Source organism: Bradyrhizobium sp. LTSP857, assembly GCF_000938285.1.
Lineage (GTDB): Bacteria > Pseudomonadota > Alphaproteobacteria > Rhizobiales > Xanthobacteraceae > Bradyrhizobium.
On the sequence record NZ_JYMS01000007.1, the window covers coordinates 1 to 111,107 of the forward strand.

Annotated in this window: 110 protein-coding genes, 1 tRNA gene and 1 pseudogene (1 of these 112 running past the window's edge); 58 read left to right on the forward strand and 54 right to left on the reverse strand. The window is 63.7% G+C overall.

Going from position 1 to position 111,107, the window contains the following annotated elements; genetic code table 11:
* Positions 1-59 precede the first annotated feature (59 nt).
* The 3 genes from tnpA (at position 60) to tnpC (ending at position 2,498) form a co-directional block, all read left to right on the forward strand.
* Entirely contained in the window at positions 60-455 is a 396-nt protein-coding gene (tnpA, locus tag UP06_RS01460; protein WP_044999804.1) for an IS66-like element accessory protein TnpA, read from the forward strand.
* A complete protein-coding gene (gene tnpB / locus UP06_RS01465; protein ID WP_044999806.1) occupies positions 452-799 on the forward strand; it encodes an IS66 family insertion sequence element accessory protein TnpB in 348 nt (115 codons plus the stop codon). Before tnpA ends, tnpB begins: the two co-directional genes overlap by 4 nt.
* A gap of 70 nt (positions 800-869) precedes the next feature.
* A complete protein-coding gene (tnpC, locus tag UP06_RS01470; protein ID WP_044999807.1) occupies positions 870-2,498 on the forward strand; it encodes an IS66 family transposase in 1,629 nt (542 codons plus the stop codon).
* Here the strand turns inward: tnpC and UP06_RS01475 are convergent.
* On the reverse strand, positions 2,486-3,337 hold the full coding sequence (locus tag UP06_RS01475) for an abortive infection family protein (protein WP_045001037.1): 852 nt from the start codon (positions 3,335-3,337) through the stop codon (positions 2,486-2,488). The genes tnpC and UP06_RS01475 overlap by 13 nt on opposite strands.
* Before the next feature lie 37 nt (positions 3,338-3,374).
* Here UP06_RS01475 and UP06_RS01480 point away from each other — a divergent pair, with 37 nt between their 5' ends.
* The gene (locus tag UP06_RS01480) at positions 3,375-4,151 is read left to right on the forward strand and encodes a hypothetical protein (RefSeq protein WP_050031532.1); all 777 of its coding nucleotides are present in this window, start codon (positions 3,375-3,377) and stop codon (positions 4,149-4,151) included.
* Positions 4,152-4,414: 263 nt separating this feature from the next.
* Here the strand turns inward: UP06_RS01480 and UP06_RS40545 are convergent, their stop codons facing one another.
* Positions 4,415-4,585 carry a hypothetical protein gene (locus UP06_RS40545; RefSeq protein WP_156162704.1) on the reverse strand — a complete coding sequence of 57 codons (171 nt, stop codon included), beginning with the start codon at positions 4,583-4,585 and terminating at the stop codon, positions 4,415-4,417.
* A gap of 259 nt (positions 4,586-4,844) precedes the next feature.
* Between UP06_RS40545 and UP06_RS01490 the strand changes: the two genes are divergently transcribed.
* The 3 genes from UP06_RS01490 (at position 4,845) to UP06_RS01500 (ending at position 7,109) form a co-directional block, all read left to right on the forward strand.
* Positions 4,845-5,297, forward strand: a complete 453-nt coding sequence (locus UP06_RS01490; protein WP_044999935.1) for a VOC family protein — start codon at positions 4,845-4,847, stop codon at positions 5,295-5,297.
* 409 nt (positions 5,298-5,706) lie between these two features.
* Positions 5,707-6,345 carry a glutathione S-transferase family protein gene (locus tag UP06_RS01495; protein WP_044999936.1) on the forward strand — a complete coding sequence of 213 codons (639 nt, stop codon included), beginning with the start codon at positions 5,707-5,709 and terminating at the stop codon, positions 6,343-6,345.
* Positions 6,346-6,557: 212 nt separating this feature from the next.
* Complete coding sequence (locus tag UP06_RS01500) at positions 6,558-7,109, forward strand: FkbM family methyltransferase (RefSeq protein ID WP_044999937.1); 552 nt, start codon at positions 6,558-6,560, stop codon at positions 7,107-7,109.
* 5 nt (positions 7,110-7,114) lie between these two features.
* Here UP06_RS01500 and UP06_RS01505 read toward each other — a convergent pair.
* Positions 7,115-7,189: transfer RNA gene (locus UP06_RS01505), tRNA-Glu, on the reverse strand.
* A 225-nt stretch (positions 7,190-7,414) separates the two neighbouring features.
* Between UP06_RS01505 and UP06_RS01510 the strand changes: the two genes are divergently transcribed.
* The 3 genes from UP06_RS01510 to UP06_RS40550 are packed head-to-tail and all read left to right on the forward strand — an operon-like array spanning position 7,415 to position 8,136.
* Positions 7,415-7,669 (forward strand): PilZ domain-containing protein, encoded by a 255-nt coding sequence (locus tag UP06_RS01510; protein ID WP_044999938.1) that lies wholly within the window; start codon positions 7,415-7,417, stop codon positions 7,667-7,669.
* An 11-nt stretch (positions 7,670-7,680) separates the two neighbouring features.
* The gene (locus tag UP06_RS01515; protein ID WP_502691525.1) at positions 7,681-7,962 is read left to right on the forward strand and encodes a hypothetical protein; all 282 of its coding nucleotides are present in this window, start codon (positions 7,681-7,683) and stop codon (positions 7,960-7,962) included.
* 6 nt (positions 7,963-7,968) lie between these two features.
* Entirely contained in the window at positions 7,969-8,136 is a 168-nt protein-coding gene (locus tag UP06_RS40550) for a hypothetical protein (RefSeq protein ID WP_156162705.1), read from the forward strand.
* A gap of 27 nt (positions 8,137-8,163) precedes the next feature.
* Here the strand turns inward: UP06_RS40550 and UP06_RS01520 are convergent, their stop codons facing one another.
* Positions 8,164-9,177, reverse strand: coding sequence for an acyltransferase family protein (locus UP06_RS01520; RefSeq protein WP_197087100.1), 1,014 nt, complete (start codon positions 9,175-9,177; stop codon positions 8,164-8,166).
* A 212-nt stretch (positions 9,178-9,389) separates the two neighbouring features.
* Between UP06_RS01520 and UP06_RS01525 the strand changes: the two genes are divergently transcribed.
* The 9 genes from UP06_RS01525 to UP06_RS01560 all read left to right on the forward strand — a co-directional run bounded on the left by UP06_RS01525 (position 9,390) and on the right by UP06_RS01560 (position 15,461).
* Positions 9,390-10,118 carry a hypothetical protein gene (locus UP06_RS01525; protein ID WP_245305371.1) on the forward strand — a complete coding sequence of 243 codons (729 nt, stop codon included), beginning with the start codon at positions 9,390-9,392 and terminating at the stop codon, positions 10,116-10,118.
* A gap of 131 nt (positions 10,119-10,249) precedes the next feature.
* Positions 10,250-10,456: a hypothetical protein gene (locus UP06_RS01530; protein ID WP_044999941.1), complete on the forward strand. Its 207-nt coding sequence runs from the start codon at positions 10,250-10,252 to the stop codon at positions 10,454-10,456.
* Positions 10,457-10,644: 188 nt separating this feature from the next.
* Entirely contained in the window at positions 10,645-11,271 is a 627-nt protein-coding gene (locus UP06_RS01535) for a pilus assembly protein PilZ (RefSeq protein WP_044999942.1), read from the forward strand.
* A 112-nt stretch (positions 11,272-11,383) separates the two neighbouring features.
* Entirely contained in the window at positions 11,384-11,644 is a 261-nt protein-coding gene (locus UP06_RS01540) for a hypothetical protein (RefSeq protein ID WP_044999943.1), read from the forward strand.
* Positions 11,645-11,774: 130 nt separating this feature from the next.
* Positions 11,775-11,930 carry a hypothetical protein gene (locus tag UP06_RS41360; RefSeq protein ID WP_197087101.1) on the forward strand — a complete coding sequence of 52 codons (156 nt, stop codon included), beginning with the start codon at positions 11,775-11,777 and terminating at the stop codon, positions 11,928-11,930.
* Positions 11,931-12,104: 174 nt separating this feature from the next.
* Positions 12,105-12,368 (forward strand): hypothetical protein, encoded by a 264-nt coding sequence (locus UP06_RS01545; protein ID WP_044999944.1) that lies wholly within the window; start codon positions 12,105-12,107, stop codon positions 12,366-12,368.
* An 82-nt stretch (positions 12,369-12,450) separates the two neighbouring features.
* The gene (locus UP06_RS01550) at positions 12,451-13,491 is read left to right on the forward strand and encodes a PrsW family intramembrane metalloprotease (RefSeq protein WP_044999945.1); all 1,041 of its coding nucleotides are present in this window, start codon (positions 12,451-12,453) and stop codon (positions 13,489-13,491) included.
* A gap of 74 nt (positions 13,492-13,565) precedes the next feature.
* The gene (locus UP06_RS01555) at positions 13,566-14,144 is read left to right on the forward strand and encodes an HdeD family acid-resistance protein (RefSeq protein ID WP_044999946.1); all 579 of its coding nucleotides are present in this window, start codon (positions 13,566-13,568) and stop codon (positions 14,142-14,144) included.
* Between the two features lie 231 nt (positions 14,145-14,375).
* On the forward strand, positions 14,376-15,461 hold the full coding sequence (locus tag UP06_RS01560; protein WP_044999947.1) for a 3-deoxy-7-phosphoheptulonate synthase: 1,086 nt from the start codon (positions 14,376-14,378) through the stop codon (positions 15,459-15,461).
* A gap of 52 nt (positions 15,462-15,513) precedes the next feature.
* On the opposite strand, the gene UP06_RS01565 is transcribed toward UP06_RS01560, so the two are convergent.
* From UP06_RS01565 to epmA, 3 genes are read right to left on the reverse strand one after another with little or no spacing between them, the layout of a single operon-like run.
* The gene (locus UP06_RS01565; protein ID WP_044999948.1) at positions 15,514-15,765 is read right to left on the reverse strand and encodes a hypothetical protein; all 252 of its coding nucleotides are present in this window, start codon (positions 15,763-15,765) and stop codon (positions 15,514-15,516) included.
* Between the two features lie 43 nt (positions 15,766-15,808).
* Positions 15,809-16,903, reverse strand: coding sequence for a lysine-2,3-aminomutase-like protein (locus UP06_RS01570; protein WP_044999949.1), 1,095 nt, complete (start codon positions 16,901-16,903; stop codon positions 15,809-15,811).
* Complete coding sequence (epmA, locus tag UP06_RS01575) at positions 16,900-17,964, reverse strand: EF-P lysine aminoacylase EpmA (protein ID WP_044999950.1); 1,065 nt, start codon at positions 17,962-17,964, stop codon at positions 16,900-16,902. Before epmA ends, UP06_RS01570 begins: the two co-directional genes overlap by 4 nt.
* A 162-nt stretch (positions 17,965-18,126) precedes the next feature.
* Here epmA and efp point away from each other — a divergent pair, with 162 nt between their 5' ends.
* From efp to UP06_RS01590, 3 genes are all read left to right on the forward strand, one after another.
* On the forward strand, positions 18,127-18,693 hold the full coding sequence (gene efp, locus UP06_RS01580; RefSeq protein ID WP_044999951.1) for an elongation factor P: 567 nt from the start codon (positions 18,127-18,129) through the stop codon (positions 18,691-18,693).
* 39 nt (positions 18,694-18,732) lie between these two features.
* Positions 18,733-20,334 (forward strand): peptidoglycan DD-metalloendopeptidase family protein, encoded by a 1,602-nt coding sequence (locus UP06_RS01585; RefSeq protein WP_044999952.1) that lies wholly within the window; start codon positions 18,733-18,735, stop codon positions 20,332-20,334.
* A 145-nt stretch (positions 20,335-20,479) separates the two neighbouring features.
* Positions 20,480-21,388 (forward strand): amino acid ABC transporter substrate-binding protein, encoded by a 909-nt coding sequence (locus UP06_RS01590; protein WP_044999953.1) that lies wholly within the window; start codon positions 20,480-20,482, stop codon positions 21,386-21,388.
* Between the two features lie 96 nt (positions 21,389-21,484).
* On the opposite strand, the gene UP06_RS01595 is transcribed toward UP06_RS01590, so the two are convergent.
* Both UP06_RS01595 and UP06_RS01600 read right to left on the reverse strand, forming a co-directional pair.
* Entirely contained in the window at positions 21,485-21,988 is a 504-nt protein-coding gene (locus UP06_RS01595) for a cupin domain-containing protein (RefSeq protein ID WP_044999954.1), read from the reverse strand.
* Positions 21,989-22,008: 20 nt separating this feature from the next.
* Positions 22,009-22,491, reverse strand: a complete 483-nt coding sequence (locus UP06_RS01600) for a carboxymuconolactone decarboxylase family protein (protein WP_044999955.1) — start codon at positions 22,489-22,491, stop codon at positions 22,009-22,011.
* Between the two features lie 54 nt (positions 22,492-22,545).
* Between UP06_RS01600 and UP06_RS01605 the strand changes: the two genes are divergently transcribed.
* Positions 22,546-23,073, forward strand: a complete 528-nt coding sequence (locus tag UP06_RS01605) for a MarR family winged helix-turn-helix transcriptional regulator (protein WP_044999956.1) — start codon at positions 22,546-22,548, stop codon at positions 23,071-23,073.
* Positions 23,074-23,087: 14 nt separating this feature from the next.
* Here UP06_RS01605 and UP06_RS01610 read toward each other — a convergent pair whose 3' ends face one another.
* Positions 23,088-23,558: a MarR family winged helix-turn-helix transcriptional regulator gene (locus UP06_RS01610; protein ID WP_045001042.1), complete on the reverse strand. Its 471-nt coding sequence runs from the start codon at positions 23,556-23,558 to the stop codon at positions 23,088-23,090.
* A 64-nt stretch (positions 23,559-23,622) separates the two neighbouring features.
* Here UP06_RS01610 and UP06_RS01615 point away from each other — a divergent pair, with 64 nt between their 5' ends.
* Entirely contained in the window at positions 23,623-24,585 is a 963-nt protein-coding gene (locus UP06_RS01615) for a quinone oxidoreductase family protein (protein ID WP_044999957.1), read from the forward strand.
* A gap of 23 nt (positions 24,586-24,608) precedes the next feature.
* On the opposite strand, the gene UP06_RS01620 is transcribed toward UP06_RS01615, so the two are convergent.
* From UP06_RS01620 to UP06_RS01630, 3 genes are all read right to left on the reverse strand, one after another.
* Entirely contained in the window at positions 24,609-24,797 is a 189-nt protein-coding gene (locus tag UP06_RS01620; RefSeq protein WP_045001044.1) for a hypothetical protein, read from the reverse strand.
* Positions 24,798-24,878: 81 nt separating this feature from the next.
* Entirely contained in the window at positions 24,879-25,130 is a 252-nt protein-coding gene (locus UP06_RS01625) for a hypothetical protein (protein ID WP_044999958.1), read from the reverse strand.
* Between the two features lie 60 nt (positions 25,131-25,190).
* A complete protein-coding gene (locus UP06_RS01630; protein WP_045001045.1) occupies positions 25,191-25,445 on the reverse strand; it encodes a hypothetical protein in 255 nt (84 codons plus the stop codon).
* Positions 25,446-25,581: 136 nt separating this feature from the next.
* Between UP06_RS01630 and UP06_RS01635 the strand changes: the two genes are divergently transcribed.
* A complete protein-coding gene (locus UP06_RS01635; RefSeq protein ID WP_044999959.1) occupies positions 25,582-26,811 on the forward strand; it encodes a lytic murein transglycosylase in 1,230 nt (409 codons plus the stop codon).
* Between the two features lie 6 nt (positions 26,812-26,817).
* Here the strand turns inward: UP06_RS01635 and UP06_RS01640 are convergent, their stop codons facing one another.
* From UP06_RS01640 to recJ, 3 genes are all read right to left on the reverse strand, one after another.
* Positions 26,818-27,615: an aldolase gene (locus UP06_RS01640; protein WP_044999960.1), complete on the reverse strand. Its 798-nt coding sequence runs from the start codon at positions 27,613-27,615 to the stop codon at positions 26,818-26,820.
* 109 nt (positions 27,616-27,724) lie between these two features.
* The gene (locus tag UP06_RS01645; protein WP_044999961.1) at positions 27,725-28,534 is read right to left on the reverse strand and encodes an SDR family NAD(P)-dependent oxidoreductase; all 810 of its coding nucleotides are present in this window, start codon (positions 28,532-28,534) and stop codon (positions 27,725-27,727) included.
* 44 nt (positions 28,535-28,578) lie between these two features.
* Entirely contained in the window at positions 28,579-30,420 is a 1,842-nt protein-coding gene (gene recJ / locus UP06_RS01650; RefSeq protein WP_044999962.1) for a single-stranded-DNA-specific exonuclease RecJ, read from the reverse strand.
* Between the two features lie 285 nt (positions 30,421-30,705).
* On the opposite strand from recJ, the gene UP06_RS01655 reads away from it, so the two are divergent.
* On the forward strand, positions 30,706-31,791 hold the full coding sequence (locus UP06_RS01655) for a methyl-accepting chemotaxis protein (protein WP_044999963.1): 1,086 nt from the start codon (positions 30,706-30,708) through the stop codon (positions 31,789-31,791).
* Between the two features lie 388 nt (positions 31,792-32,179).
* On the forward strand, positions 32,180-33,163 hold the full coding sequence (locus tag UP06_RS01660) for an MBL fold metallo-hydrolase (protein WP_044999964.1): 984 nt from the start codon (positions 32,180-32,182) through the stop codon (positions 33,161-33,163).
* Positions 33,164-33,245: 82 nt separating this feature from the next.
* Here UP06_RS01660 and UP06_RS01665 read toward each other — a convergent pair whose 3' ends face one another.
* The gene (locus UP06_RS01665) at positions 33,246-34,100 is read right to left on the reverse strand and encodes an NmrA family NAD(P)-binding protein (protein ID WP_044999965.1); all 855 of its coding nucleotides are present in this window, start codon (positions 34,098-34,100) and stop codon (positions 33,246-33,248) included.
* A gap of 129 nt (positions 34,101-34,229) precedes the next feature.
* On the opposite strand from UP06_RS01665, the gene UP06_RS01670 reads away from it, so the two are divergent.
* The 3 genes from UP06_RS01670 (at position 34,230) to UP06_RS01680 (ending at position 36,580) form a co-directional block, all read left to right on the forward strand.
* On the forward strand, positions 34,230-35,141 hold the full coding sequence (locus UP06_RS01670; protein ID WP_044999966.1) for a LysR family transcriptional regulator: 912 nt from the start codon (positions 34,230-34,232) through the stop codon (positions 35,139-35,141).
* Positions 35,142-35,366: 225 nt separating this feature from the next.
* Entirely contained in the window at positions 35,367-36,110 is a 744-nt protein-coding gene (locus tag UP06_RS01675; protein ID WP_044999967.1) for an SDR family oxidoreductase, read from the forward strand.
* Between the two features lie 47 nt (positions 36,111-36,157).
* The gene (locus UP06_RS01680; protein WP_045001047.1) at positions 36,158-36,580 is read left to right on the forward strand and encodes a cupin domain-containing protein; all 423 of its coding nucleotides are present in this window, start codon (positions 36,158-36,160) and stop codon (positions 36,578-36,580) included.
* A gap of 52 nt (positions 36,581-36,632) precedes the next feature.
* On the opposite strand, the gene UP06_RS01685 is transcribed toward UP06_RS01680, so the two are convergent.
* From UP06_RS01685 to UP06_RS01710, 6 genes are all read right to left on the reverse strand, one after another.
* A complete protein-coding gene (locus UP06_RS01685) occupies positions 36,633-37,637 on the reverse strand; it encodes a 4-hydroxythreonine-4-phosphate dehydrogenase PdxA (RefSeq protein WP_044999968.1) in 1,005 nt (334 codons plus the stop codon).
* A complete protein-coding gene (locus UP06_RS01690) occupies positions 37,634-39,172 on the reverse strand; it encodes a tripartite tricarboxylate transporter permease (RefSeq protein ID WP_044999969.1) in 1,539 nt (512 codons plus the stop codon). Before UP06_RS01690 ends, UP06_RS01685 begins: the two co-directional genes overlap by 4 nt.
* 10 nt (positions 39,173-39,182) lie before the next feature.
* Positions 39,183-39,665, reverse strand: coding sequence for a tripartite tricarboxylate transporter TctB family protein (locus UP06_RS01695; RefSeq protein WP_044999970.1), 483 nt, complete (start codon positions 39,663-39,665; stop codon positions 39,183-39,185).
* 57 nt (positions 39,666-39,722) lie between these two features.
* Positions 39,723-40,736 (reverse strand): Bug family tripartite tricarboxylate transporter substrate binding protein, encoded by a 1,014-nt coding sequence (locus UP06_RS01700; RefSeq protein WP_044999971.1) that lies wholly within the window; start codon positions 40,734-40,736, stop codon positions 39,723-39,725.
* Between the two features lie 62 nt (positions 40,737-40,798).
* Positions 40,799-42,058 (reverse strand): CaiB/BaiF CoA transferase family protein, encoded by a 1,260-nt coding sequence (locus UP06_RS01705; protein WP_044999972.1) that lies wholly within the window; start codon positions 42,056-42,058, stop codon positions 40,799-40,801.
* A gap of 9 nt (positions 42,059-42,067) precedes the next feature.
* Positions 42,068-42,865 (reverse strand): enoyl-CoA hydratase/isomerase family protein, encoded by a 798-nt coding sequence (locus tag UP06_RS01710; RefSeq protein WP_044999973.1) that lies wholly within the window; start codon positions 42,863-42,865, stop codon positions 42,068-42,070.
* A gap of 115 nt (positions 42,866-42,980) precedes the next feature.
* Here UP06_RS01710 and UP06_RS01715 point away from each other — a divergent pair, with 115 nt between their 5' ends.
* Positions 42,981-43,646, forward strand: coding sequence for a GntR family transcriptional regulator (locus UP06_RS01715; RefSeq protein ID WP_044999974.1), 666 nt, complete (start codon positions 42,981-42,983; stop codon positions 43,644-43,646).
* 59 nt (positions 43,647-43,705) lie between these two features.
* Here UP06_RS01715 and UP06_RS01720 read toward each other — a convergent pair whose 3' ends face one another.
* Positions 43,706-44,395: an alpha/beta hydrolase gene (locus UP06_RS01720; RefSeq protein ID WP_044999975.1), complete on the reverse strand. Its 690-nt coding sequence runs from the start codon at positions 44,393-44,395 to the stop codon at positions 43,706-43,708.
* 125 nt (positions 44,396-44,520) lie between these two features.
* On the opposite strand from UP06_RS01720, the gene UP06_RS01725 reads away from it, so the two are divergent.
* Positions 44,521-45,498 carry a LysR family transcriptional regulator gene (locus tag UP06_RS01725; protein ID WP_044999976.1) on the forward strand — a complete coding sequence of 326 codons (978 nt, stop codon included), beginning with the start codon at positions 44,521-44,523 and terminating at the stop codon, positions 45,496-45,498.
* A 29-nt stretch (positions 45,499-45,527) separates the two neighbouring features.
* Here the strand turns inward: UP06_RS01725 and UP06_RS01730 are convergent, their stop codons facing one another.
* Positions 45,528-46,454 carry a LysR family transcriptional regulator gene (locus tag UP06_RS01730; RefSeq protein ID WP_197087102.1) on the reverse strand — a complete coding sequence of 309 codons (927 nt, stop codon included), beginning with the start codon at positions 46,452-46,454 and terminating at the stop codon, positions 45,528-45,530.
* A gap of 98 nt (positions 46,455-46,552) precedes the next feature.
* Between UP06_RS01730 and UP06_RS01735 the strand changes: the two genes are divergently transcribed.
* Entirely contained in the window at positions 46,553-47,428 is an 876-nt protein-coding gene (locus tag UP06_RS01735; protein ID WP_044999978.1) for an ABC transporter substrate-binding protein, read from the forward strand.
* Between the two features lie 19 nt (positions 47,429-47,447).
* Here UP06_RS01735 and UP06_RS01740 read toward each other — a convergent pair whose 3' ends face one another.
* From UP06_RS01740 to UP06_RS01780, 8 genes are all read right to left on the reverse strand, one after another.
* Positions 47,448-48,206, reverse strand: a complete 759-nt coding sequence (locus UP06_RS01740; protein ID WP_044999979.1) for a sulfite exporter TauE/SafE family protein — start codon at positions 48,204-48,206, stop codon at positions 47,448-47,450.
* Between the two features lie 503 nt (positions 48,207-48,709).
* Complete coding sequence (locus tag UP06_RS01750) at positions 48,710-49,264, reverse strand: hypothetical protein (RefSeq protein ID WP_044999981.1); 555 nt, start codon at positions 49,262-49,264, stop codon at positions 48,710-48,712.
* Positions 49,265-49,325: 61 nt separating this feature from the next.
* The gene (locus UP06_RS01755) at positions 49,326-49,871 is read right to left on the reverse strand and encodes a hypothetical protein (RefSeq protein ID WP_156162708.1); all 546 of its coding nucleotides are present in this window, start codon (positions 49,869-49,871) and stop codon (positions 49,326-49,328) included.
* 57 nt (positions 49,872-49,928) lie between these two features.
* Entirely contained in the window at positions 49,929-50,648 is a 720-nt protein-coding gene (locus UP06_RS01760; protein ID WP_044999983.1) for a haloacid dehalogenase type II, read from the reverse strand.
* 137 nt (positions 50,649-50,785) lie between these two features.
* Positions 50,786-51,787: a class II fructose-bisphosphatase gene (gene glpX, locus UP06_RS01765; RefSeq protein ID WP_044999984.1), complete on the reverse strand. Its 1,002-nt coding sequence runs from the start codon at positions 51,785-51,787 to the stop codon at positions 50,786-50,788.
* 87 nt (positions 51,788-51,874) lie between these two features.
* A complete protein-coding gene (locus UP06_RS01770) occupies positions 51,875-53,191 on the reverse strand; it encodes a homoserine dehydrogenase (RefSeq protein ID WP_044999985.1) in 1,317 nt (438 codons plus the stop codon).
* Between the two features lie 29 nt (positions 53,192-53,220).
* Positions 53,221-54,441 (reverse strand): LL-diaminopimelate aminotransferase, encoded by a 1,221-nt coding sequence (locus UP06_RS01775; RefSeq protein ID WP_044999986.1) that lies wholly within the window; start codon positions 54,439-54,441, stop codon positions 53,221-53,223.
* 243 nt (positions 54,442-54,684) lie between these two features.
* Complete coding sequence (locus tag UP06_RS01780) at positions 54,685-54,960, reverse strand: hypothetical protein (protein ID WP_044999987.1); 276 nt, start codon at positions 54,958-54,960, stop codon at positions 54,685-54,687.
* A 251-nt stretch (positions 54,961-55,211) separates the two neighbouring features.
* Between UP06_RS01780 and UP06_RS01785 the strand changes: the two genes are divergently transcribed.
* Entirely contained in the window at positions 55,212-57,017 is a 1,806-nt protein-coding gene (locus UP06_RS01785; RefSeq protein ID WP_044999988.1) for a PHA/PHB synthase family protein, read from the forward strand.
* Positions 57,018-57,075: 58 nt separating this feature from the next.
* On the forward strand, positions 57,076-57,474 hold the full coding sequence (locus UP06_RS01790; RefSeq protein WP_044999989.1) for an MAPEG family protein: 399 nt from the start codon (positions 57,076-57,078) through the stop codon (positions 57,472-57,474).
* 18 nt (positions 57,475-57,492) lie between these two features.
* Here the strand turns inward: UP06_RS01790 and UP06_RS01795 are convergent, their stop codons facing one another.
* Positions 57,493-58,083, reverse strand: a complete 591-nt coding sequence (locus tag UP06_RS01795; protein WP_044999990.1) for a class I SAM-dependent methyltransferase — start codon at positions 58,081-58,083, stop codon at positions 57,493-57,495.
* 175 nt (positions 58,084-58,258) lie between these two features.
* On the opposite strand from UP06_RS01795, the gene UP06_RS01800 reads away from it, so the two are divergent.
* Positions 58,259-59,026 (forward strand): outer membrane protein, encoded by a 768-nt coding sequence (locus tag UP06_RS01800; protein ID WP_044999991.1) that lies wholly within the window; start codon positions 58,259-58,261, stop codon positions 59,024-59,026.
* Positions 59,027-59,152: 126 nt separating this feature from the next.
* On the opposite strand, the gene argC is transcribed toward UP06_RS01800, so the two are convergent.
* The 3 genes from argC to UP06_RS01815 form a co-directional block, all read right to left on the reverse strand.
* Positions 59,153-60,136 carry an N-acetyl-gamma-glutamyl-phosphate reductase gene (argC, locus tag UP06_RS01805; protein WP_044999992.1) on the reverse strand — a complete coding sequence of 328 codons (984 nt, stop codon included), beginning with the start codon at positions 60,134-60,136 and terminating at the stop codon, positions 59,153-59,155.
* Positions 60,133-60,801 carry an FMN-binding negative transcriptional regulator gene (locus UP06_RS01810; protein WP_044999993.1) on the reverse strand — a complete coding sequence of 223 codons (669 nt, stop codon included), beginning with the start codon at positions 60,799-60,801 and terminating at the stop codon, positions 60,133-60,135. The genes argC and UP06_RS01810 overlap by 4 nt, the downstream gene beginning before the upstream one ends.
* Before the next feature lie 226 nt (positions 60,802-61,027).
* Entirely contained in the window at positions 61,028-61,558 is a 531-nt protein-coding gene (locus tag UP06_RS01815) for a DedA family protein (RefSeq protein ID WP_044999994.1), read from the reverse strand.
* A gap of 273 nt (positions 61,559-61,831) precedes the next feature.
* On the opposite strand from UP06_RS01815, the gene parE reads away from it, so the two are divergent.
* The 4 genes from parE (at position 61,832) to UP06_RS01835 (ending at position 66,385) form a co-directional block, all read left to right on the forward strand.
* Positions 61,832-63,877 carry a DNA topoisomerase IV subunit B gene (gene parE / locus UP06_RS01820; RefSeq protein ID WP_044999995.1) on the forward strand — a complete coding sequence of 682 codons (2,046 nt, stop codon included), beginning with the start codon at positions 61,832-61,834 and terminating at the stop codon, positions 63,875-63,877.
* Between the two features lie 414 nt (positions 63,878-64,291).
* On the forward strand, positions 64,292-65,077 hold the full coding sequence (locus tag UP06_RS01825) for an outer membrane protein (RefSeq protein WP_044999996.1): 786 nt from the start codon (positions 64,292-64,294) through the stop codon (positions 65,075-65,077).
* 330 nt (positions 65,078-65,407) lie between these two features.
* Complete coding sequence (locus tag UP06_RS01830; RefSeq protein WP_044999997.1) at positions 65,408-65,593, forward strand: hypothetical protein; 186 nt, start codon at positions 65,408-65,410, stop codon at positions 65,591-65,593.
* 21 nt (positions 65,594-65,614) lie between these two features.
* Positions 65,615-66,385: an SDR family NAD(P)-dependent oxidoreductase gene (locus UP06_RS01835; RefSeq protein ID WP_044999998.1), complete on the forward strand. Its 771-nt coding sequence runs from the start codon at positions 65,615-65,617 to the stop codon at positions 66,383-66,385.
* A gap of 365 nt (positions 66,386-66,750) precedes the next feature.
* On the opposite strand, the gene UP06_RS01840 is transcribed toward UP06_RS01835, so the two are convergent.
* The 3 genes from UP06_RS01840 to UP06_RS01850 all read right to left on the reverse strand — a co-directional run bounded on the left by UP06_RS01840 (position 66,751) and on the right by UP06_RS01850 (position 70,694).
* Complete coding sequence (locus UP06_RS01840; RefSeq protein ID WP_044999999.1) at positions 66,751-67,518, reverse strand: outer membrane protein; 768 nt, start codon at positions 67,516-67,518, stop codon at positions 66,751-66,753.
* 178 nt (positions 67,519-67,696) lie between these two features.
* Complete coding sequence (locus UP06_RS01845) at positions 67,697-68,953, reverse strand: FAD-dependent oxidoreductase (protein ID WP_082081205.1); 1,257 nt, start codon at positions 68,951-68,953, stop codon at positions 67,697-67,699.
* A 214-nt stretch (positions 68,954-69,167) separates the two neighbouring features.
* Positions 69,168-70,694 carry a caspase family protein gene (locus tag UP06_RS01850; protein ID WP_045000000.1) on the reverse strand — a complete coding sequence of 509 codons (1,527 nt, stop codon included), beginning with the start codon at positions 70,692-70,694 and terminating at the stop codon, positions 69,168-69,170.
* A gap of 201 nt (positions 70,695-70,895) precedes the next feature.
* Between UP06_RS01850 and UP06_RS01855 the strand changes: the two genes are divergently transcribed.
* The 4 genes from UP06_RS01855 to fabA all read left to right on the forward strand — a co-directional run bounded on the left by UP06_RS01855 (position 70,896) and on the right by fabA (position 75,574).
* On the forward strand, positions 70,896-71,858 hold the full coding sequence (locus UP06_RS01855) for a helix-turn-helix transcriptional regulator (RefSeq protein ID WP_045000001.1): 963 nt from the start codon (positions 70,896-70,898) through the stop codon (positions 71,856-71,858).
* A 289-nt stretch (positions 71,859-72,147) separates the two neighbouring features.
* Entirely contained in the window at positions 72,148-73,710 is a 1,563-nt protein-coding gene (locus UP06_RS01860) for a DEAD/DEAH box helicase (RefSeq protein WP_045000002.1), read from the forward strand.
* A 153-nt stretch (positions 73,711-73,863) separates the two neighbouring features.
* Positions 73,864-74,931, forward strand: coding sequence for a GGDEF domain-containing protein (locus UP06_RS01865; RefSeq protein WP_045000003.1), 1,068 nt, complete (start codon positions 73,864-73,866; stop codon positions 74,929-74,931).
* 112 nt (positions 74,932-75,043) lie between these two features.
* Positions 75,044-75,574, forward strand: a complete 531-nt coding sequence (fabA, locus tag UP06_RS01870; protein WP_045000004.1) for a bifunctional 3-hydroxydecanoyl-ACP dehydratase/trans-2-decenoyl-ACP isomerase — start codon at positions 75,044-75,046, stop codon at positions 75,572-75,574.
* A gap of 80 nt (positions 75,575-75,654) precedes the next feature.
* Here the strand turns inward: fabA and UP06_RS01875 are convergent, their stop codons facing one another.
* From UP06_RS01875 to UP06_RS01910, 8 genes are all read right to left on the reverse strand, one after another.
* Positions 75,655-76,077, reverse strand: a complete 423-nt coding sequence (locus UP06_RS01875; protein WP_045000005.1) for a TfoX/Sxy family protein — start codon at positions 76,075-76,077, stop codon at positions 75,655-75,657.
* Between the two features lie 183 nt (positions 76,078-76,260).
* Positions 76,261-76,671, reverse strand: a complete 411-nt coding sequence (locus UP06_RS01880) for a HesB/IscA family protein (RefSeq protein WP_082081206.1) — start codon at positions 76,669-76,671, stop codon at positions 76,261-76,263.
* Positions 76,672-76,735: 64 nt separating this feature from the next.
* Complete coding sequence (locus UP06_RS01885) at positions 76,736-77,107, reverse strand: SUF system Fe-S cluster assembly protein (RefSeq protein ID WP_045000007.1); 372 nt, start codon at positions 77,105-77,107, stop codon at positions 76,736-76,738.
* The gene (locus UP06_RS01890) at positions 77,104-78,351 is read right to left on the reverse strand and encodes a cysteine desulfurase (protein WP_045000008.1); all 1,248 of its coding nucleotides are present in this window, start codon (positions 78,349-78,351) and stop codon (positions 77,104-77,106) included. Before UP06_RS01890 ends, UP06_RS01885 begins: the two co-directional genes overlap by 4 nt.
* Positions 78,348-79,652: a Fe-S cluster assembly protein SufD gene (sufD, locus tag UP06_RS01895; RefSeq protein ID WP_045000009.1), complete on the reverse strand. Its 1,305-nt coding sequence runs from the start codon at positions 79,650-79,652 to the stop codon at positions 78,348-78,350. The genes UP06_RS01890 and sufD overlap by 4 nt, the downstream gene beginning before the upstream one ends.
* A gap of 11 nt (positions 79,653-79,663) precedes the next feature.
* Positions 79,664-80,419: a Fe-S cluster assembly ATPase SufC gene (sufC, locus tag UP06_RS01900; RefSeq protein WP_045000011.1), complete on the reverse strand. Its 756-nt coding sequence runs from the start codon at positions 80,417-80,419 to the stop codon at positions 79,664-79,666.
* 132 nt (positions 80,420-80,551) lie between these two features.
* On the reverse strand, positions 80,552-82,048 hold the full coding sequence (gene sufB / locus UP06_RS01905; protein ID WP_045000013.1) for a Fe-S cluster assembly protein SufB: 1,497 nt from the start codon (positions 82,046-82,048) through the stop codon (positions 80,552-80,554).
* Between the two features lie 94 nt (positions 82,049-82,142).
* Positions 82,143-83,300: a cysteine desulfurase family protein gene (locus UP06_RS01910; RefSeq protein ID WP_045000014.1), complete on the reverse strand. Its 1,158-nt coding sequence runs from the start codon at positions 83,298-83,300 to the stop codon at positions 82,143-82,145.
* 348 nt (positions 83,301-83,648) lie between these two features.
* Here UP06_RS01910 and UP06_RS01915 point away from each other — a divergent pair, with 348 nt between their 5' ends.
* Positions 83,649-84,296: an alpha/beta hydrolase gene (locus tag UP06_RS01915; RefSeq protein WP_007591562.1), complete on the forward strand. Its 648-nt coding sequence runs from the start codon at positions 83,649-83,651 to the stop codon at positions 84,294-84,296.
* Between the two features lie 111 nt (positions 84,297-84,407).
* Here UP06_RS01915 and UP06_RS01920 read toward each other — a convergent pair whose 3' ends face one another.
* A complete protein-coding gene (locus tag UP06_RS01920) occupies positions 84,408-85,085 on the reverse strand; it encodes a glutathione S-transferase family protein (RefSeq protein ID WP_045000016.1) in 678 nt (225 codons plus the stop codon).
* A gap of 168 nt (positions 85,086-85,253) precedes the next feature.
* Complete coding sequence (locus UP06_RS01925) at positions 85,254-86,357, reverse strand: anhydro-N-acetylmuramic acid kinase (protein WP_045000017.1); 1,104 nt, start codon at positions 86,355-86,357, stop codon at positions 85,254-85,256.
* A gap of 160 nt (positions 86,358-86,517) precedes the next feature.
* Between UP06_RS01925 and tyrS the strand changes: the two genes are divergently transcribed.
* The 4 genes from tyrS to UP06_RS01945 all read left to right on the forward strand — a co-directional run bounded on the left by tyrS (position 86,518) and on the right by UP06_RS01945 (position 91,800).
* Positions 86,518-87,771, forward strand: coding sequence for a tyrosine--tRNA ligase (gene tyrS / locus UP06_RS01930; RefSeq protein ID WP_045000019.1), 1,254 nt, complete (start codon positions 86,518-86,520; stop codon positions 87,769-87,771).
* A gap of 56 nt (positions 87,772-87,827) precedes the next feature.
* The gene (locus tag UP06_RS01935) at positions 87,828-89,087 is read left to right on the forward strand and encodes an MFS transporter (protein WP_045000021.1); all 1,260 of its coding nucleotides are present in this window, start codon (positions 87,828-87,830) and stop codon (positions 89,085-89,087) included.
* Between the two features lie 220 nt (positions 89,088-89,307).
* Positions 89,308-89,745, forward strand: a complete 438-nt coding sequence (locus UP06_RS01940) for a DoxX family protein (RefSeq protein WP_045000023.1) — start codon at positions 89,308-89,310, stop codon at positions 89,743-89,745.
* Between the two features lie 360 nt (positions 89,746-90,105).
* Positions 90,106-91,800 (forward strand): methyl-accepting chemotaxis protein, encoded by a 1,695-nt coding sequence (locus tag UP06_RS01945; protein WP_045000025.1) that lies wholly within the window; start codon positions 90,106-90,108, stop codon positions 91,798-91,800.
* Between the two features lie 140 nt (positions 91,801-91,940).
* On the opposite strand, the gene UP06_RS01950 is transcribed toward UP06_RS01945, so the two are convergent.
* The gene (locus UP06_RS01950; protein WP_045001052.1) at positions 91,941-95,738 is read right to left on the reverse strand and encodes a YhdP family protein; all 3,798 of its coding nucleotides are present in this window, start codon (positions 95,736-95,738) and stop codon (positions 91,941-91,943) included.
* A gap of 204 nt (positions 95,739-95,942) precedes the next feature.
* Between UP06_RS01950 and UP06_RS01955 the strand changes: the two genes are divergently transcribed.
* Positions 95,943-96,635: a peroxiredoxin gene (locus UP06_RS01955; RefSeq protein ID WP_082081207.1), complete on the forward strand. Its 693-nt coding sequence runs from the start codon at positions 95,943-95,945 to the stop codon at positions 96,633-96,635.
* A gap of 111 nt (positions 96,636-96,746) precedes the next feature.
* Positions 96,747-98,114 (forward strand): M23 family metallopeptidase, encoded by a 1,368-nt coding sequence (locus UP06_RS01960; RefSeq protein WP_197087103.1) that lies wholly within the window; start codon positions 96,747-96,749, stop codon positions 98,112-98,114.
* Positions 98,115-98,150: 36 nt separating this feature from the next.
* On the opposite strand, the gene UP06_RS01965 is transcribed toward UP06_RS01960, so the two are convergent.
* The gene (locus tag UP06_RS01965; RefSeq protein ID WP_045000029.1) at positions 98,151-98,789 is read right to left on the reverse strand and encodes a TetR/AcrR family transcriptional regulator; all 639 of its coding nucleotides are present in this window, start codon (positions 98,787-98,789) and stop codon (positions 98,151-98,153) included.
* Positions 98,790-99,003: 214 nt separating this feature from the next.
* Here UP06_RS01965 and UP06_RS42635 point away from each other — a divergent pair.
* The 3 genes and pseudogenes from UP06_RS42635 to UP06_RS01980 all read left to right on the forward strand — a co-directional run bounded on the left by UP06_RS42635 (position 99,004) and on the right by UP06_RS01980 (position 104,871).
* Positions 99,004-100,604 (forward strand): annotated as a pseudogene (locus UP06_RS42635) (efflux transporter outer membrane subunit).
* A gap of 17 nt (positions 100,605-100,621) precedes the next feature.
* Complete coding sequence (locus tag UP06_RS01975; RefSeq protein WP_045000031.1) at positions 100,622-101,746, forward strand: efflux RND transporter periplasmic adaptor subunit; 1,125 nt, start codon at positions 100,622-100,624, stop codon at positions 101,744-101,746.
* An 11-nt stretch (positions 101,747-101,757) separates the two neighbouring features.
* Positions 101,758-104,871: an efflux RND transporter permease subunit gene (locus UP06_RS01980; protein ID WP_045000033.1), complete on the forward strand. Its 3,114-nt coding sequence runs from the start codon at positions 101,758-101,760 to the stop codon at positions 104,869-104,871.
* Positions 104,872-104,903: 32 nt separating this feature from the next.
* Here UP06_RS01980 and UP06_RS01985 read toward each other — a convergent pair whose 3' ends face one another.
* Together UP06_RS01985 and UP06_RS01990 are read right to left on the reverse strand one after the other, a co-directional pair.
* Positions 104,904-106,106, reverse strand: a complete 1,203-nt coding sequence (locus UP06_RS01985; protein WP_045000034.1) for a DUF5666 domain-containing protein — start codon at positions 106,104-106,106, stop codon at positions 104,904-104,906.
* Positions 106,103-106,981 carry a DUF6502 family protein gene (locus tag UP06_RS01990; RefSeq protein WP_045000035.1) on the reverse strand — a complete coding sequence of 293 codons (879 nt, stop codon included), beginning with the start codon at positions 106,979-106,981 and terminating at the stop codon, positions 106,103-106,105. Before UP06_RS01990 ends, UP06_RS01985 begins: the two co-directional genes overlap by 4 nt.
* A gap of 124 nt (positions 106,982-107,105) precedes the next feature.
* Between UP06_RS01990 and UP06_RS41365 the strand changes: the two genes are divergently transcribed.
* The 4 genes in view from UP06_RS41365 to UP06_RS02005 are tightly spaced (at most 8 nt apart) and all read left to right on the forward strand, a layout consistent with a single transcriptional unit that may run on beyond the window.
* Entirely contained in the window at positions 107,106-107,282 is a 177-nt protein-coding gene (locus tag UP06_RS41365) for a hypothetical protein (protein WP_197087104.1), read from the forward strand.
* Positions 107,283-107,290: 8 nt separating this feature from the next.
* Complete coding sequence (locus tag UP06_RS01995; RefSeq protein WP_045000036.1) at positions 107,291-109,216, forward strand: glycosyltransferase; 1,926 nt, start codon at positions 107,291-107,293, stop codon at positions 109,214-109,216.
* A gap of 3 nt (positions 109,217-109,219) precedes the next feature.
* Positions 109,220-109,960 (forward strand): ABC transporter ATP-binding protein, encoded by a 741-nt coding sequence (locus tag UP06_RS02000; protein ID WP_045000037.1) that lies wholly within the window; start codon positions 109,220-109,222, stop codon positions 109,958-109,960.
* Positions 109,957-111,107 carry the 5' portion of a glycosyltransferase family 4 protein gene (locus tag UP06_RS02005; protein ID WP_045000038.1) on the forward strand. The gene runs 229 nt beyond the window's last position, so 1,151 of the gene's 1,380 nt are visible here — the first part of the coding sequence; its start codon is at positions 109,957-109,959; its stop codon lies beyond the right edge, outside the window. The genes UP06_RS02000 and UP06_RS02005 overlap by 4 nt, the downstream gene beginning before the upstream one ends.

Below are 111,107 nucleotides of genomic sequence, written 5' to 3' on the forward strand. Positions count from 1 at the left end.
GTCTCCCTCCGGCGAGGGCCGCCTTGTTGGATTAGTCCAATTGGTGCGTAACAGTCCTTATGGACAGCCATAAGCGCAGTACTCAGCTTGAACGGCTTGAGGTGGTCGAGACTGGTCGCCGGCGACGCTGGTCGGATGACGAAAAGCTGCGGATCGTGACCGAAAGCTTTCAAGCGCCGCGCGCGATATCGTCGACAGCAAGACGCCATGGCATATCACGTTCGTTGCTGATGACATGGCGGCGCTCGTTCGGTCCCGAGCCGATCAGCCCTCAAAGCGAGCAATCCGGCTTTGCGCGGGTCGTCCTTGCCGCTGAGGTCGAGCCGGCGGTTGCTGCCACAGCGACGAGCGGGCAGATGGTGATCGTCGTTGGCCGGGATCGTCGGGTGATTGTCGATGCGGGCGTCGATGCGGCCGCCCTGGCGCGGGTGCTGCAGGTTCTGGAGCGTCGATGATCCCAGTCTCTTCGAGCGCACGCATCTGGATTGCGACCGGCTACACTGACATGCGCAAGGGCATGCAGGGTTTGTCATTATTGGTGCAGGAAAGCCTTGGTCGCGATCCGTTCGCCGGAGATGTCTTCGTGTTCCGCGGACGCGGCGGTTCGCTGATCAAGGCCTTGTGGCACGATGGAATTGGATTGTCGCTCTACGCGAAGCGGTTGGACCGTGGCCGTTTTGTCTGGCCGGCGACGGTGGGCGGTGTGGTGGGGCTGAGCGCGGCGCAGATGAGTTATCTGCTGGAGGCGATCGACTGGCGCAATCCGCAGCACACGTGGCGGCCACAGAGCGCAGGATAGGCTCAAAAAAGTTCTGAGGTGCGGAAGAAAAGACGCCTCAAATCGCCTCTTTTGTGATTCCATCGGGGCCATGGGTGACGGCCTTGAATCGCTGCCAGACGACATCGAAACGCTGCAAGCGGCATTGATCGTTGCTCGGGCGGAGGCTGCGGCCGCCCGTGCCCGGCAGTCCGACGACCAGGCGTTGATCGCCCATCTGAAGCTGCAGATCGAGAAACTCAACCGCGACCGCCATGGTCCGCGCTCGGAGCGTACCGCGCGGCTATTGGATCAGCTTGAACTGACGCTGGAGGAGCTGGAGAGTTCGGCGACGGAGGACGAACTCGCCGCCGAAATGGCCGCGGCCAAAACCACGAAGGTGGCGTCGTTCACGCGCAAGCGGCCGTCACGCCAGCCGTTCCCGGAGCATCTACCTCGCGAGCGGGTGATCGTGCCGGGACCTGTGGCGTGCGCCTGCTGTGGCGGCGCGCGGCTGTCCAAGCTCGGCGAGGACATCACCGAGACGCTGGAGGTGATCCCGAAATCCTGGAAAGTGATCCAGCACGTCCGCGAGAAGTTTACTTGCCGTGATTGCGAGAAGATCAGCCAGGCTCCGGCGCCGTTCCATGTGCTTGCCCGCGGCTGGGCGGGGCCAAGCCTGCTGGCGATGGTGCTGTTCGAGAAGTTTGGTCAACATCAGCCGCTGAACCGGCAAGCGGAGCGCTATGCCAAGGAGGGCGTGCCGATCAGTCTGTCGACCCTGGCCGACCAGGTCGGCGGCTGCACCGCGGCGCTGGCACCTTTGTTCAAGCGCCTCGAGGCCTACGTACTGAGCGCCGAGCGATTGCACGGGGACGACACCACGGTTCCGGTCCTGGCCAAAGGCAAGACCGACACCGGCCGGATCTGGGTCTATGTGCGCGACGACAAGCCTTTTGGAGGGCAGGCCCCGCCGGGCGCGGTGTTCTATTACTCGCGCGATCGGGCCGGCGAGCATCCCCAGGCTCACTTGGCCAACTACAGCGGAATCTTCCAGGCCGATGCCTATGGCGGCTATGGCAGGCTTTACGAACCGGGCCGCAACGCAGGTCCGATCCTGGAAGCCGCGTGCTGGGTCCATGCCCGGCGGCCGTTCTTCGTGATGGCTGATCTGGCCGAGAATGCGCGTCGCAAGGCTCAGGGCAAGAGGCCGGCAGTGATCTCGCCGCTGGCGCTGGAAACAGTCCGCCGGATCGACGCCCTGTTCGAGATCGAGCGGACCATCAACGGTCAGAGCGCCGAAAGGCGCCAGGCAGTTCGCCGGGAACTCAGCGCGCCGCTCGTGGCCGATCTGGAAGCCTGGATGCGCACACAACGCGCCAAGCTCTCGCGCAGCAACGATGTCGCCAAGGCCATGGACTACATGCTCAAGCGCTGGAGCGCATTTACCCGCTTCCTCGATGACGGCCGCATCTGCCTGTCCAACAATGCGGCGGAGCGTGGCGTGCGCGGCATCGCTTTAGGTCGGAAGTCGTGGTTGTTCTGCGGCTCGGATCGCGGCGGCGAGCGGGCGGCGGTGATGTACAGCCTGATCGTCACCGCCAAGATGAACGACGTCGATCCGCAAGCCTGGCTCGCCGACGTTCTGGCGCGCATCGCCGAGCATCCCGTCCAAAGGCTCGACGAACTGCTGCCATGGAATTGGCGCTCTGCCATCCGGAACGTTGATCAAGCCGCCTGAGCCGAAAATGACCCGCGCGCGGTCTTCGCCGGATGCTTACCGCGGGCCTCCCACGTCTCCAGAATAAATAGAGTCATCGTATGCGCGGCGTGGACAGCGAGGCGTGCATGTCTGGCTTCAATTTTGTAAGTTTTATTCCCATGACCGTGCGCTGAACCCTCATGGGTACGTAGAGCGCCCACCCCAGCCGCGATACTAAATAGAACTGACAAGATCTGCTTGAGATCATCGTCAGCCATCTGGCCTGGAGAAAGGCCAAGGTTCTTGGCGACCTCGGTCCACAGCGGCGCAATGGTCTGCTTGTTGGGAAGTGGAATCTTTTCCGTTTCGAGGTAGTGTTTACAGACGGCCTCGACGATCGCGCAGGCTGCTGTGACGGCAGCGCCAGGGTCTAAGCCTATCGAGTTGTAGGCCCGTTGGTATTCGAGGTCTACCGCAGCCAGGCCGCCTGCCTTGAGCCGTTCGCCCAAGGACTTAGACGGGCCTTTTAGATGCGCTCCGATGATATAGCCGCCGCGCTGATAGCCTAACTGCTCCTTTTCGAGGACCGTTTTGATCCTCTCCCGGGCATCCCCATCTTTCGCATACTGCTCCAACCGCCAGGGCGTCGGCTCGGCATCCATCACCTCCGCAATCAACGCACCAAATAGACCAAGCGGATCAGTACATTCTGCATTTGCGCGCCGCAACCAAGAGAGGCATTTCTGGGTCTTGTTTCCTTCGGGCGGATCCCCGGGAAACCCCGCCTGCATAAACAGAGCATTGAGTTCAGCGTGGGTATAGTGTGTGTCCAGAATCGGCGCTGTCGTGCCTATCAGCGCTGGCGGAATTTGAGTCATTTTCAATTCCATGCCCTAGCGGGCGGCAGGGATTTCAATGGACGCAAGGTCATTTTTCAAGGCAATCCGGAAAAATCCGGCGCAGTATTTCATCATACACTACTCGTCGGAAATGCTGTTCGATGAAAACCTTGAAGGCCATTCTCCCCGGATCACGTCAATCGTGGTCATGCACTACCCTACCGCGCAGACCCAGAGCTTCGCTTTTCACTTGTCAGCCGACCTTCTGAATATCCGAAAGGACGATATTGACGCCAATCTCGACGAGATCGAGATGGACCTACTTTCGAGGTTTTACAAGTTCGCACGTGACCGCCGCCTAATGAACTGGATACATTGGAATATGCGAGGCCAACTGTTCGGCTTTGAACACCTTGAGCACCGATATCGAAAGCTAACCGGCCTGGACGCCCCAAACATCCCTGTTGAGGTCAGGCTGAATTTGAATGATATCCTGCGGGAGCGCTACGGCCGAAACTACGCGCCTCACAAGCAACTTCAAAACCTCATGTTGCTGCAGGGCGACATGCCAAAGGGCTTCCTCGAAGGAAAGGAAGAGGCCGAGTGCTTCAGCCGGCGTGAATTCATTCGGATGAATGAATCGACCAACACGAAGGTTCACTTTTTCCGTCACGTGATAGACCTCGCACTCCGCGGCAAACTCAAAACCGCAGGTCGGTCTCTCGCAAACCGCATCGACAAGCTCCTCGAAAGTCGCACCTCGCGTGTTTTGGCCTTTACCGGCACAGCTTTCGGCTTGCTGAGCTGGATCGGCTGGTTGGTCCTGCTCGCCAGACGAGCCGGGCATTCCTAATGCTTACAGTTACGGTGACTGTCATGGACCGTCACCGTAGTGGTGCGCCGCCCACTAGAGGTGAGCCAAGCGCGTAGCTACGGCGATAAGCTCGCCTATGAACAGAAACACCGATGCGAAGAAAAAGACGACATACGTCACGAAGAGCGACTTCGTCTCGCTCTTCGTGGTGCCCCGCGCGCTTTTGACCTTGAGTGAGCGGAGGACAGTGACTAACCCGAAAGAAAGTCCTCCTAGCAACTGGCCATATGCTGACAGCTCGATCAGAGCCCAATGCCGGTAAACAGCGGGGTCGAGGGATAGTCGCGAAGAGCCGCCAGACATCCGACCAAAACGGCACCGTGGGCCGTGATGAGATACCCGACCAACTTGCCCTGCGCGTCCCAGTGGTCGCGAACGTAAGCCGCTTCCTTTTCCTGATTCTCAGTCGCCATTGCCTCCCCCAGAGGCACAATCTTTACGTGAAATGTTGGCGATATGCCACAAGCTGACAACAGCGCGACGGTAGGAATGTATAAGATTCATTCACCGCCGCTCTGCGGCTTCGGTCCACCCTTGGCTGGCTTACTTCAATCGGCCTTTCCTCCCTCACGCGCACGTGCACCCGCCCCCTGCCCCTTGTCGCATTTTGCTGCTATTCATCGCCCCCGCCCGAAACCAAAAACCCTCCATCCATTCAAGGGAGCAACAACCATGCGATACCTCCACACCATGCTGCGCGTGCGCAATCTCGATGTCGCGCTGAAGTTTTATCAGGATGCGCTGGGACTGAAGGAGGTGCGGCGGATCGAGAACGACAAGGGGCGTTTTACGCTCGTCTTCCTGTGCTCGGCCGACGATCTCGACGCGCTGAAGAAGCAGCCGCAGACGCGCGGCGCGCCGCTGGTCGAGCTCACCTACAATTGGGACGAGGAGAAGTATGGCGAGGACCGCTTCTTCGGCCATCTCGCCTATGAGGTCGACGACATCTACGCCACCTGCGCGCAGCTGATGAAGGCGGGCGTCACCATCAACCGGCCGCCGCGCGACGGCAGCATGGCCTTCGTCCGCTCGCCCGATCTGCACTCGATCGAGCTGCTCCAGAAGGGCGAGCCGAAGGCGCCGGCCGAGCCGTGGTCGTCGATGCCGAATACCGGCCACTGGTAAGGGCTTTTCCGTAGGAACAAAGCCCTCGCCGCGCGCGTTCACTCCTCGACAATGCGATTAGAGGAGGACGCAAATGGGACGAGGTCTTTTGTTGTGGATGGTCGGCGTGCCGATCCCGGTGATCATTCTGCTGTGGCTGTTCTTCGGCCACTGATCGCCTGACCTGCGCTTGCAATGAAAGCTCCGCCTCAGGCGGAGCTTTTTGCATGCAGGCGGAGCTTTTTGCATGAGAGGCTGGCGGCAATCGCGGTCGCCGCTCTCGCAAAATTCCGCTATCACCCGCGCACGGTGGCCTTGTCGCCCGGCTGGAGCGAAGCGTAATCCGGGACCGGCCGCCGCAGCCGAAGCACCCCGGATTGCGCTTCGCTCCATCCGGGCTACGACACCGAAAAACGCGCGGGAGGATTTTATGCCGGACACACAGCTGACGATCTGGGGCCGCGCCAACTCGGTCAACGTGCAGAAGGTGCTGTGGTGCCTCACCGAGCTTGGCCTCTCCTATGAGCGCATCGACGCCGGCATGAGTTACGGCAAGACCCGCGAGGCCGACTATCTCGCGATGAACCCCAATGCGCGGATCCCCACCTTGGTCGAGGGCGACTTCGTGCTGTGGGAGTCCAACTCCATCATGCGCTATCTCTGCCTCGCGCATGGGCGCGGCACGCCGATCTATCCGGAGGCAGTGAGGCTGCGCGCCGGCGTCGACCGCTGGCTCGACTGGACGCTGTCGATGGTGCAGCCGGTCGACCGCCCGGTGTTTTGGGGCATCGTGCGCACGGCACCCGCCGAGCGCGATATGATCCAGGTGCAGAAGGATGCCGATGCCGCCGCCGAGGTCTGGGCGGTCGCCGATCGGCTGCTGAGCTCGCGCCGCTACATGGAGGGCGACCAGTTCACGCTCGCCGATATTGCGATCGGCGCCTATGCGCGGCGCTGGCTCGGCGTCGAGGGCATCACCCGGCCGGCGCAGCCGCATTTGACGCGCTGGCTCGCCGAGCTCGGCAAGCGTCCCGGATTTGCACAGTTTGTCGCACCGCCGATGTCGTGAGCGGTGGCGCGGCCTAAGCTGCGCTGGGATCGGGATGATTAGCTTCAACCGCGCAAGCATCACGCGTCACGGCCGCACTTGACGGCTACTGTGCATGGGGTTGTTTTCGACTTTTTTTGTCTTGTTGGACCAGCGCCGGCACCACAATGCCGAATTGATCGCGTCGCCGATCGCATGTTACTGATCAATTCCGCATTGTTCGGATTGATGTCATGCAGGCAGGCGATTTCAGCGCGACGCTGCAAAATTTGTTCGAGAAGGGTGTGCGCTACGGGTCCGTCATCGACCTCGGCTGCGCCGATGGGCATTTCGTGCTCAACCATCTCGCCTGCCTCAGCGGTGCAGTGCCGCTGAACGTCGACGCCAACCGGATCTATGAGGCCTCCCTCAAGGCGATCAAGGAAGCGCTTGGCGGCCACTATCGCATCTGCGCCGTCACCGACCATGAAGGCGAGATCGAGATCACGGAGTCGGTGCATCCCTACTGGTCATCGGTCCGGCCTGCGGGCGACATCTACTGGTCGCGGGTCAACGACCTGACCAAGAGCAAGGTCAAGGTGCCGGCGACGAGGCTTGATACGTTGGTCGAGGAATTGTCGCTCAAGCCGCCGTTCCTGCTCAAGCTCGACGTGCAGGGCGCGATCCTCGAGCAGAACAAGAAGATCCTCAACCGGCTGGCTTTCGGGCAGAGCAAGGTCGGCCGCAACGATCCCTGTCCCTGCGGGTCAGGGCAGAAATTCAAGCATTGTTGCGGCAGCTACTGATAAGGTGGCGCTCCCTAGCGGAATCGAACCGCTCTCTCCACCGTGAAAGGGTGGCGTCCTAACCGATAGACGAAGGGAGCTAACGCAAGGCCCCGCCGCTTTTCGCGGCACGACCGCCGGCCGCACGAGTCGTGCCGGGCGGCCACGGCGGGCAAACGTATAGTGGCCTTTGGGCCGGTCGGCAAGCCGTTCGGATCGGTCTTTTCGCTCCCCGGTGGACAGCCGCCCCGGGATCATTCGGGAGCCGATTTCAACCGTTTCTTAGGGTTCCCTGAGATAGCGCTGGAGCGGGAGATTTTAAGCCAATGCCACAGCCCAAGAAGCGCGCAGCCCGCAAACTGCTGTCGCGGCATGCCTGGATCACCCTCGAGGGTGGATTCGCGGCGCGGCATTGCCTGGTCCAGGATATCTCGAGCACGGGCGCGAAGATCACGACGGACGAGGATGCGACCCAGCTTCCCGGCGTGATCCGGATGGCCTTCTCGCGGGATGCGCGGACCGGGCGGAGCTGCCAGGTGATCTGGCGCCGCGGTAAATCGGCCGGCATCAAGTTCCTCTGAGGCGGCCCCGGATGGCGCCTGACGCGGGTCCGGGCTACAAAGCGCGGATGCGCGCCACCGTCCTCCTTCTCGTCTCCATCGCAGCGACAACCGCGGCAACGGCCGAGACCTTGCGCCTGCCTCCCGCCGAGCCGCCGCAGGGCGGCAAGACGCTGCCGTTGAAGGGCACCTCCGGGTCCGCGAAGGCCAACTCCTGCGCCTCCTATGGCCGCGGCTTCTCCTGGGTCGAGGCGACCGGGACCTGCGTGAAGATCGGCGGCTCGATCAGCGTCGACGCCGCGGTCCGGCGCTAGCCTCTCATGCCACCGGATCTGCTGCGGCTCGATCTCGTCGTCCCGGTGCTGATGTATTGCGCACTGCTGTGGTGGGTCGGGCGCGGCCTGAGCTGGACGGCGCGGCTTGCGACGGCCGCGGTCACGCTCGTGCTGATCATCTGCGTGCTGCTGGTCGAGCGCGGCTGGCGCTAGGCCCCCAAGACGGCGCTGTCGAATTCTTCAGGTCGTCGTCAAAACCTCACGTCGCCGATCGCGCCATTTTTTGCCGATCGCGATGAACGGCCTTTCGATGAACCGCCAGGACATCCACGCCATCGGCGTGGTCAACAGCACGCCGAGAACAATGCTCAACAGGATCGACAGCATGGGCCAGCCGTCGATGGTGCAGATGCGGACCGCAATGCTCAAGCCGATCATGTGGAGGAGATAGAAGCTGTAGGATATCCGGCCGTAGAAGCTGATCACCGGCTGATCCAGGAAACGGAAGCCGCGCTGCGGCGCTCCAAACGCGATCAGCGCGACGAGCAGACCGGATGAACACGCTTCGAGCAAGATGATCGGAGCGGTTTGCTTTTGCAGACCGCAATAGAGGAACACTGCGCAGGCTACGGCGGCCACCATTATCTGCCGGCGGCCGATGGCTTCCACGAGGCCGCGTCCCGAGAAGTGAAGCGCCACGCCAAGCACGAAGGCATGAAGTGGCGCAAGGTTGGCGTAGCCTCCAAGCAAATGCGCATATGGACCGACAAACGAAAGTCCGAACAGAATAACGATCAACGGGATCAGCGAGCGCGGGCCAAATTGCCGGCCGGCCAGAAAGCTCAGAATGATGACCGGCGTCGCGAAACACTCCACAGTCATCGACCACATCGGCCCGTTGATGTCATGTTTGATCATCAGGGCGTTCAATGCGACGTTGAGTGGCGAAAAATCCGGCTCGAAGCCGAGATGAAAGCCGAACCCCTCATAGAGCACGGTCAACAGCAACACAGTCGCAATCGCTGCTGGAAACAGCCGGAAAAGCCGGTGGCGCAGGAATGCGACGATGTTGTCGTTCCGGTCCAGCGACCGCGCCAGCACGAAGCCGCTCAACACGAAGAAGAGCACCACCGGCGCCATGCCCGTGACGTATGTGTCCGTGAACTGCCCGAATGCGTGATAGCCGACCACAGAGACCGCGGCGAGGCCACGCAATGACTCAAGTTTCGGCAGGAATTCGAGTTTCTGAACCACGGTCGTCCTGATCTCCAAAAATTGGATAGAGGCTTTGGGCCCGCAAGTAAATTCTGCATCCTCGCGAAGCGGGATGCGGAGGGAGGCCGGGTCTCCCCGCAAAATCCACCGCCCCGGCATGAACCTCCCTCACCCTCGCCTCCGACAAACGTCCGAAGGGGAACCGCGACGCGCGGGACCTAGAGGCCGTGGCTGGCGCGACGGCGTCACGGATGTTGAAAGACGACAGCCCCATGGAGCAGCGGGAATCCACCTCGGACGGCCAGTCCGGCGCCCCACCGACCATGCCGGTGGCGCCGCCCTGGCTGCGCCACACGACACACCATCCGCCGGAACGACGCGCCAGGATGCTGGATCACATGGCACGCGCCCGATCCGCGCCGCAGCCCCAGGCCGCGACATCGTCGGTCGCCGCGGAACCGTCAGACAAAGGCGCCAAGGAATATGTGGCCCACTTCATCGCCCGCATGATCCTGTTCGGACTCATCGGGCTCGTCTTCCAATCGCGCTTCCCGCTCTATCTCGGCGCCTTTTTCTTCCTCACCGACGGCGCGTTCGTCGAATGGGTGCTGCGCAAGGCAGGCATCCGGTTCGAGCCAGACGCGATCGGCCCCGATCTCGTCAGATGCTTCGTATCCTGGTTCGGATGGGGAACGCTGCTCGCGTCCTGGAAAGCCTCCGCGCCGGTCTGGCTGATGCCATGGATGCCCCCGAACGGGTCGTGGTCCTTCATCGGCGCTACCGCCCTCATGCTCGCCAGCGTCGAAGCCATCGCGTCCGTGATCATGCGGCGCGTTCTGCCGTGGTTCGGGCTGAGGATCAGGCCGGACAGCCTGGTATGGACACCGATCCAGCTCCTCGTCGGCCTTGGCCTCCTCGCTCCCCTGATCCTCTTCGACTATTCGACGTCCACCATCACGCGATGGCTCGCGGGTCTTTGAGCGATCGTTCAGCGCACCCAACCAATGCGCTGTCAGGTCTCCGTAAGCCGCTACCGCTAGCCTCGAACGAACCGATTCTCGAAAGTCCGGCCTGGCCGAAAAGCGCAGGGTGCCGGCATGCGCGGTGACAAATGAGCCGTTTGGAGCCGCAGCAGTTGCGACAGATCGCGATCGTGTCGCGCGCGCTGGCACGACAGGACGGCATCGACTACGGCCAGACCTCCAGGCGTGAACGCCATCAGTACCGCCGCGAAGCGGTCATCACGCTGCTCGGCAACTGGACGCTCGACGACATCCGCCGCGCTGACGGCGTCATCGACAATTGCAGGGACGGCTAAGCGACGAGCCGTCGCTTGCAGTGATGCGACCAGAGAGCGTGCATCTCGCGAAGGCACCTGCCTCAGGTTACTATCGATCATCGCATTTACCGGAAATTTACCCCTGCTCCTGAATGCGGGTGTCATTTGCTTAGAATTTGATCGCTACCGTGGAATTGCGGAAACAATCCAAAACACGATCGGCGCTCATGTCCGTCTCCGAATTCCTCAGGCAGCGTGCAGTGGACGTCACGGTGAGCGGCAGCTATTCGCTGCATCGCTGGTACGATTGCGAGGGCAAGCTCCGCACCTTCGCCTGCCGGACCAAGCGCGTCTCGCCGTTCCGCATGATCGTGGACGTGCCGGTCGTCGGCAAGGTCGGCGAACGCGTGACCTCCTATTTTCAGGACTTTGGCGAGTTCGAGTGCACGATCAGCGCGACGCTGAAATCGGGCTTCCTGATGGAGCTCGACATGACCCGTGCGCGCCGCGCCTGGATGTCGGAAAAGCTGACCTGGCTCGAGAAAAAGCAGAAGGACGCCAGCATCGAAGATCTCCGCCGCGACGCGCGGTTCGTGCCGCAGGCCTCGCATACGTTCCTAACGCTCGCCGACGGCGGCAGCCACCCCTGCTTCATCATTGACGTCTCCACGGCCGGGGTCGCGATATCCTGCGAATACGACCCTCCGATCGGAACGCCGCTCGCGGTCGGCGCCTGCGTCGGGCGCGTCATCCGGAAATTTGCCAACGGCTTTGCGGTCAAATTTGCCGAAAAGCTGCAGCGGGACGACCTCGTCCGCCTGATCGTGCGCTCGGCGGTGCCGCAACCGGCCTGAGGCCGCCTTGCCTCCGCATCGCTGCCCTATCGCGGCCCCATTGCGGGATCAGCTTTTTAAGGTCTGCGCCTTGTGCCAGACTTCATTTGCAGACTTGCGATCGGGGGACCGAATGGCAGTCGATAAGATCAGAGTCGATAAGATTACTTGGGACAGGGTCGGCCGGGTCACCGAGCCCGGACGCTACATGTACACGTTCGGCTGGCTCACCATCACCGCCGGCGACCTCGCGATCTGGCAGCAATACCCGCAGGCGGCGTTCACGTTACTCGGGCAGCATGCTGTGCCGAATGACGCGGCCGCAGGCGAGGAATTCCATCTCGGCGCCTTCGACGTCGCGCCCGATGCCCGGCCGCCCTTCACGACCCATTGAGAGCTATATCCCGCGGGCCGGCGGCCGGGCCGATTCGAGCCGCAGCAACCAGCGTCTCGCGTAAGAAGCGATTGCGCCAAGCGCAGAACAGCGCGGGAACGCGTGGCACGCCGGTTGCTTGATCAGCGGCATGACCCATCTCGCCGCTGCCGACCAAACCTTCCTGTTGCTGGTGATCGCCTTCTGCCTGGGCTCATGCCTGATCCGCGCCTTCTGGGAGCTGGAACAGGCCCGCGCCCGGCGTCGCGCGCCAACGCCCCGCCGGCGGACAACGATGCGTGACTAGGCCAATGCGCGGGCCCGCGCGTTGTCGGGGCATCGGCAACTCCGCCTCTGGACTTGCGGCAAGGACACGTGCATCGTGAATCGAAGAAACCTTCATATTCCTTTGATCTAACTCACCAATCGCGACCTGCTATGGGCACGCGGTTGTTGCCGTTGATATCGAACAGGTTCATTCATGCGGTTGATTACGCTCATACTTCTGACCTCGGCGATGAGCGGAGCCGCGTTGGCCCAGACCCCGGAATGCCGGACGATTGCCGAGCCCGCGACGCGGCTCGCCTGCTATGACAAGGCGACCCCGCCCCTTGCCGCCGCAACGGCACCGAAACGGGCCGCTACGGCGAAGTCGCAGACCGACCCCGAGAAGTCCGTGGGATCGCAGAGTGCCGAGGATGCGCTGGTCACCGCGCGGATGAACGGAATCTGTCGCGGTTGTTAAGCGACGCGACAGCAAGCGCATGACACATGGTCGCATTGGTTGAAGTGGATAAGCTGGCCAAGGAAACCTATTTTCGACGCCGATGTACCTGATTGAAGCGTTACCCACCGTCATCGGAACGGCCGCCATCGCCCCGGCGCTGCTGATGCTGTGGCTTGTCATCGCCGCCGAGGAACGCCCGGGCCCGCCGACCCAGGTCTGGACCGCGTTCCTGCTCGGCGCGGCCAGCATTTCGCTGCTGGGTCTCGCCCGCGCTCCTTTCGCCAGGATGGTTGCCGCGCCCGACAATCCGTGGGCGGAGCTCGCCATGCATTCGATCTTCGGGGTCGCGCTGCCCGAGGAAGCCGTGAAGGTGATCGCTATCGTCCTGGTCTCCTCGACCAAGCGGCGGACCTTCGCCAATCCGATGGACACGGTGGTCTATGGCGCCGCTGTCGGCCTTGGCTTCGCGGCCTACGAGAACCTCGCTTACCTGGTGCAGCATGCCGAGATGTGGCGGTCGCTCGCGGCCCTGCGCAGCGTGCTCACCGTGCCGTTCCACGGCGCACTCGGCATCATCGCCGGCGCTTATCTCACGATCGCACGTGCCGGCACGGCGCTGGGTGCGAACCGCCATCACCGCGACTGGGCCCGTCTCTCCAGCCGGCTGCTGATGTTGGCGGGCCCGCTCGCCCTGCATTCGGCCTTCGACTTCCCGCTGCTCACGCTTCAGCGCATGCCGGATCTCGATCCCAGCTTGCGGATGTGGCTGGGCGCCGCCAGCCTCCTGATCGGCTTCAGCTCAATCGCCTTCGCCATCCGGCTGGTGCGGCGCGTCGCGCGCCATCATGCGCCGCGGACCGACATCGCGCGGGAGCGGCTCAGCCAGTTGCGCCGGATGTGGGCGCTGCTGCTGGCCGGCGGCGGCGTCGGCTTCCTCGGTCTCGCCTTCGTGCTGACCTCGATCCATCACTGGCTCATCAATCCCGAGCGCAATTTGACGCTGGCGCTGATCCCGATCGGCCTCACCTCGATCCTGCTCGGCATCGCGCTTCTGATCGTCACAACCGCGATCTACGTTCTCGGTCGCAACCGCATCCGCACCAGCGGGGAAGGTTTTTCGTCAGCGCACGGTGGCGGTTGAGCCGCGGGATGGTAAGCGCGGTGCGCGCATACTAGATTGAGCCGCATCCGCTTCCCGCGACGTGAGAGGCCACCATGACATCGCCCGAGGATTTTACACGGCTGCAATCCGCCATGAGCCAGACGGTGAAGGCGCATTGGAAGGCCTTTCTGTTCGAAGGCATTCTGCTCGCCGTTCTCGGCATTGCCGCGCTGATCCTGCCGCCGCTCGCGAGCCTTGCGATCACGATCTTCCTCGGCTGGATGTTTCTGATCAGCGGCATCGGCGGACTGATCGTGACCTATTGGGCGCGCAGCACGCCAGGTTTCTGGTGGTCGCTGATTTCGGCTGCGCTGGCCGTGTTTGCCGGCATGCTGCTGCTGGCGCGGCCGATGCAGGCCGTGCTGACGCTGACCATCGTGCTCGGCGCCTATTTCCTCGCCGAGGGCGTCGCCACCATCATGTATGCGCTGGAGCACCGCCGCGAGCTCAGCGGCCGCTGGTCGTGGCTGCTGATCTCGGGCCTTGTCGACATCGCGATCTCGTTCATGGTGATCACCGGACTGCCGAGCACGGCGGAATGGGCCATCGGCGTCCTCGTCGGCATCAACCTTTTGTTCGGCGGCGCCACCCTGATCGGCATGGCCTTGGCGGCACGCAACAGCAACAGTTGAGGCGCCTCGCCGCGCCCAGTGCTGTTTTGGGGGGTGACAACCCGCCAATGGGACGCTATATGACGCTGCATGATCACCGTCGCCACCAGCTATTGGTACTTTAGCTACGACAGCTCGCTGGCGGCAGGAGGATCGCGCTCAATCTGACACATTGCAGCAAACGTCCGAACAGCCGCCAGACCTGGCGGCTTTTTTATTGGCCGGCAGGTTCTCAACAAACAGGAGCCCGCCGTGCTGAGCACGACCGACGATCTTCGTATCCGCGAACTGAAAGAGCTGAACACACCTGAAGAGGTGATGCGGGAGGTCCCGCGCACGCTCACCGCAACGCGTGTGGTGATGGCGTCGCGCAACGCCATCCATGCCATCCTCAATGGCCAGGACGACCGGCTTCTGGTCGTGGTCGGCCCGTGCTCGGTGCATGACCCCAAGGCCGCGCTTGAGTATGCCGAGCGCCTCGCCGGCTTGCGCGAAGACCTCGCTGACCAGCTTGAGATCGTGATGCGGGTCTATTTCGAGAAGCCGCGCACCACCGTCGGCTGGAAGGGCCTGATCAACGATCCCGATCTCGACGGCAGCTTCGACATCAACAAGGGCCTGCGCCTCGCGCGCAACGTGCTGTCGGCCATCAACAATCTCGGCCTGCCCGCCGGGGCAGAATTTCTCGACATGACGACGCCGCAATACATCGCCGACCTCGTGTCCTGGGCGGCGATCGGTGCGCGCACGACTGAGAGCCAGATCCATCGCGAGCTGGCCTCCGGGCTGTCCTGCCCGGTCGGCTTCAAGAACGGCACCGATGGCAATGTGCGCATTGCAGCGGACGCCGTGAAGTCCGCCTCGCATCCGCACCATTTCATGGCAGTGACCAAGCGCGGCCGCTCGGCGATCGCCTCGACCGCGGGCAATGAGGACTGCCACATCATCCTGCGTGGCGGCAGCAGGCCGAACTACGACGCGGCAAGCGTCGCGGCGGCCTGCAACGAGCTGGCGAAATCCGGCGTCGCGCCGCTTGTGATGGTGGATGCAAGCCACGCCAATTCGAGCAAGAAGCCGGAGAACCAGCCGCTGGTCACGGCCGACATCGCCAGCCAGATTTCAGGCGGCGAGGACCGCATCATGGGCGTGATGATCGAGAGCAATCTCGTCGCCGGCAGGCAAGACGTGGTGCCGGGCAAGCCGTTGACCTACGGCCAGAGCATCACCGACGGCTGCATCGACTGGGCGACCACGGCAACGGTACTCGAGCAGCTCGCCGACGCCGTCGAGATCCGGCGCAACGCCAAGCGCGCCGGGCTGCGCGAGCGCTCCGCCTAGATCGGCGAACGCGGGCGGGGCGATGCTGTTCGCGCCCTGCCCGCCACCGTGGTTAGCAGCCGCGGCAAATGCTCTTGATCTTCTTGTCGAGCGCCGCGTCTTCCTTGTTTACGGGATTGTTCGGGTCGCTCAAATTCTTCTCGCTCGGCACGTCACCGGCCCGCGGCTGGCGATGGCCGACCGGCGCCGGCGGCAATGAGCCGGACGAGGCTCCGCCGGATGTCGATCCCTTGGTGCCGGTCTGCGCGACTGCCGCGCCGCCGAGCAAGACCACGAGCGACACAGCCACGACGATCTTCTTCATGTCCTTCCTCCACTCCTCAAACCGCCGTCCTCTTCGTCACCGCTCAGGTCTCGGGCGGATAGAGATGAACGTCGCCGCAATAATCCACGATACGATAGCGCGTTTCCGAGTCCGCATCACCCGCATCTGCTGCGGTATTTTGCACCGCCAACACATAATTCGGCCCGACCGGCGACTTGCCGGCGCCGCCGGGAATATCGATGACATAGTCAGGCTGACATAGTCCTGACACCCGTCCGCGCAACTGTCGCATCAATTCCTGCCCTGCCGCGAGCGTGGTGCGCAAATGCGCCGTGCCAGGCGCGAGATCGCCGTGATGCAAATAGTAGGGCTTGATCCGGCATTCGACGAAAGCTCGCATCAAATCCGACAGAGCCGTGACGTCGTCATTGACGCCGCGCAAAAGCACGGACTGGCTCACCATAGGAATTCCGGCATCGACCAGCCGCGCGCAGGCAGCGCGCGCTGGCCCGGTCAGCTCGCGCGCATGGTTGGCATGCAGCGCGACCCAGGTGGTCGCGCCCTCGACCTTCAGCGCCGCGACCATCTCGTCGCTGATACGAGCAGGGTCCGCCACGGGCACGCGGGTGTGAAGGCGGATGATCTTGACGTGATCGATGGCTGCGAGATCAGCCATGATCTCGCTCATGCGCCGCGGCGACAGCATCAGCGGATCGCCGCCGGTCAGGATCACTTCCCAGATCTCGCTATGCGTGCGGATATAGTCGATCGCCGCGCGATACGCGCTGTCAGACAGCGCGTTCTCCTTGCCGGGACCGACCATCTCGCGACGGAAGCAGAAGCGGCAATAGACCGCGCAGACGTGAACGAGCTTGAACAGCACGCGATCGGGATAGCGATGCACGATGCCCGGCACCGGCGAGTGCGAGTGATCGCCGATCGGATCGGCATTCTCGCCCGGCTGCACTTCCAGCTCCGCGGCGGTCGGAACAAATTGGCGGGCGATGGGATCATCGGGATCGGATGTGTCGATCAGCTCGACCAACGCCGGCGTGATCGCGACCGCATAGCGCGCGGCAACGCGTTCCAGCGCCGGCAGCGCTTCGATGGGTGCAAAATGCTCGGCCACGAGCTCGGCCGGCTCGCGCAATGTGCGTGCAAGGTTGGTCTTCGTCATGTCTCGCTTAACGTTTCATCTACAGGCGGCGTCCACACCACCTGATCAATTCGTGTTGCGCCGCTCGCCAGCATGACCAGCCGGTCGAAGCCGAGCGCGACGCCGCTCGCCTCCGGCATTGCGGCGACCGCGGCCAGGAAATCCTCGTCCAGCGGATAGGCCTCACCGTAGCGGCGCTGCTTCTCCGCCATCGACTCCATGAAGCGCCGCCGTTGCTCTTCGGCGTCGGTCAATTCGCCAAAGCCGTTAGCAAGCTCGACGCCGCAGGCATAGACCTCGAAACGCTCCGCGACTCGCGGATCGTCCGCCTTTGCACGCGCCAGCGCCGCCTCTGGAGATGGGTATTCGAACAGAATGGTCAAACGGCCCTGCCCCAGATGCGGCTCGACATGCTCGACCAGAACCTTGCTGAAGATGTCCGACCAATTGTCGTCCTCGGCCACGCGGACCTTGCCGGCGGCGGCCCGGGCGAGCGCCGCACGGTCGCCCTCGCTGCCCGAAATGGTGGCAAGCAGGTCGATTCCGGCGTACCGCTCGAAGGCGCCGGCGACGGTGAGCAGCTCCGGCTCGGCAAAGGGATCAGCGGTCCGGCCGCGGAAGGAAAAGGTTCCGATCCCGGTCACTTGGGCCGCCCGGGCGATCACGACGACGCAATCGGCCATGATGGCGTCGTAGGGCGCGCTGGCCCGGTACCATTCCAGCATGGTGAATTCGGGCAGATGCAGGTCGCCCCGCTCGCGGTCGCGGAACACCCGGGCGAACTCGAAGATTCGGGGCTCACCGGCCGCCAGCAGCTTCTTGCAGGCGAATTCCGGGGAGGTCCGCAGGTAGCGCCTGGCACTACTGCCGTCGGGCCGCATGATCAGGGTACGCGGGGCATGCAGATGGGTCTCGTTGCCCGGGGAGACCTGGAGAACGGAGGTTTCGACCTCGGCGAAGCCCTGTTCGGCGAAAAAACCCCGTAGAGCCCCGGTGATGGCCCCTCTTGCCTGGAGGAACGGTCGCCGGTCGAGGTGCCGCGAGGGGGACCAGAATGGCGAAATCAGCTTGTCCCCAGCCATCAGGCAACCGCCCCGCAGGCCAGCAAAATGCTGGCATTCAACGACAAAATGCGTATGTTGCGGCCCGAAACGGGCGCCGAGGTCTGATTTGAGGCCCCAGGTCCCCCATCAATTCGACCACGTCCTGGCCGGTGCCGGGCCAAGCAAGCAGGAAATTTCGCTTTGAGAGTCATCGCCAGTTCTATTCGCAAGGGCAACGTGATCGAGCAAGACGGCAAGCTATATGTCGTCGTGACCGCTGAAAACATCCATCCCGGCAAGGGCACCCCGGTCAGCCAGATCGAAATGCGCCGAATCTCGGACGGGGTAAAGATCTCCGAGCGCTACAAGACCACCGACCAGGTCGAGAAGGCCACGATCGAAGAGCGCAACTTCACCTTCCTGTATGAAGATGGTGACGGCTACCACTTCATGAACCCGGAAACCTATGATCAGGTCCAGGTCTCCAAGGACGTCATCGGCGACTCGGCCGCCTATCTCCAGGAGAGTATGACGGTCAAGCTGTCGACGCACGACGTCAACGTGGTGTCGATCGCGTTGCCACAGCGCGTGACGCTGGAAGTGGTCGAGACCGAGCCCGTGACCAAGGGCCAGACCGCCTCCTCCTCCTACAAGCCCGCGATTCTCTCCAACGGCTTGCGCACCACTGTTCCGCCGCACATCGCGGTCGGCACCCGCATCGTGGTGATGACCGAAGACGGCTCCTACTCCGAGCGCGCCAAGGACTAAGCGAGGAATCAGCACAGGTGGCCGCCGGGGGGCGAGACAGTGGGTAGGACAAGTTTCCGCTTCGTCTCGCAAGCCCTGGCGTCGCTTTCGCTTCTCCTCGCCAGCCCGTTGGCTGCGGATGAATTCCGCAGCCCCTCGCTCACGGCCCTGCGCGTCGATTGGCGGGCAGCACTCGACCAGCTCCGCACTGAGATCAACAGCCGCCCCCAGGTCGCGGGCGATTTCATCTTCGTGCCCCGCCGTTCGGTGCCGCGCTACGATCCGCGCGCGATGCCGGCACTGGTGCAGCTCAACGCGGTCTCCTCGCAATTCTTCACCGGCATCGCGCGTAGCGCTGTCCCCGTGCTGCTGCCTTTCGATACCGCCGCGTATCTGGAGGCCCAACGCAACGGCACGCCATCGAGCCTGTCGCTGTCGCGCTACCAGGCCGATTTCAACCCCGTCGACATGTTCGACGCCGGCCCGGCCGGCTACAGCGCGAGCTTCTCGTTTGAGCCGGGCGCCGGCGACGGCATGCCGTCGCGAACTTTTGCGAAGCCGGTCGAAGTACAGATCACGGGATCGGCGCTCGTCTACGACATCGCGGATCCCGCCGGCGGCAAGGGCGAGCCGGTCAAGCCGCTCACGGCAATCTATCCGGACCTGCGCAGGTTCATTCGCGAAGGTTATGTGCGCTACGCCTTCTCACGCTTCGGCGTCGCCTATGTCGTGGCCATCCAGTGCCTGGACAGCGTCGCAAAACCGCGGCGGCTCGCCTGTAAGGAAGCTTACCCCGTCGCCGAGCGCTTCCTGAAGGCCCTGCACGTTGCCGGCGGCCAGCGCATGCGGCCGCTGATGGATGTTGCCTCCGACATCACCGATCGCCCCATGGAGCGATCGGTGGATTTCAGTTACCGGCCGAGCGGCGACATCATCCCCAACACCGGCTATCGCAAGCAGGGCGGCCATCCCGACGTGATGGCCTATGCGCAGATCCGCTTTCCGCTTGAGAAGGCGCCGGCCTTTGTGCATTCGCAATCCTACGCCAAGCGCGACAAGAACGAGGGCCCGACCGCCTATCCCTGGCGCGACAATTTCTGCGAGTCCCGCAGTTTTGAAGTCTGGCAATGCGGCGGCGGCTACGGCCATCAGGGCGAGGACATCCGCGCGGCCGACTGTCCGCCGCAAAGCGACGGCCGCGACCCCTGCGATCCCAAGCAGCGCGGCGTGGTCGCCGTGCGCGACGCCATCGTGATCCGCGCCTCCAAGGACCAGGCCGCGACGCTCGAGATCAACAGCCGCACCGAGCACGTCCGCTTCCGCTACATGCACATGAATCCGCAGACCATGAACGCCGACGGCCTGCTCAACGGCCGCATCGTGGCTGAGGGCGAGAAGATCGGCGTGGTCTCGAACTATCTCGACCATCCCGCCGGCACGTCCATGCACCTGCATTTCGACGTCCAGGTGTTCACCCGCGACGGCTGGATCTGGGTCAGTCCTTACGTGACGCTGGTATCGGCCTACGAACGCCTGATCCGCGCCCGCGGCCGCGAGATCGGCCCGGAGATCGCCGGCACTGCGCAGCCCGTCGCACATGCGCTGCCCGAAGATGTGGTCAAACCCGACCAGCGTGAGGGGTCGAGCAGCGAGGAGAACTGAAATCCAAGCCTGTTGGTCGGTAGGCTCGGCATTCTCCGTGCCCTCTTTGGCCTCAGAATTGCTTGGTTCCGGGCAGGCAAGGCGAAACCCAGCGTCCATCCTTGCCTTCGTAAGCGTTGCATCGAAGCAAAACGAAGGGAAGCACATGCGTTTTCTCACCACGGCGGCCGTTCTGGCCGTCGCTTTCGCCGTGCCGGCACATGCACAGGAATTGAGCGGCACGCTGAAGAAGATCAAGGAGACCGGCGCGATCACGCTGGGGATACGCGACAGTGCCGTGCCCTTCAGCTATATCGACGAAAAGCAGAAGATCGTGGGCTACGCCGTCGACATCTGCATGAAGATCGTCGACGAGATCAAAACCGAGCTCAAGCTGGACAAGCTCGAGGTCAGTCAAAACATCGTCACTTCGTCCACCCGTATTCCGCTGATGGCGAACGGGACCATCGACCTCGAATGCGGCTCGACGACCAACAATGCCGACCGCCAGAAGCAGGTGTGGTTCACCAACACCCACTTCCTCACGGCGAGCCGCTTCGTGTCCAAGAAGGCGCTAAAGCTCGACCAGGTCGATGACCTCAAGGGCAAGGCCGTCGTCTCGGTCTCGGGCACCACCAACATCACCCAGCTCAACAAGGCCAACGCTGCACGCTCGCTCGGCATCACCGTCATGAACGCCAAGGACGTTCCCGAGGCATTCTTGATGGTCGAGACCGACCGCGCTGTGGCCTTCGTCATGGACGACATCCAGCTTGCGGCCATGGTCGCCTCCTCGAAGGATCCGTCGCTCTACGCCATCAGCACCGGCGCTTTTTCCGATCCGGAGCCTTACGGCATCATGCTGCGCAAGGACGATGTACCGTTCAAGACGGTGGTCGATCGGGCGACCGCCAAGCTCTACAAGAGCGCGGAGATCGAGCAGATCTACAACAAATGGTTCATGGAGCCGGTGCCGCCGCGCGGCCTGAACTTCCACGTCCCGCTGCCGGCCTCGCTGAAAAAGTCCTTCGAGCACCCGTCCGACAATCCTGATCCAGCGTCTTACGGAGGGTAATGGAATAGTAGCCCGGATGGAGCGAAGCGTAATCCGGGGTCCTCGCGCGCACTCGCGGCGGTCCCGGATTGCGCTTCGCTCCATCCGGGCTACAGGTTACTCCAGATACGTCGTGAGCTGTGCGCCCTCGTCCGCCACGAACACCGCGATCAATTCGGCCGGCTCAGTCGTGCTCGCATTGGCCGAGACCAGATGCGTCGCGCCCGGCGGTTCGAAGAAGGATTGGCCAACCCCAAACGTCTCGATCGGGCCGCCGCCGAGCTGGGAGCGGATCTCGCCCTTGGTGACATAGGCCGTCACCGAGCCCGCGTGGCGATGCGGCCTTGAGAACCCTCCGGGGCCATAAAACACGCGCACGATGGTGACGCGCTTGCCCGGCACGTTGGGCAGCGCGTAGGAGCCGATCGGCTCCACCTTGTCGAGTGGCGAGCTCTCGGCGGCGGCGGCGCAGAGCGGTGCGAATGCGCCAGATACGGTGTCCATTGTGACTGGCAGTACCTTGCCGATCGCAAGCGCGCAGGCGAGCCCGCCGACAACAGCCAACGTCACCGAACGCGATGGCGCCGGGCGCTGCATGGTGGCCAAACCCATAACAGTCATGACAACTCTCCTTGTTGCAATCAGGATGCCGCGGCGTTCGCTGCCGCGACGGGGCGCTTCGCCGGCGTCCAGCGATACGCCGCGCCAAAGCGGTTCCAGACGTTGATCGAGGCAATTGCGGATGTCAGGTACATCAACTCGGTCTCCGAGAATTCGCGGGCAGCTTCCGCATGGACCTCGTCGCTGACGCCGTCGGGCAGGAAGGTCAGCGCTTCGGCCCAGGCCAGCGTCGCCCGCTCCCGCGCCGAAAAGATCGGCGCCTCGCGCCAGACCGCAACCAGATTGAGCTTGTCCACGGGCACGCCGATGCGCTCCGAGAGCAGGATGTGATGCTGAACGCAAAAGGCACAGCCGTTGATCTGCGAAGCCCGCAGCTTGACGAGTTCCAAAAGCTGCTTGTCGAGGCCGGCCTTGGCCGCAACCTGGCCCAGCGCGAGCACCAGATCATACGCATCGGGCGCAATCTTCTTGAAATCCTCGTATTCGCTGCGGGCGTGTGACATTGCCGTTCACCTCATGCTATTATAAGAATGCTTATATATTATAAGAGCACTTATATGACGCGCAAGTCGGCTGGCATCACGAAATCGCAACCGGCGCAGAAAGCGCCCAGGGCGGACGCTGCGGCGCACGTGCCCGCCGCCGGCGAAGGCAAGCGCGGCGAGCAAGGCTATCTCGGCTATCTCCTGCGCCAGGCCCACGCGGCCGTCAGGCTGAAGATGGAACGAACGCTCGCCGATCTCGGCGTGACGTCGCCGCAATTCGCCGTGCTGACCATGCTGAACGCCTACCCGGGACTGTCCGGCGCCGACGTCGCCCGCCTCACCTTCCTGACGCCGCAGACCGTCGGGGTCATCATTCGCAACCTCGAACGCGATGGTGCAATTGAGATGACGCCCCATCCCGTCCACGGCCGCATCCAGCAATGGACGCTGACGCAGCGCGGCGCGACGTTGCTGAAGGCGTGCCGGGAGCGTGTCATCGCGCTGGAGAAGCGTCTGGCCGGCGGACTTGATGCCAAGGCCGAGGCCACCATCCGCCGCTGGCTGGCCGACGTCGCGATCGAGTTGCAGGACGAGGAATAGACGCGGGGTCCCGCTCAGTCTTTCATCGCATCGGCGAACTTGCGCGTCAGTCGGACGAGATCGTTGATCTCGGCGGCATCCCATGTCGCGAAGATGGCGCGGCCGATCCGTTCGCGCGCGGCATCGACGAGATCAGTCATTGCCTTACCCTTTGCCGTGATGACGGCCTCGCGCACGCGGCGATCCGTGGGGTGCTCGCGGCGCTCCGCGAGGCCGAGGCTTTCGAGCTTGGCGACCTGCCGACTGACGGTGGTGTAGTCGCGCCCAACGCGGTCGGCGAGATCGACGATGCCGATCGGTCCGAACCGCTCAATGCCGACCAGCAACGGGAACAGCGCACGGTCGAGCCGGATGCCCGCCTCCTTGATCAGCATTTCGTCGCGCTGCGGCCGGTTCATCGCGCCGACGATATCGAGCAGCGCCCCGTGCAGCACTCGCAGACGGTCACTAATATGTGTATTTTGCACATTCTTTCTTGACGGCATCGGCGGCTCCAAACTAGATATGTGCATAATACACGCATCTAGAGCGCCGACAAGGAACCCGATCATGAAAGCAGCCATCGTCCACGCCGCAGGCCAATCCCCCGTCTACGGAGATTTCACGGAACCCGAGCTCGTCACGGGGGAGAGCCGCATCCACGTCAGGGCCGCCGCGATCAGCCAGGTCACCAAGAGCCGCGCCGCGGGCGCGCATTACAGCTCAAGCGGCCGGTTTCCCTTCATCGCCGGCGTCGACGGTGTGGGCCGTCGCGATGACGGGGCTCGCGTCTATTTCGTACTGCCGCGCGCGCCCTATGGCAGCATGGCCGAGCAGGCTGTGGTGCCGGCCCTGCATTGCATCGCCCTGCCCGACGGCATCGACGACGTCACCGCAGCCGCGATCGCAAATCCCGGCATGTCGTCCTGGGCAGCCTACACCGAGCGCGCGCGGCTCAAGGCCGGCGAGACGGTGCTCATCAATGGCGCCACCGGCACCTCGGGCCGCCTTGCCGTGCAGATCGCCAAGCACATGGGCGCGCGAAAGGTGATCGCGACCGGTCGCAATGCGGAGGCGCTGCGCGAACTGGCGGATCTTGGTGCCGATGTGACGATCGCCCTCACCGACGATGACGCAGCACTCGAGCGCAGGCTGAGGGACCAATTCGCCGAAGGCGTGGACGTCGTCGTCGACTATCTCTGGGGCAAAAGCGCAGAGCGCGTGCTGATCGCCGCAGCCAAAGCGGGCCCCGAGGCGGTGCCAATCAGGTACGTTCAGATCGGTTCGATCAGCGGCGGCGACATCACGCTGCCGAGCGCCGTGCTCCGCTCATCGGCCATCGAGCTGATGGGTAGCGGCATCGGCAGCATCCCGCTCGACCGCCTCGTCCATGCTGTGGGCGACCTGTTACGCGCAACGCCAATGGCTGGATTCAAGATCGCAACACAAGCTGTGCCGCTGTCGAACGTCGCAGAGGCCTGGCTCGCAGACGATAATGCCTGCCGCACGGTGCTCACGATGGGCGCGGCTTGAGGCGAACCATGGACGGACGAGGCCTAGTCGCCTCCTCCGTCACCGCCGCCTCCATCACCGCCATCGGCATCCGAGAAGTCGCCGAAGCCGATGTCGCCGCCACCCTGAATACCGCGGCCGAAATTCTCCGCGACGATCATCATGATCACGACAAACAGCCCTGCGCCGAACGGCCAGGGATTGGCACGAATGATGTCGAACAGCTCCCGCATGCGCGCATTCTGCACAGACAGGAACAAACCGACCGTAAAGCGGCACCCTCGAAATTTGAGATGTTGACGCCCGCGTGCGCCCTATCCGCTCTTCAACACTTCATTAACTTCGCCAGCGGGCCAGGTCTCACCTGCCGCGATCACTCGCACACGGCTTTGATCTGTAGCATTCACCAGCGCATGCGAACTCACCCGATCGCCGCTCGGCTCCAGGTGCAAATCCGTCTCAGGCTTCCAGCTCAGCGTCGTTGCAAGATCGCCAGCGAAAATCTGCCAGCGCGATCCATCGTCAAGCTCGACGACGTGGCTTTCTGCATGCACGCGTATCTTCATTCCGCCCCGAAATCTCGCTGAAGAAAGCGGGCCCCGGCGCTCGGCCGGGGCGCTGCTCCGTTAGTCGTTGTCGTGATGAATCACAGTCTTGCTGCGATTGCCGTATTCATCTTCCTTCTTGATCACCGTGGTGCGATCGGCGGGCGCGCGCTCCTTGATGACCGTGGTGCGGTCACGATCGCGATCGCGGTATTCAGGGGCCTGGCCGACCGTCACGCCTGCGCCGACCGGACCGACGTGAACGCCGACTTCATCTGCGAACGCGGGGGCCGCGATGGCCGTGACCATGGCAGCGGCAAACAGATACTTCCTCATCTCATCCTCCTCCAATGTGGTGCTGAGGGAATGCGGGAGTGCGACACTTTGTTCCTGGGAGCGTAACGTCGAAAGCCTGTTCCTCCTGTTCCAGGAACCGACTCACAGGAGCCATCTTTCCCGCTACAATGCGCCGATGAAACAAGCTGATTCCTTGGCCAACCGCACGCGCCGCGCCCTCCTCCAATCGACGCTCGGCGTAGCCGCCCTGCTGACACTCCCAACGCACCTTCTGGCTTCGCCGCCCGGCTTCGACGAGTGGCGCGAGAGTTTTCGCGCCCGCGCGATGGCCAAGGGCATTTCGGCCGCGACATGGCAGCGCGCGATGGCGCGGGTCGAGCCGGACATGAGCGTGTTCAAGCAGATGCGCAACCAGCCGGAATTCCACGAACAGGTCTGGCAATACATCAACCGCCGCGTCTCCGACTGGCGCATCATCAACGGCAAGATCGCGCTGAAGAACAACGAGGCGTTGCTCGCGCGCATCGAACGTGATTTCGGAGTCGAGCGCGGCACGCTGCTGGCGCTGTGGGGCGTGGAGTCGGCTTACGGCGATCCGCTGGTGCAGCAGAACCACATGACGCCGGTGTTTCCCTCGCTGGCCGCACTCGCCTGGAACGAGCCGCGGCGAAAAGCCTATTGGGAGACCGAGCTGATCAACGCGCTGCGCATCGTCGACAAGGGCTGGAGCACACCGGAGGAGATGCAGGGCTCCTGGGCCGGCGCAATGGGGCATTCGCAATGGATGCCTGAGGTCTGGCTCAATGTCGGCATCGACTATGACGGCGACGGCAAAGTATCACCGTTCGGCAAGCCCGACGACGCGCTGGGCTCAACGGCAAAGTATCTCGTCAATCGCGGCAAGTGGCGCCGCGGTGAGCATTGGGGCTATGAGGTACGCGCGTCCGGCGATATGAGCGGCAGCCGCACCTATGCCGCCTGGCAATCGGCTGGCATCACCCGCGCCGATGGCCAGCCGTTTCCGCAGCCGAACGCGTCTGCGCAGATGTGGACACCGATTGCGGGCGGGCCAACCTTCCTGCTCGGACCGAATTTCAACGCGGTGAAGAGCTACAATCCCTCGATGAACTATGCGCTGGCGATCTGCCATCTCGGCGACCGCTGCCTGGGGGCACCGCCCTTCATTCAGCCCTTCCCCGGCTCCGAACGCGTGCTCACGCTCGCCGAGGTGCAGGAGATGCAGACGCGGCTGACCAAAGCCGGTTTCGACACCGGCGGCACCGACGGCCGCGTCGGCAACGACACCATGAAGGCGATCAAGGATTTTCAGCAGCGCGCCGGGATCATGCCGGCCGATGGCTATGGCGGGCTGAAGGTGTTGGCCAAGCTACGGCAGGGCTCGTAGCCCGGCTCAGTGCCGGTACTGCGGCTCCTCCGCATCGAGCTGCCGTCGGATCGCCGCGAGATGCAGCCGCGCGGATTCGGAATCGCCCTCGCGCATCTGCCTGTAGGTTTCGGCCGCAATGGCGGGATCGACCGGCAGCACTTTCCGTCCCGTCGACATCGCCAACACCTGCACCTCGGCGGCGCGCTCGAGATAGTAGAGATCGTCCCAGGCCTCCGCGATGGTCGGGGCCAGCACCATCACGCCGTGATGCTTCATGAAGACGATGTCGGCATCGCCCACGGCGGACGCAATGCGCGCGCCTTCGCGGTTGTCGAGTGCAAGACCGTTATAGTCGCGATCAACCACCGTGCGGCCATAGAACTTCAGCGCGGTCTGGCCGGCCCAGATCAGGGGATCGCCCTCGGTCATCGACAGCGCGGTGGCGTATGGCATGTGCGTGTGGAAAGCGACCTTCGCGCGCGGCAGACGCTTGTGCATCTCGGCGTGGATGTAGAACGCAGTCGCCTCGGGCTCGCCCTCGCCGTCGAGCACATGGCCGTGGAAGTCGCAGATCAGGAGTTTTGACGCGGTCAGCTCGCGGAAGGCGTAGCCGTAGGGGTTGACCAGAAAGAGATCGTCATGACCGGGCACCACGGCCGAGAAATGGTTGCAGATGCCCTCCTCAAAGCCGTTGCGCGCCGCCATGCGGAAGCAGGCGGCGAGATCCTCGCGCGCGCTGCGGATCGCATCGGTGGCGAGGTCCGGCCGGTTCGAGCGGACCGGCTCGGTTGCGGATGAGGAAGCGTGAAGGCCGTGCGCCATAGCGAAGAAAACCTCTGTCGGTAGGGAGTTGCCCGCGCTTTTACAGGGACGACGCCTGCGCGTCAGCCCCTGCGGGCGCCACCCTGCCCTTCGCGTCTTGCGGGCTAGTTCACGCCCGCCGCGGCACGCCGCCGGCGTTCATGCCGCCGTCGACGACGAGCTCGGTGCCGGTGACGTAGCGCGAGGCATCTGACGCCAGATACAGCACACCCGACGCGATCTCCACGGCCTGGCCCGCGCGACCGAGCGGCGTTGCCACCTTGGCCCGCTCCTCGGGATCGATCGGCGCATTGCCCTGGTTGCCGGTCGCACCCGTCGGGATCTTTCCCCAGATCGGCGTGTCGATGATGCCGGGATGCACGGAATTGACACGGATGCCGTCGGAGGCCGCTGCACACTCCATCGCGATCGATTTCGCGAACAGCCGCACGCCGCCCTTGGTCGCCGAATACGCCGACAGCCCCGGTGCGCCGCGCAGGCCTGCCAGCGAGGACATCATGACGATCGAGCCGCCGCCAGTCTTGCGCATCAAGGGCAGGCAATGCTTCACCGAGAGAAACACGCCATCGAGATTGATCGCGTTCTGCTTGCGCCAATCGCCCAGCGTCATGTCGACAATCGAGGGCACGGCAATGCCGATGCCGGCATTGGAGACCATGGTGTCGAGCCGACCATAGCGCTTTGCAACTTCAGCGACGATCTCGATCCAGCGCTCCTCACTAGTGACATCCTGCTCCAAAAAGATCGCCTTGCCGCCGGCCTTGGTGACGCGCTTGGCGAGTTCGGGGCCGCGTAGCTCGTCGATGTCGGTGGCGATGACGGTCGCGCCCTCGCGCGCAAACAGCTCGACGATGGCTTCGCCAATGCCCGACGCGCCGCCTGTGACCAGCGCGACTTTACCCTCAACCTGCCCTGCCATGTTCACTCCCTTTTTTGTTGTTTGAGGTTTGTTGTTTGCGGCCGTTATCTAATCACGGATGGCCCCTGGTCCGGTAGCGCGACGTCGATGACGCGAAACTGCACGCGCTCGGCACCCTGGTAGCGATCGACCGACAATGATCCCGCGACATGCAGCTGCTGGCCGCGATTGGCGACCAGCGCATTGCCGAGTTTTTGGCCAACCGAGCGAAACGCGATGCCGTTGACGATCGCGCCGTCGCCCGACTTGAACCGCAGCCGCAAGTGCGCCTGTCCGACCTCGTCGGCATAGACGAGCTGATGCGCCGGCAGCGCCAGCACGGCTTCCGGATTGCCGCTGCCGAAGGGACCGGCACGGTTGAGCGTGGTCGCAAGCTCCGTCGTGACCGCCCGCGCAGACACCGCGCCATCGATATAGAGCTCGTTGACATGCCGAGCCTCCGCGACGTCGCGCGCGAGCGCATTTTCGAGATAGGCGCGGAATTCGGCGAGCTTTTCCTTCCGCAGCGTGACGCCCGCAGCCATCGCGTGCCCGCCGCCCTTCAGCAGGATGCCGTCCGCCACCGCCTGCCGCACCGCCTTGCCGAGATCGACGCCGGCGATCGAGCGGCCCGAGCCGGTGCCGATGCCGCCGGGCTCCAGCGCGATCGCAAAGGCGGGCCGCGAAAACTTCTCCTTCAGCCGCGAGGCGACGAGGCCGACCACACCGGGATGCCAGCCTTCCGAAGCCGTGACGATCACGCCAATCTTGTCTTCGAGTCCGATCGAGGCAAGCGCCTCGGCTTCGGCCTGCGCTTCGGCCGCCTGCTCGATGACACGGCGCTCGCTGTTGAGGCGGTCGAGCTCGGCGGCGATCCGTGCGGCCTCGGTGCTATCGCCTTCCAGGAGCAGCCGCACGCCGAGATCAGCGCGGCCGATGCGGCCCCCGGCATTGATGCGCGGCCCCAGCATGAAGCCGAGATGCCAAGCCTCCGGCGGGCCGTTGAGCCGCGCCACGTCCATCAGCGCGGTGTGGCCGACATGATCGCGCCGGCGCATCGCGATCAGCCCCTTCGCCACGAAGGCGCGGTTGAGGCCGATGAGCGGCGCCACATCCGCAACCGTGCCGAGCGCGACGTGATGCAGCATGCCGAGCAGATCGGGCTCGGGCATCTCGGAGGTCCAGAAGCCGCGCTGACGCAGCTCGCGATTGACCGCGACCAGCGTCACCAGCACGAGGCCAACGGCAGCGAGATGGCCGAGGCCGGAGAGATCGTCGAGCCGGTTCGGATTGACCAGCGCGTCGACCTCCGGAAGGTCCGTGCCGGCCTGATGATGGTCGATCACAACCACGGACTGGCCGAGCCGTTTCGCCTCAGCCAGCGGCTCGATGCTGGTCGTGCCGCAATCGACGGTGACGAGCAGCGTGGCGCCCTTCGCGGCCAGCCCACGAACTGCCTCGACGTTCGGGCCGTAGCCCTCAAAGATCCGGTCAGGAATGTGAATCAGCGGATCGAGCCCGCAATGGCGCAAATGCCAGGCCAGCAGCGCCGCAGAGGTCGCGCCGTCGACGTCGTAGTCGCCGAAGATCGCGACTGTCTCGCCTTTCACAGCGGCATCGGCGATCCGCTTTGCGGCAGCCTCCATCTCCGTCACCGTGTACGGGTCCGGCAGGAGCTTGCGGATGGTCGGATCGAGGAAGTCGGCGACCGCATCGATATCGACACCGCGGCCGGCCAGCACCCGTGCCAGCAATTCGGGCAATTGATGACGCTGCACGATGGCGAGCGCCTTGGCCGCGCCGCGCGCGTCGAGCCGGTCGCGCCAGAGCTTGTCGGTGAGCGAACGCGCCACACCCAGGAAGGCCTGGGGCGCTTCGACGGGCAAGGCGGTGGCGGGCGGCGTCATGACGAGAGGCTGACTGTTGGGAACTCGGGACCCGGGCGATCACGGATGTCCGGTCACTGCTGAAAGGGGATTGGCCGGGAAACCACGGACATTTGCAACGGCCAGGCCGTACAAAGCAGTGGATGGCCGCCGTCCTGGCTGGAGTGACTATCATTTGGGCATTCCGCCGAACAGCAAATTAAGCAGGCGTTAGGTGGAATCCTCGAAAAAGAGTCGTATTCGATCTGTGATTGGTTGTTCCGGGTTCGTTGCAGATCAGGCCTCATTGCCAAGGGAAGTTACCCGATGTCTGCTGCGCTGGGTCTCAAAGCCAAGCCGATCGCGAACGGAACCACCGAACTCGCCGACGATGATTCCGATATCACCGCGCTGATCAACCGCCTCACCGCGGAGGTCAACCAGATCGCCGTCGATAAGACCAAGTCGATCCAGCAGATCACCAACCAGATGAAGATGCTGGCGCTGAACGCGCTGATCGAAAGCTCGCGCGCCGGCGCCCAAGGCGCGGGTTTTGCGGTGGTGGCGCAGGAGGTGCGCGGCGTCGGCCAGCAGGTCGAGACCATCGCACGCGAGCTCGAAACGCAGCTCACCAAACGCACCGGCGATCTCGTCTCCTCGATCGAGCGCATGAGCCAGCGTTCGCGCGGCGAGCGCATGATGGACCTGTCCCTCAACGCCATCGAGCTGATCGACCGCAACCTCTATGAGCGCACCTGCGACGTGCGCTGGTGGGCGACCGATTCCGCCGTGGTCGATTGCGCGGCCTCGCCCGCTCCGGCTGCTGTGACCTATGCCTCGGAGCGGCTCGGCGTCATCCTCGGCGCCTACACCGTCTATCTCGACCTCTGGCTCTGCGACCTCGACGGCAACGTCATCGCCAACGGCCGCGCCGACCGATTTCGCGTCGTCGGCCAGAACGTCGCCCACACCAAATGGTTTCGCGAGGCCAAGGGCCTGCGCTCCGGCGACGACTATGTCGCCGGCGACGTCGAGAACCAGCCGCTGCTCGGCAACGCGCAGGTCGCGACCTATTGCGCCAGTGTGCGCACCGGCGGCCAGGCCAATGGCGCGCCGATCGGCGTGCTCGCCATCCATTTCGACTGGGAGCCGCAGGCCCGCGCCATCGTGCAAGGCATCCGCGTCGGCGACCAGGACAAGGCGCGCGTGCTACTGGTCGATTCGAATTTCCGCGTCATCGCAGCCTCCGACGGCCAGGGCATCCTGAGCGAGCGCATCGCGCTGTCGCTTAACGGTCAGCCCTCCGGCTTCTATCAGGACCGCATCGGCACGCTGGTCGCCTTCCACGCCACACCCGGTTACGAGACCTATCGCGGGTTGGGCTGGTACGGCGTAATCGTCTGCGGTGGATGAGGCTGGAGCCGGCCCCAACCCGCCTCCCAAACAAAAGCGCGAAAACAACCCCATGCACAGTAGCCTGAGGGTTGTTCTCATGACGGTTTTTGCGCCCGCCGATTGAACTCTTTGACGCGTCGGGCAAAACACTGGCATTCTGCGATCATGGCGTCGTTCGCGAGCGAAGCTGCATGACTCGCGACGCCTGGCGACGCCACAATGTCCGGGCACCACTTTCAGACTCCGCATCGCGCAGCCAGCAGACACAATCGCGACACAATCCTTAGTTGTTTTAGTTCCACTTGCTAGCTTGGCTGAACCGGCGCAGCATTCTGTTGCCGGCCCCAGGCCGGAACATCACGCGCGCACAATCGCGCGGATAAAAATTCAAAAGTGGAGGAAGCGAATGACACTCGATGTCTCACGTCGATCCCTGCTCGCGCTTGGTGCAGGCCTTGGTGTAGGCCTTGGCGCCAGCACAATGCTCGGCAGCAGCGCGCTTGCGCGTGCTCCCAAACTTGGCACCCAGACTCCCTACTGGCACCGTTTCATTGTCGGCGATGCCGAAGTCACAATTGTCTCCGACGGGCCGCTGCCGCTCGGCGATCCCACCGGGACTTTCACCGGCGTTCCGAAGGAAGAGTTGAAGAAGATGCTGGCGGACAATTTCCTATCGCCGGACAATGTCGTGCTCGAGCAGAACTCGCCGATCGTGAACACCGGCGACAAGCTCATCCTGTTTGATACCGGCATGGGGACCTCCAAGATGTTCGGTGCCACCACCGGCCGGCAGCAGAAGAGCATGGCGGAGGCAGGCATCAAGCCGGAGGACATCGACGCGGTGGTGTGCTCGCATGCCCATATCGACCACATCGGCGGCATCGTGGACGCCAACGACAAGCCGCTGTTTCCGAACGCCCAGATCTATATCGCCCAGAGCGATTTCGACTTCTGGACCGACGAAGGCAAGCTCGGGAGTGCGGTCAAGGACTTCGTCGTTCACGCCCGCAAGAACCTGATGCCCGTCCGCGACCGAATCGTGTTCTATAAGGACGGACAGGAATTCCTGCCCGGCGTGCAGGCGATCGCGGCGCCCGGCCATACCGTCGGCCATACCATCTTCATGATCAGTTCCGCCGGCCAGTCGTTTGCCTTCCTCGGCGACCTCTCGCACCATCCGGTGCTGCTGCTCGAACGTCCGCGGATGGAATTCTCTTACGACACCGATCCCAAGCAGGCGGCGGAGTCGCGGGTCAAGCTCCTCACCATGCTGGCGGCCAACAAGACCCCGGTGATGTCCTATCACTTCGCCTGGCCAGGCTACGGCCATGTCGCCAAGGCCGGCGACGGCTTCCGCTTCTTCGCCGAACCGATGCAGATGACGTTGTAGTTCGCAGGATCAAGCCGGGCGGCGCGCACGCACCGCCCGGCTCCCCCCTTTGGCACTTGCAGGAAGCATTCGCTTCTGCGTCCTAGATGAGCCCGGCCACCACCGCATCGACGTCGATGCGTCCCTTGATCGACGTCGCTCCGCGATCCCCAAACTCAATCCAACCTTCGTTGAAGCCATCCAGCATGCGGATGCGCGGCAGCGGATTTTTCATGCCCTGGGAACGAAACAGCGTCTCCCAGCCGTCGCGCGTTACAATTTCGACCCGGACAGGCTTGCCGAGCGCACGGCCGAATGAATCCGCGAGATCGTTCGGCGAAACGCGGCGAGGTCCCTCCAGCTCGACAATCCGGATGCCGCTGTGACTTTCCTGAATGAGCTCAGCAGCGACGCGCCCCACGTCCCGCGTGGCAACCATAGGAAACTCTTTCTCCACCGGTTGGAGGAAGCTGTAGATCAAGCCGGAGTCCCGGGCCGTTGGCACATCCCAGAGCGCGTTTTCGATGAACCAACCCGGCCGCAGGATTGTCAGAGCCATCCCGAGCGGCTTGAGCGCCTCCTCCATCATCGTGCGCTGCGAGAGCAGATTATCCTGTGTGGCATCGGCGCCGATCGTCGACAGGCACAGCACACGAGACGGCGCGGCAGTTTTCAATGCACGCACGACACTGTCGATGACACGCCGGGCCTCCGGATAACCGGGCTCGGGGTCGAAGTCTGACGGAGGCAAAATGAAAGCGGCGGTGGCGCCGGTGAAGGCCTTTGCGAGAGCTGTCGCATCCTCCATCTCGGCAAGAGCAATTTCGCAGCCGAGTTTGGCCCACGCCTCGCCCTTCTTCGCGTCCCGGACCACCGCTCTCACCGGGCGCCCCTGGGCGAGAAGGGACTTGGCGAGTTCGCCGCCGACTTTTCCGGTGATGCCAGTAATTGCGTACATGATGGTGCTCTCATTCGTTTCGGCTGGTCTGCGCGGGGGTGCCCGCGTGCAGTCGATAGCTCCGAACCGAAGGTTGCTGTGAGTGCCATTATGTCATAAGATTGGTGATCTATACGCAACGGTGATCCCATGACCTTTGACGGCCGTATCATTTCCAATGTCGGCGTGCTCGCGGCGATCGTCGAGGGCGGAAGCTTCGCCCGCGCGGCGGACGCGCTTGGCCTGTCTCGCTCAGGCGTCAGCCGCGCGGTTTCGCGCCTGGAGGCACGCGTGGGCGTGCAATTGCTCGATCGAACCACCCGCGTCGTGTCCCTGACCGACGAAGGCCGGCGTTTCTATACGGGCGTGGCGCCGCTTCTGACCGGAATCGATGAAGTCGTATCGGCAGCCTCGAAATCCGCCGTGTCGGTACGCGGCCGGTTGCGGGTCAATGTCGACGCTTTCTTTTCCAGCCTCCTGCTCGCGCCGCACCTCAACGAGTTCCTGATGCGCCACCGGGACCTGAAACTCGACATCGTCGCCAGAGATCAGCTTGGAGACCTTATCGGCGACGGCTTCGATGTCGCAATGCGGTTTGGCGCGCCGCCCGATTCATCCCTTGTCGCCAGGAAGATCCTGGAGACACGCACGATTACCGTTGCCTCTCCTGGTTATCTGAAGCGTTACGGCAAACCGGAGCATCCCCGCGATCTCGCGCAGCACGCCTGCATCCAGGTCCGGGACTCCTTGACCGGCCAGCCGATCGACGAATGGGTGTTCAGACAAGGCAACAAGCGGGAGAAGATCGCGATCTCCGGCAGCCTCATGGTGGCGGAGTTCGGCACCATGCTCGGCGCCTGCGCAGGCGGCGTCGGGATCGCGCGGGTGAAGGCGATCGGCGTGCAACACCTCCTGGACCAAGGCACACTCGTCGCGCTTTTGCCGGATTGGCATGGCGACAGTTTTCCTCTCTACGCGCTCACCGCGTCCCGCCAGTTTCCCGCTGCCAAGGTGCGGGTCTTCGTCGACTTCATCCACGACCGGCTGAACGGACGCCAATAGCCAAACGTTCTCGTTCGCTCGAGCCAAAGGGAACAGTCCCTTACCGATTTTTTCTCGGAACGCAGGACTCTCCGAAGCATTTTCCGGCAATGCAGGCCCGTTACAGGCAAGAGCCTGCCTCATTGCTCAGGTAAGATGTGCCTCGCATCACATTCATCGTCGTGAGAGCGTGAGCATCCGCTGGCTTTGGTCACTCACGCTCCGAACATGCTGAGGAGACACGCCATGAAGATCGTCGTGATCGGTGGAACCGGGTTAATCGGATCCAAGCTCGTCGCAAAGCTCAAGCAGCAGGGGCACGAGGCCGTGGCCGCCTCGCCGAAGTCGGGCGTCAACGCCGTGACTGGGGAAGGCCTCGCTGCGGCGCTGGCTGGCGCGGATGTCGTGGTCGATGTGGCCAACGCGCCGTCCTGGGAGCCCGCGGCCGTGCTCGAATTCTTCGAGCGTTCCAGCCGGAATCTCGTCGCGACCGAGGCCGCAGCAGGCGTCAAGCACCATGTCGCGCTGTCGATCGTGGGGACCGACCGATCGCCCGACATTGGCTATTTTCGTGCCAAGCTCGCGCAGGAGACCATCGTCAAGGCCTCTTCGGTCCCTTACTCGATCGTCCGCGCCACCCAGTTTTTTGAATTCCTTGACGCCATTGGCGAAGCGGGTGTGACCGGGGGCAAGGTCGTCGTTCCATCGGCGTCGTTTCAGCCGATCGCGTCAGACGACGTGGCTGATCGCCTCGCGGAGGTCGCAACGGGCCGGCCGCTGAACGGTACGATCGATATCGCAGGCCCCGAGAAGGCCCCCTTCAATGAATTCGTCGCGCGACGGCTCAAGGCGTCCGGCGACAGCCGCCCAGTCGTGGGAGACCGACAGGCGCAGTATTATGGCTCTCCAATCGATGACACCTCGCTGATCCCGCTCGGCGAGGCACGGCTCGGGAAAACACCGCTCGCTACGTGGCTCGCAAGGGCCTGAGCATCGACCATCGTATTCACGACAGCCACGGCAATGAAGGAACTTCCATGCTCAGATTGCTGATCGCAACGGCGGTTTGCGCCTCATCTGTCCTGACGGCACATGCCGCCGAGACACAACCAGCAGCACCATTGGCCAAGGTGACTGTCGTGTTTGACCACGCCCTGCCAAATGTCCCCGGCAAGAGCATGAAAGGCGTGCTGGTCGAGTATGGTCCCGGAGGCTCCTCACCAGCCCACATTCACGCGCCCTCCGCCTTCATCTATGCCACCGTCCTGGAAGGCGCGATCCGAAGTCAGGTCAATGACGGGCCGGCCAAGGTCTTTCACAAGGGAGAGAACTTTTCCGAAAAGCCCGGCGACCGCCATGGCGTAAGTGCCAATGCCAGCGATACCGAGCCTGCGAAGCTGCTTGCCGTCTTCGTGGTCGATACCGCCGACAAGGAGCTGACGATGCCGCTTCCGAAATAGCGTAAGATGGCGGCGCAGCCATCAGGCATGCGCCTCCTCTCCATTCGTACAATCAAGCGCCGCGCCGACCAGCCATCTCGACTGCGAGCAGCACCGCCGCGCGGGTCGCCCCGGTGGAAGCGATCCCCTGCCCTGCGATGTCATAGGCGGTGCCGTGCGCGGGCGTGCAGATCGGAAACGGGAAGCCGCCGAGCAAGGTGACGCCGCGATCGAACCCCATCAGCTTCATCGCGATCTGGCCCTGGTCGTGGTACATCGTCAGCACCGCATCGAAGGCGCCTGCCTTGGCGCGCAGGAATACCGTGTCGGCCGGGAACGGTCCCTCGACGGCGATGCCGTCGCGCTGGCCAGCCGCAACGACTGGTGCGATGATGTCGATCTCCTCGCGGCCGAAATTGCCGCCGTCACCGGCGTGCGGGTTGAGGCCTGCCACCGCGATGCGCGGCCGCGCATAGCCGGCGTTGCGCATGCAGGCATCGGTCAGCTTGAGCGCGCGCTGGATGCGTTCGCTTGAGAGCTTTGCTGCCACATCCTTGAGCGGAATGTGCGAGGTGACGCGCGCGTTCCAGAGCTCGCCCAGCACGTTGAATTCGCTGGCCGGCGTCTTGAGGCCGGCGATCTCGGCAGAGAACGCGATCTCATCGTCATAGTCGGCGCGGGCATACCGCATTGCCTGCTTGTTGAAGGGCGTGAAGCAGACAGCGTCGACGCGGCCGTCGCGGGCGAGCTCAAGCGCGTAGCGGTAATTCGTCAGGGCGAATTTCCCGCCGGCGAGCGTCGCGGTTTTCGGCTCGACCTCCTTGGGATCGAGATGGCCGAGATCGACGAACAGCGCTTCGCCCTTCGCTGCGCGAAAGTCTGCGCCCTGCTCCACCCTCGTCAGCTCCGGCGTGACGCCGGCGACGCGCGCGCCCTCGTCGAAGATGCGGCGGTCGCCGATCACGACGAGGCGAGCACGGGCGCGGATCTCGTCCAGCGCCACGAGCTTTGCGGTCAGCTCCGGGCTGATGCCGGCGGGATCTCCCATCGCGAGCGCAATGAGCGGCTTTGCGGTCATATGATCACCTTTTCCTGACTGGTCGTCTCAGTGGTGGGCGGCTCGGGCTTGCGAAAGAGCCGTGCGAGCTGCAACACGAGCGGCAGCAGCAACAGCGCGATGCCGCCCACCACCAGGCTCGTCACCAGCTTGTTTGCAAAGAAAATCCCGAGCGATCCCTTGGACATCAGCATCGATTGCCGGAACGCATCCTCGGCCTTGTCGCCAATGACGATCGCGAGCACCAGCGGCGCCAGGGGATAGAACAGCTTCTTGAAGAGATAGCCGACGATGCCGAAGCCGAGCATCATGACCACGTCGAGATAGGAATTTGATACCGAATAGGCGCCGACGACGCAGATGATCACGATCAGCGGCGCGATGATCACGAAGGGAATCCGCATCAATGCGGCAAACACCGGAACCGTCAGCAGCACCAGCACAACCGCGACAATATTGCCGACATACATCGAGGCAATCAGGCCCCACACAAAGTCCTTCTGGTCGACGAACAGCATCGGTCCGGGATTGAGCCCCCAGATCATCAGCCCGCCCATCATCACGGCCGCGGTGGCCGAACCGGGAATGCCGAGCGAGAGCATCGGCAGCAGCGCGCTGGTGCCGGCCGCGTGGTCGGCGGTCTCCGGCGAGATGATGCCTTCGACCTCGCCCGTGCCAAAATAACGACCGCGCCGCGAGAAGCGGCGGGCAATGCCGTAGCTCATGAAGGATGCCGCCGTCGGGCCGCCCGGCGTGATCCCCATCCAGCAGCCGATCGCAGCGCTCCGCAGCAACGCAACGCTATGCCGCGGCAGCCGGCCGATCGCGCGAAACACCTCGCGCCACTCGATCTTCGAGGAGACGGCGCGGGCATGAAACTCCTCTTCGACCGCGACCAGGAGCTCGCCGATGCCGAACAGGCCCATCACCGCGACGACGAAGTTCACGCCCTTGACCAGCTCGTCGATGCCCATGGTGAGGCGCACGCTGCCGGAAACAGTGTCGATGCCGATGGCGGCGATTGCAAAGCCGATCGCGAGTGCCACCACGGTCTTGATTGGCGCCGCGCCGCCCATGCCGACGAAACTCGCGAAGGCGAGGAAGTAGACCGAAAAATATTCCGCCGGCCCGAAGGCGAGCGCGACCTGCGCCACCCATGAGGCCAGGAAAGTGATCAGGATGACGCCGACCAGCGCGCCGAACGCCGCCGAGCCGAAGGCGGTGGCGAGCGCGGTGGTCGGCCGCCCGTCACGCGCCATCGGATAGCCGTCGAAGGTGGTCGCGACCGAGGACGGCTCGCCCGGAATGTTGAACAGGATCGAGGTGACAGAGCCGCCGAACAGCGCGCCCCAATACATGCTGGAAAGCAGGATGATCGCCGAGACCGGCTGCATGCCGAAGGTGAGCGGCAACAGCAGCGACACCCCGTTCGGCGCGCCCAGCCCGGGCAGCACACCGACGAGGATGCCGAGCAGCACGCCGACCACCATCAGCGCCAGATGCGGCACCGTGACCGCGATGGTGAAGCCGTGCAGGAGTTCTCCGAGATTGTCCATCGGCCTCTCCTCAGAAGCCAAACGCGGCGGCGAGCGCGCCGTGCGGCAGCGACACCTGGAACATGCGCTCGAACACGACATAGAGCGCGAGCGCAGTGGCCGCCGCCATCGCGAGCGACCGAAGCAGCGATTGATGCCTGGGGACCGCAAGCACGGCGAAGATATAGAGGGCCGAGGCGAGATACATCCCGAGCAGCGGGATCGCGGCCACGAAAATCGCGGCCGGCACGAACAGGCCGGCGAGCCGGCGCAGCTCGATCTGCGTAATGGCGATGGGAACGCTGGCGAGCGACGTGGCCGGCAGGACACCCCGCACCAGATTGTAGAGGCTTCCGAGAATGATCACGAGACCGATCACGAACGGGAATGTGCCGGAATCCACGCCCGCACTCGACCAGCCGATGCCATTGTCGAGGCTCTGGACCACCACCGCGACGCCGAAGCTGCCGGTGAGCACGGCGGTCGCGAGTTCGAGGGCGCGGCGCGATATCATCAGGCACCCCAGCCGGGTGCGGGACAACAAGACATCATGGTGTGCTGCTCCGCCATCCTACTTGATGAGCCAGCCCTGTTCGCTCGCGACTTGCCTGAGGTGCTCGAGATCCTCCTTGATGAACTTGTCGAACTCGGCGCCGGTCAGGAACGTGTCGATCTGCGAGGATTTCTCGATATAGTCCTTCCATTCCGGCGTGGCCTGCACCTTCTTCATGAGGTCGACATAGAACGCGGTCTGCTCCGACGTGACCTTGCCGGGCAGCCACACCGTGCGCGGCTGCTCGTATTGCGCGATGTCGAGGCCCTGCTCGACGCAGGTCGGAACGTCGCTCCAGCCTTCGGTCGCGGTGATCTTGGCGCCCTGCGGCAGCCGCTTCGGGCTGAAGGCGCAGAGCGGACGCTGGGTGCCGCCGCGCCATTGCCCGAGGCTCTCGCTGGGATTGTTGATGTGGGAATCGATGTGCCCGCCGGCGAGTTGCACCGCGGCCTCGGCGCCGCTCTTGAAGGGGATGTAGGTCAGCTTCACATGACCGGCCTTTTCGATCATGCGAGTGAGGACCTCGTCGGTATCCTTCGACTGCGCCCCGCCCATCTTGAAGTCACCCGTGACGGCGGCCTTCAGATAGTCGCCCGCGGTCTTGTACGGCGCGTCCTGCTTGACCCAGAGCAGGAATTCATCCTGCGCCATGGCCGCGATCGGCGTGAGATCGGTGTAGTTGAAGGCGACCTTGGAGACGAGCGGCTGCTGCCAGGCGTTCGACGTGCCGAAGATCACCTTGTAGGGATCGCCGGCAGACGCCTTGCCGTAGACATAGCCCTCCGCGCCGCTGCCGCCGGCCTTGTTGACGACGACGATCGGCTGATCCGTCAGCTTGTACTTGGTGATGATGTTCTGCACCGCACGGGCGATGTTGTCGGTGCCGCCGCCTGGACCTGCGGTCGCGACGAACTCGATCGGCTTCTGCGGTTGCCAGGCCGCGAGCGCAGGCGCGGCGCCAGCGACCACGAACGTGGCGCCGCCGACCACCACCGCGGCTGCGGACAGCAGAGCTATTGACGTGCGACCCATGGTTCCCTCCGGCTGATTTTTGATTGTTTTATTGGTCTTGTGTCTGATGGTGCGACGGCTGGTCAGGCGACGCGTTCCTCGCGCCTCCCTGCGGCCGAAACGATTGCGCCCTGCTTCTCGAAGGCCTCGATCTCCTGGTCGTTGAAGCCGTGCTCGGCCAGCACCTCCCGGGTGTGCTCGCCATAGACGGGCGCGCCTGAGAGAACCTTGCCGGGCGTCTCGGAGAATTTGACGGGCAGTCCGATCGTCTTCACCGGGCCGAGCGTGGAATGCTCGACCTCGACGACCATCTCGCGCGCCAGCGTCTGCGGATCGCTGAGCGCCTCCAGCATGTCGTGCACGGGCCCGCACGGCACGCCCTTCTCATCGAGCGCGGCAAGCCAATGCGTCCGCGATTGGGTGCGGAAGCGCTCGCTCAGGACGGCTTCGAGCTCCTTCAGATGCGCCATGCGGTCGGCGCCGGTGACGAAGCGCGGATCCTCCGCAAGTTCGCTCGCGCCGAGCGCGTCCAGCATCAGCAGCCAATGCTTCTTGTTGGCACCGCCGACCACGAGCCAGCCGTCGGAGGCTTCAAAAGCCTGATACGGTGCGTTGAGCGGATGCGCCGAGCCCATCGCGCGCGGCGCGGTGCCGGCCGCAAGCGCAATCGTCGACTGCCAGTAGGTCTGCACCAGCGCCGCCTCGTAGAGCGACGTCTCGACCCACTGCCCTTCCCCGGTCTTGAGGCGATGGGTGTAGGCCGCCAGAATTCCCATGCTCGCGAGCACGCCGGCGGTGATGTCGGACAGTGGCGGGCCGCACTTCACGGGCGGGCCGTCGGGACGTTCGCCGGTAAAACTCATGATGCCGCTCATGGCTTGCGCGACCAGATCGAAACCACGGCGGTGCTTGTAGGGACCGGTGCGGCCGAAGCCGGACAGCGAGCAATAGATCAGCGCCGGGAATTTTTCGTGCAGCACCTCGTAGCCGAAGCCGAGGCGCTCCATGGCGCCGGGCGCGAAATTCTCGACCAGCACGTCGGCATCCGCGATCAGCCGCCGCAGCACCTGCTTGCCGCCCTCGGTCTTCAGATCGAGCACGATGCCGCGCTTGTTGCGGTTCATCATCAGGAACGAGGCCGCCTCGTCGCCGATCTTCGGCGGCACCGAATGGCGGGTGTCATCGCCGTTCGGCGATTTCTCGATCTTGATGACGTCGGCGCCCATGTCGGCGAGCATCAGGGTGCAGGTCGGCCCCGCCATGACATGGGTGAGATCGATGACCTTGAGGCCGGCGAGCGGTCCTGAACGGCGGGAGGTTTTTTGCGATCGATCGCTTTGCATCGGCCTGTCCTATCGGCCGCGCCACTGCGGAGCGCGCTTGTTGAGGAAAGCTTCGAGCCCTTCGCGAAAATCCTGGCTCGTGTAGCACATCAGGATGAGGTCTTCGCCCTCATCTCGCGTCAGCCGCTTTTGCAGGCGGGCCACCGCCTGCTTGGTCGCATTCAGCGTCAGCGGCGCGTGGCTGGCCAAGAGCCGGGCGACATCCTCGGCACGGCGGTCGAGCGCCGCGCCATCCTCGACGACCTCGCCGAGCAACCCGACATGTGCGGCCTCCGCGGCCTCGACGAGACGCGCGGTGAAGATCAAATCCTTGACGCGCGCGGCGCCGATCAGCGCGGTGAGACGGCTGACATTGGACATCGACAGGCAATTGCCGAGCGTTCGCGCGATGGGAAATCCGATTTTGGCGCTTTTCGTGCCGATGCGCAGGTCGCAGGCGGCGGCAATGCCCGCCCCTCCGCCGGTGCAGAAGCCGTTGATCGCCGCGATCGTCGGCACCCGGCATTGCTCGAGCGTGGTCAGCACCCGATCGATCCGGTTCTCGTAGTCGATCGCGTCCTGCGGTGTCTTGAATTCGCGGAACTGGTTGATGTCGGTGCCAGACGCGAAGGCCTTGTCGCCCGCGCCGCGCAGCACGAGCACCTTGATCGCGTGATCGCCATTGGCCTCTTCGCAGATCTCGGCGAGCCGCTCGTACATGGCGAAGGTGAAGGCATTGCGCGCCTGCGGGCGGTTGAAAGTGATCCGCCCGATGCCGTCCTCAACCTCGAAAACGAGGTCTTCTGCCCCTGCGGCTTCCTGATCCATGTCCCTACCTCTTCTGTTTTTTTCATTTTTGAATGCAAAACATGATATTATCAAGCTGGAACTTGCATTGAAGCGCGATTAAATTCTATTTTGAATTCAAACTGGACCCGATCCCATGCTTCATGAAGAGGTCGTCGGCCGCATCCGCGACATTCTGCTCGACGGCGAAATCCCGCCGGGCGCGCGGATCCCCGAGCGCGAGCTGTGCGACCGGCTCCAGATCTCGCGCACGCCGCTACGCGAAGCCCTCAAGGTGCTTGCTGCCGAGGGCCTCGTGCAGCTCTTGCCGCATCGCGGCTCGCGCGCGGCCAAGCTGACCGACAAGGACATGCGCGATTTGTTCGAGGTCTGCCAGGGCCTCGAGGCGCTGGCCGGCGAGCTCGCCTGCGAGCGCATCACTGACGCCGGGATCGCTGAGATCGCCGCCACGCATGCGGAGATGGTGCAACATTATCGCGAGCGCGACCTGATCCAGTATTATCGCGGCAACCGCGCCATTCACGAGGCCATCGTCACCGCAGCCGGAAATCCGGCGCTGACCGGGCTCTACGCCTCCGTGACCGCGCGCATCCGCCGCGCGCGCTATGTGACGCCGATGACGCCGCAGCGCTGGGCGTTCGCCGTCAGCGAGCACGAAGCGATCCTGAACGCGCTCCAGCGCCGCGATGGCCTCGGCCTCTCGCACATCCTGCGTGCGCATCTGCGGCACAAGCGTGAAGAGGTGTTGCAGGCGGGGTTTGCCGAGACGGAAGGAAGCGAGCTCACGCTGCGGATCGCGTGAGCCGTCCTGCTGCCTTGGCTCTGCCGCCGGCTCGGCCGGCGGCAGGTGTCGTCACTGCATCAGGCGAGTGCGGCGCTCTTGATGATCGCGGCGACCGCTTCCGGACGCGACACATAGACCGCGTGACTTCCCTTGCTTTCGACCACGGTGGCGCCGGCGCGCTTGGCCATGAACTGCTGAGCCGGCGGAGGGATCATGTGGTCGTCGGTCGCAACCAGGTACCAGCTCGGCTTTGTCCGCCAGGCAGCTTCGGTGACGGCTCCTTCCAACGCCTTCAAGCCCCACGGCACCTGCGAGTCTGCCATGAACGCCGCCTTTGCCGGCTCGACGTCTGCTGCGAACGAGGCCGCGAACTTTGCCCTGTCGAGGAACAGGTAGCCGTCCTGGGGCGGCAGGATCGGCGGCACGGCAGCGCCGGGCGGCGGGTCCTTGATCAGGGAAGCCACAGACTCGCCCTTGTCCGCCGCGAAGGCCGCGATGTAGACGAGCTTGGACACCTTCGGGTCGTTGCCGGCTTCCGTGATCACCACGCCGCCGTAGGAGTGACCGACCAGCACGACCGGCCCCTTGGCCTGCGCGATGATCTGGCGGGTCGCGGCGACGTCGTCCGCGAGCGATGTGGTCGGATTTTGCACGATGCTGACGTCGAGGCCGTCCTTCCTGAGAATGTTGTAGACGCCTTCCCAGCCTGCGCCATCGACGAAGCCGCCGTGAACGAGGACGATTGTGGGTGTTGAGATCTCAGCCATGACAGTTTGCTTTCGGGTTGTTGCGCCGGAGCGCTTGAATTTCGCGGGTTCTTCTTGCCTGATTTCGCTATAGCTGATTAGTTCCGTTTTATGCGGATACCCCTAACCATTTAGCTAGGTGCCTGATGAAGTGGACGGATCGGATCGGCCGCCGCGTCAAGCTGCGCGACTTCCACATCGTGCTCGCCGTCGCGGAGGCCGGCAGCATGACCCGGGCGGCGGAAGAGCTGGCCGTGTCCTATCCGGTCGTATCCAAGACGGTCTCGGAGCTGGAGCAGACGCTGGGCGTAAAACTGTTCGACCGCAGCGTCGCCGGTGTCGAGCCGACGCATTACGGTCGCGCACTGCTCGAGTCCGGCGTCGCCGTGTTCGACGAGATCCGCAAGGGGTTGCAGCAGATCGAATTCATCAAGCAACCGGACGCAGGCGAGCTGCGTATCGGCTCGTCAATCGTGACGGACGCGGGCCTGCTTCCGGCGATCATCGAGCAGTTCACGCAGGATTTTCCGCGCGCGGTGCTTCACGTGCTGCACGAAAACATCGCCGTTCAGCAGTACCACAATCTGCGCAATCGGGAGGCGGAGCTGGTGTTCGGGCGGCTTCCCGCCACGATGACCGAGCCGGACCTGGTTGCCGAGCCGTTGCTTGACGAGCCCAATATCATCGTCGCGGGAGCCGAGAGCCGCTGGGCCAAGCGGCGCAAGCTCAAGCTTGCCGATCTGATCGGAGAGCCATGGGTGCTGGCACAACCTGGCAGTCTGGCAAGGTCACTGCACGAAGAGGTCTTCCGCAGCAACGGTCTTGAGGTGCCATCCGCACACGTCCTGACGATGTCGCTGCATCTTCACCTGCGCCTGATCGAAAGCGGCCGCTGGCTGGGTCTCGTTCCGGCGTCTGTCGTGCGTTTTGGCGGCAAGCGGATGCGACTGCATATCAAGGCCTTGCCGATCGAGATGTCGTCGCCACCCTCGCCGATCGGCATCGTCACGGTCAAAAACCGGACGCTGACGCCGCTTGCGGAGCGCTTCATCGAATGCAGCCGCAAAGTCGCCAAGTCGAATGCCAGCAGTGCGTCCGTGCAGCGGATATCTCAGGCGAGATAGCCGGACACGCCATGCCGCAAGAGCTTCAGCTAGGCGCGATTTCCGAACAAGCCGAGCGTGATCGAGCGCAGCCAGCGGTGAGCGGGGTCGCGGTGATAACGCTCATGCCAATATTGCGCGATCTCGATGCGCGGCAGCGCGACCGGCGTCTTGAACACGGTCATCCCGAGCGGTTCGGCGACGATGGCGGCCAGATTGGCGGGCAAGGTTGCGACGCCATCGGTTTGCGAGGCCACGAGCGCGCCCGCGATGAAGCTCGGCACCTGCAACAGGATGTTGGCGCGGGCGATCGCGCGTGTCAGCACGCGCTGGGTCTCGAGATGGGCCGCATGCCCGGTCTCGGACGCGGTGATCAGAATATGCTGCTCGTCGAGAAATCCCCGGCGCGTACGTGCTTGCGCCGGCCTCGGGTGCCCTCGCCGCACCACACTGGCATAGCCGTCGGAATAGAGCCGCTGGGAGCGAAGATGCCCCGCCGCCCGCGGCAAGGCGCCGAGCGCGAGGTCCGCCTCCCCCGATTCAAGCTTGAGCGCAAAGTGTCGGGAATCGAGCGGGATCGCGCGCACCTGAATGCGCGGCGCGAGCTCCGCAAGACGGGCGACCAGAGGCGGCAGGAATCGCACCATGCCGACGTCGGTCAAAAGCAGGCTGAAGATCTTCTCCGATTTGCACGGGTCGAACGGCAGCCGCTCCTGCCACAGCATGTCGGCCATCTCGAGCAAGGCGCGGACCTGCGAGGCCATCTCGACAGCCCGCGCCGTCGGCTGCACCCCGCTGCCGCGTCGCACGAACAGGGGATCGTCGAAGCGCAGGCGCAATCGGGCCAGCAATTTGCTGACGGCCGGCTGCGTTGTTTCGAGGCTCACGGCAGCACGCGTGATGCTGCCTTCGCGGATCAGCGCGTCGAGCACCCTCAGGTCGCGGAAGTCGATCCCGGAAGATTCCATTTTTGACATATGAAACATTCCCCTTGAGCTATGGATTGAGCTTGGCTGTTTGCTATCCTCCAGTCAATCGAACGGCCGAACGGCCACGCGAACACGGAGGAACGCCAATGACCAAATTCGTCATCGAATCGCATTTCCGCCTTCAGGAATGGGTGGCCGAGGAGAAGGGCTACTTCCGCGACGAAGGGCTCGACTACGAATTTCGCGAGCTGATCCGCTCGACCGAAGGCCAGCACCACAACAAGGTCAATGAAGGCGCCTTCCAGAGCATCGAGAAGGGACGCAAAGCCGACGTCAGTTGCGCCTGCCACTGGACCGTCAACGTCGCCGCCTCGAACGGCCACGCCAAGCTTTACGCAGACGTCTACTCGGTCGCGCCGTCGGGCATCTTCGTTCCGGCGGATTCGAAGATCCGCACGCCTTCGGATCTCGCCGGCGTGCCGATTTCGGTCGGCTTCCAGTCAGGCAGCCACTATTCGACCATCCAGGCACTCGAACCCTATCTGGCGCCCGGGCAGATCAACCTGACCTTCGAAGACGGCATGCTGTTTCGCAGGATGGAGCTGCTGTTCGAGGGCAAGAGCGAGGCCGCCGCGCTGTTCAACGGCCCCTATTATTTCGCCGAGCAGCTCGGCTATCGCAAGATCATCGACACGACCTTCATGATCGCGTCCATGATCAATGGCGATCCGGCGCCCGAGGACATCAAGCGCTATTTCCGCGCGCTGAAGAAAGCCCAGCGCGACATCGATATGCGGCCGGAGCTCTACACCCACTACTACAAGAACGAGTTTCCGGAGCGTTTTCACGCGACGATGGATACGCGGCGCTGGGGGCCCGGCGAGCGGATCGTGTTCGAACCCTATTCCCGCGAGGTCTACGAACAGTCGTTCGACTGGATCGAGAAGCACGGCATCTTCGAAGCCGGCACGATGGGCGATGGCGCCTACGACAAGGCGACGGTCGCATTCGGCGGGATTTGAGCGTCGGCGCAAGCGTGCGTCACGCGAGATAGCCGGACACACCGTCCCACAGGAGCTTCAATGCCGTCACGACCAGCAAGCCGTAGCAGGTCCGGTAGATCTGCTGCTGGTCGAGCCTTCCGTGCAGCCGCCAGCCGAGCCAGACGCCGCTTGGAATGGCGAGCAGGCACACTGCCATCACGATCCAGACGTTGCCGGCCGGCCGCACCAGCAGCAGCCACGGCACCGCCTTGGTCGCATTGCCGACGGTGAAGAACAGGCTCGTCGTTCCCGCGTAGACCTCCTTGCTGAGGCCGAGCGGCAGCAGATACATCGCCAGCGGCGGTCCTCCGGAATGCGCCACCATGGTGGTGACGCCCGAGGCGAGACCGGCTGCGACCGCCTTCGGCGTCGAACGCGGACGAATGGTCACCTTCGGGTCGCTCACGAACCACAGGCCGACAAAGATCAAGGTGACGACCGCCATCACGATCGCGACCGCGCGATGATCGAGCACGCGGAACAGGAGATAGCCAAGCGCGATGCCGACCACGAGCCCGGGCAGCAGCAGCACGAGGTCCGGTTTCGACCAGGTCGAGGGCTTCCAGTAGCGCAGCGCGAACAGGTCCATCGCGATGAACAGCGGCGCCAGCAGGCCGCCGGCAGTCACCGGGTCCATCACGACCGACAGCAGCGGAATGCCGACGATCGAGAAGCCGCCACCGAACGCGCCCTTCATGAAGCAGATCAGGAACACGCCGGCAAAGGCGATCAGGACTGTGGTGACCGTCAATTCCATGTGCGCGTCTCCAAGTCCGTCACGTCCAAGTCCGTCACGTAGAAGTCCGTCACGCTCGTTCGGATGGCGCCATCAGTCCGCCTACGACCTCGGGTGCCGACCGTCCTTGCTCTGGAAAAACAGGCCGGGCAGCGCCGAGGGCAGCCCGAAGGTCAATCCAAGGAACGCCAGAAACAGATCGAAATAACTCAGGTGCATCGTCGTCGCTCCATTGCCACCGAGTTCTCCCGGTGCAATTTGCTCCTTGCTCCAGAATATGATCCGAGCTTTTATTCGGTACAATAAGAACATTGTACTCGGTGCAATATTGACCTGCGTTCGGGATCGGGGGCTTGGGGCATGTTCCCCTCACTTCGGGCAGCAGCCCGCCCACCGCGAGGCGTGGCGGTCCGGTGGAGCTGAGCGAGGTCACGGTCTTGCTGCTGTGCACGCATCTGACGACCACGACCCCGCGCAGGCAGGCGCGGCGTCAGGCGCTCGTCATCCGCAGGGATGGCCGCTTATCATGTCCGTCCGCCAAGGAAGCGCTCAATCGGGCGCAACGCGTCGATATCCGGAATGCGCTCGCGGGCCTGCACGTCCGAGCACCATGGATAGGGCAACGCCGCCAGCCACTGCATGATCGGCTCCGAGTCCGCGACCGGAAGCACGCACATCACCTCGATGTCGATCACGAGCTTCGTCACGCGCCCATCATCGGCGGACGCAAAACCCCAGTCATAGTGTCCGCATCCGACGCGAACGGCACCGCCCTGCCGCGCCGACATCCCGACCAGCCAGTCACAACGGAACTGCGGCCGGTAGCCTGCATTGGGACGGGACAGGCAAAACGTGCGCACATTCTCGTACTGGTCGCCGAAGCCGGTGACCAGCACCTCTGTGATTTGCGCCAGCCCCTTTGCCGAGCTCGGAAACGAGATGGCGTCAGTCTTGACGACCATTTCCAGCTCGCAGTCCTCCGCGAAGGCGTGCTTCATCAATTGAGGACGGTTGCTATCCTTGGCCAGGATATAGGTGCTGATCGCAACGGCTGCGGTGATGGACGTGGATCGGTTCATTCGGTTGCCCTCTATCCCACAAGCTCAGGAGGCAGCGCATCGTGGATGCAGCAGGCGGTCATCATTGAAAAGCAGAAAGCTCCAGATCGGGCCGCTTCCCGTGAAGAACTGCGGCGAGAGCGCCGTGGCCCTTGTAGAGAAAACTCCAATAAACCCGTCGGCCGTCGCGGCTTTCGACGAACCAGTAACCGGTCATCGTCGTTCCCGTTCTCGCAATATCGCCCCAAAGCATTCTCGTTCTTCGCAACCCCAGCGTGGGACCAAACAGGTTCGAGGGACCTTCAATCGACTCATCGTCCCACGTCACCTTGTGGACGGATGTGAGCGATGGCGACATGAAGCCGGCAACACCAAGCCCCAGCAATACCGTCACCAGCCCTCCCCAGCCGGCTTCATGAAACAGGACGCCGTAGAAACCGGCCAGCGACAGGGCGCAACCGCCGATAACGGTGAGCCAGGCGGTCATTCTCTCCGGCTCGATTGCTCCTGCGGTATCGCTGAGCACATTCGGCTTCGCTCGCCGAAGTCCCCACGCGATGAGAGCGATCGTGCCGGCGGTCACCGCCGCCGCGACCAGGACTTGCAGGACCGGCGATGGGGAGGCCAACAAGCACCTCTTGTTCTTACCTGCATCCCTGATCGCAGCCGACCGTTTGTCACGCTGTCAGCACCCGAGCTTGTCGGCGACGCCGCCAAAATCCCTGGCGACGATGTCCCAGTTGCCAGTGGCTTCAAAATCGATCTTTTGCAGTGGGCCGTACTCGGTCGGGCGCGCGACGAAGGCGGTCTTCAGGCCATGGCTCTGCGCCGCCTTGAGATCGTAATTGTGCGCCGCGACCATCATGACCTCTTCGGGCTTGAGGCCGAGCAGCCGGGCGGCGCCGAGATAGGTTTCGGGATCGGGCTTGTAGTGCTCGAACAGCTCGGCCGACATGACGAGGTCCCACGGGAGACCCGCAAACTTCGCCATGTTGGTGAGCAGCCCAACGTTGCCGTTCGACAGCGGCGAGATCACGAATTTCGTCTTCAGCCGCGTCAGGCCGGCGACGCTGTCGGGCCAGGGATGCAGGCGATGCCAGCCCTTGGTGATGTAGTCGAGGTCAGCCTCGGTCAAACCCTTGATCGCAAACTTCTCGACCAGCCTGTCCAGCGAGCGGCGGTGCAGGACGTCGAGGATGACATAGCCGCGCTCGGGGTGGTTACGCACGTCATCCATGGCGGCCATGTACATGCCGCGCCAGCCATCGACCAAAGCGGTCCAGTCGGCGGTGATGCCGCGGCCCTTGCCCCACCACATCAAATCGGCAATCAGGCTGGTGCGCCAGTCCACGACGGTGCCGAACACGTCGAACACGAGGGCTTTGACGGCGGTGAGATCGGACATGGGAGCTTCCCCTGATTATTCTTGTTGTCATTCCGGGGCGATGCGTAGCATCGAGCCCGGAATCCATTTCACCTCAGACTCTGCTGCCCGATAGATTCCGGGCTCTCGCTTCGCGAGCCCCGGAATGACGGCAGACGTCAATCCAAATGGAACTTGGCGAGCTCGCGGTGCTCGGCCTTGATGTAGCGCACGGTGCCGGTGACGGAGCGCATCACGACCGTCTCGGTCTCGATCACGCCGTCCTTGCGGAATTTCACGCCTGACAGCAGCGAGCCCGTGGTGACGCCGGTGGCGGCGAACAGGCAGTCGCCCCGCGCCATGTCCTCGATGCCGTAGATCATCTTGGGATCGTTGACACCCATCTTGGCAGCGCGCTCGCGCTTCTCGTCGGAGTCGAGGATCAGCCGGCACTGCATCTGGCCGCCGATGCAGCGCAGCGCCACGGCCGCGAGCACGCCTTCCGGCGCACCGCCGGTGCCGAGATACATGTCGACGCCGGTGTTATCGGGGTCAGCGCAGTGGATCACGCCGGCGACGTCGCCGTCGGTGATGAGGCGCACGGCAGCGCCGGTCGAGCGCACGCTCTCGATGATGCTGGCATGGCGCGGACGATCGAGCACCAGCACGGTGATCCCCTCCGCCGTGACGCCCTTGGCCTTGGCGAGGCGGCGGACGTTTTCCGCCGGCGTGGCGTCGAGCTCGACGACGCCCTTGGCATAGCCTGGGCCGACCGCGAGCTTCTGCATGTAGACGTCGGGCGCGTGCAGCAGCGTGCCGCCGTCGGCCATCGCCATGGTGGCGATCGAGCCCGGCATGTTCTTGGCGCACAGCGTGGTGCCTTCGAGCGGGTCGACCGCGATGTCGACCTTCGGGCCGGCGTTCATGCCGACCTTCTCGCCGATGAAGAGCATCGGCGCCTCGTCGCGCTCGCCCTCGCCGATCACGATGGTGCCCTCGATCGGCAGCTTGTTCAACTCGCGCCGCATCGCGTCCACCGCGGCCTGGTCGGCCGCCTTCTCGTTGCCGTGCCCGCGCAGCCGCGCCGAGGACACCGCCGCCCGCTCCGTCACGCGCACGATCTCCAGCGTGAGAATGCGCTCGAGCAATGCTTGCGGCGGGACTGAAATATGGGTCGACATCTGGCTAACTCCTTCAACTGCTCTCGGCGGACGTTCGCCGCATCAATTCGCAACATCGCGGTTCGTTCGAACCGTGGTGTTGATGCTCTAGTTCTTCTCGATCCGGATCACCTGCGGTCGTCCGCTGATCACCTTGTCGCGCTGCACGGCTGCGAGTGCGCGGCGCACCGCGTCCTCATGCGTCGCATAGGTGATCAGGATGACGGGCACGGGCACCGCCTTGCCATCTGCCGGCGCAGCGCCGCCATTGGGATGACGCTGCACGATCGACTCGATCGAAATCTTCTGTTCCGCAAGCCGGGTCGCGATCGCGGCCGCCGTGCCCGGGAAATCGCGCGCCAAAAGGCGGATATAGTAGCCGCCCTCGTGGCGCTCCATTGGCGCCTTCTTGGTGTCGCGCAGATGCGAGATCGGCCGGCCGAACGGATTGGCGCGGATGCCGCGCGCGACGTCAGCGATATCGGCGACGACGGCAGATGCGGTCGCAGCTCCGCCTGCACCGGGGCCGACCAGCGTGATCGGCGGAATGCCCTCGCCATCAATGGTGACCGCATTGGTGACACCCATCACCTGCGCGATCGAGGAGGATTTTGGAACCATGGTCGGGTGCACGCGCTGCTCGATGCCCTTGGCAGTGCGAACCGCAACGCCAAGCAGCTTGAGCCGGTAACCGAGATCGTCAGCGGCGCGCAGATCTTCCGGCGCGATGGAGGAGATACCTTCGACATACACCGCACTTTGAGCAACTTTCGTGCCGAAAGCGAGGCTGGCGAGAATGGCAAGTTTTTGCGCGGTATCGTGGCCGTCGACGTCGAAGGACGGATTGGCCTCGGCATAGCCGAGCCGCTGCGCGTCCTTCAGGCATTCCGCGAAGGACAGGCCCTCCTGCTCCATCCGCGTCAGGATGTAATTACAGGTGCCGTTGAGGATGCCGTAGACGCGGTTGATGCCGGTTCCCGCAAGACCCTCGCGTAACGTCTTGATGACGGGGATCGCAGCGCCGACCGCTGCCTCGAAATTCAGCGCGCCGCCGTGTTTTTCGGCGGCCTTGGCGAGCTTCAAGCCGTGCTTGGCGAGCAGCGCCTTGTTGGCGGTGACGACAGACTTTCCGGCATTCAGCGCAGCCTCGACCGCCGACAGCGCGGGATCGCCAGCGCCGCCCATCAGCTCGACGAAACAGTCGATGCCGGGATGGGTTGCGAGCGCCAAGGGATCCTTGACCCATTCGACGCCGCGCAGGTCGATGCCGCGTTTCTTCGCCTTCGAGCGCGCGGTGACGGCGACGACGCGAATGCCCCGGCCGCTGCGGCCCGCGAGCACGCGGGCTTGCGTTTCAATCAATCGGACAACTTCGGCGCCCACGGTGCCGAGCCCCGCTATGCCCACTTTCAGGGGTGCGACCATGATGCTTTGCGAAAACCTGTCGAAGAGAATTAACGCCGGTTGGCGAGCGGAACGACGTTGTGCAACGTTTCGATGCCGCTTTCAAGGAAGCGGCGCACGCCGCGCGCGGCCTGCCTGATCCGTTGCTCGTTTTCCACCATGGCGATGCGGACATATCCTTCACCATGCTCGCCGAAGCCGACGCCGGGCGACACCACGACGCCGGATTTCTCCACCATCAAGGTTGCGAATTGCATGCTGCCGACGCTGCGGAACGCCTCCGGCAGCGGCGCCCAGGCGAACATCGAGGCATCCGGCGGCGGGATCTCCCAGCCGGCCCGGCCAAAGGACTCCACCAGCGCCTCGCGGCGCTTGCGATAGGTGTCGCGCATCTCCTTGATGCAATCGTCAGGACCGTTCAACGCAGCGGTCGCGGCGACCTGCACCGGCGTGAAGGCGCCGTAGTCGAGATAGGATTTGACGCGGGCGAGCGCTGCGATCACGCGCTCATTGCCGACTGCAAAACCCATGCGCCAGCCGGCCATCGAATAGGTCTTCGACATCGAGGTGAATTCGACGGTGACGTCGATCGCGCCGGGCACCTGGAGCACCGAGGGCGGCGGGTTGCTCTCGTCGAAATAGACCTCGGCATAAGCGAGATCGGACAGGATCAGTATCTCGTGCTTCTTCGCGAACGCGACGAGGTCCTTGTAGAAGTCGAGGCTCGCGACATAGGCGGTCGGGTTCGAGGGATAGCAGACGACCAGCGCAAGCGGCTTCGGGATCGAATGCACGATCGCCCGCTCCACCGCCTCGAAGAATTGCGGCGTCGGCTCCGAGGGCACCGAGCGGATCACGCCGCCTGCCATCAAAAAGCCGAAGGCATGAATCGGGTAGCTCGGGTTCGGACAGAGCACGACGTCGCCAGGCGCGGTGATCGCCTGCGCCACGTTGGCAAAGCCCTCCTTGGAGCCGAGCGTCGCAACGACCTGAGTGTCGGGGTTGAGCTTCACACCGAAGCGGCGCTCATAATAGGCGGCCTGAGCCCGGCGCAGGCCGGGGATGCCCCGGGAGGCCGAGTAGCGGTCGGTGCGCGGCTTGCCCAGCGTCTCCTTGAGCTTCTCCAGCACATGCGGCGGCGCCGGCAGATCCGGGTTGCCCATGCCGAGGTCGATGATGTCGGCGCCGGCATTCCGCGCGGCCGCCTTGGCCCGGTTAACCTGCTCGAACACGTAAGGCGGAAGGCGGCGGATGCGGTAAAAATCTTCCATGGGTCCAGACATCGGTTCTTGCGGCTCCGGGCAACCCGGTCAGGGCAGAATCGAAAGGCCGCGACGGACCTTCGGAGAGGCCTCGGCCCTTTCGTAAAAATCACTCAAAATCAAATAGTTGAAGTGATTTTCGGCGACAGGGACTGAAGTCCTTCGCTCTGACTCTCGGCTAAATTGAGGTCTTTTTAGCACGGAGTGGCGGGGGCGCCAGCGATTACCTTGCGGCGCCTTTACTTGGCATCCTTACTTGGCATCCTTGGCGGCCACGGCCTGACGGTCGCGGGCGGCGGCCAGCTCTGCCTCGATCTTGGCGCGCTGGTCGGGCGGAATGATCGCTTGATCACGATCCGGCGGCAGGTCGTGCACCGGCAAATAGGCGTTGGGGTCCTTGGGATGCGCTTGCGCATCGGTGGGTGTCATGTCCGCGAGCTGACTCGAGCAGCCGCCCAACGCGAGCGCCGCGATCAGCAGCGCGCCGCAGATCGGCAGCGACTTTTGCAGGTCCCACAACGCCAACACTTGGGAAATCCCCTACTCGTCCCATGCACGGCTGCTGGAGCTTAACCCAACACCCTGCCCAAGCTCAAACCATTGCTGCCCACAAATGGTACGAGCGAGAAAACATCCAAGGCCCACGCCCAAGGGGTGCACCCCGATTGTGACAAAACCAAGAAGCTTTGTCGCAGTGCAGCACATCTTCGCGCGTGTTTAGCGCCAAACATGCGAGCTTCGCGGTGACGAATACAGAATGAATCGTTACTGTTCTGCTCATGAGTACCGCCACCACCGACATGCCCAAGTCCGAGACGAAGTTCGATGCGGAAGCCTTCGCGATGAATGTCGCGCGGGCCATGGAGAGCGGCGGCAAGGCGCTCGCCGCGTATCTGAAGCCGCGCGAAAGCGGCGAGGTACAGGATCGTCCGCCAGCCGAGCTGACCGAAGTCGTCAAGACCTTCACGTCGGTCGCCGAATACTGGCTGTCGGATACATCGCGCTCGTCCGACCTCCAGACCAAGCTCGCCAAGGATTATCTCGACCTCTGGGGTTCGGCGGCGCGGCGGATGGCCGGCCAGGACGCTGCTCCCGCGATCGCGCCCTCGCCGCGCGACAAGCGCTTTGCCGATCCGGAATGGAAGTCGAACCAGTTCTTCGATTTCATGATGCAGCTCTATCTGCTCACAGCCAAATGGGCACAGGAGCTGGTGCACGACGCCGAGCTCGATCCGCAGACCCGCCGCAAGGCCGAATTTTACATGCTGCAGGTCACCAACGCGATCTCGCCGTCGAATTTCGTGCTGACCAATCCGGAGGTGCTGCGCGAGACGGTCGCAAGCAGCGGCGAGAATCTCGCGCGCGGCCTGACGATGCTGGCCGAGGACATCGCGGCCGGCAAGGGCATGCTGAAGATCCGCCAGTCCAATCCGGACAATCTCGTCGTCGGCGTCAACATGGCGACGACGCCGGGCAAGGTGATCTACCAGAACGAGATGATGCAGCTGATCCAGTATTCGCCGGCGACGGAGAGCGTGCTGCGCACGCCGCTGCTGATCATCCCGCCCTGGATCAACAAGTTCTACATCCTCGATCTCAAGCCGGAAAAATCCTACATCAAGTGGTGCGTCGACCAGGGCATCACCGTGTTCGTGATCTCATGGGTCAATCCCGACAAGCGGCTCGGCACCAAGAGCTGGGAAGACTACATGAAGGAAGGCCCGCTCACGGCGATGGACGTGATCGAGCGGATCACCGGCGAGATGAAGGTGCACACGGCCGGCTATTGCGTCGGCGGCACGATGCTCGCGACCACGCTGGCCTGGCTCGCCGAGAAGCGCCGCCAGCGCGTCACCTCGGCGACGTTCTTTGCAGCGCAAGTCGACTTCACCCATGCCGGCGATCTCCTGGTCTTCGTCGACGAGGAGCAGATCGCCTCGCTCGAGCAGGACATGAAGGCGTCCGGCGTGCTCGAAGGCTCGAAGATGGCGATGGCCTTCAACATGCTGCGCTCCAACGATTTGATCTGGTCCTACGTCGTCAGCAACTATCTGAAAGGCAAGCAGCCGAGCGCATTCGACCTGTTGCACTGGAATTCGGACGCAACCCGCATGACCGCGTCGAACCATTCCTATTATCTGCGCAATTGCTATCTGGAGAACCGGTTGTCGACGGGCACGATGGTACTCGACAACACCCTGCTCGATCTCTCCAAGGTCATGGTGCCCGTCTACAACCTCGCCACCCGCGAGGATCACATCGCGCCGGCGGAATCGGTGCTGTACGGCTCGCAGTTCTTCGGCGGCCCGGTGAAATATGTACTGTCCGGCTCCGGCCACATCGCAGGCGTGGTCAATCCGCCCGCCTCGAACAAGTACCAGTACTGGACCAACGACAACATCAAGGACGTCAGCGTCGCAGACTGGATGAAGGGCGCGGTCGAGCACAAGGGCTCGTGGTGGCCGGACTGGCGCGAATGGCTGGGCGGGCTCGATCCGGAGGAGGTCCCGGCGCGGAGCGTCGGCAGCGAGGCGCTGCCCCCGATAGAGGACGCGCCCGGCAGCTATGTCAGGGTTCGCGCATAGCGCAACGGCGCGCGCTTTCGTATAAGCTCACGACATCGATTTTGGAGGGGACCGGACTATGACGCGCGAATTGTTCTGGCTGACGTGTACGGTGATCCTGACCGGAATCCTCTGGGTTCCCTACACCATCAATCGCTGTCAGATTCGGGGGCTCGGTGGCGCGATGGCCAACCCCTCGCGCAGCGACAAGCCGCAATCGGAGTGGGCGAACCGGCTGATGTTCGCGCATGACAACGCGGTCGAGAACCTCGTGCTGTTCGCGCCGCTGGTGCTGATCCTGAACGCGATCGATTACTCCTCGAAATGGACGGTGCTCGCCTGCGCGGTCTATTTCTGGTCCCGCGTCGCGCATCTGATCGTCTATGCGCTCGGCGTCCCGGTGTTCCGCACACTGGCCTTCACCGTCGGCTTCCTCGCCCAGGCCGTGCTGGCGCTGGCGATATTCAAGATCGTCTAGGATTGGGCGATGCCGGCATCAGGCCGGCTTGCGAACGACCAGATTCAGCATGTCGGCTGGCGTCTGGTCGAAACTCTGGATGACGGAGGTCTCCGACGTCAGCGTGATCCAGGGGCCCGCACTGGCGTAGGTCGCTTCCAGCCACTCGGGCGATGCATAGTTGTAGTACCGCCCCAAGCTGTCCCGCCCATCGCTCTCGCCCATCTTGTAGCTGGCGTAAAACACGCCTGACGGTTTGAGGGCGCGATGAATCCGAGCAAGGATGCCGGCGAGCTCGTCGCGCGGCACGTGCAGCAGACAGGCGCTTGCCCAGACGCCGTCATAGGCCTGTTGCGCATCCAGTTCGTCGAACCGCATCGCCTCGACGGGATGACCGAGCCGGCCCGCGGCGATCTCGGCCATTTCCGGCGAACCGTCGGTCGCACGCACCGAGAAACCTTCAGCCAGCATCACCGCCGAATGATTGCCGGCACCGCAGCCGAGCTCCAGGATCACGCCACCGGGCGGCAGCAAAGCGAGAAAGCCCCGCAGCCGCGTCGAGGGCGCCTTCGCCCAGTCTGCATAGGACTGGGCGTTGCTCCGATAGAATTGCAGCGTGGTCTCGTCCATGGTGTCACTCGCTCCGGAGCGCAGCCCTGCTCTGCCGGCTACCCATCATCAGCCGCAACTGTTGCCGACAGATAACACTGCGGCAAAAACAGACCGGTGCGACAGCTTGCCAGTACAGGTTGTCACGCCTCCACAGGTATATTTGCGCATCGCAATTGATTGATTCGGAACAGACATGAATTGGAAGATTGTATCCGCGCTCGGCGCGCTTTCGCTGGCAACCGCCGCGACCCAGGCCAACGCAGCCGACCTCGCCGCTCGTCCTTACACCAAGGCGCCGCCGATGATCGCCGCCGTCTATAACTGGAGCGGCTTCTACATCGGCGCCAACGGCGGCTATGGCTCGTCGCACAAGTGCTGGGATCAGACCGTGGGCTTCGCGCCTGGCGTCGCCGAAGGCTGCCATGATGCGACGGGCGCCGTCGCCGGCGGGCAGATCGGCTATCGCTGGCAGAGCAGCGCCTTCGTGTTCGGCCTCGAGGCTCAGGGTGACTGGGCCGACCTCTCGGGCCGGAATGCGAGCACGGTGCTCGGCGTCGCGAACCGCACCCGCGTCGACGCCTTCGGCCTGTTCACCGGCCAGGTCGGCTACGCCTGGAACAATGCGCTGCTCTATGTGAAGGGCGGCGCCGCCGTTACCAGCGATCGTTACCGCGGCATCGGCACGGGTGGTTTGGCCGGGGCCGAGTTCGATGGTGCCAACGAGACCCGATGGGGCGGTGCGGTCGGCGTCGGCTTCGAATACGGCTTTACCTCGAACTGGTCGGTTGGCCTCGAATACGACCACATGTTCATGGGGCGCCACGACGTCACCCTCACAGCCAATGGTGCGCTGGCACCTGTCGGCACGTTCTCGCGCACCGACCGCATCGGCCAGGACGTTGACCTGATCACCGCCCGCATCAACTACCGCTTCGGCGGCCCGGTCATCGCGAAGTACTGAGGCTTGGTGTCCCGGACGCGCCGAAGCGCGAGCCGGGACCCAGAAAGCCACCAGCGAAGCAAGAATGGGCCCCGGCTCTGCAGCACACCGCCAAGAGGCGCTGCGCTGCGTCCGGGGCACAAAGCCCTACTCCTCCGCCAATCCCAGCATCAGCCGCATGTTCTGCACGGCCGCGCCCGAGGCGCCCTTGCCGAGATTGTCGAGCCGGGCAACCAGCACAGCCTGGTGGTGCTTGTCGCTGGCGAAGACGTAGAGCTCGAGCTTGTTGGTCTCGTTGAGCGCCTCCGGCTCGAGCTTGCCGCCCTTGGTCGCCTCGTTCTGGAGCGGCATCACCGAGACGTATTTCGAGCCGGCGTAGCGCTTGGCCAGCGCGGCCTGGAGATCGGCGCCGCTCGGCTTGCCCGGCAGCGTGTCGAGCTGGAGCGGCACCGAGACCAGCATGCCCTGCCGGTAGTTGCCGACCGAGGGGATGAAGATCGGCCGCCGCGTCAGGTTCGAATAGAGCTGCATCTCCGGCAGATGCTTGTGCTCGAAGCCGAGGCCATAGAGCTCGAACGACGGCGCGCTGCCGTCTTCATAGTTCGCGATCATCGACTTGCCGCCGCCAGAATAGCCGCTCACCGCGTTGACGGTGACGGGATAGTCCTGCGGCAACAGGCCGGCATCGACGATCGGCCGCAGCAGCGCGATCGCGCCGGTCGGATAGCAGCCGGGATTAGAGACCTTTTTCGCGGCCTTGATCTTGCCGGCCTGGTCCGGTGCGAGCTCCGGAAAGCCGTAGGCCCAGTCGGGTGCGACCCGGTACGCGGTGGAGGCGTCCAGCACCTTCGGCCCCGAGGCGCCCATGCTGTCGATGAGCGCGACGGTTTCCTTGGCGGCATCGTCCGGCAGGCAGAGGATGACGAGATCCACCTCCTCCATCAGCGCCTTCTTGGCCGCAGGATCCTTGCGCTTGTCGTCGGCAATGGTCTTCACCACGACGTCACTCTGGAGCTTCAGGCGCTCGTTGATGCCGAGCCCGGTGGTGCCGGAGCCGCCGTCGACGAAGACGGTCGCGGACTTTTTTGCGACGCCCGTGGTCGGTGCTTGCTTGGTGTCAACGAGAGTCATGGCACGCTCCTTTCGAGCTTGTTGGTTTCGTCCGCGAAGGCTTCCGGCCTCACGTCCTGCATCAGTTGCGCGATCTGTCTGGCGTCGGCAGCGGGTTGCGCGCCGAGCGCATTGGCGATCGCGGTATAATCGGCGTCGGACTTGTGCTGGTTGAGCTTGAAGCTGCCTTCGACCTCTTCAACCGTCATCACCAGACCCACGATCGCCTTCTTCATCGCTTCGAACCGGCCCGCCGTCATCTTGCCCGAGGTCCACGGCTTCTTCGGCAGCAGCCAAGTCTCGAACTTGTCACTGAGCGTGTCGATCTGCACCGACAGCTCGTCATCCGACAACAGCCGCACCGGCCCGCTCAAATGGACGGACTGGTAGAGCCAGGTCGGCACCTGATCCGGCGAGACGTACCAGTCGGGCGAGACATAGGCATCGGGCCCGTTGACCGCGAGCAGCCAGGAGGTCGCGCCGTCCGCAAGCTTTAGCAGCGGATTGTGACGGGCGACATGAAAGGCGACATGCGGCGTGCCGTCATCGGCATAGGTCAGATAGAACGGCAGCGCTGATGCGATCGGCTTTTCCCCGTCGAAGGCGCACATGGTGCCAAAGCCGCGCGCGTCGGCGAATTTCAGGCTCGCGGCGCGGTCCTGCTTGAAAAAGGGTGGCGTGTACATCGTGGTCTCCTGCTGGGCCTCCGTGGGGAGCCGCCGGATCAGATCGCGCTGACAGGAGAGAGAATGCCGCGGATCGGGTCCAGCGGCAAAGACGATGATCTCAAACGCGATCGACCGCCCAAACCGCTAAAGAGCGGCGGCGGCGACGGGCGAACAGGATGGTCGCGGCGTTGATCATGGCGCGCGGCTATAATGCCAGATGAGGTTTCCGTCAAGGTTCAAGGCGTCAGATTACCCGCCAGAGCCATTCCATGATCTTGGCGATCACGTCGCCGAACAGCAGCAGCGCCGCCGACCAGATCAGGGCCGAAACGAAATTGGCGACCTGGAAACTCCAATAGGGCATCTCGAAAATGCCGGCGGCGAGCGGCACCGAGGCGCGCAAGGGGCCAAAGAAGCGGCCGATGAAGATGCTGGGCACGCCCCAGCTCCGCACGAAGGCCTCACCCCTCGGGAGCAGATCCGGATACCGCGAGAGCGGCCACATCTGCGCGACCTGCTCCTTGTAGCGGTAGCCGAACCAGTAGGAGACCCAGTCGCCGAGCGCCGCCCCGATGCCGCCGGCAATCCAGAGCGGATAGAAGCTGATGCCGCTCACCCCGATCAGCGCGCCGATCGCCACCAGCGCACCCCAGGCCGGGATCAGCAACGAGATGAACGCCAGCGATTCACCGAAGGCCAGCAGGAACACGATCGGAGCGGCCCAGGCCTGGTGAGCGCGCACGAAGTCGGCCAGTGCGTGCGCAAACTGCTCCATTCCAGATAGCCTTCCCGCCCCGCCTCAGGGTCCTGCTCGATGAAAAGCACTGGTAAGCCAGGGACTTGTGTGACATCAAGTCACAAATCCCGGCTCTGACCGGACCAGGACGTCAAATTGACGGGAATTGGCGGGCCTGCGGCGTAAAATCGCCGGGATTGGCTCCCAACCACAGCGCCCGGCCCGCCTTGCGGTGACCTTTCCAAGCCAGAAGTGGCATAGTCACGCCAACCGATTCGCCGCCTCTGCGGCCCTCAAAGTGCATCAAAATATATGTCCAAGCAGTTGAAGCCCAAAGCAAAAGACGATTTCTTCGGCGGCGATGAGCCGAAGCCTCGCGCGCCCGCCAAGGCGGCCTCGCGGGCAGGCGACGCTGAAGCCGACTACACGGCGGCCGACATTGAGGTGCTAGAAGGCCTGGAACCGGTCCGGCGCCGGCCCGGCATGTATATCGGCGGCACCGACGAGAAGGCGCTGCATCACCTCTTCGCCGAAGTCATCGACAACTCGATGGACGAGGCGTTGGCGGGACACGCGACCTTCATCGGGGTCGAGCTCAGCGCGGACGGGTTCCTGACCGTCACCGACAACGGCCGCGGCATCCCGGTCGATCCGCATCCAAAATTTCCGAAGAAGTCGGCGCTCGAAGTCATCATGTGCACGCTGCATTCGGGCGGCAAGTTCGACTCCAAGGTCTACGAGACCTCGGGCGGCCTGCACGGTGTCGGCATCTCCGTGGTGAACGCCCTCTCCTCCCTGCTCGAGGTCGAGGTCGCGCGCAGCCAGAAACTCTACCGCATGACATTCGAGCGCGGCCATCCCAAGGGCAAGCTCGAGGATCTCGGCAAGATCAACAACCGCCGCGGCACGCGCGTGCGCTTCAAGCCCGACACCGACATTTTTGGCGCCAAGGCCGCGTTCAAGCCGCAGCGCCTGTTCAAGATGACGCGCTCGAAGGCCTATCTGTTCGGTGGCGTCGAGATCCGCTGGAATTGCGCGCCTGAGCTGTTGAAGGGCGTCGAGGACGTCCCGGCGGAAGCGACCTTCCACTTCCCCGGCGGCCTGAAGGATTATCTCGCAGCCGCCATCCACGCCGACACGCTGGTGCACCCCGACATCTTCTCCGGCAAGTCGGGCCGCAACGGCGCGCATGGCGCCTGCGAATGGGCGGTGGCCTGGACTGCGGACGCCGACGGCTTCCTGTCGTCCTACACCAACACCGTGCCGACGCCCGACGGCGGTACGCATGAGTCCGGCCTGCGCAGCGCGCTGCTGCGCGGCCTGAAGGACCACGCCGAGCGCGTTGGTCAGGGCAAGCGCGCCGCCTCCATCACCTCGGAAGACGTGATGGTCGGTGCGGCCGTAATGCTCTCCGTGTTCGTGCGCGAGCCTGAATTCCAGGGCCAGACCAAGGATCGTCTCGCCACCGCCGAAGCGCAGCGCATCGTCGAACAGGCGATGAAGGATCCGTTCGACCATTGGCTGTCGGGCAATCCAAACATGGCCAACAGGCTGCTCGATTTCGTGGTCGATCGCGCCGAGGAGCGGCTGCGCCGGCGCCAGGAGAAAGAGACCGCGCGCAAAACTGCCGGCAAGAAGCTGCGCCTCCCGGGCAAGCTCGCCGACTGTAGCGATGCCGGCACCGAAGGCTCAGAACTCTTCATCGTCGAGGGCGACTCGGCAGGCGGCAGCGCCAAGCAGGCGCGCGATCGCAAGACCCAGGCCGTGCTGCCGCTGCGCGGCAAGATCCTCAACGTCGCCTCCGCCGGCAAGGACAAGCTGACTGCGAACGCCCAGCTCTCCGACCTCGTGCAGGCGATCGGTTGCGGCATGCTCGCGCAGTATCGCGAAGAGGATTTGCGCTATCAGCGCATCATCATCATGACCGACGCCGACGTCGACGGTGCCCACATCGCTTCGCTGCTGATCACCTTCTTCTACCGGCAGATGCGGCCGCTGATCGACCAGGGCCACCTCTTCCTCGCGGTGCCGCCGCTCTACAAGCTGACTCACGGCACCAAGTCGATCTACGCCCGCGACGACGCGCACAAGGAGGCGCTGATCAAGAGCGAGTTCAACGCCAATGCAAAGGTCGAGGTGAACCGCTTCAAAGGCCTCGGCGAGATGATGCCGGCGCAGCTCAAGGAGACCACCATGGATCCGGCCAGGCGGACCATGCTGAAGGTGGTCCTGCTCGCCGACGACCGCGACACCACGGCGGATTCGGTGGAGCGCCTGATGGGCACCAAGGCGGAAGCGCGCTTTGCGTTCATCTCCGACAAGGCCGAGTTCGCCAACGAGGATCTGCTCGACGTCTGAAGTCGCGATTTTCCATCAAAAGCCCCGGCTCAAGGCCGGGGCTTTTTCATTTTTGGCGGCTGCACAGCGCTTTCCCGATGATTCCTGCCGAGCGATCGGCACGCGAATTCGCGACTCGGCCAACGACTCACCAGCGCCAAAGGCTGAGGCAAGACTGCCTCCGTTTCGGACAAAGCCGAATTGCTAACGAGAAGTTACCCGAAACCAAAATCCGAACATGCTACTAAGTATTTGAATCTACATCATTTTTATTGAATCTGTGATGCGCCCACAAATCCGCGCCGGCCGGCGTTTTCCGGCGACTGTGCCTGCCCTGCAACAGCATTTCGGCGAGAAGCGTCTATAGTCCGGGCATCAGATGACACGAACTTCAGTGCGCTCGCGCCTGCTACAGACCAAGTTGGGGATTTTATCATGAAGAAGATTTTGCTGGCTCTGACCGCGGTTGCGGCGATGACCGGTTCGGCCTCGGCGGCCGACCTTGCTGCCCGTCCTTACGTGAAGGCCCCGATGATGGCGCCTGTCGCCAATTGGACCGGCTTCTACATCTTCGGCGGTGGCGGCGGCGGTCTTTCGAACTCCGACCAGTCCATCCAGTCGACCGTCGGCGCGGTCCCGCTGACCATCACCCAGCGTCAGGGTGGTTCGGGTTGGTTCGGCACCGTCGGTCTCGGCTACGACTGGCAGTTCAGCGGCACCTGGGTCGCCGGCGTGTTCGCTGACGGTCAGTTCGGCAGCCTCCGCTCCACCGTGCAGGATCCGATCCTCAACCTCACCGGCAACCAGAAGCTGGAAGACTCCTGGGCCGCTGGTGTGCGCCTCGGCTGGCTGGTCGCTCCGAACGTTCTCTCCTACGTCAACGGCGGTTACTCTGGCGCCCACTTCGGCAGCACCAGCTTCATGACCCTGGCTGGCGCTCCGAGCGGCATCCACCTCAACGGCTACAACCGCAACGGCTTCTTCGTCGGCGGCGGTGTCGAGAACAGCCTGAACATGTTCGGTATCTCTTCGCCCGGCTGGTTCATGAAGACCGAATATCGCTCGGCCTTCTACAATGCGAAGACCCGGGACGAGCTCTCCGACGCCACCAACCTGCCGACCGGCGTCAACAGCATCCGCGCCAACAGCTGGAACCAGACGATTTCGACCTCGCTGGTCTACCGCTTCAACTGGACCGGTCCGGTCGTCGCGAAGTACTGATCTGAACGCAAGTTCAAACGTCAAAGCCCCGGCATCGTCCGGGGCTTTTTCGTTTTGGAAGGCTTGAGCGACCGATACTCGCCTTCAAGGCTCGATATGAGCGGTCGAGCGATTCTTCGATCGCTGACGAATGGGCATCGGCGATCGCCTTGCACCATCCGCGACGCCCAAGATGATCTTCCGCGCGGACATGCGTCCTCCCCGCGGCCTGCGCTCGCAGCCATTGTATCCGTACCGAAGCTACGGCTAGTCTGGCCGCAAGTTTTCGCGACCTGCGGCGATCGTTCATGCCGCGAGCCGCGGCAGAAGCGGACCCATGGGGAGGAATGCATGCGCAGATTTCTGCTGATCGCAGGCCTGTTTGCTCTCACCGTCGGGCTGCTCTGGATCGGGCAAGGCACGGGCACCGTCGCCTGGCCGCGATCGAGCTTCATGGTCAACCAGCTGCAATGGGCCGGCTATGGCGCAGCCATGGCAGGTTTCGGGCTGGTGCTGATCTGGCAGAGCAACCAATAGAAGAAACCAGGGAATAAAAGCATGACATCCAGCCGGTTCGATCTCCGCGGCAAAGTCGCGATCGTCACAGGAGGCAATGGCGGCATCGGGCTCGGCCTGGCGCACGGACTAGCCGACGCCGGCGCCGACATCGCGGTGGTCGGACGTAACGAAACCAAGTCGGCCGCCGCAATTGCCGATCTGAAACAGCGCGGCGTGAAGGCGATCGCCGTCACCACCGACGTCACCGACACGGCGGCCGTCGCCGCGATGATAGAACGCGTCGTCAAGGATCTCGGCCGCATCGACATCCTCATCAACAATGCCGGCATGAGCATCCGCAAGCCCCCGCACGAGCTCGAGCTCGACGAATGGAACAAGGTCATCGCGACCAACCTCACCAGCGCCTTCATGTGCTCGAAGCTGGCCTATCCGGCGCTCAAGGCGTCGGGCAACGGCAAGGTGATCAATATCGGCTCGATGATGTCGATCTTCGGCGCAAGCTTCGCGACGGCCTATGCGGCGAGCAAGGGCGGCATCGTGCAGTACACCCGCGCCTGCGCCAACGCCTGGGCGCCCGACAACATCCAGGTCAATGCCATCCTGCCAGGCTGGATCGATACTGACTTGACGCGCGGCGCACGGCAGCAAGTGTCGGGACTGCACGAGCGTGTGCTGGCGCGCACGCCTGCGGGACGCTGGGGCGACATCGACGACTTCGCGGGCATCGCGGTGTTCCTGGCCTCACCCGCGTCCGCTTTCGTCACCGGCACGGCGATCCCCGTCGATGGCGGATTCTCGGTGATGGCCTAAGACGTTTGTCCGGCCTACGAAAAAAAAGCCCCGGCATATGCCGGGGCTTTGCTCTGGCGATGGGCCCCTGACCACGCGCAACCGCTGTTGGCGATGGATGCAGGTTCACTTTCCGTACGTGCGTTGCGCAGACGCCACAAAAAATAGGCAAATACTACTGACGCATTGCACTTATATGCACATAGAAGTGCATATTCCAGCTCCAGAAATGAAGCCGGAACCCCTTGCTGCGCGACCCGCAAAACGAAGGAGTGCCGGGGGAATCGCCCTGGAGCTTCACTGTCTCACCCAAAAAGAAGCCCCGGTCGAAGCCGGGGCCTTAATTGTTGGTCGTGCTCTTTTTTGCTGATCGTTCGTTGACGTGCTCAGTAGCGCGCGATGACCGGCGCGTCGAACTTGTAGCTGGCGCGGACAACGGCCCACTGGATGTCACGCGGCTTGGCATCGAAGCTGTAATTGCCCGAGGTGCCACCGAGCTGATAGGTCTGGCTGGCGAAGGCCGCGTAATTGTACTCGAGGCCGACGATCCAGTTGCGGGTGATGCCGTATTCCCAACCGGCGCCGACGGTCCAGCCATTGGCCCAGTGGGTCTGACCACCCGAACCCGTGAACGGGCCGACCGTGTCGGAGACGTTGATACGGTTGTTCACGCCGGCATAGCCGCCCTTGATGTAGAAGAGGTTGTTCTGCACGGCAAAGCCGGCGCGGCCGACAACGGTCGCGAGAACGTTCGCACGCCAGCTGAAGACGTCGTCGCCAGCGCCGAACGCGGTGTTGACGACGGTGCCCTTGTTGTTGAGGCCGGAGATCGTGCCTTCCATGCCGAACACGTAGTTGTTGGCCTGCCAGTTGTAGCCGATCTGGGCGCCACCCATGATGCCGGCACTACGCTGACGATAGCCCTGGCCAGGCGTCAGATCGCCGAACGGCGCACCGACGCCATTGTTGATGAACTGCTCATTGGTCCAGGCGCCACCGATATGGCCGCCGACATAGAAGCCGGTCCAGTTGAACAGCGGCTCCGCATAAGCAGGCGCCTTCGTGTAGCGCGCGCCGAGATCGGCAGCGGAAGCGGCGCCAGTCGAAACCAGAGCGGTCGTGCAGACGAAGGCAGCAATCAACTTGTTACGCATGGTACACCCCGTGTCCTTTGATGGCGCACGCTCACACGCAGTTCTTACTCAAATTTGAATCAAGAAAGTTAAGGCGCCGGATTCGCCAATGGCGGTCCTTGAATCCGTTGGCGCTGTTGCACGCGCGCAACGCGCGGCGCGCAATTTAACGCGAAATTATCCCTACCGAATTGCTGCGCTATGGCGCAGGTGCGGCTTTCGATTGCACATGCTCTGGCCGGACGCCGAGCGCAAGGAAGCGCGCCGGAATACCCTGGAGCCATGGCAGCGCGGTGATGAGGCGAATGATCAGCGGCACCTTCAGCGGCTGGTTGCCCGGCTTCAAGGCGCCGCTGATGATGTTGTTCTGCACGACCACCTGCATCGCCTGCGTCATCTTCACCGGAAACTCGCGGCGGCGGCGCACGGCATCGAGTTCACCCTCAGATGGACAGCCGCGCGTCAGCTTGTCCGCAAGCAGGTTCGCGGTCGCGACCGCATCCTGCACGGCGAGGTTGACCCCGACGCCGCCGACCGGCGACATCGCGTGTGCGGCATCACCGATGCAGAGCAGGCCCGGCCGCGTCCAGCGTGGCAGACGGTTGATCGCGACGGTGAGAAGCTTGACGTCGTCAAAGCTCTTCACGTCGGCAATTCCGCGCTTGAGGACCGGCGCCATGCGCACGATGTCGTCGAGCAGAGCCTGCAATCCCCTCGCCTTCACCGCCTCGTATTGTCCCTTGGCGATGACATAGGCGCATTGCCAATAATCGCCGCGGTCGAAGGTGATCATCATCTTGCCGGGCTCGACGCGCGCGAACACATTCTCGGTCTCGTCGGGAGTCCGCCCGGCGCGGAACCACAGGACGTCCATCGGCGCGCCGATCTCCTCGACCTCGAGGCCCGCGCACTCGCGCACCGTGGAATGCCGGCCGTCGCAGGCGATGATGAGGTCGGCCTCGATGTCAACGATGCCATCCGGCGTCCTCGCACGCACGCCGGCGATGGTCTCGCCGCGGCGGATCAGGTCGACCGCCTCCGTGCTCATCATCACCTTCAGCGCGGCGAAGCGTTGGCCTGCCTCGCGCAGGAAGTTCAGAAAATCCCATTGCGGCATGAAGGCGATGAAAGGGTATTTCGTGTTGAGCCGGCCAAGATCGGCGATCCGCACCGGCGTGCCGCCGAACAGGCCGTCCATCTTCTGCAAGCGCTGATGCGGCAGCTTCAAAAATCCGTCGATCAGGCCGAGCTCGTCCATCACCTGGAGCGTCGAGGGATGCACGGTGTCGCCGCGAAAGTCACGGAAGAAATCGGCATGCTTCTCCAGCACCACGACATCGATGCCGGCGCGTCCCAGGAGATAGCCGAGCATCATGCCCGCCGGCCCGCCGCCGACGACGCAGCAGCGGACTTTTAGGGAGCGCGATGCCGGGTGATCCGATGTGGCTGTGTCCATGATCCTGCTCCGCTGGCACTTCGATCTGCAATACGGATTGTAGCGCCAGCCTGCGTCACGGATAGCCCCCTGACAACGTCCAAGATGTGTTCGGGACCGCGCGCAGAAGATCGATCCGTCATCCTGAGGTGCGAGGCTTGCTGTGCGTTGCACCGCAAGCCTCACACCTCAGGATGACGGGTTGGGAGTGTACGCGCTGGATCGACGACGCCGCTCAATTGTTGCTGCGGTTGGACGTCCGAAAGCTCTTGATCTCCGACACGCTGCCGTCGCGATAGGTCAATTCGACCGACATGAACTGCGTCGCTGGCGGAAGCTTCTGATAGAGCAGCATACCGGCCGAGATAGCGGAGGGATCCCTGAGATCGCAGGGCGGCATCTTCAGCACTTGGTTGGGCACGGCGCTGTCGATGCCGATGCGCACCTCGCGGATGGCGCAACGGTAGGAGACGAGGTGCGTGTAGTACACGAGCAGCCCGTTGAACTCGCGGAACGATAGCCAGCTCGTGGCGGTCATGTCGAGGATCTTGCGCTGGTCGCGGATCAGCGCGGCCTCGGGATCGAACTTGATCGGGAACGGCCCCTGCATGTCGCCGGATTGATCGACATAGCGGACCTCGATAGTGCCGGCCGCAGCGTCCGGCGGCAGCTCGATCGACGGGTTCGGCATTCGCTTGCGCGTGCGCGGATCGAGCGTATCGATGAAGCCGGTTTCGCGGAAATCGCCATTGCCGGCCATGCGCCACGAAATTCCGATCGTGGGATCAGCAAAGGAAAACACCACCGACCAGCCGCCATTATGGCGCGAGAAGCTCGCGATCGGCGCGTTGGTGGTTTCCTCCTTCGGTACGCGCGGCACCGACACCGGCGGCAGTGCCGCAACCTTCTGTGGCGGCGGATCGGCCGGCCGCGCCGCGGCCGCTGCGGCTGCATCCTTGGCGATACCGCTGAGGAAGACGTCGTCGACCATCTGGTCGAAATAGACCGGCACCTGCTTGTGCTTGACGGTGTCGGCCATTTCGCTGACCAGACGTCGCGTGCGCTGCGCCACCTGCACGAGATTCTCGCCGGGCTGGAGCAGCTCTCTCGCGAAGGTGCGTGTGAACACCGAATTGGGATTGGCGTCGTCGTTGGACAGACGATCGAGCGCGGTCTGGCGCGGACCTGCGGAGAACACCGAGAACACGCCCTCGGGCAATTGCGTCATCGGCGCGAGCCCGCCGCTGCCGGCGACTGCGCGGGTGCCGCTACGCTCGAACGGATTGTTGCGGCAGGCATCGAACACCAGGATCGAGGTTCGCGCCTTCTTGTTCTGGAGACGCTCGACGATGCGGTCGGCGAGAATGGAAGCGTCGCGCACCAGCTCTTCCTGGCCTTCGCTCGCCGCCGGCACGTCGGTCGGCAGCAGATAGTTCTGGCCCGCGATCTCGAAGCCGTGGCCGGCGTAGAAGAAGAACGCGGTGTCACCGGGCTCGATCGTCCTGTCGAAGGCGAGCAGCGTCTCGGAGAATTGCTGCCGGTTCTGATTTTCGGCCACCATCACCGAGAAGCCGAGCTGCTTGAGCGTGTCGCCCATGGTGCGGGCGTCGTTGACGGCCTTAAAAAGTTTCGGAACGTTCTTGTAATCGTTGTTGCCGACAACGAGCGCAACGCGCTTTTCGGCGTATGCGGCGCTTGCGAAGCCGCTGAGGCTCGCCGCCAGGCCAAGCGCTGCCAGAATTCTGAAAAGCCGACGCGTCATCGTGACATTCCCGTTGCAGGACGGCTCCCCACGGCTCCCTCGACGAGCTCATCGGGAACCTTGCGCCGCTGATGTGATAGTCGGTCCAGCCTGAGCGGCGGTTCAACCGGCCTGGGTCGCCGATCCACCATTTGGCCTATGGCAGATTCCAGTGGAATCTGCTTTTTCTTAGGCACGATTCCGTTCGAGACGGGGGCTGTCGTGTATCGCTGGTGTACGGACGAGGTCGAGCCGCATGAACGCTTCGACTATTGGCGCGAGGTGCGCGCCAAGGGACTGTTCGGAGTCACGGCGGAGCTTGAGCGCGAACGGCGGGCTGACTTTTTCGGCGAATTCTCGCTGAGCCAGGTCGGCAATGGCGGCCTGGTCGAGCTGAAGGCCTCATCCTACACTGTGGAACGGAGCCAGGCCGACATCGCCTACGCGCCCGGCGACAGCATCTGCGTCTACCAGCAGCTGGGCGACGGTGGGTGGTTCGGCGGCATGCGCGGCAGCGATTTCGCGATCGCCAATGGCAGCTTCGCGACCAGCCATACCGACCTGCCCTACCGCACCACGCCGCTGGGCGCTGCCGGATTTCACCTGCGGATCCTGAAGATCCCCGTGAGCGGCCTCGCGACGCAGGACAAGCGCATGCGCGAGCTTGCGCCCAAGATTTTCAATGATCCCACCCTGGCGCCCCTGCTCGATGCCTGCTTTGCCGATCTCGGCGAGGTCGCTGCGAATGATGGTTCGTCGGCGGCGACGCCCCTCGTGCAGGCGCTGGGGCATCTGGCGCTGATCGAGCGCGGCATCATCAGGCCCGGCAGCCGGCGCGGACAGGCCGCGCTCCGGACTGCCCGCCTGTCGCTGGCCCGCCGCCTGATCGCGCGCCACCTGAAAGACCCGGATCTCGCGCCGGCGCAGGTGGCCGACCTGCTCGGCGTCTCCGTGCGCCACCTACACATGCTGTTCGAGGCCGCCGACCGCAGCTTCTCGCAGACGGTGACGGAAGAGCGGCTGAACCAGAGCCGCCGCTTGATGCGCGAGGCGCCGGAGCGATTGATCGCGGATATCGCGACCTCCTGCGGCTTCGAAAGCCTGGCGACCTATTACCGGGTCTTCAATGCCGCCTATGGCATGGCGCCCGGCGATTTCCGGGCCCGGGCCTCGGAGGCACGCTGACCGCCTCACGCCCGGGCCGGGTACGGAGGCTGAAAAACTCAGCCGCGCCCGCTATTTGGGCAAAACCTCAAGGTTTTTAGGGCCTTCCCGCGGTTGCTCCATTGACTTTGGCCGATTCCCGCCTATGTTCCGGGTCGACGCGGCTCGGTATCGAAGAGCGATTCCTGAGCTTGGCGCTTTGTTCGCGTGAGTCAGCACCCCCAGCTTCTTTGAAAGCGCGCCGTTTTGGGGTGGAACGCGACAGCCTTATTACCCTCGATTCCGAACGGCGGTTTCGACCAGAGGCTCAATGTCCTTTTCCAATCTCGGACTATCCGAAAAAGTCCTCGCCGCAGTGGCGGCCACCGGTTACACCACCCCCACCCCCATCCAGGAACAGGCGATCCCCCACGTCCTCGCGCGCAAGGACGTGCTCGGCATCGCCCAGACCGGCACCGGCAAGACCGCGGCCTTCGTGCTGCCGATGCTCACCATCCTCGAAAAGGGTCGGGCGCGAGCGCGCATGCCGCGTACCCTGATCCTGGAGCCGACCCGCGAGCTCGCGGCGCAGGTCAAAGAGAACTTCGACCGCTACGGCGCCGGCCAGAAGCTCAACGTCGCGCTGCTGATCGGCGGCGTCTCGTTCGGCGACCAGGATGCCAAGCTGACGCGCGGCGTCGATGTCCTGATCGCAACTCCGGGCCGCCTGCTCGACCACACCGAACGCGGCGGTCTCCTGCTCACCGGCGTCGAGCTGCTCGTCATCGACGAAGCCGACCGCATGCTGGACATGGGCTTCATCCCCGACATCGAGCGCATCTGCAAGCTCGTTCCCTTCACGCGGCAGACCCTGTTCTTCACCGCGACCATGCCGCCGGAAATCCGGCGCATCACCGAAACCTTCCTGCACAATCCGCAGAAGGTCGAAGTCTCCAAGCCGGCGACCACCGCCGTCACCGTTACGCAGTGTCAGGTCCCGGCCGGGCGCGAGGCGCATGAAAAGCGCGAATTGCTGCGACGCCTGCTGCGCGAGGCCAAGGATCTTCAGAACGCGATCATCTTCTGCAATCGCAAGCGCGACGTCGCCGTCGTTCACAAATCGCTCCAGAAGCACGGCTTTAGCGTCGGCGCGCTGCATGGCGACATGGACCAGTCGGCCCGCACGGCGGCGCTCGAACAATTCCGAAAGGGCGAGCTGCCGCTGTTGGTTGCCTCCGACGTTGCCGCCCGCGGCCTCGACATTCCCGAGGTCAGCCACGTCTTCAATTTTGACGTTCCCCACCATCCCGACGACTACGTCCATCGCGTCGGCCGCACTGGCCGCGCAGGCCGGTCCGGCATGGCGATCTCCCTCGTCACGCCACTCGACCAGAAGTCGATGGTTGCGATCGAAAAACTGATCGGCCAGAGCATACCGCGCGCCGAAGGCGACTACGAAGTACAGGCCAGCACCGGCGAGCAGAGTGAGCGCCCGCGTGAGCCGCGCGGACGGGACCGTGACCGCTCCCGCGGCGGACGCGGCAAGCCGCAACGCGGTCGCGACCGTGAGCGCAGCCACGAGCCCCGCGAACCGCATGGCGATGCAAGGCCTGTGGCCGAAGCACAGCCCGCTCCCGAGGCAAGACCTGCACGTGAGCCAAGACCTGAACGCGAGGCGCGGCCTGCGCGTGAGCCGAGGCCTGCACGCGAGGCAAGGCCTCCGCGCGAAGCGAAGCAATCATCAGAGCCGCGTGGTGGCGCGCGCCAGCAGGCCAATCCATCGCATGTGCCCTCGATCGGCCGGCCCGAACCGCGCCGCCAGCGCGAGGCCGATACGGAGCCCGGCGACCATTCGCACCTTCCGGCGTTTCTGCTGCGGCCGGTGCGCGTCTAAAGCACGATCCGCCTACGGATTGCGTTTGAACATTTCCGGATGACGCTCCAGTAACGGCCGTTTACCGGCCGTTCACAATCGTCCGTTAGCCTACGAACATAATTTAGGCATTGCTGCGGCCGGCGGCGCACCGACCGCTGTGGGGTATGTTCTGTGGTCAAGGTGCTCGACGAACACGAACGCACGATGGCGTTCGCCGAGGTGGCGCTCGGTCAGATCCGGTCGCTCAAGCAAACCGCAATCCCCCGCAATTACGAGATCTGGTACGTCTACGCCACCGGCTACAACGCGCCGCTCAACAAGATCATCAACGAGACGCTGGCGCGCAGCGGCAAGCTGACCGAAGCCGATCTGGAACAGATCTACGATACCTATCTCTCCCATATCAAAACCACCGACCGCATCGACAAGGTCGGCGCGCGCGTCATCGGCGAGATCGACGACGTGATGAATGTCCTCGGCGACGCGCTCGGCATGACCGGCGCCTACGACGCCAGCCTGTCGGGCGCGACTGAACAACTGTCATCGGCCAAGAGCCGCGAGCAGATCAAGGCGATCGTCGAGACGCTGCTGCGCTCGACCGGCGAGATGCGCGAGACCAACAAGGCGCTGGAAGATCGGCTGACCCTGTCGAAGAACGAGATCAGCAATCTCCAGCAGAGCCTCGAGGCGATCCGCGCCGAAAGCCTGACCGATCCGTTGACGGGATTGGGCAACCGCAAATATTTCGATCGCATGATCGGCATGGCCGTGCAGAACGCACTTGCCTCAGGCGAGCCGTTGTCGTTGCTGCTGTTCGATATCGATCACTTCAAGTCCTTCAACGATTCCTATGGCCATCTCACCGGCGATCAGGTGCTGCGGCTGGTCGGCCTGTCCTTGAAGCAGACCATCAAGGGCCAGGACATCACCGCACGTTATGGCGGCGAGGAGTTCGCAGTCGTGCTGCCCAACACCGCGCTGCGCCAGGCCCTCACGGTCGCCGACCATATCCGTCGCGCCGTGATGGCGAAGGAATTGAAGAAGAAATCGACCGGCGAGATCCTCGGTCGCGTCACCATCTCCGTCGGCGTCTCCATGCTGAAGCAGGGCGACGACACCGATGCGCTGATCGAGCGCGCGGATTCCTGCCTCTATGCCGCCAAGCGCAACGGCCGCAACCGCGTGATCTGCGAAGCCGATCCGGAATACGCGGTCGAGACCCACAACCGGGTGGCGTGAGCGCAAGCAAGGCGCCGAACAGCCGCCCGCGCTTGACATTCTTATTTGACGAACGACATCTTCCTCGCCGCCTTACGGCACCTGACCGCGAGCACCCAGAGGACTTGTCGTCTTGCCCAATCCCCATGATTTTCATTCCCCGCAACCGTCCTACACCAGGGACGAACTGCTGAGATCGAGCGAAGGTGGCTATTTCGGCCCAGGCAATGCGCAATTGCCGGCACCGCCGATGCTCATGATGGACCGCATCAGCGAGATCAGCCTGGATGGCGGCGAGTTTGGCAAAGGCCATATCGTAGGTGAGCTCGACATTGTGCCGGGCCACTGGTTCTTCGATTGCCATTTTCGCGGTGACGCCATGATGCCGGCCTCCCTGGGCCTCGACGCCATGTGGCAGATGATCGGCTATTGGCTGGGATGGTCGGGCTCACCGGGCAAGGGCCGCGCCATCGGCGTCGGCGAGGTGGCGTTCACGGGATCCGTCACACCGCAAACGCGACGCGTGCGCTATGAGGTCGCCATGCGGCAAGTGAGGCGCGGCAAGCTGGTTCTGGGATTTGCCGACGGCCGCGTGCTGGCCGACGGCACCTGCGTTTACACGGCCAAAGATATGAGGGTTGGCCTGACGAAGGCCGTGGACTGAAGTCGCGCCCGCGATATGACATCTCGTAGGGCGGGCAAAGGCGCACTGCGCCGTGCCCACCATCTCACACCACGACAATCCTAACGGTGGGCACGCTTCGCTTTGCCCACCCTACGAACCGACTTCTTGGCCACTCTCTTCTTCGCGGGATTGCTCGCCACCTTCTTCCCTTTTGGCCGCTTCTTCACCTTGGCGCGCTGAGCGGCGGCGAGTGCCGCCCTCGCCCATTGCGGAAGCTCCTCGGAATCGTCGAACAGGCGCGCGGGCAATTGCCAATAAGAGTTCACCGTCACCGTCTTGGCGCGGGTCGAGTACTGAAACGGCTTTGAGCCTTCCGCTTCAAAGTCCGGGATGGTGTGCTCGTCGGCGCGGAAGAACAGGCCGGCACGCAGGGCGAGCGCGAAGTTGATGCCATCGGCGGAGATGCCGTAGCCGGAAAACATTTTGCGGATGGTGACGGGGCCGAAATCGGCAAACAGGTCGATCAGGAATTCGCGGTCCATGGCCACATGCCTCCCCATGGTCGTCCCGGCGAAGGCCGGGACCCATAACCACAGGAGGTAGTTTAGCGATGACTGCTAGTCGTGCCAGCCGTTGGTACTGACACCGTCCATCACCGCGAGATCACGCGGTATGGGTCCTGGCGTTCGCCAGGACGACGGCGGTGTGACTGGCGACAGCCGGGCTTACCCGTCGATCTGCGCCGGCCGCAGCTCGACCGACTCGCCGCAGCCGCAAGCGGAGATCTGGTTGGGGTTGTTGAAGACGAACTGGGCCTGCATCTTGTCGGCCTTGTAGTCCATCTCGGTGCCGAGCAGGAACAGCACAGCCTTGGGCTCGACCAGGATCTTGACGCCCTTGTCCTCGACGACCTCATCGGTCGGGCGGATATCATGGGCGTATTCGACCGTGTAGGACTGGCCGGCGCAGCCGCCGTTCTTCACGCCGACGCGCAGGCCGACGATCTCGGAATCGGCGCGCTGGGTCAGCTCGCTGATGCGCTGGGCGGCAGCGTCCGTCAGCCGCATCACCTGCGGGCGGGGCCGCCGGGGCTTGGGAGTGGATGCTGGTGTCGAGCCTGACGATATTTGGGTCATGTCAGTGATGTGGTCCGTTGCCGAGCGAATTCAATGCCAGTTGTGCAAAGCCAGTATGTACGCGTCACCACATGTTGAGCACGAGGCGGGCCTCGTCGCTCATGCGTTCCGGCGTCCAGGCCGGCTCCCAGATCACCTTGACGTCGACCACGCCGACGCCGGGGACGCTGGCGACCGCGTTTTCGACCATGGTCGGCAGCTCGCCGGCCGCCGGGCAGTTCGGCGTCGTCAGCGTCATCTGCACGTCGACGGAACGGTCGTCCTTGATCTCGACTTTGTAGATCAGGCCGAGCTCGTAGATGTCGGCCGGGATTTCCGGGTCAAAAACAGTCTTGAGCCCGGCGATGATCTCGGTGGTGAGACGCTCGGTCTCCTCCGGCGGCAGCGCCGACTGGGTTTCCATCGGATTGGCTTTGATTTCGGCCGTGTCACTCATGCGAACAAATCCCGCGCCTTCAAGAGCGCCTGTGCCAGATGATCGACTTCTTCCCGCGTATTATACATGCCGAACGAGGCCCGGCATGTGGCTGTGACATTGAACCGCTCTAAAAGCGGCATGACGCAATGGGTGCCGGCGCGTACCGCGATGCCCTGGCGGTCGATCACGGTGGCGACGTCGTGGGCATGCGCGCCCTTGAGCTCGAAGGAGATCACCGGGCCCTTGCCCCGCGCCGTGCCGATCAGCCGCAGCGAGTTGATCTCGCGCAGCTTGTCCTGGGCGTAGGTGACGAGATCGTGCTCGTGGGCGGCGATGCGCTCTTTGCCGATCGAATTGACGTAGTCGATGGCTGCACCCAGACCCACAGCCTCGACGATCGCTGGCGTGCCAGCCTCGAACTTGTGCGGGGGATCGCCATAGGTGACGATGTCGCGCGAGACTTCGCGGATCATCTCGCCACCGCCGTTGTACGGGCGCATCGCGACGAGGTGGTCGTACTTGGCCCAGAGCACGCCGATGCCGGTGGGACCATAGACCTTGTGGCCGGTGAAGACGTAGAAGTCGCAGCCGAGGTCCTGGACGTCGACGGGCAGATGCACCGCGCCCTGGCTGCCGTCGACCAGCACGGGAATGCCGCGGGCATGGGCGATCTTCACGACGTCCTTGATCGGCACGATGGTGCCGAGCGCGTTCGACATCTGCGTGATCGCGACCAGCTTGGTCTTGGACGTCAGCAGCTTCTCGAATTCGTCGATGAGGAAATTGCCCTCATCGTCGACCGGCGCCCATTTGATCACGGCACCCTGACGCTCCCTAAGGAAATGCCAGGGCACGATGTTCGAGTGGTGCTCCATGATCGAGATGACGATCTCGTCGCCATCCTTGATATTCGGCTGGCCCCAGGACGAGGCAACCAAATTGATCGCCTCCGTCGCGTTGCGGGTGAAGATCACTTCCTCTGTGCGGGGCGCATTGATGAACTGCGCCACCTTGGTGCGACCGCCCTCATAGGCTTCGGTCGCGGCATTGGCGAGATAATGCAGGCCGCGATGCACGTTGGCGTATTCGGACGTATAGGCCTGCGTCATACGATCAAGCACGGCGCTTGGCTTCTGCGCGGAAGCGGCGTTGTCGAGATAGACCAGCGGCTTGCCATAGATCTGCATGGCGAGCGCCGGAAAATCCTGGCGCACGCGCGCGACGTCATAGGCGCCGTTCTTGACTGCGGGATGCGTGCTCATTGGCGCCGCTCCAGCCAACGCTCGGCAATGCCGATCACATGCTCGCGCAAATCATCATCGGCGATCTGCTCGATCGCTTCGCCCACGAAGGCCTGGATCAGCAACGCCTGGGCTTGCTTCTCGGGCAGGCCGCGTGCCTTCAGATAGAACAACAGGCTGTCGTCGAGCGCGCCGGCGGTGGCGCCGTGGCCGCAGGAGACGTCGTCGGCGAAGATTTCCAGCTCAGGCTTGTTGTAGGCCTCAGCTTCATCCGAGAGCAGCAGCGCCCGAATCATCATCTTGCCGTCGGTCTTCTGCGCGTCGGGACGAACGATGATGCGGCCTTGGAACACCGAATGGGCGCGATCGTCGAGCACGGCGCGGAAGATCTCGCGGCTGACGCAGTTCGGCACGGCATGGTCGACCACCAGCGTGGTGTCGCCATGCTCGGTCTTCTGCAACAGATTGACGCCGTTGGCGGAGAGCTCGCTGCCCTCGCCCGCCAGCGTGATGAAGCCTTGCAAACGGCTGACGGCGGCGCCGGTGGTCATGTTGAAGAAATTGACCTTGGTATTGGCGCCAACCGTGACGAATTGCGAGGTGATGTTCACCGCGTCAGGCGCATCGTCCATCAGACGGATGTGTGCGACGTCGGCGTTGTCGCCGACCGAGATGATGACGGCATCGTTGACCTGGTAGGCCGTCGCGCCAGCCGCGACGAAGGTCTCGATGATCGTAGCGCGAGCGCCCTTCCCGATTGCGATCTGCGAGCGGGTGAAAGCCGACGCCGAAGCAGCGGTCGCGATATGAATGATCTGGATCGACGCGGACAGCTGCGCGCCATCAGCAATCGACAGCACGACGCCGTCGGTCGCCATCGCCGCATTCAGTGCAATCACGGCATCGCTGGACGCCGTCTTCAGGAGACCGGAATCCTTCGCAAGCGTATCCCCCAGTGTCTTGAAGCCGACCTCGGAGGCGAGCGCTTTCACATCGGAGAGATCGGCCACGAACACGCCATCAACCAGCACCAGCTTGCGGGCGCCGGCGATCGCATGCGCCTTCACCGCATCCGCGGCGCGCTTCAGAGCAGCCGCATCGGGCGCGGCCGCAAGCGGCAGCACCTCGCCGACCAGCGCGCGCAGGTCGGTATATTTCCATTCCTCGATCCGGCGGTGCGGCAGGCCGAGACGCTCATAGGTCTCGAACGCCTCGCGACGTGCCGCGATCACCGCGGGCGAACCCGGCAGCCGGCCTTCAGCGCTGGTGAAGAGATCGCTCACCGCGCGGCCCTTTCCGGTCTTTGCCACAGCAACGTTCATCACAACATTCCTTACGCGGCGTCCTCGAACTGGGCGTAGCCGGACGCTTCCAGCTCCAGCGCCAGTTCCTTGCCGCCGCTCTTCACGACACGGCCCTTCGACATCACGTGCACCACGTCGGGCACGATGTAGTTGAGCAGCCGCTGATAATGGGTGATCACGACCATCGCGCGCTTGGGCGAGCGCAGCGCGTTGACGCCGTCGGCCGCAATCCGCAGCGCGTCGATGTCGAGGCCGGAATCCATCTCGTCGAGGATGCACAGGCTCGGCTCGAACAGCGCCATCTGGAGCACCTCGTTGCGCTTCTTCTCGCCGCCGGAGAAGCCGACATTGACGCCGCGCTTGAGCATGTCCTGCGGAATGTTCAGGGACTTCGAGACCTCGCGGACTTTCTTCAGAAAATCAGGCGTCGAATATTCGCTCTCGCCGCGCGCCTTGCGCTGCGCGTTCAGCGCGGTGCGCAGGAAATTCATGGTGGCAACGCCGGGAATCTCGACCGGATACTGGAACGCCAGGAACACGCCTTTGGCGGCGCGTTCTTCTGGTTTCATCTCCAGCAGGTCTTCGCCCTTGAACAGGATCTGGCCGCCCGTGACCTCATAGCCGGGCTTGCCGGCAATGACGTGGGAGAGCGTCGATTTGCCGGAGCCGTTCGGCCCCATGATCGCGTGCACCTGGCCCTCGTTCACGGTCAGCGTCAGCCCGTGGAGGATCTCACGCTCCTCGACGCGAACCTGGAGGTCTTTCACTTCAAGCAAAGCAGTCATTATCTTTTTCCATCCATCCCTTCATCCTGAGGAGCACCGAAGGCGCGTCTCGAAGGATGAGGCCAACAACCGTTCTAACATTCATCCTGCGAGACGGCCGCGTTCCGCGACCTCCTCAGGATGAGGTCGGAGCTAGCCGACCGATCCTTCCAGCGAGATCGAGATCAGCTTCTGCGCTTCCACCGCGAACTCCATCGGGAGCTGCTGAAGCACGTCCTTGACGAAGCCGTTGACGACCAGGCCAACCGCTTCTTCCTGCGAAAGGCCACGCTGAACGCAGTAGAACAGCACGTCCTCGGAGATTTTTGAGGTCGTCGCCTCGTGCTCGAACGTCGCCGACGAGTTCTTGGCTTCGATGTACGGCACGGTGTGCGCGCCGCATTTGTCGCCGATCAGCAGGGAATCGCAGGCCGTGAAGTTGCGCGCGCCGGTCGCCTTGCGATGCGCCGTGACGAGCCCACGATAGGTGTTCTGCGACTTGCCGGCGGCGATGCCCTTGGAGATGATTCGGCTCGACGTGTTCTTGCCGAGGTGGATCATCTTGGTGCCGGAGTCGACCTGCTGGTAACCGTTGGAGATCGCGATCGAGTAGAACTCGCCGCTGGAATTGTCGCCGCGCAGAATGCAGCTCGGGTACTTCCAGGTGATCGCGGATCCGGTCTCGACCTGGGTCCAGGAAATCTTGGAGCGGTCGCCGCGGCAGTCGCCACGCTTGGTGACGAAATTGTAGATGCCGCCCTTGCCTTCCGAATTGCCGGGGTACCAGTTCTGCACCGTCGAATATTTGATCTCGGCATCGTCGTGCGTAACGAGCTCGACCACGGCGGCGTGCAGCTGGTTCTCGTCGCGCTGCGGCGCGGTGCAGCCTTCGAGATAGGAGACGTAGGAGCCCTTGTCGGCGATGATCAGCGTTCGCTCGAACTGGCCGGTGTTGCGCTCGTTGATGCGGAAATAGGTCGACAGCTCCATCGGGCAGCGCACGCCCGGCGGCACGTAGACGAACGAGCCGTCGGAGAACACCGCCGAGTTCAGCGTCGCATAGAAGTTGTCCGAGGTCGGCACCACGGAGCCGAGATATTTCTGCACCAGCTCGGGATGCTCGCGGATCGCCTCCGAGATCGGCATGAAGATCACGCCGGCCTTCTTCAGCTCAGCCTGGAACGTGGTCGCAACCGACACCGAATCGAAAACCGCGTCGACCGCGATCTTGCGCCGGGCCGGATCCTGATCGCCGGGCTTGGGCTCGACGCCTTCGAGCATGGCGACTTCGCGCAGGGGAATGCCGAGTTTCTCGTAGGTCTTCAGGATCTCCGGATCGATCTCGTCGAGCGAACTGATCGTCTTCTTCGGCTTCGGCGCCGAATAGTAATAGAGGTCCTGGAAGTCGATCTTGGGATAGTCGACGCGGGCCCAGGTCGGCTCGGTCATGGTCAGCCAGCGCCGATAGGCTTCGAGCCGCCACTGGAGCATCCAGGCGGGTTCGTTCTTCTTCTCGGAGATGAACTTGACGGTGTCTTCCGACAGCCCCTTGGGGGCCTTGTCGGACTCGATCAGGGTCTCAAACCCATAACGATACTGGTCGACGTCGATGCGCTTGACGCGCTCGACCGTCTCTTGGACGGCTGGCATTCTATCCTCCGCTCGCGGTTTCAAGGACCGCGGTGGATCAAACTCGGACGAGTACTACGATGTTTTTTTGCCGAAAGCACGCGCTTAGAACCGTTCAAGCCGTGTTTCGTCGCTCTTCTCTAAGTAGGGTATTACCGAGCTTTCGCCAAGCCTCTAACGCCCTATTGATGTCCTCCAGTTCCGTGGACCAGCCCAGACTGAGGCGCACCGCTCCCTGAGCCATTGCGGGATCGAACCCCATGGCCGACAGGACGTGAGACGGCTGGACCTTTCCCGAGGAACAGGCCGAACCCGAGGACACGGCGATGCCTTCGAGATCGAAGCAGATCACAGCGGTCTCGGCCTTCATCCCGGGGGCGGTGAATAGAACGGTATTTGGCAACCGCTGTACGTCCTCGGAGAAGACGGTCGCGCCGGCTGCGGCACACAGACCTTTTTCCAAGTGATTCCTGAGAGTTATCATCCGCTCCGCATCCTTCGGCAGAGCCTGAAGGGCGGCTTTCACGGCCGCGCCGAAGCCGGCGATACCCGCGACATTTTCGGTTCCCGCCCTCCGGCCAAGCTCCTGCCCGCCGCCGCGCAGAACCGGTTCCAAGCCAGAAATCCCCTCCGCCACGACCAGCGCGCCAATCCCCTTGGGGCCGCCGATCTTGTGTGCAGAAAAAGTCGCAAGGTCTGCGCCTATCGCGTTAATATTGAACATAATTCTGCCAAGCGCCTGGATCGCATCGACGTGCAGCAGGCCCCCGGCCTCATGAACGATCCGTGCGGCCTCGGCGACCGGCTGGATCGCGCCTGTCTCGTTGTTGGCCGCCATGATGGAGACCAGCGCCGGGGGGCCCTCGCTGAGGAGCGCCTTCAGATGATCGAGATCAACCACGCCGGAGCGTGCAACCCGGATCTGGCCAACCGCAGCCGCCGGGAACCGGCCACCGGCCATCACCGAGGCATGCTCGATCGCCGAAACCAGAAGCCGCTGCACGGGTCTGCCAGATGGGCCGCGCAGGCCGGGTGACAGCGCCAGCGCATTGGCCTCGGTCCCGGCCGAGGTGAAGACGACGTTCCGCGGCAGCGCGCCCACGGCCACCGCCAATGCCGCACGGGCGTCCTCGACCAGCCGTCGCGCTTCCCGCCCCTCGGCATGGACCGAGGATGGATTGCCGATCAGCTCGTAGGCGGCCAGCATCGCCGCCCGTACCTCGGCGCGCAGCGGCGTGGTCGCATTCCAGTCGAGATAGACGCGGCTCGGCATGAAAGTAATATATTACCCTGTGCGCGGGCTCTGGTCCGCCCGCCTCCGTCCCCGACATGGGCCCCTGTCGGGCGCTTGGCAACCGCGATTCCAAATCGACCTTTGGCCATGACGCGGCGGTGACACGCTAACACCTTGAGCCGGTTGTGGGATGTTCAAGATGCTTGCTTTTTGACCCACGCCTCATGTTAGAACGCGCGCGTCAGTTCACCGCGCGCCGCTCGCGCATCATCCGAGGGCGCCGCTCCACCCTTCCATTCGCGGTTTGGTCGGCGTCGCTGCCGATGAAGTCCGCACAATCGGTTGGTTGTTGAGGACCACCGTCTTCAAGGGATCAAGAGATCATCCATGCCTGAAGTTATTTTCACCGGCCCTGCTGGCCGCCTCGAAGGCCGCTATCACCCGGCCAAGCAGAAGAACGCGCCGATCGCGATGGTCCTGCATCCGCATCCGCAGTTCCACGGCACGATGAATCATCAGATCATCTACCAGTGCTACTACGCGTTCGCGCATCGCGGCTTCTCGGTGCTGCGCTTCAACTTCCGTGGCGTCGGGCGCAGCCAGGGCTCGTTCGATCATGGCACCGGCGAATTGTCGGATGCCGCAGCCGCGCTCGACTGGGCGCAGACCATCAATCCCGAAGCGCGCGCCTGCTGGGTCGCCGGCTTCTCGTTCGGCGCCTGGATCGGCATGCAGCTCTTGATGCGTCGCCCCGAGGTCGAAGGCTTTATCTCGATCGCACCGCCCGCCAATCTCTACGACTTCTCGTTCCTTGCGCCCTGCCCGTCCTCCGGGCTCATCGTGCATGGCGAGAAGGACGCGGTGGTGCCGCCGAAGGACGTCAACACGCTGGTTGAGAAGCTGAAGACGCAGAAGGGCATCGTGATCGACCAGCAGGTCATCCCCGGCGCCAACCACTTCTTCGACGCCAAGCTCGAGCCGTTGATGGAAACCATCACCGCCTATCTCGACATGCGTCTGGCCAACGTGCGCTGAGGGCCTTGTAGCCCGGATGTAGCGGTAGCGAAATCCGGGAAACTCCATCCGCGGACACAAGACCCGGATTGCGCTTCGCTCCATCCGGGCTACGAAACTAAGGCGCGTGGCTCAGGCAGCGAGCTTGAGCAGATGCGCGTCGTGGCGCACGAGGAAGGCGCGCAGCAATTGCGGATAGTCCGCGCCGACCGCGGTGTGCACGCTCGGTCGCTGCGCAAGCGCTGACCGCCACGCCCGCACCTTCGGCACGTCCTTGAAGATGCCGAGCTCGGTCAGTTCATCGAACAGGTCGAAATAACGGAAGACGGGTGCGAACACGGCGTCGACCAGGCCGAACGCATCGCCGGCGAAGAACGGGCCTGCGCTGAGCGCGGCCTCGACGCGCGCGAATTTCGCCGCAAGCGCCTGGCGTTTGCTTTCGAACGTCGCTGGATCGGTCGTGGTCTCCAGACCCCAGAGATCGCCCAGGATCGCCGAGCCGAACTCCATCCAGGCGCGGTGCTCGGCACGCTCAAGCGCATCGGCCGGATGCAGCTTCCCGCCTGCCTGCGTCTCCTCAATGTATTCGCAGATCACGTTACTCTCGAACAGCGCGACCTCGCCCTTGTCCGTCGCCACAACCAGCACCGGCACCTTGCCGAGCGGCGACAGTTTCAGAAACCAGTCCGGCTTGTTGGCGAGATCGATGTCGATCCGTTCGAACGGCACACCCTTCTCGTTGAGCGCGATCACGGCGCGCTGAACATAGGGGCAAAGCTTGTGGCTGATCAGTTTGAGCGAATCGGTCATGGCGGTGATCCCGGCGGTTGGTGGCGCAGAGTGCGAGAAGAACAAATCGTGAACAAGTGGTGTTGTGATACCGTTCCCCGACCCGGGCGGCGCCGCCAACTGCGCCGAAGATAGATGCAATTGCATGAACCAGTCAAGATCCATGCATTTGCATCAACCGTCCGTGTCTTAGGGCCGCGCCATCACCCCACCCGTCATCGGCATCGGCACGCCGGTGGTGGCCGGATAGGACAACGGCAGGCCTTTGAGGCCGCGCGCGGCGAGGAAGCCAAAGGCCTGCGCCTCGATCGCATCGGAGGCCCAGCCGAGCGTCTCCGCGGCTTCGACGGTCGCCGATCCAACCCGCTCCCGCAGCATACGCAGCATGGTCAGGTTACGGGCGCCGCCGCCGCAGACGATCCAGCTTCGGGGCCGCCGCGGCAGCAGCGAAATGATGCGGGCGATCGCGGCCGCGGTGAAGGCGGTGAGCGTCGCGGCGCCGTCGGCCGGCGCAACATCGCCGAGCTTGAGCGCGGCAAAATCGTTGCGGTCGAGCGATTTCGGCGGCGGAGCTGCGAAGAACGGCAGCTCCAGCCCCCGCGCGATCCAGGTCTCGTCCGCCTTGCCGAGCGCCGCGAACTTGCCTTCCGTGTCGAACGCCTGGTTCATGGTGCGGTACATGAAATCGTCGAGCAGCGCGTTGCCGGGCCCGGTGTCGCAGGCAATCAGCGTATCGTTGCCGTCGATATAGGTGATGTTGGAAACGCCGCCGATATTGACCACGGCGATCGGCCCTTCGCGCTCCAGCGATTGCGCGAGCGCCCGGTGGTAGACCGGCACGAACGGCGCGCCCTGGCCACCGGCCTCGACGTCGGCGGCGCGGAAATCATGCATCACGGGGATATGGATCGCCTTGGCGAGCGCCAGCGCATCACCGATCTGCACCGTCAACCGCCGCTCGGGGCGATGCAGCACGGTCTGGCCGTGGAAGCCGACGATGTCGATCTCCTCCGGCTTCATCCGGTTCTGGGCGATGAAGGCGGCGACCGCCTCGGCATGCGCCAGCGTCACCGCACGTTCGGCCTCGGCCAGAATCCCCGGCCGGGCATCGCGCTGCGGCAGGTGCACCGCCTCCGAGAGCGCCTGGCGCAGCAGATTGCGCTCGGCGGGGCTGTAGGGCCTATAGCCGGACGGTCCGAACGCTTTCACCTGCTTCCCGTCGGTTTCGATCAGCGCGACGTCCACCCCGTCCAGCGAGGTGCCGCTCATCAAACCGAGTGCCGTCAACATCATCTCAAGCTGGCCCCGACGCCCCCTGCCCCGACGCCTGACTTGTATCAAACAAGCACATCTTATAATGCCACAACGCGCTTTTTTGCGGCAGCCCGGCTGGCGCGGGTTCCGCAGCTTGCCGCAATGACCGTAAAATAAGAATGATCAGGCTTGCCGACAGATGACTGCATTTAAATCGGATTTCCTCAATACGCTGCAAGAGCGTGGATTCATCCACCAGTGCTCCGATTTCGAGGGGCTGGATGCGCTCGCCGCCAAGGGCGAGGCGATCGCCTATGTCGGCTACGACTGCACCGCCCCCTCTCTACACATCGGCAATTATCTGACCATGATGCTGCTGCACTGGTTCCAGCAGTCCGGCAACAAGCCGATTACGCTGATGGGCGGCGGCACCACCATGGTCGGCGACCCCTCCGGCAAGGACGAGACGCGCGCGATCCGCACCGTCGCCGAGATCGAGGCCAACAAGGCTTCGATCCGCGGCGTGTTCGCGAAAGTGCTGCGCTATGGCGAGGGCAAGAGCGACGCCATCATGCTCGACAATGCGGAGTGGCTGACCAAGCTCAACTGGATCGAGATGCTGCGCGACGTCGGTCGGCACTTTTCGGTCAACCGCATGCTGACCATGGACTCCGTGCGCCTGCGCCTCGAGCGCGAGCATGAGATGAGCTTCATCGAGTTCAACTACATGGTCTGCCAGGCCTACGACTTCGTTGAGCTGGCCAGGCGCACCGGCTGCCATTTGCAGATGGGCGGCTCGGACCAGTGGGGCAACATCATCATGGGCGTCGATCTCGGCCGCCGCATGGGCACGCATCAGCTTTACGCGCTGACGACGCCGCTGCTGACGACCGCGTCGGGCGCCAAGATGGGCAAAACCGCGCAGGGCGCGGTCTGGCTCAACGCCGACCAGTTCTCGCCCTATGATTTCTGGCAGTACTGGCGCAACACCGAGGATGCCGACGTCGGTAAATTCCTGAAACTGTTCACGACGATGCCGATGAACGAGATCAAAAAGCTCGAGGCGCTCGCGGGCTCGGAGATCAACGAGGCCAAGAAGGTGCTCGCAACGGAAGCGACCGCGCTGCTGCACGGGCGCGACGCAGCAAACGAAGCGGCTGAAACCGCGCGTCGCACCTTCGAGGAAGGCGCACTAGCCGAGAGCCTGCCGACGGTGGAAATTCCGCGCGGTGAGCTGGATGCCGGAATCGGCGTGCTCAACGCCTTCGTCAAGGCAGGCCTCGTCGCCTCCAATGGCGAGGCGCGGCGCCAGATCAAGGGCGGCGGTCTGCGCGTCAACGACGAATCCGTCACCGACGAGAAGATGACGCTGACGCAGGCAAGCCTCAAGCCGGAGGGCGTGATCAAACTGTCGTTCGGCAAGAAGAAGCACATCCTGCTCAAGCCTGCATAGGCGTATGAGCTTTTGATGCTTGTCAGGGCGCACCGAAGCGCGCTCCCTGACCGGCCATGGATCAGAACACGCCCAGGGACGTGGCCGAGGAACATCTCGCCGCTACGCAGCAAGGCGCGGTGCGCACGGCACTTGTCGTGCTCGCGCTGTGCTTCACGCTTGCCGTTCTCGGCCGTGGCTTGAGCGAAAGCTTCACCGTCTTCCTGAAACCGATCTCCGAGAATTTCGGTTGGGACCGCGCGCAGGTCGTTTCGATCTATTCGCTGACCTGGCTCGTGAGCGGACTGACGGCGCCGCTGGTCGGGCGCCTGTTCGATCATTCCGGCCCGCGCATCGTCTATGCGCTCGGGCTGCTGTTGCTCGGTTCCGCGTTTCTGATTGCCGCGCATGCGCAATCGCTCTGGCAATTCCAGATCTCGATCGGACTCTGCGTCGGCATCGGCGTCGCCTTCATCGGCAACGTGCCGAACTCGATCCTGCTCGGCCGCTGGTTCGGGCCGCGGCTGCCGACCGCGATGGCGGTGGTCTATTCGGCGATGGGTGGCGGCGTGCTGGCGCTGCTGCCGGCCTCGCAGTTGCTGATCGATCATCTCGGCTGGCGCGAGACCTACCAGCTGTTCGGCTTCGCTGCATTGGGCCTGCTGGTGCCGCTGATGCTGCTGCCCTGGCGGTTGTTCGCGTCGGGCTCGCCGCATGTCAGCAAGAAGACCGATCCCGATTTCGTCGATCACGGCTGGACGCTTCTCGCGGCCATGCGCCACCATGCGTTCTGGGCGCTGTTCTCGACCTTCTTTTTCACCGCGGTCGGCATGTACGCGATTGCCGCGCAGATCGTGGCCTATCTGATCGATGCAGGCTTTCCGCCGCTCCAGGCCGCGACCGCCTGGGGTTTTTCGGGCGTGGTGCTGGTGTTCGGCATGTTAGGGGTCTCCGCGCTCGACGGCCTGATCGGGCGCCGGCCGTCGGTGCTCCTGAGCTACGCGATCTCGATCCTCGGCATCTTCCTGCTGTGGCTGTTGCAGTATTCGCCGAACGTCATCCTGCTCACCGGCTTCGTGGTCTGCTTCGGCAGTATGATGGGCTCGCGCGGGCCGCTGATCACGGCCACCGCGATGAAGATTTTCAGGGGCAAGCGGGTCGGCACCATCTACGGCACGATCTCGATCGGCAGCGGGCTGGGCTCGGCCTTCGGTTCCTGGAGCGGCGGCCTGATCCATGACGCCACCCATGGCTACAACGCGCTGCTCGTCTTCGCATTTGCGAGCGTGATCCTCGGAATGATCCCGTTCCTGATCGTGCCCGCCTTGCGACGGTAGGTGTCTCGGAGGTAACCTGAGCTCATTCGTGTCACCGGGGAATTACGGATGGGCGCGACGCAAACACGCGCAAAAAATGCGGATCACATGCGGCTGAAACCCCGACCTGCGGTGTTTTGTCCAACATGACAAAAATGTCAGCGCGAATTGACCCGGCGCGGCTTGCGGGCTGGAACTGAATGCGGTCCAAGTCGCAGCATTGGATGGAGGGCACAAACCAATGAACTTTCCCTATCTCACTCGCTTTCAACCGGTTCTCTTGAGCCTGTTTCGTTTCATCACCGGACTGCTGCTGTTCCAGTATGGCGTAGCCAAACTGTTCAAGTTTCCGGTGCTTCCCTACTTCGCCGATATCCCGCCGCTGATCTACGCGGCCGGCACGATCGAGCTGATCCTCGGCGCAACCCTGATGCTCGGCCTGTTCACCCGGCTCACAGCCTTCATCCTGGCAGGCGAAATGGCCTTCGCTTACTTCATGGGCCACGTCATGAAGACCGGCACGCCCGTGCTCCTGCCGCTGCTCAACGGCGGCACCGCGGCGATCCTGTTCTGCTTCGCCTGCCTCTACCTCTCGGCAGCGGGCGGCGGCTCGGTCAGCGTCGATGCGCTGGTGGGCAAGGAGAGCGACGCGGCGAGCGGCGCATTCGCGCGGCGCTGACGCGCTCACACTCGACGCGCAAGCAAGATGGCACCGGCGGATTGCCGGTGCCATCTCAGCGTGCCCCGAGCACGTTCCAGATGACGGCCAGTGCGGCGACAAGCAGCACGGACATGATGATGCGGTGAACGAATCGGTTCATTGCCGGTCCCGTCAGGCTCCCTCACCGCCAAAGTCCAACATCGATTTACCAGAACATGTGCAGCCCCGCGCGCCAGCGCAGGGCCTTCTGCCTGCACGGTTGCGCATAGGGCTGCGAGGGGAGGCCTGCGCGGCCGGTCGCCGCACGCCCGTATTCATGATTGGTAAGAAGTTCATGTTACGGACGATGACAATGACAACCATTCCGTCGAGGCCGCGATGAAACTGCTCAGTCATCTGAAGATCCGCACCAAGCTCGCCGGTATGGTCTGCCTTGCGGCCCTCACGGTCGCGGCGATCATTGCGCTCTCCGCCGTTCTCAGCAAGAGCCGTATGATCGAGGACCGGGTCCAGCAGATGAAGGCTGCGGTCGATCTGCTCCACGGGCTCGCGCAGAACTTCCAGGATGACGTCGCCGCCGGCAAGATGAGCTCGGACGATGCCAAGCTCCAGTTCCGCCAGCGTGCCCGCAACATGAAATTCGGCGGCGGCCAAGGCTATCCCGTCGTCTACAACGCCGACACATCGATTCTGGTCAATGGAGCCAATCCGCAGCTCGAAGGCAAGATCACTGGCGCCACGGATTCCAACGGCGTCGTGATTGCCGGTGCCCAGCTGAATGCCGCCAAGCAGGCGCCCCAGCGCGGCGTCACGTCCTATCTCTACCCGCGCCCCGGCCAGACCGAGCCCGTCCGCAAGACCGTGTTCGTGCGCCTGTTCGCGCCCTGGAACGCCACGATCAGCTACGGCCTCTATGTCGACGACATCGACGCCGACGTGCGTGCGCTGACGCTGGAGCTCGCCGCGGTCGGCGTCGGCCTGATGCTGCTGATGGCGATCCTATCCTGGCTGATTGCTCGTGACGTGCTCAGCGCGCTCGACCGTCAGAAGAACCGCATGCAGGACATTGCCGACGGCAACCTCGACAAGCCGGTCGAAGAGACCGACCGCGGCGACGAAATCGGCCGCATGGCCGAGACGCTCGAAGTGCTGCGCAAGACCGCACTCACGGCGCGCGCACTGGAGGCCGAACAGATCGCGGCCAAGTCCCGCAGCGAGCAGGAGAAGCGCGATGCTTTGATCTCGCTCGCCGACCGCTTCGATGCCTCCGTCGGCCAGCTGGTCGGCATGATGGCCTCGGGCTCCGGCGAGCTGGAGACAACAGCCAAATCGATGTCGTCGACCGCCGAGGGCACCAACCGTCGCGCTGCCGTGGTCGGTTCGGCAGCCACCGAAGCTAGCCAGCGCGTTCAGACAGTTGCGGCGGCCGCCGAGGAGCTCTCCTCCTCCATCACCGAGATCAGCCGTCAGGTCGCGCAGTCGGCCGAAGTCACCGGTCGCGCGGTCGACAGCGCACGCCGCACCGACACCATCGTGCGCGCGCTGTCCGACGGCGCCCAGCAGATCGAGCATGTCGCCGAGCTGATCTCGAGCATCGCGGCGCAGACCAATCTGCTCGCGCTCAACGCCACCATCGAGGCCGCACGCGCCGGTGAGGCCGGCCGCGGCTTCGCCGTCGTCGCATCTGAAGTAAAGTCACTCGCCAGCCAGACGGCGGAAGCCACCCGCGAGATCGGCGACAAGATCGCCCAGATCCAGGGCGCGACCAAGGAAGCCGTGGATGCGATCGGCGGCATCACTGCCACCATCGAGGAAGTCAGCCGGATCGCGACCTCGATCGGTGCTGCGATCGAGGAGCAAGGTGCTGCCACAGCCGAGATCGCCCGCAGCGTCTCGCAGACGGCGGAAGCGACCAAGGAGGTCACCACCAATATCGGTGGCGTCAGCACGGCGGCGAACGAGACCGGCAACGCGGCCGGCATGGTGCTCACCGCCGCATCGAACCTGTCCAAGCAGGCCGAGCAGCTCTCGGGCGAAGTCGGGGCGTTCCTGGCCGGCGTGCGCGCGGCGTAAGACGCACGAAGCGCTCCCAAGCGATCGTCAAAAAAGATCGTCAAAAGAGATTGTCATGCCCGGGCAGAAGCGCGAAGCGCGTCTTCGCGCTAGATGTCCCGGGCATCTACGTTTCAGAGAATGGGCGCAGTCATTCGCGGCTATCGCCGCGCGAGGCTGCAACCGCTCGACAGCGGCCGTGCCGATCCCGTCGGGCTGTCGCCCGACTGCGCCGACGGCAACTCGTCGATCGGCGTGTTCTGCTTGCCGGTGTTGAACTCGAAGATCTTGCGGAACAGGCCCGGTGCCATCGCCGAGATCGGGTTGACGCGCATCACAGGCGCTGCCGGCGTGCCGACGACCTCATAGGTGACACCGATCAGGCCTTCATTGTTGCCGCCACCGAGGAAGATGCCGAACAACGGGATCTGGCCAAAGATATTGTTCACGCCATACATCGGCACGAAGGTGCCACTCATGCACACCTGGCTGCCGGGATAGTCGATCGAGCCCTCGATGGTGCCGCCGATCATCGGTCCTTTCACCACACCGTTGCGGACCGTGAGTGCGCCGTTCTGCCGGGTAAACTCGGCACGCAACGCCGTGAAAGCCACGCCGCTCTGCGCGCCGTTGGGGCCGCCCGCCGCGACGCGATCGAGCTGATCCATTCCCTTCACCGTGAAGTCGCGCACATTGATCAGGCCTTCCCTGGTCGCAGGCTCTGACGTCGGCGGCTCCATCGCCACCACAATCTGGCCGCCGAAGACCTTGTTGGTGGTGTCGGTGAAGCGCAGCAATGCGCCGGCGTCGTCGGTCTGGAGATAGATCACCTCCCGGCTGCCCTGCGCACGCCCGCCGCGCAGATCGGCCGCCACCGGCGTGTCGCGGCCGATCTTGCCGTTCAGGGTGAACGCTTTGACGGCGCCGCTGCGCTTCGACATCTTGGCCTCGACGCTGCGCATCGCCTCGCCATTGAAGCCTGCGACCGCGCCGAGCTTCACATCGATGTCGAAATCGACGTTCTTGAGCTTGCTCTTGGCGTCGTCCTTGGAATTGCCCGAGATCGCCGATTTCAGGAAGCCGCGGCCGTCGAACACGTCGCCGCGCATGGTGCCCCTCACCACACCGTCCTGACCGCGCTCCACCTTCAACGACGTCTTGTCGCCGTCGGACGGCGAGTAGACCGGGAAGTTCGCATTCATGAGGTCGCCATTCGGGTCGACCTCGAGCGAGCCCTTGATCGAAGCGCCGCCGCCTTCGATGACGATGTCCTCGAGCCGCGTCGATTGTGCTGTCGGCACCACCTTGAACGTTGCCTTGCTCGCCTTCCCCGGCAGCTTGACCCAGCCGGGAAGGATGTTGTCGAGCTTGACCGAGGTCAGGTCGGCCTCGATGCCGAGCTTCGTCGTCTGGTCGGGACCGCCGGCAATCTTGCCCGACAGCTTGATCGGCACCGAGCCGCTGACGGCCGGGCTCAGGTCGAAGCCCAGGCGCGCACGGCTGGAATCATCCAGCGTCGTCTGCAATTTGACGTCCGCATCGCCATCCGTCGCCTTGCGGTAGTCGAGCGAGGCCGCCTGCCCATTGATCTTGACGTCGCCCTTGACCTGGTAGCCCTGGTTGTTGGCAACGATCTTGAGGTTATTGGCCTCCAGCTTCTGGTTCATCACCAGCTTGTCGGCGGCAAAGCCATTGAGATCGGCGGTGACGGCGTAGACAGTGTCTGTCTTGGTCAGCTCGCCCTTGACCGGCAGGCCCAACTGGATGTTGGCCGTGAACGTGCCCTTGCTGGTGTTCGGATCGATGACGGTCGATGACAGATCGCTCAGGCGATCATTGGACAGCATTTCGGCCGCGGCAGGCACCGGACCATCGACGCGGAATCTGGTCCGCGACGGCGATGGTTTCGGCGCCATGTCCGGCACCTCGAAGGTGAAGTCGGAGATCGTGACCTTGCGGCCCGCGGGCGTATCGGCAATGCCCTGCCCGATAGTCACGGTCGCGGTGCGTCCGGTCACGTGCGCCTTCAGATCGGCATCGTGCACCACCGGCATGCCGTCCACGGGGCGGACCGCGACGCCGCTCGCCACGATGTTGACCGAGAGGCCGTCATCGGGAATTGGCGGTCCCTTGCGCGGAAGGTTGCGCGTCGGCGAGTTGATCCCGACCTCGATGCGCTGAAGCGTGCCGCGCTCGATCCGCTCGATCACCCATTGGCGCAACTCGGGCACGACCAGCGTCGGCCACATCCGCTTCAGCGCAGAGGCCGACATCGGCGTGCCGGCAAAGCCGAGCGTCAGGCGCGGCTCGCCGGAATAGTCGATCGCCCCGGTACCGGCGACACCGATCTCGCCATTGGAGATATCGGCCTGCGTCAACAGCATGCGCTTGTGGTCGGTGTCGAAGCGGAAGCCGATCGCGATGCGGTTGAAGACGAGCGGCGGCTCGTTGTCGATGCCACCCAACAGGATCGACCCGCCGCTGAAACCGAGTTGCCAGTCGTTGATGGTGCCATTCGGCGGCTCGACATGGGCCAGCAGCGTCAGGCGGTTGGCGCCGGAGAGGATCTTGAACGGCGCGACCAGCACCCGCCGGCTCGCATCCCATTCGACATTGATCTCGGCCGAGTCGATCGCCATCGGATAGTCGGGCGTGTCGGTGTCGATGATGTTGCCCGCACCGACCGTGATCTTGCCGCGGAAGAAAGTCGGCACGCCATCGCGGCCGAGTTCGCCCTTGAGCTCGCCGGTTAGCGGCAGGTCGGCGGTGTAGGTCAGGTCCTTCACCCGCAGCGCCAGCAGGATGTTGGAGGTCGAAACTTTGTCGGCACGGATGTCGATCGAGCGCACGCCGTTCTCGCTCGGCCCGATCGTGGCGCGCAGCGACCACGGGCGCGCGCCTTCTTCGCCGAAGCTGAGCGCGACACCGCCATGGCTCGGCCGGCGCAGGCTGAGCGTGATGTTCTCAAACGTCCATTTGCCGCCGCGCTGCTGATCGTCGACGATCAGATTGCCGTTCTTGAGACCGATCTCGTTGAGGTTCTGGCCGTCGAGGCCGGTCAAGCTCAGGCTGTCGAGCCAGTCGAGACCCTGAAGGATTCCGCTCTGCGCGGTGCTCTGAGGCGCAGCCTGAGAAACGTCCGGGCTTGCAGGCGCCGCCCCGAAGGGCGGCGGCGGGACCCCGTTACGCGGGAATGTCGGCGGCAGGCCCGCTTCCTTCTTGGACGCGACGCCGGTTGCGAGCGGCTTCGCCGTGTCGCCGGCGGACACTGTAACGGTCCCGTCCGGCGCGATCCGGATCGCAAGCTCGGCATCGACGAGATTGAGGCTTTCGGCGCGCAGGTGCCCCATCAGGAGTCCCGCCCCCGACAGCCTCACCTCGGCCTTCGGCGCGCTGGCGACGATGGCATGGTCATGATCGCGGACGATGATGTCGCGGATGCGCACCGCGATGCGGATCCGCCCGGCCCGCTCGATCTGGGTGCCGCCGACCTCGACGGTGTTGCCGTGGCCGATATTGTCCTCGATGGCGGCGGCAAGCCAGGGCGTCGCCATGTCGAGATTGATGGGACCGGCGCCGAGCCGCCACCACAGCGCCCCGAAACAGCCGACAAAGATGACGATCAGTGCGCCGAGGACGACGGCGATCCGGCGAAGCCAGCGTCCGCTCGGCAGCACGCGCCGAAACCACGAGAAGCTATCACCGACGCTGAAGCGCGAACTGGAACGCGACAACAGGCGGCGTGCGCGATGGCCCGCCTCCTCCTCCTGATTCGGATCCCAATCGGCCTCGTCCCATTCCGGCGGCTCCTGTCCGCCGCCGCGCCGATCGAAATCGCGATTGTGATCCTGGGGCGACGTATTCCTTGCCATTGCCTCTCGATACAGGTGCCCATCGAAGGATTGAGCGCCGCCGGGACCGCAGCCATCGACGGGGATCGAAGCTCCCCGCCCCGGCATTGCCGCCATGCCTCGAATATTCCTGCTGTTCGTCATGTCGCCCCGGGAGCGCGTTCAACGAGCAGTGGGGTGGTGCGTGGAATTCCTTGTAACCATACTCCGGCGTCGTCAAACTTGCCCAGCCGAGGGCGCGAATCCGGCACGCCGGACGAGAGCTGCAATACCGCTTTGGTTGACCCGCCGAAAGCGACGAAAGGAAGGCGTATGTCCAAGAAATCCCGAAAGAAATCGTCCAAAACGCCCTCCGGCAGTCTGACGGCTAAAAAGAAGACCCCGAAAACACGGGCATCGACTCAAACAGGCCCGGCGAAAACACAGCGGGCATCAGCAGGCAAATCAACCAAGACAAACGCAAAAGCAGCATCGCATAAGGCCGCATCCAAACGGTTAAAATCTTCTGAAAAGGCCTCTCAGCCCAAAGCCGTTTCCGCGCCCGCTCTGGCCGAGGGCCAGAAGGCCCCTGGCTTCCGACTGCCCCGCGACGGCGGTAGCGTGGTGACGCCGGCCGATTACGCCGGCCAGAAGCTCGTCCTGTTCTTCTACCCCCGCGCCGACACGCCCGGCTGCACCCGCGAGGCCATCGACTTCACGCGGCTCAAGGACGCCTTTGCCGCGGCCGGTACCGCCGTCCTCGGCATCTCCGCCGATCCGTTAAAGGCCCAGGAGAAGTTCCGCGACAAACATAGTCTCGGCATTCCCCTGATCTCGGATGAGACGCATGAGATGCTGGAGGCGTATGGCGCCTGGGGCGAAAAATCCATGTATGGCAAGAGCTTCCTCGGGATTCTTCGCACCACGGTGCTGGTCGGGGCCGACGGCAAGGTGACGAAGGTCTGGCGCAATGTCCGCGTCGACGGCCATGCCGACGAGGTGTTGGCAGCGGCAAGAAGTCTTTAACCAGCCCGTTAAATTCGAGCACCCTCGTTTCCGAAAAATTAACCATGACCGGCCCAGATTGCAGCGGCAATTGAGCCGTCAGGAACCGTTCCGACCGGCGCGGGAGTGCCGATGTCGAATAGTTCTGCCCAATATTCGCAGTACCCCCAGCATCAGGCTCACGACCACGGACGGTCCTTCCATCGCCGTCCTGCCACCGCTGCGGTGGCAACGGCGATTCCCCTTCCCGACACAGACGACGCCTACACCATCGTGCATCACGGCAAGCAGGTTCGCCTGGGGCCTGTGGTGTTCTGGATCGTGGTCGGCACGATCGTGCTGCTCGGCCTGTGGTCGGCGGCAACTGCCACCTATTTCGCCTTCCGCGACGACGTCCTGACCCGGCTGATCGCCCGCCAGGCCGAGATGCAATACGCCTATGAGGATCGCATCGCCGAGCTGCGTGCGAAGGTTGACCGCACCACCAGCCGGCAGCTGCTCGACCAGGAGCAGTTCGACCAGAAGCTAGATCAGATCATGAAGCGTCAGACGGCGCTGGAGTCCCGGGCCACGGCGCTTGGCGCCATGCCTGACGTCACCGGATCGATTCCCCGCTCGACGCCACAGCGCGGCGATGCGGCCCAGACGACGACGCAGGGCACACCAAAGCCGTCCCCGATCAGCGACACCGTGATCTTCGTGGCCCCTCCCGATCGCGAGGCGCGGCTCGAATCGCGGGCGCCGACTGTGATGGCCCCGCCGGTCAATCAATTCGCCAAGAACCAGGGCTTCGACAATGTCCTGGTCCGACTCACAACCTCGCTTGACCAGGTCGAGCGCCGCCAGATCGCAGCGCTCAGCGCCGTCGAGGAAGGCATGGATTCGCGCATGCGTCGGATGCGCGGCGTGGTCAGTGATCTCGGCCTGAACATGGCCAACCTCGAGGCCGCCGTGCCGCGCACCGCCATGGGCGGACCTTTTGTCCCCGTCAAACTGACTGCCAACGCCGGGCCGTTCGAGAAGCAGCTCTATCGCATCAACCTCACCCGCGCCGACATGGACCGGCTCAACCGTACGCTGGCGCTGGTGCCCTATCGCAAGCCCGTCGTCGGCGAAGTCGAGTTCACCTCCGGCTTCGGCGTGCGCAGCGATCCCTTCCTCGGCCGGCCTGCGATGCATACCGGCCTCGACTTCCGTGCCTCGACCGGCGATCCCGTTCGCGTCACCGCCAACGGCAAGGTCGTCTCGGCAGGTTGGTCCGGCGGTTACGGCCGCATGATCGAGGTCGACCACGGCAACGGACTTGCGACCCGCTACGGCCATCTCTCCGAGATCAATGTGAAGGTCGGCGAAATCGTGAAGATCGGCCAGGTAGTCGGACTCGTCGGCTCGACCGGACGTTCGACCGGCCCGCATCTGCATTACGAGACCCGCATCGACGGCGAGGCGGTCGATCCGCAGAAATTCTTGCGCGCCGGTGTGCGCCTCAGCGCGGGCTAGGCCTGGCCCCTGCCTTCACCAAACATGCGTGGCGCTTCAGACACGAGGCTGACATGCTTTCAGGAAGAATTTGAGTCCTGCCTCGATCTCCTGTTCGATCGCCCGTTCCGTGAGATCGCTGAGGCCCAGCACGATCAGCAGCGGTAGTTCGCCGCGGACCAGGCTCAGGAATTGTTTGGCGGCTTCCATCGCGTCGTCAAATTCCAGGAGCTTTGCGGCCCTCGCTTCTTCAAGGAATTGAGAGAGCCGTCGGATCGTCGCCTCGGGGCCGCTTTCATAGAAGAGCCGCGCGAGCACAGGAAACCGGCCGCTTTCGTTGGCGATGATGCGGACGAAGGCGACATCCTTCCGGTGAATGAAGCTGTGGAGGTATTGCTTGGCGAACTCCCGCAGCGCTTCGGACAGTCCGGCCGACAGTTGGGGCAGCGGCAGGTCGCGTTGCAGGCTCTCGCACTCCGCCACGATCAATGAAGCGAACAGGGCCTCCTTGCTGGGGAAATACGCGTAGAGCGTGGCCTTCGACACGCCGGCGGCTTTCGCGATCGCATCCATACTGGTCGCGGAGAAGCCCTGATCGAGAAACAGCTGCCACGCCGCACGGATGACGATGTCCATCTTGCGGCCCGCTGGTGCGCTGTCCTTCTCGTGAGCAGGATGGGCAATCGTTTCGATCAAGGATGGCTCTCCGTCAGTTCGCGACTCGTTGTCGTCGTCCGCAGCGCGCACAATGACCGAGCGTCAACAACTTGAAAGAACAAACAGGCGCACTTGACCAACGCGCGCGTAGCCTAGTTTTTCACAATCAGAAATAAAACTAAACCGTTCAGTACCGTTGACAATATTCGCCTAGCCAATCAAGTACTAAACGGTTCAGTTCTTGCGAGTGGCGATGTCTTACCGAACATTCCTCCAAAAAGGTGCCTTGATACCTCTTCTTCAAGCCGTCATCTCTCTTGGCGGCTGCGCGGTCGGTCCGGATTTCATTCCGGCGGACGCGCCGGGGGTCACCGGATACACCGCGGGCCGATTGTCCGTGGCAGTTGGGGCAGACGGGCCCGGCGGAACGGCACAGAGATTCGTCAGCGGCGCGGACGTGCCGGGGATCTGGTGGAAGGTGTTTCGCTCGCGACGGATTGAAGCCTTCGTCCGGGAAGCGATCGACAACCATCCCGACATCACCGCAGCCCAGGCGGCGCTGCGCCAAGCGCGCGAGGTCGCTGCAGCCGACATGAGCGCGCTGCTGCCGTCCATTACCGGAAGCGACAGCGTAACCCGCAGTCAGACACCCCTGGCAGAAGCCGGCCAGACCGGACCGTCGTCGTTGTACACCCTGTACAAAACGTCAGTCCCGATTTCGTTCACGCCCGATATCTTCGGCGGCAAGGCGCGCGGGATCGAGGCCGATCTCGCCAATGCAGACTACCAGCGTTTCCAACTCGAGGCGACCTACCTGACCTTGACGGCGAATGTGGTGACGACCGCGATCAGTGACGCCTCCTACGCGGATCAGATTCGTGTCACCGAGGAACAGATCGAGGGCCAGCGCCAGCTGGTGGCGTTGCTCGAACAGCAATTCGCGCTCGGCGCCGTCTCCAACGCCGACGTCCTGACGCAGAAGGCCCAGCTTGCGCAAACGCTCGCAACCCTGCCACCGTTACAAAAGTCGCGCGCGCAGAACCGCAATCAACTGATGGCCTATCTCGGCCGGCTGCCGAGTCAGGCCAACTGATGGCCTATCTCGGCCGGCTGCCGAGTCAGGACAGGGGCGAAGCGGTCCCTCTGGCGAACTTGCGCCTGCCCCGCGACCTTCCGGTCACGGTGCCCTCGTTGCTGGTGCGGCAGCGGCCGGACATTCAGGCCGCGGAAAGCCAGGTGCAGCAGGCCAGCGCAAATGTCGGTGTTGCCATTGCCAACATGCTTCCAAACGTCACGTTGTCGGCGTCGGGCGGCAGCTCGGCACTGGCACTTTCGGGACTTTATGGGCCGCAATCTGCGGCCTGGAGCGTGGCCGCCAGCGTCACCGGGCCGATTTTCGACGCCGGAAACTTGTTCCACACCAAGGAATCCAAAGTCGCTGCGTTGGAGCAATCCGGCGCGAAATACCGTTCAACCGTGATCACGGCATTTCAGAACGTTGCCGACGCGCTGCGCGCGATCCAATCGGATGCCGACCTCCTGAAGGCCCAGGTCGAGGCGGAAAAAACCGCCGCCGAAAGCCTCAAGATGTCGCAGGCTCAGTTCAAGGCAGGCTCCACCACCTTCATCTCCGTCATCAACGCCGAACAGACGCTGCTGACGGCGCGGATCAATCGCGTGAAGGCGCAGGCTTCGCGCTACGCCGACACCGTGGCGCTGTATCAGGCGCTTGGTGGCGGCTGGTGGAATCGCGTCGATGAATCCGCCGCCGCCGAGGCAAAGCCCGCAGGCGTTGCCGCGATATTCGTCCCCGCCGGGGCCCTGCCGGTGCAGCCGGCCCCGCAATCCAACTAACGCGAAAGCCCGACGCCATGTTGAAGCGCATGATCATCATGCTGTGTGTCATCGGGGCGGTGTTTGCCGCCCTCGCCTGGTTCGTCAATTTTCGCGCCGGCATGATCAGTCAAGTCATGGCCTCGCTCGCCGATCCGCCGCAAACGGTATCGACGACCGCTGCGCAGGTCAGCGACTGGCAATCGACCTTGACTGCGATCGGCACGTTTCGTGCCGTAAACGGCGCAGATCTCTCGCTGCAACAGCCCGGCATCGTGGACAGCCTTCATTTCGAATCCGGCAAGGATGTCGCCGCAGGCGATACGCTTCTCGATCTGCGCAAAGAGGACGACGTCGCCAAGCTACAGTCGTTGCAGGCCACCGCCGACGGCTACGGCATCACGTTGCGGCGCGATCAGGGCCAGTTGAAGATCAATGCAGTCAGCCAAGCGACGGTCGACAGCGATGCCGTCAACGAGCGCAACGCTCTCGCCCTGCTCGCCCAGCAGCGGGCGCTAGTCGATCAAAAGACGCTACGTGCGCCGTTTGCCGGCCGTCTCGGTGTGCGTCAGGTCGACGTTGGCCAGTATCTGACCGCAGGCACCACCATTGTCACGCTGCAGGCTCTCGACCATCTCTTCCTCGACTTTACGCTGCCGCAGCAGGCAATCGATCAGGTCACCGTCGGGCAAGAGGTCGTGGCGCGCGTCGACGCCTTTCCGGACCGCAGCTTCAAAGGAACGGTACAGGCGATCAATTCAAAGGTCGATCAAACCAGCCGCAACGTTCAGGTCCGCGCGATTTTCGACAATGCGGATCGCAAGCTTCTGCCCGGCATGTTCGCACGGATCGATGTCCGTGTCGGCCAAAGCACGAGCTATCTCACGCTGCCGCAGACCGCCATCGTCTACAACACCTATGGAGAGTCGGTGTTCCTCGCCGTCAAGAGCGAGGCGCCGGACAAGCAGGGTTTGGTGGCCCGCCAGACCTTCATCAAGACCGGCGCCACCCGCGGTGATCAGGTGGCCGTGATCTCGGGTCTCGATCGGGACGCAACCGTCGTCACCGCGGGCCAGATCAAGCTGCGCAACGGCACCCTGCTGAAGATCGACAACTCCATTCCCCTGGCGAACGATCCAAATCCGGCACCCGCCGATCACTGAGGAGGAAGAACGTGTCCTTTACCGACATCTTCATTCGTCGGCCGGTGCTTGCGATCGTCGTCAGCCTAATGATCCTGGTGCTGGGTCTGAAGTCGGTGACCTCGCTGCCGATCCTGCAATATCCGCGAACGCAGAATGCGATCGTCACCGTGACGACGACGTACTACGGCGCGGATCCGGCGATCGTGGCCGGATTCATCACCACGCCGCTCGAAAATGCCATCGCCCAGGCCAATGGCATCGACTACATGACGTCGACAAGCCAGCCCAGCACCTCGACCATCACCGTCAACCTGCGGCTGAATTTCGATTCCGGCAAGGCGCTGACCGAGATCAACACCAAGGTGAACTCGGTGCTCAATCAGCTTCCGAGCGGTGTCCAGCAGCCGGTGCTTACGGTCAAGGTCGGTCAGACCATCGACGCCATGTATCTCGGCTTCAGCAGCGACGTGCTGGCACCGAACCAGATCACCGATTATCTGATCCGCGTGGTGCAGCCCAAACTGCAGGCGGTGGCCGGCGTGCAGACCGCCGAACTGCTCGGCAACAAGACCTTCGCGCTACGCGCCTGGCTTGATCCGATCAAGCTTGCGGCGTACGGGCTGACCGCCTCCGATGTATCGACCGCGCTGTCCAGCAACGACTACATTGCCGGGCTTGGCACCACCAAAGGCCAGATGGTGCAGGTCAACCTGACGGCAGCGACCAACCTGAAATCACTACAGGAGTTTCGCGATCTCGTCGTCAAGCAGGCGGGCGCGTCCAACGTCAAGCTCTCCGATGTGGCGAACGTCACCCTCGGCTCCGAGGATTACGAATCGTCAGTCGGATTCAACGGCAAGCGTGCGGTCTATATCGGCATCCAGGTGGCGCCAAACGCCAACCTCCTCGACGTCATCAAAGGCGTCCGCGCCGTCTATCCCGACATCAAGGCGCAGCAGCCGGAGGGGCTGAACTCCGAGATCATCTACGACTCCACCGAATTCGTGAACAGCTCGATCAACGAGGTGATCCATACCTTGCTCGAAGCGCTTCTGATCGTCACCGTGGTGGTATTCCTGTTCCTCGGCTCATGGCGTTCGGTGCTGATTCCCGTGATCGCCATCCCGCTCTCGCTGGTTGGCACCTTCACCCTGCTGCTGGCGCTCGGCTTCTCGATCAACCTCCTGACGCTGCTGGCGCTTGTGCTGGCGATTGGTCTCGTCGTCGACGACGCCATTATCGTGGTCGAGAACGTCAATCGGCATTTGGCCGAGGGCACCAAGCCGTTACAGGCCGCGATCCTCGCCGCGCGCGAGCTTGCGGGTCCTATCGTGGCGATGACTGTCGTGCTGATCGCAGTCTACGTGCCGATCGGCTTCCAGGGCGGCCTGACTGGAGCGCTCTTCACTGAATTCGCCTTCACACTTGCCGGTGCCGTTGCGGTGTCGGCCGTCATCGCATTGACGTTGACGCCGATGTGCTGCGCCTTCATCCTCAAGCCGCCGAACACCGGCAAACTGACGCTTGATGACCGCATCGTTGGATTCATCGACGCGCGGATGGAGACGTTGCAACATAGATATCGGCGCTTGCTCGCTGGCAGCCTGACGACAATTCCGGTCACGGTCGTGTTCGCCGGCCTCGTCTTGAGCAGCATCTACTGGCTCTATACGAACTCCAAGAACGAGCTTGCGCCGGAGGAGGATCAGGGTGCGATCCTGATGCAGTCGACGCTCGCGCCGAACGCAACCTTACAGCAAAAGCTGCTGTATTCCGCCGAGGTCTACCGGCGCATCTCCGCCTATCCTGAAACCGCGGGCGTGTTTCAGCTCGATCTCACCGGCAGCTCGATCGCGGGCTGGGTGCTAAAGTCCTGGGACAAGCGCGACAAGACTGCGGCACAGCTACAACCGGTGCTTCAGCAGGAGATGGCGGGGGTTGCCGGTGCCAAGATCGTGGCGTTCCAATTGCCGCCGCTGCCCGGAGCTAGCGGCCTTCCGATCCAGTTCGTGATCCAGACCACGGATCCGTTCGACCGGCTCGACGGCATCGCGAAGGCGTTCACCGCCGAGGCCCTGAAAAGCGGCAAGTTCATCTTCCTCGACAATGACCTGAAGGTCGACCAGCCGCAAACCTCGGTGGTGATCGATCGCGAAAAGACCGCGCAGCTTGGGCTGAAGCTCAGCGATGTCGGCGGTGCGCTGGGCAGCATGCTGGGTGGCGGCTACGTCAACTATTTCGGCCTGGACGGCCGCTCCTACAAGGTCATTCCTCAGGTCGAACAGCGCCAGCGGCTCAACGCCGATCAGGTGCTCGACTACTACATCAAGACCTCGGACGGTACGTCTGTTCCGCTGTCGACGGTGGCGTCGCTGAAAACGACCACGGTTCCGCAATCGTTGAATCATTTCCAGCAGATCAATGCCGCCACCGTTTCCGGCGTGGCCATGCCCGGTGTGATCACCGGGGAAGCACTCGCGACGCTGAAGGAGATCGCGGACCGGACCCTGCCCAAAGGCTACACCATCGACTATGGCGGGCAGTCGCGGCAGTTCATCCAGGAGTCTTCGGGTTTTGCTGCGACCTTCGGCTTCGCCCTGATCATCATCTTCCTGGCGCTGTCGGCGCAGTTCGAAAGTTTCCGCGATCCCCTGATCATTCTGGTCTCGGTGCCGATGTCGATTGCAGGGGCACTGATCTTCATCATGCTGGGCATCAAGGGCGCCAGCCTCAATATCTATACCGAGGTCGGCCTTGTGACGCTGATGGGGCTGATCAGCAAGCACGGCATTCTCATCGTCGAATTCGCCAACGAGATGCAACATGCCGGCCGCTCCAAGCGCGATGCAGTCATCGAAGCGACCGCGATTCGGCTGCGCCCGATCCTGATGACGACAGCGGCCATGGTGATCGGCGTGATGCCGCTGATCACCGCGTCCGGCGCTGGCGCGGCCTCACGCTTCAACATGGGGCTGGTGATCGCCTCAGGACTTTCGATTGGAACGCTGTTCACCCTGTTCGTGGTGCCGGCGTTCTACATCTTGCTCGCGGCTGACCATTCCGCAGCTGCGACAAGCGATGACACCGTGAAACTCGATTCGGTCGGCCTCGGAACGAACGGTGAGCCGCATGCAGCCCAGTGACGATCACCCCGCAAGGCGCACGACCGGGGCCTCTAGCGCCGGCCGCCGCCCATCCCGCCTCCAGGACCGCCGAGGCCACCACCACCCAATCCACCACCAGGCCCCATCGGCCCGCCGCCGGGCGAGCCGAGACCGCCGGGACCTGACGGGCCACTTGGTCCGGTCGGTGCGGAGCCGGGATTTGCACCGGGGCTCGATCCAGGCGCCGACGCGCCTGCCGGGCCGGGCTGGCTGCCGCTCGGATTGGTGGTGCCGTGGTCGGGATGCATGATCGAGCCGCCGGGCGATCGATTGGGATTGCCGGCGCCACCCGGCGCCTGTGTCGGCGAGCCCGGGAATTGGCCAACGGCCTGCGCGGAGTCGACCTGAAGGCCGCGCGAGCGATCGAACACGCCGCTGACGACCATGCGCGCTTCGCCCGCCGCCGGCCCGAAGCGCGAGCTGTCACGAGCGACGAGCCCGGAGCCGAGCTGGAGGCTGGAGCCCGCACGCTGCACATAGGCCTCGATCGAGAGCCGGCTTGCACCGACGAGATCCGAGAAATCGTCGATGCGCGTGCGCGCGGCCTGCATCGCGCCCTGGCTCGTGCTGCCCTCGATCTGGACGCGCTGGCCGACCAGCAAGGGATCGACGCCGCTCACCTTGAGCCCGCCGATATGCAAACCGTCCGGCCCGCGCTCGACGAGACCCGTGACGCGCTCGGCTGCGTCGTGGCGCTGTTCGACCAGGCTTGCGACAATCACGCCGTCGGTGCGGCGCAATCCATAGACCGCCACCTGCGTGCCGGTGCGGAGCTTGCTCTCCTTGCCGCTCGCAACGATCTTCTGGCCGAGCACCGTCAGCTCGTTGCCCTTCACTGATTCGACCGGGCCCGAGACCTCGCTCGCGATCGCGATGTTGCGGGTGACGAGCGTGCCATCGGCCTGCCGCGTCGCGACCACGCGCGCAAGCTGGCCGATGCGCAGAGCCTTCGGGCTCGCCGCCTCGCCGTCGATTCGGACCGGCACGTCGCTCGCGTAGGTGACGCGCTCGCCATTGACGTAGATGCTGCCGAAACGCTGGATCACGCCAACGATGCCGGTGCCGCCGATGCCGTGATCGTCGCCGCGCGTGATTCCGGTACCGCCGATGCCCTGGTCCGTGCCGCGCTTGACCTGCGCGCGCGCCATGGCCGTTCCGGCAAGCCAGAATCCCGTCAGCAGCAGACGGCGGGAGATGAGCGGTGGCCGGCTCATGACGAGCTGCCTTCCTTGCCACTGTCCTTGCCGTCGCCCTCCTCGTCGGCATCCTCGCTGTAGATGTAGATGCCGAAATTCCAGCGGGCGTCGCCGCCCTTGTCCTTGGTGAGCGCGCGATTCGCCTCGCGATTGGCGGTCTTCAGCGCATCCATCGCGAGCTCGCGCGAGCGTGCCTCGAGCCGCTTGGCAAGCTTCGGCGAGATGTTGTTGTAGTGGACAGCGCGTTCGAGGAAGCGCGGTGCCGGCCCCGACACGTTCTCGGCGGCGGCTGCGATATGGTCGTGCAGATTACGGCCGAGGTAATGCCACTTGCTGTCGTCCGCACCGCTCGGGACAAAGGCCGCCTCGACCAGTTCGATCTCGTCAGCTTCGTTGATGGTGACGAGCTTGCGATCGACCCATTCGTCGAGCACCGCGCGCGGGCGCACATCCTTGGTGACGGACGCGACCAGTTGCTCGAACGACGGTGCATCGCCCTCGGCGGTCCGCGGCAGCGGCAGCGGCTCGCCTCTCGCATCGGTGAACTCGGGCGCGGCGAGCCAGCGCGCGATCACAGCGCTCGTCAGCGACAACGCCGCCGGCGTCTCGTGCACGGGCGCACCGGCGCCGCGCAGCCGCGCCACCTCCTTGCGGTGGATGCCGGTGAGCAGGCTGACGCGGCTGTCGGTCTGGTCCTTCCCTTCGAGCGCGAAATCATGCTCGGCGACATTGACGAAGAGCTCGCGGAGCAACTGCGCCAGCGCCGGGAACGTCATGCCGCTGCGAATGCACAGCCGCACCAACGGGCGCAGCAGCCGCGCCAGCGGCGCGTGCAGCTTTGCGGCGGCGTTCGGCTCTGGCGCCGCCGCTTTGGGCCCGGACTTGGCATTCATGTCCGGATTTTAACGGGACTTCGCGTGGGACACAATCCCACTTTTTCCCATTTGACGATTGACGTGGTAAATTTTCCCACATATACGGGAGCCACTGAGGGCGCGACTTGAAGGGACATTGATCATGGCCGACCGCTTGGCCCGCATTTCCAGTGCACCGCGTGCTGTTCCAATGCTCGACTTGGGCCGCGATCTGGGCCGTCACGGCGCGATCGAGCCGATTCTGCCAGCCCTGGTGCGGGGCGTGATCTTCATCTCGGTGCTGGCCGCACCGTTCGTTGCAGCACTCCTCGCAGGCTGATCGCCATCATGAACAATTCCAGCGAATCTCCGCGCCGTCCTTCGGTGCTGCACATCTTCAAGATCTACTACCCCGACCTGTTCGGTGGCACGCTCACGGTGATCCGCGACATCTGCGCGAGCCTGAAGGAGACCTTCGTCTCCGCCGTGCTGGTCTGCTCTGACAAGGGCGAAAGCCGCGAGATCATCAATGGCGTCGAGGTCGAGCGCGTGCGCTCGTTCGGCAATGTGCTGTCGCTGCCGGCCGCCCCCGCTTATCCCTGGCGGCTGTGGCAGAGGATCGCCAAGCACGATCTGCTGGCGCTCCACGCACCCTTCCCGCTCGCCGACCTCGTTTTCGCCTTGGGGTTCGGCCGCAAGCGGCCGCTGGTCGTGCACTGGCACGCCGACATCGTCACCCATGCCGGCCTGCGCCGGTTCGTCGAGCCGCTGATGCGGCGGACGCTGCGCCGCGCCAAGGCGATCATCGTCTCCGACCGCGTGCTGATCGACGAGGCGCCGTTGCTGCGGGAATTCGAAGACAAATGCCATGTCGTGCCGTTCGGCATCGACACCACGGTCTATGACTGGCCGAAGATCGAGCCGCACCACGTCAATGATCGCGGCCGGCTCGTGCTCGCCTGCGGCCGGCTCGTGCCCTACAAGGGTTTCGACGTGCTGATCCGCGCCGCGGTCAACCGCCAGTTCGAGGTCTGGATCATCGGCGAAGGGGCCGAGCGGCCCAGGCTGGAGCAATTGATCCGCGAGCTCGGCCTCGGTGAACGCGTCCGCCTGCTCGGATCCGTCAACGATTGCGAGCGCGTCAAGCTGATGTGCCTCGCCGACGTCTTTGTGATGCCGTCCGTCACCAATGCCGAGACCTTTGGCCTCGTTCAGCTCGAGGCCATGGCGGCCGGCCGCCCCGTCGTGAACACGGCGCTCGATACCGCGGTGCCGCGCGTGGCCCGCCACGGCATGGAGGCGATCACCGTGCCACCGGGCGACGCCGAGAAGCTCGGTGAGGCCATCGACACCCTGATCGGCGATCCCGAGCGCCGCCGCCGCATGGGGCTTTCGGCCCGGACGCGGGCCGTGACCCGCTATTCGGCGACAACCTTCAAGGAAGGCATGGAGACCGTCTACCGCGCGGCCGTCACCGCGCCTAGCGATGAGGTGGCACCTGCCGCCGAGGCGCTGCAGGCAACGGGCTGGCTGGACAGCTTGCGGATTGCCGCGGCCCTGGCCTGGTCCGACATGCGTCACCGCTATGTGCGCTCGTTGCTGGGTCCGTTCTGGATGTCGCTCCAGATGGCGATCGTGGTCGCGGTGCTGGGTTCGGTGATCGGCCAGATGTCCAACGCCGATATGATGTCGCACCTTCCCATGCTGGCGCTTTCGATGACGGCCTGGACCTTCCTCAACAGCGTTGTGCTTGATTCGACCACGGCGCTTCAGAACTCTGCAAGCCTGATCCGCGATCGCGCACTGCCGCCGGTCATCTTCCTCCTGCAATGTACGTTCCGCCAGGGGCTGTTCGCGCTGCACAACGCCTGCGTGCCGCTGATCCTGTGGCTGCTGCTCTCGCCGCACGATCTCTCCCGCGCGCTCGCAGCCCTGCCCGGCCTCCTGCTGTTCGTGACCTGCACCTTCGCGCTGAGCCTCGTCCTCGGCGCGCTGGCGACGCGCTATCGCGATCTCAAGCCGATCATCGAATCCACGCTGATGCTCGCCTTCCTGGCCTCGCCCGTGATCTGGTCCGCCGAAATGATCAATCATCGCTCCACCGTGATGCGGCTCAATCCGCTGACACATCTGTTTGCGGTGTGGCGCGAGCCGCTCGCCGGCGGGCATGTCGATGCGACCAGCATCGTCTATGTCCTGGTGACGCTGGCACTGTTGCTCTGCGCGAGCGTGCTGACGCTTGTTCACCTGCGCAAAGCCGCGTTCTGGATCTGACCGATGGCCACGATCAGCCTGCGCAACGTCTGCCTCGATTATCCCCTCTACGGCGCCTATGACTTCTCGCTGAAGCGGCGACTGCTCGGCCATCTCATCCGCGAACAGGGCGAGATGCGGATCATCCGCGCCGTCGACAATGTCACGATCGAGGCCGAGGCCGGCGCGCGCATTGGCCTGGCCGGCCCCAACGGCTCCGGCAAATCGACGCTGCTACGTCTGATCGCCGGCGTCTATCCGCCGAGCAGCGGCAGCGTAGCGATCAGCGGCAATGTCGTTCCCCTGCTCGGCCTGAACGCCGGCGTGAACCTCGACTTCGTTGCGGAGGACAATATCGCCCTTCTGCTGCGGATCAGCGGGCGCAAGCCGACGCGCGCCGTGATCGACGAGATCTGGGCCTTCACCGAGCTAGAGACGCGCATGCAGCGGCTGCCGCTGCGGATGTTCTCCTCGGGCATGCTGATGCGCGTTCTGTTCGCGACCGCGACTGCGTTTCCGGCCGATATCCTCCTGCTCGACGAATGGCTGAGCGTGGTCGACGAACACTTTGCGGAGAAGGCCGAGGAGCGCCTGCAAAACCTGGTCTCGCAGGCCGCGATCGTGATCATCGCCTCGCACGACCAACCGCTGCTGCGTCGCACCTGCACCAGCATCATCAATCTCGATCATGGCCGCGTTGCCTCGACCGTCATGGTCGAGCCGCCGTCGACACTCCCCTTCGAGCTCCGCGAGAGACGCGCATGAAGCAGAACATCCTTGTCGTGTCCGAAGCGTTGGGCGAGCCCAACCACAAACGCGGAATCTTCCATTTCACGCGCGAATTGATGCGTTCGCTCGCTGCCGACGGCCACGAGCTCACGCTGCTGGTCGAGACCACGCGGCGTTACCGCAAGCTGCGCCGACGTGAGCAGCGTACAAAATTGTTCCCGGCGCAGTCGCGCAACATCGAGTTGCTGGCGCTCTATCGGTTCCTCGACGAAATCAACATGAGCGAGCCGCTGGCGCGTAACGGCTTACGGCGCACGCTCGACTGGCTCCGCCACAAGGCCACCATGTCGGTGTCATGGGACTATGTCGCCTGCTTTCTGCGCGCGAGCGGCCTGCGCAGCCTGCACGCGCGACTGATCGAGAACAGCACAGGGGCACTCGAATACATCCCGCCGGATCTGCGCCACCTCGAATTGTTCCGCGACTTCCAGCTCGAGCCCGGATTCTACAGCTATCAGGACTCCTCCGCTTTCTTCCTGCTGCCGCCGCCACGGATCGACGCGCGCGACTATGACATCATTGTTGTGGACACGCCGACCCGGGTGGCAATCAAGCGCGGGCCGAACGCCAAGGTGATCTGCGTCGTGCACGATCTGTTGCCACTCACAGATCTCAAGCTCAGCGACGTCGCGACGCGATTGTTCCTGTCGCGGCTCCTCACCAGCCTGCGTCAGGCCGACGAGCTCGCCTTCGTTTCAAACTATAGCATGATGCGGTTCAGGGAACTGTTGCCGCAATTTGCGCACCTACCGGCGCGGGTCGTGTATCCCCGCACCCGGTTCGACGCCCCGGATGTCCTGCACCTCCCAGCCCCTGCGGGGCGTCCGGGGCGGCCGAGCTTTGTCGTCATCGTGTCGAACGAGCCACGCAAGAACGTCACCACCGTCATTCGCGCTTTCCGCAACATCCCTCAGGCCGATCTGGTGGTGATCGGCCTTGCTGGCCAGATCAACCGGATGCGCAATCTTCCGCCAAACGTCCGCTTCGCCGGCTATGTCGACGAGCATGAGAAGGCGGCGTTGATCGCGGAGGCGCACGGCCTGATCATGCCGAGCTTCGCCGAAGGCTTTGGCGTGCCGATCATCGAGGCACTGGCTGCGAACACACCGGTGCTGTGCTCTGA

What these genes read in the sequence shown, in the direction of transcription:
- UP06_RS01875 (WP_045000005.1), bottom strand. Translation starts at nt 76,077, where the DNA reads ATGGACCGCGAATTCCTGATCGACCTGTTTGCCGATTTCGGCCCCGTC.
- UP06_RS01770 (WP_044999985.1), bottom strand. Translation starts at nt 53,191, where the DNA reads ATGGTCGCACCCCTGAAAGTGGGCATAGCGGGGCTCGGCACCGTGGGC.
- UP06_RS01535 (WP_044999942.1), top strand. Translation starts at nt 10,645, where the DNA reads ATGTCCGTCTCCGAATTCCTCAGGCAGCGTGCAGTGGACGTCACGGTG.
- UP06_RS01760 (WP_044999983.1), bottom strand. Translation starts at nt 50,648, where the DNA reads ATGTCCGATCTCACCGCCGTCAAAGCCCTCGTGTTCGACGTGTTCGGC.
- UP06_RS01845 (WP_082081205.1), bottom strand. Translation starts at nt 68,953, where the DNA reads ATGGACACAGCCACATCGGATCACCCGGCATCGCGCTCCCTAAAAGTC.
- UP06_RS01840 (WP_044999999.1), bottom strand. Translation starts at nt 67,518, where the DNA reads ATGCGTAACAAGTTGATTGCTGCCTTCGTCTGCACGACCGCTCTGGTT.
- UP06_RS01815 (WP_044999994.1), bottom strand. Translation starts at nt 61,558, where the DNA reads ATGGAGCAGTTTGCGCACGCACTGGCCGACTTCGTGCGCGCTCACCAG.
- UP06_RS01860 (WP_045000002.1), top strand. Translation starts at nt 72,148, where the DNA reads ATGTCCTTTTCCAATCTCGGACTATCCGAAAAAGTCCTCGCCGCAGTG.
- argC (WP_044999992.1), bottom strand. Translation starts at nt 60,136, where the DNA reads ATGACTCTCGTTGACACCAAGCAAGCACCGACCACGGGCGTCGCAAAA.
- UP06_RS01675 (WP_044999967.1), top strand. Translation starts at nt 35,367, where the DNA reads ATGAAGATCGTCGTGATCGGTGGAACCGGGTTAATCGGATCCAAGCTC.
- UP06_RS01600 (WP_044999955.1), bottom strand. Translation starts at nt 22,491, where the DNA reads ATGTCACACGCCCGCAGCGAATACGAGGATTTCAAGAAGATTGCGCCC.
- UP06_RS01570 (WP_044999949.1), bottom strand. Translation starts at nt 16,903, where the DNA reads ATGACGAAGACCAACCTTGCACGCACATTGCGCGAGCCGGCCGAGCTC.
- UP06_RS01735 (WP_044999978.1), top strand. Translation starts at nt 46,553, where the DNA reads ATGACCAAATTCGTCATCGAATCGCATTTCCGCCTTCAGGAATGGGTG.
- UP06_RS01785 (WP_044999988.1), top strand. Translation starts at nt 55,212, where the DNA reads ATGAGTACCGCCACCACCGACATGCCCAAGTCCGAGACGAAGTTCGAT.
- UP06_RS01925 (WP_045000017.1), bottom strand. Translation starts at nt 86,357, where the DNA reads ATGATGTTGACGGCACTCGGTTTGATGAGCGGCACCTCGCTGGACGGG.
- UP06_RS01830 (WP_044999997.1), top strand. Translation starts at nt 65,408, where the DNA reads ATGCGCAGATTTCTGCTGATCGCAGGCCTGTTTGCTCTCACCGTCGGG.
- UP06_RS01885 (WP_045000007.1), bottom strand. Translation starts at nt 77,107, where the DNA reads ATGAGTGACACGGCCGAAATCAAAGCCAATCCGATGGAAACCCAGTCG.
- UP06_RS01670 (WP_044999966.1), top strand. Translation starts at nt 34,230, where the DNA reads ATGACCTTTGACGGCCGTATCATTTCCAATGTCGGCGTGCTCGCGGCG.
- UP06_RS01890 (WP_045000008.1), bottom strand. Translation starts at nt 78,351, where the DNA reads ATGAGCACGCATCCCGCAGTCAAGAACGGCGCCTATGACGTCGCGCGC.
- UP06_RS02000 (WP_045000037.1), top strand. Translation starts at nt 109,220, where the DNA reads ATGGCCACGATCAGCCTGCGCAACGTCTGCCTCGATTATCCCCTCTAC.
- epmA (WP_044999950.1), bottom strand. Translation starts at nt 17,964, where the DNA reads ATGGCTGGGGACAAGCTGATTTCGCCATTCTGGTCCCCCTCGCGGCAC.
- UP06_RS41365 (WP_197087104.1), top strand. Translation starts at nt 107,106, where the DNA reads ATGGCCGACCGCTTGGCCCGCATTTCCAGTGCACCGCGTGCTGTTCCA.
- UP06_RS01545 (WP_044999944.1), top strand. Translation starts at nt 12,105, where the DNA reads ATGCGGTTGATTACGCTCATACTTCTGACCTCGGCGATGAGCGGAGCC.
- UP06_RS01625 (WP_044999958.1), bottom strand. Translation starts at nt 25,130, where the DNA reads ATGAAGATACGCGTGCATGCAGAAAGCCACGTCGTCGAGCTTGACGAT.
- tnpC (WP_044999807.1), top strand. Translation starts at nt 870, where the DNA reads ATGGGTGACGGCCTTGAATCGCTGCCAGACGACATCGAAACGCTGCAA.
- UP06_RS01810 (WP_044999993.1), bottom strand. Translation starts at nt 60,801, where the DNA reads ATGTACACGCCACCCTTTTTCAAGCAGGACCGCGCCGCGAGCCTGAAA.
- UP06_RS01635 (WP_044999959.1), top strand. Translation starts at nt 25,582, where the DNA reads ATGAAACAAGCTGATTCCTTGGCCAACCGCACGCGCCGCGCCCTCCTC.
- UP06_RS01975 (WP_045000031.1), top strand. Translation starts at nt 100,622, where the DNA reads ATGTTGAAGCGCATGATCATCATGCTGTGTGTCATCGGGGCGGTGTTT.
- UP06_RS01985 (WP_045000034.1), bottom strand. Translation starts at nt 106,106, where the DNA reads ATGAGCCGGCCACCGCTCATCTCCCGCCGTCTGCTGCTGACGGGATTC.
- UP06_RS01800 (WP_044999991.1), top strand. Translation starts at nt 58,259, where the DNA reads ATGAATTGGAAGATTGTATCCGCGCTCGGCGCGCTTTCGCTGGCAACC.
- UP06_RS01825 (WP_044999996.1), top strand. Translation starts at nt 64,292, where the DNA reads ATGAAGAAGATTTTGCTGGCTCTGACCGCGGTTGCGGCGATGACCGGT.
- parE (WP_044999995.1), top strand. Translation starts at nt 61,832, where the DNA reads ATGTCCAAGCAGTTGAAGCCCAAAGCAAAAGACGATTTCTTCGGCGGC.
- recJ (WP_044999962.1), bottom strand. Translation starts at nt 30,420, where the DNA reads ATGACGCCGCCCGCCACCGCCTTGCCCGTCGAAGCGCCCCAGGCCTTC.
- UP06_RS01630 (WP_045001045.1), bottom strand. Translation starts at nt 25,445, where the DNA reads ATGAGGAAGTATCTGTTTGCCGCTGCCATGGTCACGGCCATCGCGGCC.
- UP06_RS01940 (WP_045000023.1), top strand. Translation starts at nt 89,308, where the DNA reads ATGAACTTTCCCTATCTCACTCGCTTTCAACCGGTTCTCTTGAGCCTG.
- UP06_RS01920 (WP_045000016.1), bottom strand. Translation starts at nt 85,085, where the DNA reads ATGACCGATTCGCTCAAACTGATCAGCCACAAGCTTTGCCCCTATGTT.
- UP06_RS01715 (WP_044999974.1), top strand. Translation starts at nt 42,981, where the DNA reads ATGCTTCATGAAGAGGTCGTCGGCCGCATCCGCGACATTCTGCTCGAC.
- UP06_RS01595 (WP_044999954.1), bottom strand. Translation starts at nt 21,988, where the DNA reads ATGACTGTTATGGGTTTGGCCACCATGCAGCGCCCGGCGCCATCGCGT.
- UP06_RS01605 (WP_044999956.1), top strand. Translation starts at nt 22,546, where the DNA reads ATGACGCGCAAGTCGGCTGGCATCACGAAATCGCAACCGGCGCAGAAA.
- UP06_RS01530 (WP_044999941.1), top strand. Translation starts at nt 10,250, where the DNA reads ATGAGCCGTTTGGAGCCGCAGCAGTTGCGACAGATCGCGATCGTGTCG.
- UP06_RS01990 (WP_045000035.1), bottom strand. Translation starts at nt 106,981, where the DNA reads ATGAATGCCAAGTCCGGGCCCAAAGCGGCGGCGCCAGAGCCGAACGCC.
- UP06_RS01590 (WP_044999953.1), top strand. Translation starts at nt 20,480, where the DNA reads ATGCGTTTTCTCACCACGGCGGCCGTTCTGGCCGTCGCTTTCGCCGTG.
- UP06_RS01475 (WP_045001037.1), bottom strand. Translation starts at nt 3,337, where the DNA reads ATGACTCAAATTCCGCCAGCGCTGATAGGCACGACAGCGCCGATTCTG.
- UP06_RS01615 (WP_044999957.1), top strand. Translation starts at nt 23,623, where the DNA reads ATGAAAGCAGCCATCGTCCACGCCGCAGGCCAATCCCCCGTCTACGGA.
- UP06_RS01490 (WP_044999935.1), top strand. Translation starts at nt 4,845, where the DNA reads ATGCGATACCTCCACACCATGCTGCGCGTGCGCAATCTCGATGTCGCG.
- UP06_RS01645 (WP_044999961.1), bottom strand. Translation starts at nt 28,534, where the DNA reads ATGGCAGGGCAGGTTGAGGGTAAAGTCGCGCTGGTCACAGGCGGCGCG.
- UP06_RS01700 (WP_044999971.1), bottom strand. Translation starts at nt 40,736, where the DNA reads ATGGGTCGCACGTCAATAGCTCTGCTGTCCGCAGCCGCGGTGGTGGTC.
- UP06_RS01710 (WP_044999973.1), bottom strand. Translation starts at nt 42,865, where the DNA reads ATGGATCAGGAAGCCGCAGGGGCAGAAGACCTCGTTTTCGAGGTTGAG.
- UP06_RS01515 (WP_502691525.1), top strand. Translation starts at nt 7,681, where the DNA reads ATGGCGCCTGACGCGGGTCCGGGCTACAAAGCGCGGATGCGCGCCACC.
- UP06_RS01655 (WP_044999963.1), top strand. Translation starts at nt 30,706, where the DNA reads ATGTCTGCTGCGCTGGGTCTCAAAGCCAAGCCGATCGCGAACGGAACC.
- UP06_RS01910 (WP_045000014.1), bottom strand. Translation starts at nt 83,300, where the DNA reads ATGCCGAGCCGCGTCTATCTCGACTGGAATGCGACCACGCCGCTGCGC.
- UP06_RS01610 (WP_045001042.1), bottom strand. Translation starts at nt 23,558, where the DNA reads ATGCCGTCAAGAAAGAATGTGCAAAATACACATATTAGTGACCGTCTG.
- UP06_RS01995 (WP_045000036.1), top strand. Translation starts at nt 107,291, where the DNA reads ATGAACAATTCCAGCGAATCTCCGCGCCGTCCTTCGGTGCTGCACATC.
- UP06_RS01690 (WP_044999969.1), bottom strand. Translation starts at nt 39,172, where the DNA reads ATGGACAATCTCGGAGAACTCCTGCACGGCTTCACCATCGCGGTCACG.
- tnpB (WP_044999806.1), top strand. Translation starts at nt 452, where the DNA reads ATGATCCCAGTCTCTTCGAGCGCACGCATCTGGATTGCGACCGGCTAC.
- tnpA (WP_044999804.1), top strand. Translation starts at nt 60, where the DNA reads ATGGACAGCCATAAGCGCAGTACTCAGCTTGAACGGCTTGAGGTGGTC.
- UP06_RS01960 (WP_197087103.1), top strand. Translation starts at nt 96,747, where the DNA reads ATGTCGAATAGTTCTGCCCAATATTCGCAGTACCCCCAGCATCAGGCT.
- sufB (WP_045000013.1), bottom strand. Translation starts at nt 82,048, where the DNA reads ATGCCAGCCGTCCAAGAGACGGTCGAGCGCGTCAAGCGCATCGACGTC.
- UP06_RS01565 (WP_044999948.1), bottom strand. Translation starts at nt 15,765, where the DNA reads ATGAAGAAGATCGTCGTGGCTGTGTCGCTCGTGGTCTTGCTCGGCGGC.
- UP06_RS01945 (WP_045000025.1), top strand. Translation starts at nt 90,106, where the DNA reads ATGAAACTGCTCAGTCATCTGAAGATCCGCACCAAGCTCGCCGGTATG.
- tyrS (WP_045000019.1), top strand. Translation starts at nt 86,518, where the DNA reads ATGACTGCATTTAAATCGGATTTCCTCAATACGCTGCAAGAGCGTGGA.
- UP06_RS01510 (WP_044999938.1), top strand. Translation starts at nt 7,415, where the DNA reads ATGCCACAGCCCAAGAAGCGCGCAGCCCGCAAACTGCTGTCGCGGCAT.
- UP06_RS01555 (WP_044999946.1), top strand. Translation starts at nt 13,566, where the DNA reads ATGACATCGCCCGAGGATTTTACACGGCTGCAATCCGCCATGAGCCAG.
- UP06_RS01850 (WP_045000000.1), bottom strand. Translation starts at nt 70,694, where the DNA reads ATGACGCGTCGGCTTTTCAGAATTCTGGCAGCGCTTGGCCTGGCGGCG.
- UP06_RS01720 (WP_044999975.1), bottom strand. Translation starts at nt 44,395, where the DNA reads ATGGCTGAGATCTCAACACCCACAATCGTCCTCGTTCACGGCGGCTTC.
- UP06_RS01915 (WP_007591562.1), top strand. Translation starts at nt 83,649, where the DNA reads ATGCCTGAAGTTATTTTCACCGGCCCTGCTGGCCGCCTCGAAGGCCGC.
- UP06_RS01955 (WP_082081207.1), top strand. Translation starts at nt 95,943, where the DNA reads ATGTCCAAGAAATCCCGAAAGAAATCGTCCAAAACGCCCTCCGGCAGT.
- UP06_RS01640 (WP_044999960.1), bottom strand. Translation starts at nt 27,615, where the DNA reads ATGGCGCACGGCCTTCACGCTTCCTCATCCGCAACCGAGCCGGTCCGC.
- UP06_RS01705 (WP_044999972.1), bottom strand. Translation starts at nt 42,058, where the DNA reads ATGCAAAGCGATCGATCGCAAAAAACCTCCCGCCGTTCAGGACCGCTC.
- UP06_RS01730 (WP_197087102.1), bottom strand. Translation starts at nt 46,454, where the DNA reads ATGTCAAAAATGGAATCTTCCGGGATCGACTTCCGCGACCTGAGGGTG.
- sufC (WP_045000011.1), bottom strand. Translation starts at nt 80,419, where the DNA reads ATGACTGCTTTGCTTGAAGTGAAAGACCTCCAGGTTCGCGTCGAGGAG.
- UP06_RS01540 (WP_044999943.1), top strand. Translation starts at nt 11,384, where the DNA reads ATGGCAGTCGATAAGATCAGAGTCGATAAGATTACTTGGGACAGGGTC.
- UP06_RS01665 (WP_044999965.1), bottom strand. Translation starts at nt 34,100, where the DNA reads ATGTACGCAATTACTGGCATCACCGGAAAAGTCGGCGGCGAACTCGCC.
- UP06_RS01950 (WP_045001052.1), bottom strand. Translation starts at nt 95,738, where the DNA reads ATGCCGGGGCGGGGAGCTTCGATCCCCGTCGATGGCTGCGGTCCCGGC.
- UP06_RS01750 (WP_044999981.1), bottom strand. Translation starts at nt 49,264, where the DNA reads ATGAACCGATCCACGTCCATCACCGCAGCCGTTGCGATCAGCACCTAT.
- UP06_RS01835 (WP_044999998.1), top strand. Translation starts at nt 65,615, where the DNA reads ATGACATCCAGCCGGTTCGATCTCCGCGGCAAAGTCGCGATCGTCACA.
- UP06_RS01795 (WP_044999990.1), bottom strand. Translation starts at nt 58,083, where the DNA reads ATGGACGAGACCACGCTGCAATTCTATCGGAGCAACGCCCAGTCCTAT.
- UP06_RS01695 (WP_044999970.1), bottom strand. Translation starts at nt 39,665, where the DNA reads ATGATATCGCGCCGCGCCCTCGAACTCGCGACCGCCGTGCTCACCGGC.
- UP06_RS40550 (WP_156162705.1), top strand. Translation starts at nt 7,969, where the DNA reads ATGCCACCGGATCTGCTGCGGCTCGATCTCGTCGTCCCGGTGCTGATG.
- UP06_RS01775 (WP_044999986.1), bottom strand. Translation starts at nt 54,441, where the DNA reads ATGGAAGATTTTTACCGCATCCGCCGCCTTCCGCCTTACGTGTTCGAG.
- UP06_RS01480 (WP_050031532.1), top strand. Translation starts at nt 3,375, where the DNA reads ATGGACGCAAGGTCATTTTTCAAGGCAATCCGGAAAAATCCGGCGCAG.
- UP06_RS41360 (WP_197087101.1), top strand. Translation starts at nt 11,775, where the DNA reads ATGACCCATCTCGCCGCTGCCGACCAAACCTTCCTGTTGCTGGTGATC.
- UP06_RS01680 (WP_045001047.1), top strand. Translation starts at nt 36,158, where the DNA reads ATGCTCAGATTGCTGATCGCAACGGCGGTTTGCGCCTCATCTGTCCTG.
- UP06_RS01620 (WP_045001044.1), bottom strand. Translation starts at nt 24,797, where the DNA reads ATGCGGGAGCTGTTCGACATCATTCGTGCCAATCCCTGGCCGTTCGGC.
- sufD (WP_045000009.1), bottom strand. Translation starts at nt 79,652, where the DNA reads ATGAACGTTGCTGTGGCAAAGACCGGAAAGGGCCGCGCGGTGAGCGAT.
- UP06_RS01725 (WP_044999976.1), top strand. Translation starts at nt 44,521, where the DNA reads ATGAAGTGGACGGATCGGATCGGCCGCCGCGTCAAGCTGCGCGACTTC.
- UP06_RS01660 (WP_044999964.1), top strand. Translation starts at nt 32,180, where the DNA reads ATGACACTCGATGTCTCACGTCGATCCCTGCTCGCGCTTGGTGCAGGC.
- UP06_RS01500 (WP_044999937.1), top strand. Translation starts at nt 6,558, where the DNA reads ATGCAGGCAGGCGATTTCAGCGCGACGCTGCAAAATTTGTTCGAGAAG.
- UP06_RS01880 (WP_082081206.1), bottom strand. Translation starts at nt 76,671, where the DNA reads ATGACCCAAATATCGTCAGGCTCGACACCAGCATCCACTCCCAAGCCC.
- UP06_RS01525 (WP_245305371.1), top strand. Translation starts at nt 9,390, where the DNA reads ATGTTGAAAGACGACAGCCCCATGGAGCAGCGGGAATCCACCTCGGAC.
- UP06_RS01935 (WP_045000021.1), top strand. Translation starts at nt 87,828, where the DNA reads ATGGATCAGAACACGCCCAGGGACGTGGCCGAGGAACATCTCGCCGCT.
- glpX (WP_044999984.1), bottom strand. Translation starts at nt 51,787, where the DNA reads ATGTCGACCCATATTTCAGTCCCGCCGCAAGCATTGCTCGAGCGCATT.
- UP06_RS01495 (WP_044999936.1), top strand. Translation starts at nt 5,707, where the DNA reads ATGCCGGACACACAGCTGACGATCTGGGGCCGCGCCAACTCGGTCAAC.
- UP06_RS01685 (WP_044999968.1), bottom strand. Translation starts at nt 37,637, where the DNA reads ATGACCGCAAAGCCGCTCATTGCGCTCGCGATGGGAGATCCCGCCGGC.
- UP06_RS01550 (WP_044999945.1), top strand. Translation starts at nt 12,451, where the DNA reads ATGTACCTGATTGAAGCGTTACCCACCGTCATCGGAACGGCCGCCATC.
- UP06_RS40545 (WP_156162704.1), bottom strand. Translation starts at nt 4,585, where the DNA reads ATGGCGACTGAGAATCAGGAAAAGGAAGCGGCTTACGTTCGCGACCAC.
- UP06_RS01790 (WP_044999989.1), top strand. Translation starts at nt 57,076, where the DNA reads ATGACGCGCGAATTGTTCTGGCTGACGTGTACGGTGATCCTGACCGGA.
- UP06_RS01740 (WP_044999979.1), bottom strand. Translation starts at nt 48,206, where the DNA reads ATGGAATTGACGGTCACCACAGTCCTGATCGCCTTTGCCGGCGTGTTC.